This is a genomic window from Burkholderia sp. BKH01 (assembly GCF_025685725.1).
Classification (GTDB): Bacteria; Pseudomonadota; Gammaproteobacteria; order Burkholderiales; family Burkholderiaceae; genus Burkholderia; species Burkholderia pyrrocinia_C.
Genome location: NZ_JAOTQT010000013.1, coordinates 56,646 through 168,765, shown reverse-complemented (window position 1 = coordinate 168,765; position 112,120 = coordinate 56,646). Strand labels below are relative to the sequence as shown.

The window sequence follows — 112,120 nt, the reverse complement described above, 5'->3', positions numbered from 1 at the left end:
CCGATGAACGCCGCGAAATCCGAGTTCTTCCGGTGTACGAACGGCATGAAGCCGTTCTTCGCGAGCTCGGCCTCGCGGCGGTCGCTGATCGCGATCTCGGTCGGGCATTTCTGGTCGACGCCGCCGTCGTCGGTCGGGAACGTGTGGCTCGGCAGCCCTTCGACCGCCCCGCCCGATTCGACGCCGCGGATCGACGAACACCAGCCGTACTGCTTGAACGAGCGGTTGATGTTCGCGGCCATCGCGTATGCCGAATTCGCCCACGTGTAGCGGTCGTGGTTCGCGGAGTCGGTGTCTTCCTCGAAGTCGAATTCGTCGACCGGATTGGTGCGCGCCCCGTACGGCAGCCGCGCGAGAAAACGCGGCATCGCGAGGCCGACGTAGCGCGAATCCTCCGACTGCCGCAGGCTGCGCCACGCCGCGTATTCGGTGTTCTGGAAAATCTTCGTCAGATCGCGCGGGTTCGACAGCTCCTGCCACGAATCCATCTGCATCAGCTCCGGCGACGCACCGGCGATAAATGGCGCGTGCGCGGCCGCCGCGATCTTCGACAGCTCGCCGAGCATCTCGACGTCGGGCGGGCTGTGGTTGAAATGGAAATCGCCGACGAGGCAGCCGAACGGCTCGCCGCCGAACTGCCCGTATTCCTCCTCGTAGATCTTGCGGAACAGCGGGCTTTGATCCCACGCGACGCCCTTGTAGCGCTTCAGCATCCGCGCGACCTCGTTGCGCGACGCCGGCAGCGCCTTGATCTTCAGCAGCTCGTCGGTCTCGGTGTGCGTGACGAGGTAATGCAGGCCGCGCCACGCGCCTTCGAGCGTCTGGAAATCCTCGTGGTGCAGGATCTGGTTGATCTGGTCGGACAGCTTCCGGTCGATTTCCGCGATGATCTGCTTCACGCTGCCGTATGCGTCGGTCGTCATGCCGACCGTATGTTCGAGCGCCTGCTGCGCGAGCGTGCGCACCGCGCGCTCGACCGATTCGCGCGCCTCGGCAGTCTTCGGCTTGAATTCCTTTTGCAGCAGCGCGGCGAACTCGTCGTGCTCGACGGCCGGCTGCGCGGCGCCGCGCGTTTCGGCGCGGGTTTGGACGGGGTCATTCATCGCGGGCCTCCGGTTGGGTCGCATCGCCGCGCTGCGCGGATTCGTGCGGATTGCGCACGAGCGTCTTCAGCAAGTCGGGATCGTTGATCGCGCGCTCGATCAACTGTTCGGCGCCGTGCTTGCCGTCCATATACGACAGCAGGTTCGACAGCTCGGTGCGCGCTTCCAGCAGCCGGCGCAGCGCGTCGACGTTGCGCGCGATCGCGGCTGGCGAGAAATCGTCGATCTGCTCGAACGTCATGTCGACGTTGAGCATCCCTTCGCCCGTCAGCGTGTTCGGCACCTGGAACGCGACGCGCGGTGCGACCGACTTCATCCGCTCGTCGAAGTTGTCGACGTCGATCTCGAGGAACTTGCGCTCCGGCAGGTCCGGCAGCGGCTCGGCGCGCTTGCCCGCCAGGTCCGAAATCACGCCCATCACGAACGGCAACTGCACCTTGCGCTCGGCGCCGTAGGTTTCGACGTCGTATTCGATCTGCACGCGCGGCGCCCGATTGCGCGCGATGAACTTCTGTCCGCTGCCCGCTGCCTTGGTTCTGTCAGTCATCGTCCACTCCTTCACTTCGATCAGGTCGATCAGGTTGCGCAGTACGTTGCCGCCGCCCGTGTGACGGCGTCCTTCATTCGGTTCGTTTCATTCGCTTCGCTCGCCGCTCAGCAGGTCCAGTTTCGGCAGGCTCTCCGGCGCGAGATCGCGGATGATTTCGTAGAAGTCGAGCGCGAGCAGCCGCTGCGCGCGCCGCAGCAGCAGCGGCGCCGGATGGCTCGGCTCGTGCAGCTCGAAATAGCGGCACATCTTGTCGAGGCCGAGCCGTACGTCGTCGCGGCTCGTTACCTCGGCATCGCGCCATGCGTGCGCGTTCGGCATCGCTGCGGGCGCGACGGGTGTGACGCCGGCCTGCGATGCGTCGCGGGATGAGGCCTGCGGCGTGGAACCCGGATCGTCCGACGCGCCCGGTGGCGATTCGGGCACCGGCACTTCGCGCACGATCCGCTGCAACGCCTTCTCCGCATCGCCCGCATCGGGTGCCCATTCGCGGCCGAGCTTGTCGGTCACGCACGCGCGGATCGTATCCAGTGCTTGCAACGCGGCGCGCGCGGCGTCGAGCGGCGTCGTGCCATCGCCGCGCACCGCCGACAGCGCGGCAATCAGGCTTGCGCGACCACCGGCTTCGTCGCGGCCGTCGAGCAGCCGTTCGGCATCGCGCACGCTCGGGCCGCCGTCGAACAGCGGTTGGCGGCGCGCCGCACGTGCGCAGTCGTGCGCGCCGGCCACGTCGGCGAGCGCGTTCGTCCGCGGCGTCGGGTCCGGTTCGCCGTCCGCGTCGAGCCGTGGATGCAGCTCGTCCCAGCGGCGCTCGAGCAGGTTCGCGACGATCGCGAGCGCGTCCGCATAACCGGGCAGGCCGTGTTGCTCGATCCAGCTGCGCGCGAGATACGCGACGACGCGCAAGTCCTTCGTGCGCGAGGACAACGCCAGCGCCAGCCGCTCGACCGCACCCCAGTCGGGCGCCTCGGCCGGGATCACGGTGTCGCCGTACTGCTGCTCGGCGCGCGGCGTCGCGCGCTCCTGCAACTGCAGGTACTCGGCGTCGTATTCGAGGTTCGCGCCGCACGGCGCATCGGGCGCGATGTCCGCGAGCAGCCGGGCGATCAGGTCGGCGCGCGGCGACGCCGCCGGCAGGCCAGGCGACCCCGGGGAAAGCACGGCGGCGGCGAGTGCCGCCTCGCTGACGTCATTCGAATGCATAGTCGATGTTGACCGGTTTGCTGCCGAAGTCGATCGCCACGGTGCGGTGCAACGGCGGCAGCGAGCCGTTGCGGATCTCGATCTGGTAGACGCCCGGCGTCAGCGACACCGAACGCAGCGGCGGGCTCGCGCCGCGCCGCGCGCCGTTCACGTACACGTCGCCCCACGGCCGCACGTTGAAGCGCACCTGGACCGTTTCCTGCGTCTTCGGCGGGCGCTGCTCGGCCGGCAGCACGTTCACGGCGGCGACGGCCGTATCGGCTTCCGGCGGCGGCTTCGGTGCCGGGGCTGGCGTCGTCGCCGGTGACGCGGCCGCTTCCGACGGCGGCACGTTGACGACGCGTTCCGACGCGTCGAGGCTGCCGGCTGGTGCGATGGCGGAACGGGAGCCGGCTTGCGCCGGCGGCGGGTTCGTGACGGTGGTCGCGACCTGCGGTGCGGTTGCGGCGGCGTCGACGGCCGGTGTGCTGGCCGGCGCGGCGACGACGGGCGGCGGCGGAACCTGCGCCGACGATCCGGCCGGCAGGCTCGACGGCGGCACGACGGTCGGCGTCGGCCCGCGCTGGGCCAGCGTGGCATCCGGCGTGCTGGCGGGCGACGACGTGCCGGCCTGCGGCTGGCTCGCGCCCGGTGCGGCCTCGTCGGCGACGCGCGCGGGGCGCGACAGATAGCTCGCGGCGAGGCCGACGGCGATCAGCGCGACGAGCGCTCCGCCGACGTAGAACGGTATGCGGCGGCTGCGCGATCCGTCGAGTATCGGGCTGCGTTGGGTGCCGGTCGGCGCGGATGCCCGGCTTGGTGCCGATGCCGCTGCGGCGGGATGCGGAGCGGTCGTGCCGGCGGCCGGGTACGCATTCCCGTTCCCGGAATCCGCTACGCTGCGCTTGCCGATGTCTGCGTCGGCACTCGTGGATCGTGTATCTGCTTCGTGGTGCGTATCGGTTCTTGCAGCAGGCGGCTCCTTTGCACGCTCGGCGTTTCCGTTCGGCGCACCGGATTCAACCGGCTTCGCCGCGGGCTGCGAAGCATGCGAGGCCGACGATGCCGGCGCGCCCGTTGCCGCAATCGCGGCGCCCTGCGCAACCGCCTTCGATGCTGAAGGCGCACCAGACTCCGGCTTGGCGCCTGACACGGAAGACGAAGCAGATGCGGTGTCCGTCGGTGTCGCCACATCGTCGTGACGCTCAGGCGTTGACGACTGCACATCCGACACAGTCTTGCCCGAAGCCGTTCCACCCGCGCCGATCGCAGCAGCAGCAGCCGACGCGATGCCCGACGCAGTGGAACCCACCGACGCCTCGCCCTTCCCTTTCCCGCCGCTGCCCGCGTCACCCGCCGGCGGCACGATCCCCGCGCCATACCCGCCGCCCGTCCGGTCGAAGTCCCGCAACCCGAGCTCCGCCGCGAACGCCGCGACCGATTCCGGCCGATCCGGAATCCGCAACTGCAGCGCATGATCGACGGCCGCGAGAAACGCCGGGCTGTACACCTCGCCTGCCGGCAACTCGCGCGACACGAGTGGCCGGTACGTGTCCTTGATGCTGCGCACGACGGCCGCGGGCGGCAGTTCGCCGGTAATCATCGCGTGCATCACCGCGCCGAGCGCATAAAGATCGGTCCATGGCCCCTGGCTGAACGCGGGATCGTCGGTGTACTGCTCGATCGGCGCGTAGCCGGGCTTGATCATCATCGCGCCGTCGTCGACGAGATCGCCGATCCGTTTGCGCGCCGCGCCGAAGTCGAGCAGGATCGCGCTGCCGTTCGGGCGGATCAGCACGTTGTCGAGCGCCACGTCGCGATGGAAGCACTGCGCGCGATGCAGCGTGTCGAGCGCGCCGAGCAGCGCGCCGACGATGTTGCGCAGTTGCGTCTCGCTGATCCGCATGCCGCCGTCGAGCAGTTGCTTGAGCGTGCGCCCCTCGTAGAACGGCATCACCATGTACGCGGTGCCGTGGCTTTCCCAAAAGTGCAGGACCTTGACGAGCCCCGGATGGTCGAATTGCGCGAGCAGGCGCGCCTCGTTGAGGAACGCGCCGCGCCCCGCGTCGAACGCCTGCGCGAACCGCTCGGAACGCAGCGATACCGTGTAGTCGCCGCCGCGCGTCGCGAGCATCGACGGCATGTACTCCTTGATCGCGACCGCGCGCCGCAACGTGCGGTCGAACGCGCGATAGACGATCCCGAAACCGCCGATCCCCAGCACCTCGTCGAGCTGCAGTTCACCGAGGCGATGGCCGAGCGGCAGCGGCCGCACCGTGAATTCGGATGCGTCGCCGCGTGTCGCCGTGTCGTACTCGTTGTCTCTCGATCCAGCGTCCTTCATGTCCACCTCTTGAAACCGTGTGCCTTCTGCCCGCCGCTCCCGGCGGCGACCCGCCGGCCGTCGGCCGGGCCGCTAGCCGCCGCCGAACAGCGTCAGGAACAGCGCGTTGTCGGGCGTGCCTGTATGCGCATGCGTGCGTAGCGGCGATCCGTCGGCGCGGTTGGTCCACCAGAAGCTGGTGCCGCCGTGTGGGTCGAAATAGCCGGACAGCCCCGGCCACGCGGCCGGCGCCGGCTGCTCCGGCAGCGTCGCCGGCGTGTCGTCGACGCGTTCCGCGTACCTGCCGCCGCCCGGCACGAGCCGCACGCGTTCCAGCGTCCGTTCGAGATCGCCCGGCGCGCGCGCATGGCGGATCGCGTCGAGCAGCGCATGGCCGACCTGCCAGTAGAACGCGTCGGCGGCGTCCGGCAGCCCGTTCCAGTAATCGGCCGCGCGCATCGGCAGCGTGACGATCACCGGGTAGTAGCGCCCCACACGGTCGCAGCTCGGCGCGAGGCAGCCCGGCTGCACGCACGACGCACCGGCGCCCGTCGGGATCAGGAAATTCCAGACCGGCGCGACCGTGTAATGGCGCTCGATCTCGTCCGCGCCGCGCTGGCGCATCGCGGCCATCCCCTGCTGGAGCCAGCGTTCCCACCAGAGCGCGAGCGCATGCGGCAGCCGACTGTTCACGAAGTCGCCGGCGCCGGGAATCTTCCCGTACCAGGCCGGCGCATCGCCGGCCGTGCTCGTGAGCGGCGGTGTGGGGCTCATTGCTTCGGAGGGCATGTAAAGGACTCCATCTGGGCCAGCCTGAACGGGTTGCGGACGCTGCCCGCATTCACCTGCAGCACGATCGGTTTGCCGTCGACCGTGAAGCGCGCAATCATCTGGTCCGAGCCGCGCCCGGCCGACACGGCCGCGCGGTCGAACAGCCGGTGCAGCGCCCACGGCCCGTCGGTCGTGAAGCCGTCGGCCGCGCCGGCCTGCGCCGACACTTGCAGCCGCACCTGGCTGCTGCCGCGCGGGCCCGGCCAGTCCACCGCGCTCTGCACGAGCGGGCCGTGCGCGTAGCGGACGATCTGCCCGTCGACGTCGAGCACCATCTCCGTGATCGACGGGTCCATTTCGAGCGGCTGGATCTGCACCTTCAACTGCGCGGTGCGCGCCCCGCCGCCGAAATACGCGTCGCGGATCACCGCGGCCTTCTCGAACGACGCGAGCATCGCGGCCGCCGCCGGATCGGCGTCCGCATTGCGGTTCGCGAAGCGCCACGGGTGCGACGTCGTATCGACGATCGACTGCAGGTTCTTCTGGAAGAAATCGTCCATCAGGCCGCCCGGCGCGAACATCTGCGCGAAATCCGCCGGCGCGACGTCGCGCGACGATCCGCGCGCGAACGGATAGCGGCCCGCGATCGCCTGCCGGCAGAAGTCGCCGACATTCGCACCGGCCCGCAGCGCGACGTTGCGCTGCTCGACGGTCGCGACGCTGCCGTTCGCGATGTTCGACAGGTCGTCGAGCACTTCGCGGAACGGCGTCGGCAGGCGGCCGGCCTGCGCGCGCAGCCGCGCGGGCGCGTCGGACGGCGGCGGTTGCGCGCCGCTGCGCAGCGCGTCGTCGGTGGCCGTCAGGTACGTGTACAGCGCGTCGATCGACTTCAGCACCGCGTCGAATCCCTGCGCCTGGTCGCCGCTGCCCGGCGCGAACGCACGCAAGCCGGCGAAGTGGCTGTCGACGATCTGCTCGGGGCTCGCGGGCGCCGCCGCGGACGGATTCGCGTCGCTGGCCTGGCCCGCGAAGATCTGCGACAGCGAACTGCGCGCCTCGTCGACCTTGTCCTGCGCACGCGCAGCGAGATTGCGGGCCCCGCCCGGCGCATCGCCGAGCGCCGTGTCGCGTGCGAGCGCGACCATCAGCCGTGTGAGCGGCGAATCGGCCGACGACAGCGCACGCGCCACCTGGATGCTCTGCGCGAGCGTCGCCGTGCGTTGCAGCTTGATGTCCGCGAGATAGTCGTCCCAGATCTTCAGGTAGTCGTTCAGGTAGAGCTGGCGGATGTCGCGCGCCCACGCGGCCGCGTCGTTCGGTCCGGGGATCTCCGACAATCCGAGGTTCAGCACCCACACTTCCTCGCGCCCGTACGCTTCGACTTCGCCGGCCAGGCGCGGCGCGAACACGTTGCGATAGCCGTTGCGCGTATAGAGGCCCGGCACTGCTTCCGACAGCGGTTTGCCGCTCTGGCGCCGGAACACCAGCGACGCGTCGGGGCCGACCGCGCGTGCGACGCTGAAGTCGAACGCGGACGTCGCCGGGCGCAGCGTGCGCGTGAGCTGCCGGTACAGCCGCTGCGAGAACGGCACCTGCCGCAGCCGGTCGCGCACGTCGGCCACGAGCCGCTCGTTCATCGGATACGGCGACACCGCGACGCGGTTGCCGAACAGCGCGGCGAGATGCGCGCGCAGCGCGGAACGTTCGGCCGGCGAGAAATCGGGCGGCAGCGAGCGCTCCATCTCCAGATCGACGACGGCCTGCACGAACGCGGGATCGTAGTGCGCGCTGTCGTACAGCATCAGGTACGCCTTCAGCGCCGCATATGCGTAGTCGGTTTCGTCGGGCCGCGCGTCGCGCAGCGCGGCCTCCATCCGGCTCGCGGCGATCGGCAGCAGCACGTCGTTGAGCGCACGCCGGTACACGGAATCGACGGCCTCGTCGATCTTCTCGCCCTGGAACAGCCCCCACCGATACGCGAGCGGCGGATGCTGCAGGTCGACGCCACCGGCATTCGCGAGCCCGCCGAGCGCATCGAGCACGGGCAGCAGCCGGGCGATGTCGGACGCGCCGGAGAACTTCGCACCGGCGATCTGCGAATCGACGGCCGGCACGCGCGCGGCGATCTGGTCGAGATACGTGCGATTGTTCGAATAGCTGCGCAGCCACGCGACCAGCACGGCCACGCATACCAGTGCAAGCAGCACATAACCGGCGATCTGCAGCACGCGCCGCTTCTGATGCCAGCGCAGGTCGCTGCCGGCGAGCGCGGCTTCGCGGAAGATGTGCTCCTGCAGCAGCGACTTCAGGAAGAAACTGCGCCCGGTCGAACCGACCTGCGCGACCGGCGGCACGCCCTCGATCTTCAGGAAGCGCTTGATGCCGCTCATCACGCGGTCGAACGCGGTGCCCTCCTGTGTGCCGCTCGTCAGGTAGACGCCGCGCAGCATCGGCATCGGCTCGAAGCTCGACACGGAAAACACCTCGGCGACGAACTGGCCGAGCATGTCCTGCAGGTCGGCGATCTGCTGAGGCAGCAGGTAGGTCATCTCGCGCTGGCGCGCATCGGTCTGCGCGGCGAGCAGTTCGGGCAGCCCGTCGTTCAGCCGCTGGTGCAGCAGCCGGTATTCGCGGTCGAATGCCGCGCGCAAATCGAAGCCGGGCGCCTCGCTCTGCGCGAGCGGGAACGTGAAGCCCCACACCTGCGCGCATTCCGCGCGGCCGTAGCTGCTGAAATACTCGGCAAAGCCCGCGAGCAGGTCGGCCTTCGTCACGAGCAGGTACACGGGAAAACGGATGCCGAGCTGCGCGCGCAGTTCGAGCAGCCGCTTGCGCAGCACCATTGCGTGCTGCGTGCGCTCCGCTTCCGACGCGCCGAGCAGGTCGGCCACGCTGATCGTCAGCATCGCGCCGTTCAGCGGCTGGCGCGTGCGGTATTTCTTCAGCAGGTCGACGAAGCCTTTCCACTCGGCTTCGTCGAGCGCGCGGTTGCCTTCGTGCGTCGTATAGCGGCCGGCCGTGTCGATCAATACCGCGTCGTTCGTGAACCACCAGTCGCAGTGCCGCGTGCCGCCCACGCCGCGAATCGCAGCGCGGCCGAACTGCTCGGCGAGCGGAAAGCTGAGCCCCGAATTCACGAGCGCGGTCGTCTTGCCCGAGCCCGGCGCGCCGATGAACACGTACCACGGCAATTGATACAGATACTGGCGCGACATCCGGTCGAACCAGCGCGGCAGGCCCTTGCGCACGGTATCGGCCTGCCCGAAGCGGACTTTCTTCAGCAGCGTCGCGGCTTCGTCGAAACGGCTGCGCAACTCGTCGAGCTGCGCCTTCGCCGGATCGTCGGCGGTGGCCGGCCCCGGCACGGCCTCGCGCAACTGGTTCAGCAACTGCGCATTGAGGCGGCCGGCACGCCAGCTTCGCCACGCGACGCGCGCACCCCACGCGGCGAACAGCACCGCGATCGTCAGCCCGCGGGCCCAGCCGCTTTCGAGCGGCCGGATCTCGGCGAACGCGAACAGCGGGCCCGCGAGCCACACGAAGCACGCGAGCACGACGAGACCGGCGAAGGTCCAGATCTCCCGTGACGGCAACGGCCGGACGAAACGCGCGACAGCCTGGTTCATATCAGTTGGCCCCCTGCGTCGCGCCGGCGGCGGCGCTGCCGGGCGCCGGCAGCAGCGTGATCTCGACGCGCCGGTTCAGCGCGCGGTTCGCCGGCGAATCGTTCGGCGCGACCGGATCGAGCGTGCCGCGCCCTTCCGCCGCGAGCCGCTCCGGATGGTCGAGCCGCGCGGCGATCATGCTGCGCACGGCTTCCGCACGTTCGCGCGACAGGTCCCAGTTCGACGCGAAGCGCGCGGTATGCACGGGCGTGTCGTCGGTGTAGCCGGTCACGCGCACGTTGCCGGGCACCTTGTTCAGCGCGTTGGCGACGCGCGCGAGCACCGGCACGTAGCGGTCGATCACCGACGTCGAGCCGGACTTGAACAACCCGTCGCCGCGCAGCACGATCACGCTGCGATCGGCATCGTCGCGCACCGACACGAGGCCGGCCGCGATCTCGGGTTCCAGGAACTTCGCGATGCGCGGCGCGGGCGCCGGGCGCGGCGGCGCCTGCGCGGGCTGCAGCTTCGGCACGTGCAGCGCGTCGATCGACGCGAACAGTTGATCCGAATGCCCGGCAAGCGCGATGCGCAGCCCGACGAACACGCCGAAGCCGATCAGCAGCGCGAGCGCCACGCACACCCACAGCGGCACGATGAAACGGCGCGCGACGTCGCGGGTGACGACGTCGCGCCAGTGCGGCGACAGCGCGGGATCGAATTCACCGCGTACCGAGCGGATCGTCAGCGCGAGCTGGTGGCGCAGCGCATCGAGTTGCGCGTGGCCGTTGTCGAGCACGCGATAGCGGCCCTCGAAGCCGAGTGCGAGACAGAAATACAGCAACTCGAGCAGGTCGAGATGCTGGCGCGGCTGCTGCGACAGGCGTTCGAGCAGGTGGAAGAATTTCTCGCCGCCCCAGGTCTCGTTGTGGAACGACACGAGCAGGCTGTGCGACGACCACACGCTGCCGCCCCACGGCGTCAGCGCGGCCGCTTCGTCGAGCGCCGTGCACAGGCAGTAGCGCGCGCCGATGATTGCCTCGGACGGCACGCCGGCTTCCTGCGCGCGCGCCTCGAACTGGCGGATCTCGACGACGAGATGCTCGCGCAGCCACGCCGGGTTCGGATGATGGACGGTCGAGCGGATTTGCGGCACCAGGTTGAGCAACGGGTTCGCGGCCGCGACGAGCGGATTCGTGCCGCTCGCGGCCCAGCGGCCCGGCCGCGGCTGCGTGGCCGTCGGCCCGGCCGCACCGGGCGCGGCGGCCGGATGCATGCCGCCCGGATTCGGCGGCACAAAGCCGCCCGCGCCTGCGCCGGTGGCGATCGAATCGGAGGAACTATTCATCGCGATGCCCGCCCTCACCCGCGGATTGCCCAGAACTCCATCGAGAGCCCAGGGAATTCGCCGGCGAAATGAAATGCGAGACCGCCGGAGCGCGCCAGTTGCTTCCACAGGTCGCTGCCCTTGTCGATCTCGAAGTACGTATGACCCGCGTGATACGGGATCTGCCGCGGCGCGACCGGCAACTGTCGCATCGTGATGCCCGGCAGTTGCAACTGCACCAGATCGCGGATCCGCTCGACGGGCCCGAGCTTGGCCTGCGCGGGAAAGCGCGCGCGCAGGCTGTCGGCCGGCACGTCCGCGCGCACCGCGAGCACGAAGCCGGCCGTGTCGCGCAGCGCCGGGTCGGCCAGCGTCGCGACGCGGATGCCGTTGCCCGCGTCGCGCAACTCGATCTGGATCGCGTTCTGTTCAAGCACCGTCGACAGCGACCGGCGCAGTTCGGTCATCAGTTCCGCGAAGCTCGTGCGAAGGTCGTCGTGCACGTAGACCGCGAGCGACTGCGGGCGCCGGCCGGCCGCCGTGAACGTGCTCAGGTCGCACGCGAGCTTCAGCCAGTCGCAGAACAGCGCTTCCGGATGCGTCGACACGTGCTGCTGCGCATGCCAGGTCAGCGCGAGATAGCGATTCACGAGCTGCAGCAGCAGGAAGTCCGCGACTTCCGACACGCCGCCGCGCCCCGGCTCCGACAGGCGTTCCGCGAGCGCCTCGCTGCGCTGCGTGAGCAGCCCGTGCAGCTCGCGCGCATACGCCAGCAACACTGCATCGTGCTGCGCGACGAGCCGCGGCGGAATGTAGCCGTCGTCGACGAGCAGCCGCGCGTCGGTGCGCCGCTCGACGACCCGTGCGACGCCGAGCGCGTGCCAATCGCCGGTCAGCTCGGCTTCGAGCATCAGCCTCACGTTCAGGCGCCCCGTCTGCAGCAGCGCGGGGCCGAGCGCGACCGCGTTCGCATCGGCCACTTCGTATTCGCGCACGACGTAGCGTGCGACGTCGGCGTTGCCTATTCCAGCGGTTCCAGCGTTTCCACCGTTTGCGCCATTGCTACCGTTTGCTGCGCCCGCGCCGAACGACACCTCCTCGCCGCCGCCGCGCCACAGCGGCAGCGCGAGCACGACGAGCTGGTCCTTCGCGTCGGCCGGTACGTCGAGCGGTTCGGGCAGATCGTCCGGATGGGACAGGTCGAACGGCGTACCGTCGCGCATCACGCCCGACGCGGCGCGTAGCGCAACCTTGCCGAGCGCGAGCTGCTCGCGATCGATTTCCAGCGTATCGAAGCCCCAGTAGAACCCTTGCAGCGGCAGGCAGCGCAGCGCGACGTAGCGTTCCCAGTGCCGTTCGAGCTGCTGGAAATGCTGCGGCCGCAGGAACATCCCCTCGGTCCACACCACGCGCTGGCGGAGGGCCGCGACCGGCGTCGCGGACATCGTCGGTTCGGTCATGGGCGCCCCTGCGCGTCGTTCAGTGCAATGCCGCCGTTCCGGACCGCGATCGACAGCTTCAGCTCGCCGGGCGACGTCTGCCAGAACTTGTAGAGGTTGAGCTGCTTCGCGCGCGGCAGCGGCACCGTCAGCCGCCAGCGGTTCTTTTCGAGCATGCGGTATTCGGCGACGACGCCGATCGCGCCGGCCTCGACGTTGCCGCGGTAGTGCAGCGTGCGCGATTCGCCCGGCCGCAGGATCACGCGGTCGGTGTCGAGCAGATCCGCGCCGAGCACGTTCCCGGGTTTGTCCTGCAGCGAGAAGAAATCCGCGCTGTCGAACGCCGACGCCGCGCGAAGCTGAAACACCTTCAGCACGATCGGCGAAGGCTTGCGATTCATGTCAGGGTTGACGTCCGGCGCAACGTCGACCGTGATCGCATACGGCACCGCGGCCGCGTGCTCCGTCGCGCCGCACCCCGGAAACAGCAACACGCATCCCCATACGATGAAACTGCTCGACCGCCATTGCATATTCCACCCTCGCCACCCAATAGTCATCCGCCGGTTTTCGAGTTCGAAACCGGTTGATCGGATTAAAAAGGGACAATTAATTGACCGGTAATTATGTTGTTTACATATCCTTCCGCTGAAATTTTTTCCGGAGAATTTTTATCGTGAAAGCCGGGACAAATCATCCAGGGTTTATGAAAGTTGAATTATCGAGGCGACAGGTAATTGAATCGAGATTGGTTATTAATCGAAAAAAACTTGCCCGACCGGTTCGCCGTGGCGGCCCGGTTCTATTGCGTGGACACCTGTCGAATGGGCGCGGAGCGCAAGCCGGCCGGCCGCCGGGCAACGGATGCCCGCGACGCTGATGGTGTGCCAGGCTGTTCGTGCCGCCCGAACGGACGGTCCGGTTTTTCGTGCATTGACGGGCGCCGACCAAACAACTGACGAATCCGAAAAACACAGCGAACTATAGGTCGTTTTTCTGGATTAACAAGCTCTGAAATTCGTAGTCTATTTTCAGATTAAAATGGAATCGGATCGGACAGTTGAAACAAAACGTAACAGCAATGTCGACGCCGATGATTGGCACTAGAATCCAACAGCGCTTGTGTGTCACCTTCCAATTACACCAAATCTTAATTTCAAAAATGAAAGGCCGTTCATCGCTCGTTCTTTTCCTCGGCGCGTGGTTGCTGGGGGCCGGCGGGTGCAGCACGTCCCCGACCCAGTCGGCCGCGCATGCAACGGTCGACAGCGCGCGCGCCTCGTACGCCGCCGGCGACTACGGGCGCACGATCGCGCTGCTGAACCACGCGAAGGAGATCGACGGCGCCGACACCGACACGCAGGTCGCCGCGCACAAGCTCCTCGCGTTCAGCTATTGCGTGACGAACCGCGTCACGCAGTGCCGCGCCGAGTTCTCGAAGGTTCTCGATCTCAACCCGCGCTTCGACCTGTCCCCCGCCGAGAAGGGGCATCCGGTCTGGGGGCCCGCGTTCGAATTCGCGCGCCGCAGACATGTGTCGTCATCCTGAACGAACCGGTTTCCACGCGAGCGCTTCATCCACCGAGCGACGTATGACATGCAACTGATCGTGATCGAACATGCCGGCGAACCGGTCGAAAACGACTCCTACGACGCCGTCGTGTTTCACCCGCCGGGCGGCACCATCGGCCGGGCCAGCGACAACCATCTGGTGCTGCGCGACGACACGCGGCAGATTTCGCGGCTGCAGGCGCTGCTGCAGGTCGGCGACGACGCGTGCCTGCTGAAGAACCTGAGCAGCGTGTCGACGATCGAGGTGAATCGCGAGCCGGTCGGTTATGCGCAGGAACGCCCGCTCAATACCGGCGACATCATCCGCATCGGGCCGTACGTGCTGCGGGCGGAGCGCGACGATGGCGCCGACGCGCCGGTCATCGACATGGCGCCCGATACCGGCGCGCCGGAGGCAGCCGTATCGTCGCAACCTTCGCCCTCGCCTTCGCGCGTCGACACGAAAGGCGCCGGCAACCGGCTGTGGGGGTTACTCCAGGATCGTCTCGTCCCGCGCGGCAAGGCGGCGGATGACGGCACCAGGCCGGGTGGTCCGGCACGCGCGGACGCAGGGCAGCCGGCGAACCGTGCCGCGCAGCAGGCCGGGCCGTTCACACCGTCGCAGCGCGACCTGAATCAGCTATCGACCGATCCGCTCGACCTGTTTACGCAGCCGTCCGGCGATATCGGCGCGTCGGGCACGGCGCCGTCGGCCGATCGCGGCAATGCGGATCGCGCAGCGTCGTCCGCGACACAGGCCGACCACGCGCCCGAGTGGACGCAGCACGTGCGCGTGCAGCCGGCGGCCGCGCGCGCCGATGCGCGGCCGGCCGACGCACCGGTGCCGCATGTCGTGCACGAACCGGCGCCGCCGACACCCGACGAACTGCTGAACGCATTCTTCGAAGGCGCGGGGCTCGATACGGCTGCCGAATCTCATCAGTGGTCGGCCGAGCAGCTCTATATCGCGGGCCAGCTGCTTGCACTGTTCGCGAACGGCACGGTCGAACTGCTGTCGTCGCGCAGTATCCTGAAGCGCGAGGTGAAGGCGCACATGACGATGCTGCTCGATCGCGAGAACAATCCGCTGAAGCTGCTGCCGGACGGCGGCGCGGTGCTGCGGCAGATGTTCGGGCTGCCGCTGCCGGGCTTCATGTCGCCGCAGAGCGCGGTCAGCGATGCGTTCCAGGATCTGCACGCACACCAGATCGGCATGGTCGCCGGCATGCGCGCCGCGCTGATGGACCTGCTGACGCGCTTCTCGCCGCAACGGCTGCGCGAACGCGGCGACGCGATGCGCTGGTACGAAAAACACGTGCCCGCGCTGTACAAGGCGCGGATGTGGGATCGCTACGCGGCGACCCATCGCGATACGGTGTTCGCGATCGAGGACGATTTCGCGTCAGTGTTCGGCAAGGCGTTTCTCGCGGCGTACGACGCGGAAGTGGAAAGCTATCGCGGCAGCGGCCGGCACTGACTCTCGTCACCGCGTAACCCCCGTAGCGGCGCATTCGCGAATTGGGATACGCTCGCCCTGCACAGTCAATCGACGCCGGTCAGGAGCGAAATGAGCACGATGACGGGGATCCTCGATCCAGCGGCACCGCCGCCGCGCGTCGCGCGGCTGGTGCTGGTGACGCCGGATGGCGCGGTGGTCGGTTGCCTGCCGCCGATGCCTGTCGCCGTCCCGTGGTGGCAGGAAGTCGAGTCGGTCGTGCGTGCCGCGCGCGAACGCCATGGCGTCGACGTGACGATCCTGCGCCTGTTGGAAACCGCTCGCGACCGGGCGCCCGGCGGCGAAGTCACCTATCTGGCCGAGATTGCGAAACCGGTTGCGGCCGAATCCTGGACAGGAAACATCGAGCCCCATTCGCTGCGCCGAAGTTACGCGCGGCCGGGCGGCCCCGCGGCCGACCTCGGCTGGGCGGCGCGCGTGCTTGCCGGTCACGGCCTGTCGCCTAGCGCCAATCCCGTGCAGGTTCGAACCTGGAATCTCTCCAGCGTCTGGCGTATCCCGATCGGGGCGCAATCGGCCTGGCTGAAAGTGGTGCCGCCCTTTCTCGGTCACGAGGGCCGCGTCATCACGGCGCTGGCCGGCCGGCGCGTGCCGACGCTGCTGGGGCACGACGAATGCGGACGCATCCTGATCGCGGAGATCCCCGGCGCCGACCTGTTCGACGCAGCGCTGCCGCAACTGCTCGACATGGTGACGCTGCTGGTCGACATCCAGGCGTCGTGGTTCGGCCGCATCGACGAATTGCACGCGATGCGATTACCCGACTGGCGCGGCGCGGGTCTGGCCGCCGATATCGCCGACGTCGTCGAACGGACCGGCGAAGAACTGTCGCGCGCCGAACGGGCGTCGCTACGGCATTTCGTGAGCGGCCTTGCAGCGCGATTCGCCGCGATCGACGCATGCGGATTGCCGAATACGCTGGTTCATGGCGACTGCCATCCCGGCAATTTTCGCGGCACGCGATCGGAACTCACGCTGCTGGATTGGGGCGACAGCGGAATCGGCCACCCGCTGCTCGACCAGTCCGCGTTTCTCGACGCGGTTCCGCGCGACTACGCGGCGGCGATCAAGGATCACTGGAATCGCGAATGGCTGGCGAAGCTGCCCGGCAGCGACCCGGTGCGTGCCGCTGCCCTGCTTGCACCGATCGCGACGGCCAGGCGGGCGGTGATCTACCAGCGCTTCATCGACAATATCGAGCCGTCGGAGCAGATCTATCATCGCGGCGATCCGGCCGACTGGCTGGGCCAGACCGCGGCGCTGGTCGCGACGCGGGACTGAACGCGGGATTGTCTTCGCCGACGCTGTGAATCGTGAATCGCCACATCATGGAAATGTGAAAACAAAGAAAAAACGGCGCAGACCGGGCACGATACCCGACCTGCGCCGCTCACGCGCGCCGCACGAACGGCGGCGCGCATGCTGACGATCGACCGTCAGACGGCCATCACCGTCACCGACTTCGTGACGAGGTACGGCTCGAGCGCTTCCGGCCCGCCTTCCGACCCGTAGCCCGAGTCCTTCACGCCGCCGAACGGCATTTCCGGCCACGGCGTCGCCGGCTGGTTGATCCACAGCATCCCGACTTCGAGGCGCTGCGTGAGCAGGTGCACGTTCGCGAACGAACGCGTGAACGCGTAGCCGGCCAGCCCGAACGGCAGACGGTTCGCTTCCGCGATCGCATCCTCGAGCTTGTCGAAGCCGCGGATCGCCGCGACCGGGCCGAACGGCTCGTTGTTGAACACGTCGGCTTCGAGCGGCACGTTCGCGATCACGGTCGGTGCGAAGAAGTTGCCTGCCGAGCCGATCCGCTCGCCGCCCGTTTCGATGCTCGCGCCGACCTTGCGCGCGTTCTCGACCACCGACGCCATTGCGGTCAGGCGGCGCGGGTTCGCGAGTGCACCGAGCGTCGTGCCTTCCTCCAGGCCGTTGCCGATCTTCAGCCCTTCGGCGTGCTTGACCAGCGCGCGCGTGAATTCGTCGCGGATGCTGTTGTGCACGAGGAAGCGCGTCGGCGAGATGCACACCTGCCCCGCGTTGCGGAACTTCGCGCCGCCGGCGGCCTTCACCGCGAGCGCGACGTCGGCATCCTCGGCGACGATCACCGGGGCGTGCCCGCCCAGCTCCATCGTCGCGCGCTTCATGTGCTGGCCCGCGAGCGCGGCGAGCTGCTTGCCGACCGGCGTCGAACCCGTGAACGTGACCTTGCGGATCACCGGGTGCGGGATCAGGTACGACGAGATTTCAGCCGGATCGCCGTACACGAGGCCGATCACCCCGGCCGGCACGCCTGCGTCGACGAACGCGCGCAGCAGCGCGGCCGGCGATGCGGGGGTTTCCTCCGGCGCCTTCACGAGGAACGAGCAGCCGGTCGCGAGCGCGGCGCTCAGCTTGCGCACGACCTGGTTGACCGGGAAATTCCACGGCGTGAACGCCGCGACCGGGCCGACCGGCTCCTTGACGACCGTCTGCTGCGCGCCGAGGTTGCGCGGCGGCACGATCCGGCCATACACGCGGCGGCCTTCGTCCGCGAACCATTCGATGATGTCGGCCGCCGACAGCACTTCGACGCGTGCCTCGGTGAGCGGCTTGCCCTGTTCCTGCGTCATCAACCGAGCGATCGCGTCGGCGCGCTCGCGCACCAGCGCGGCCGCCTTGCGCATCGTCGCCGCGCGTTCGTGCGCGGGCACCTTGCGCCACGTTTCGAAGCCGCGTTGCGCGGCGGCGAGTGCACGGTCGAGATCGGCGATGCCCGCGTGGGCCACCTTGCCGATCGCGTTGCCGGTCGCCGGGTTCACGACGTCGATCGTCTTGCCGCTCGCGGCGTCGACCCACTCGCCGTCGATCAGCAGCTGCGTATCCGTATAAGTCACGTTAGCCATCCAGACACCCCTACATTGCGTCGATAAAACGCGCGCTGCCGTTCACGGCCGCGCGCCGGTTGACAGAAAGAGCAAAGCCGCCAGGGCTGACCACCACCCGGCGATGTAGACGGCAGGCACGCCGGCCTGCCGTCGTTCCGCATGGGGCCGCGCTCAGTGCGCGGCCGCCGTCGCCTTGCGGAGTTTCGCGACGTCCGCCGCCTGCACGGCCGGCGCGCCGTTGTTCCAGCCGGCGCGCATGAACGTCAGCACGTCGGCGATCTGCCGGTCGTTCAACTGGTTCGAGAACGCCGGCATCGGATAGGCGGAAGGCACGCCGTCGATCACGAGCGTGTCGCTGCCGTTCAGCGTCACGTTGATCAGCGACGATGCATCGGTTTCGAGCACGTTAGGATTGCCGGCGAGCGGCGCGAGCAGCGGCGCGTAACCGCGCCCGTCCGCGCCGTGGCAATGCAGGCAGTAAGCGTTATACACCTTCGCGCCCGGATCGGCTGCCGGCCGGCCCAGCACCACCTGCGTCGGCTTCGGATCATAGCTGTACGGCGGCGCACCCGTGCCGCCCGCGGCCGGCAGCGATTTCAGATAGCGGGAAATCGCGACCAGATCGTCGTCGTTCAGCGCCTGCGTGCTGTGGTTGATCACGCTCACCATCGAGCCGAACGCGGTCGCGTGCCGGTTCGCGCCGGTCTTCAGGAACTGCGCGACGTCGGCCTCGTTCCAGCGGCCAAGCCCCGTGTTGTGCTCGCCGGTCAGGTTCGACGCGAACCAGTTGTCGATCGGCGCGCCCGACAGGAACGCCGCGCCGCCTTCGTCGAGCGCCTTCTCCTGGAAGCCGACGCCACGCGGCGTGTGGCACGACCCGCAGTGCCCGAGCCCCTGCACGAGATACGCGCCGCGGTTCCACGCCGCATCCTTGGCCGGCTTGTCGGCATACGGCGTCGTATCGAGGAACACCGCGTTCCACAACGCGAGCGGCCAGCGCATGTTGAGCGGCCACGGGATGTCGGACGGCCGGTTCGGCTGTTTCACCGGCTCGACGCCGTGCATGAAGTACGCGTACAGCGCCTTCACGTCGTCGTCCTTCAGCTTCGCGTACGACGGATACGGCATCGCCGGATACAGGCGGTGGCCGTCCTTCGCGACGCCCGCGCGCAGCGCGCCGGCAAACTCGGCTTCCGTATAGCCGCCGATGCCGGTGTCCGGATCGGGCGTGATGTTGGTCGTGTAGATCGCGCCCATCGGCGTGACCATTTTCAGGCCGCCCGCGAACGGCGTGCCGCGCGGCGCCGTATGGCACGCGACGCAGTCGCCGGCTTTCGCGAGATAGGCGCCGCGCGCGACGAGCGCGCTGTCGGCCGGCGCCGTCTGCGCGGCATGCGCGGCCGTGCCGGCCAGCAGCGCGGACAGCGCGAACAGCGATGCGCCGAGCGCGTTCGAGGTGCCATGCAACGTGTTCAGGGTGAGGTTTCGCATGTTCGTTTCCTCCCCTCAGGCCGTCTTCAACTGGTTGCCGACCGGCAGCTTGCGCAGCCGCTTGCCGGTTGCCGCGAAGATCGCGTTCGACAGCGCCGCCGCGGTCGCGGCCGTGCCCGGTTCGCCGATCCCGCCCGGCGCTTCGCCGCTCTTCACCAGGTGGACCTCGATCGGCGGCGTCTCGTTGATCCGCAGCATCCGGTAGTCGGTGAAGTTGCTCTGTACGACGCGGCCGTCCTCGATCGTGATCTCGCCGTACAGCGCGCCCGTGATCCCGAAAATGATGCCGCCCTGCACCTGCGCCTCGATCGTGTTCGGGTTGACGGACATCCCGCAGTCCACCGCGCACACGACGCGCTTGACCTGCACGTCGCCGTCGTCCACCGCGACGTCGATGACGATCGAGAAGAAGCTGCCGAACGCGTGCATCACCGACACGCCGCGCCCTTGCCCCTTCGGCAGCGCAGGGCCCCAGCCGGCCGCCCTCGTTGCGACGTCGAGCACGTTGCGTGCGCGCGGCGTCTTGCCGAGCAGCGCGCGGCGGTATTGCACGGGGTCGGTCTTGGTTTGCGCGGCCAGCTCGTCGATGAAACTCTCGACGACGAAGGTGCTGCGCGTCGGCCCGACGCCGCGCCAGAACGCGGTCGGCACGTGGCGCGGCTCTTGCCGCACGTAGTCGATCAACTGGTTCGGCAGGTCGTACGGCAGGTCGGTTGCGACCTCGACCGCGTCGGGATCGACGCCGTCCTTGAACGCGGGCGGCGCGAAGCGCGCGAGGATCGACGAGCCGACGATCCGGTGCTGCCACGCGACCGGTTTGCCGTTCGCGTCGAGGCCGGCCGAAATCCGGTCGTAGTAGTACGGCCGGTACATGTCGTGCTGAATATCCTCCTCGCGCGTCCAGATCACCTTCACGGGCGCGCCGACCTGTTTGGCGATCTTCACCGCCTGGCCGATCATGTCCGTTTCGAGGCGCCGGCCGAAGCCGCCGCCGAGCAGGTGGTTGTGCACGACGATCTTCTCCGGCGGAAAGCTCGTGAGCCGCTGCACGGTGTCGACCGCGCGCGTCGGCACCTGCGTGCCGACCCAGATCTCGCAGCCGTCGCTGCGCACGTGCACCGTGCAGTTCACCGGTTCCATCGTCGCGTGCGCAAGGAACGGCTGTTCGTAGACGGCGTCGATGCGCGTCTTCGCGTTCGCGAAGGCCTTGCCGACGTCGCCGTCCTTGCGTGCGACCGCGCCCTTGCCGTTCGCCGCGGCCTGCGCGAGATCGGCAACGATGTCCTTCATCGACACCTTCGCGCCCGTGCCTTCGTTCCACTTCACGACGAGCGCCGACGCGCCGCGCTTCGCGGCCCACGTGTGATCGCCGACCACCGCGACCGCGTTGTCCGCGCGCACGACCTGGCGCACGCCGGGAATCTTCTTCGCGGCGGTGTCGTCGACGCTTGCGACCGTGCCCCCGAACACCGGGCTGTTCACGATCACCGCATACAGCATGCCGGGCAAGCGCACGTCGAGCCCGAACTGCGCGGTGCCGTCGACCTTCTCCGGCGAATCGAGCCGCTTCGCGGGCGTGCCGATCAGCTTGAAATCCTCAGGCTTCTTCAGCGCGACGTCCTTCGGCACCGGCAGCTTCGCCGCGGCGTCGACCAACTGGCCGTACGACGCACGCCGGCCGCTCGGCGGGTGCTGCACTTCGCCGTTCGCTGCACGACACGATGCCGGATCGACATTCCATTGCTTCGCGGCCGCCGCGACCAGCAGCGTACGCGCGGTTGCGCCAGCGCGGCGCAGCGGTTCCCATGCGTAACGCACCGACGTCGAGCCGCCGGTGAGCTGGCCGCCGAGCAGCGGATCGAGGAACAGCTTCTCGTTCGGCGGCGCATGATCGAGCGTCACGCTCGACAGCGGCACTTCGAGTTCCTCGGCGATCAGCATCGGCAGCGCCGTATAGACGCCTTGCCCCATCTCGACCTTCGGCATCACCAGCGTAACCTTGCCGCTGCGGTCGATCTGCACGAACGCGTTCGGCGCGAACACGCCCGCGCGCGCGGTTTCGTCGGCATCGCCGCCGATTACCGAACGGCGCGTATCGTCGCCTGCCGCCGGCAGGCTGAAGCCGAGCAGCAAGCCGCCGCCCGCCGCCGCGCCGAGCGTCATGCCGAACTTGAGAAACCCGCGGCGCGACACACCGGCGCCTGCCGTTTGCCCGGCGACCTTGCCGGCTTCGATCAGTCCTCGCGACATGTCAGCCTCCGCAGAGCAGCCTCAAGGGGGCCGACCGTCCCCTCGGGGGACAGTGAACAAAGTGAACGTGGGGGCTGTTTCATCTCAGGCTCCCTTCGCGGCCTGCTTGACCGCCGCGCGAATCCGGTTGTACGTGCCGCAGCGGCAGATGTTGCCGGCCATTGCCGCGTCGATGTCGGCGTCGCTCGGGTTCGGGTTCGATGCGATCAGCGCGGTGGCCGCCATCACCTGCCCCGACTGGCAGTAGCCGCACTGGACGACGTCGAGCTCGCGCCACGCCTGCTGCACCTTGTGGCCGGCCGGCGTCGCGCCGACGGCCTCGATCGTCGTGATCCTGCGGCCCGCGACGGCCGCGACCGGCAGCACGCACGAGCGCGCGGCGACCCCGTCGAGATGCACGGTGCACGCGCCGCATTGCGCGATCCCGCAGCCGAACTTCGTGCCGGTGAGGCCGACGACGTCGCGCAGCACCCAGAGCAAGGGCATGTCGTCGGGGGCGTCGACCGTACGGGTCTCGCCGTTGATGTTGAGGGTGACCATTCAGCCTCCGGGGCCGGTGTATTGGGGAAGCGGCGCGCGTGGCGCGCCGCGCGGTGCCGTCGTCATCGCCGTCGCGCGGTGCGCGACGGGTGCCGCGCGGCCCGGATGGGGACGAGCCGCGGCGGTGGTCCTGCGTCGTTACTCGGCCACGTCGATGCCCGACAGCACCTTGATGACCGGCGGTGCCGTGAACCAGTCGGCCGACTTCGTGCGGAATTCGCCGAAATACGGGCTGGCGAGGTGCGCGTCGAATGCGGCCTGGTCGTCGTAGATCTCGTACAGGTGCAGGTTCGGCGAGCCGTCTTGCTCGCGGAACAGGTCGTAGCGCCGGTTGCCCGGTTCGGCGCGCGTCTTGACGACCATGCTGCGCAGCTCGGCCTCGGCGGCCTGCGCGTGTTCGGGTTTCAGGAACAGCGAAGCAATCACGTGAAGCGCCATCTTTTCACTCCTTTCGAAACGGAATCGAGCATGCCACAAGCCGGCGTCGCGCGACGCCAGCGTGCAACCTTGGTGTGTTTGTGTTGCCGTGCCGCGGCATCAGGCCAGTTCGTCCGGGCCCACGCGCACGACGACCTTGCCAAAGTTCTTGCCGGCCAGCAGGCCGATCAGCGCTTCGGGTGCGTCGGCCAGGTCGGGGACGACATCTTCCCGCGTCTTCACCTTGCCCTGCGCGACCCATTCGCTCATCTCCTTCAGGAACGGCGCATAGCCGGTCGCATAGTGATCGAGGATGATGAAACCCTGCACGCGGATACGCTTGCGCAAGATCGCACCCATCAGCGCCGGCACGCGATCACGGCCGCTCGACACCGCGGTGTCGTCGTATGCCGCGTCGTTGTAATGCGCAATGATTCCGCACACCGGCACGCGCGCATGATCGTTGAGCAGCGGCCACACCGCGTCGAACACCGCGCCGCCGACGTTCTCGAAATAGACGTCGATGCCGTTCGGGCACGCTTCCTTCAGCTTCGCGGCAAACGCCGGATCGCGGTGGTCGACGCACGCGTCGAAGCCGAGCGTGTCAGTCACGAACGCGCACTTGTCGGCGCCGCCCGCGACGCCGATCACGCGGCAGCCCTTCAGCTTCGCGATCTGGCCGACGACCGAGCCGACCGCGCCGCTGGCCGCCGCGACGACCACGGTTTCGCCGGCCTTCGGTTCGCCGATCTTCAGCAGCCCCGTATAAGCGGTGAAGCCCGGCATGCCGAGTACGCCGAGCGCGTACGACGGATGCGCGAAGTCGCGGCCGAGCGGAATCAGGTCGCGGCCGTCGGACAGCGCATAGTCCTGCCAGCCGGCGCCTGCGACGACCAGATCGCCTTCGCGGAACGCGGGCAGGTTCGACGACACGACGCGGCTGATCGTGCCGCCGACCATCACGTCGCCGAGTTCGACCGGCGCGGCATAGGACGGCGCGTCGCTCATCCGGCCGCGCATGTACGGATCGAGCGACAACCAGACCGTGCGCAGCAGCACCTGGCCGGCACCGGGCGTCGGCACGTCGCCGGAATCGGTGCGGAAGTTGCCCGGCGTCGGTGCGCCGGCCGGGCGCGAAGTCAGGATGATCTGGCGGTTTGCGGTCTTGCTTTGCGGCATATGAGCCTCCGTCAACAGGAAGAAACGTGCCTCGTGGGCACGGTCGGATCAGGGATGGACCAGCAGAAGGCGCGCACGCGTGGCAGCGTCGGCGGTTGGGCCGGCGGGGTTGCATGCGTGCGGTTGGAACAATCGGGACAGCGTAACGCGGAGCGATGCGTTCGTCATGCGTGTGTAAGTAGACCAGTCGTCTAGAATCAGGGCAAAAACAAGGCGCGCCGATGCGCGCCCAGGTTACGACTGCGCTCCGTCATGCGCGGCCGGCGGCAGGTTCAGCATGCGCCGCGTTTCGGCCATCGCCCTTTCGAGCGGTTTGCGGTTGCGATGAATCTTTTCCAGCAGCGTTGCGCCCAGCCACAGCTCGTAAAGGATCGCGGCCGTGTGCGGCGGATCGTCGACCGCCCTCAGCGAGCCATCGGCCAGCCCTGCCTCGATGCCGCCCGCGAGCCGCTCGATGATCTGGCTCGTGCCACGCCGCAGCACCGCGCGCATCGCTTCCGACAGGTCCGACACTTCCGCGCCGAGCTTCACCGCGAGGCACTTGCCTTCCGGATCGTCCGCGCATTGCGTGTGCAGCCAGTTGCCCCAATACGTCATCAGGCGCTCGGCGCCCGTGCCGGCCTGATGCTTGAGCAGGTTGTCGAGATGCGCGAGATAGCCTTCGAAATACGATTCGAGCAGCGCTTCGCCGAATGCCTCTTTCGAGCCGAAGTAATGGTAGAACGAGCCCTTCGGGATGCCCGCCGCGGCGAGAATCTCGTTCAGACCGACCGCCGAGAACCCCTTGTGGAGCATGATCGGCTTCGCGATGTTCAGGATGTGCTGGCGGACTTCCGCGCCTGAAGATGCATTCATGATGGCGTATGGTAGCAACGATTAGACCGGTCGTCTAGCAACGTCGAGCCGGCCGATTGAGCGGCACTTTACCCGATCCCGGGCGGGCGCCCAATGCCCTCCCGCGGCGGCCGGCGTTCCTCCCTGCCCGCGCGTGCGCGGCGTCACACGAACGACTCGGTTTCGTCGCGGGCGTTTCATCGATTTCCCGCATAAATACGCGCGGCGCATGTGCCGGTGTTCGCGAAGCTGCGGCCGGTATTGCACACGTGTGCAATGCGCCGGACCGTCGTTGCCTCTTCCCGAACTCGCGACCAGGAACGCCCATGACCGCTTCGAAACCCGAACGCCCGACCGCGCCGAACCGCCGGCGCTTCATCCAGCGCGGCGCCGCGCTGACCCTGTCGCCGCTCGTCGGTACGCTGGCCGCGTGCGGCGGCGACGGCAACACGACGTCTGCGTCGTCGTTCGCCGCCAACGGCGCCGCCGACACGTCCGCGCGCAGCTACGGCATCGCCGACCGCTCGATCACGATCAACATCGTCAATGCGATCCCGTCGACGACGCTCGCGTACGGCAACGCGGCGAGCCAGAGCGGCTCGCTGCCGCAGGCGTCGCAAGCGCTGGTCGCAACCGGACAATCGACCGCCGTGAGCGCGTCGAACAGCTGGGGCGATTGCACCGGATCGTTCGGCCTCGCCGGCGGCGACGCGTCGTTTGCGATTTCGTACACACATCCGTTCGGATCGCAACCGACCACCGTCAGCGTGACGCCGTCGGCCGGCTACGTGTCGGGCGCCGACGCCGCCACGTTTCCCGGTCACGACTCGGTCGCGAATCTCAACCTGTATCGCGGTGTCGCGACCGCGAACGGCGCATGGGTCGTCCCGCTCGCGCAGCTCGCGACGCCGCCGGCCAACAACTGCCAGGATTTCGCTAACAGCATGTTCGGCGGCAACGTGCGCACAGCCGCGGTAATCCAGTCCGCGTATCAGGGCACGGGCCCGCTCGGCTACGTGCCGCCCGCCGATTTCACCGGCGGTCAGCTCGCGGGCTTCGTTGCGCAATGGGTGCAGCGCTGGCAGGACAGCGCGTCGTATACGGTGCTGCCCGGCGCCGATGCGCAACTCATCGATGCGCTGAAGCAGTACGTGTCCGGCGCATCGAGCGCCGGACCGCTGACGATGTGGGTGCCGCAGATCGCGTGGCAGGCCGGCTCCGATCCGGCGGTGTTCGCACTGACGGGCTATCGCGCGTTTCCGTTCGTCGATGCGCAAGGCAACTGGATCGCGGGCACGCTGTCCGCGTTCCTGACGCTGCTGGCGGCCGGTTCGCATATCGTCGCGATCAGCGCGGCGAGCGACCTGCCGGCGGGCGTCACGATGCAGGCGTTCGACAGCTTCATGGGTGCGAGCGGGCTGACGACGTCGACGGATATCGGCAACTCGCACTACGCGTCGGTCGTGAACACGACCGGCCGCTATTACCTGAGCGTCGGCAGCGATTTTGCGCCGGCGAACTGCGGCCTGATCCTGTCGTTCCTGTATGGGCGCACGGTGAACAACCTGCTCGCGGGCGCCGGCACGTACAACACGTTCATCCAGCTCGAAGGCTGGCAGGCCGGCGGGTCGCGTCACAACGCAGACTACGCGACGTATCAGCAGACGCTGTGGAACATCTCGACGTACGGGGCGTCCGCGTATAGCGAGAAGCGCGCGACGTCGATCTTCCTCGCGCCGGCCGGCTGGACGCCGCAGGTCTACCAGACGACGCGGATGATGCCGTACGTCGGTGCCTATGCGCAGTCGAACGGCACGCCGCAAGGCTGGCTGAATACGTCGCTGGTCACGATTCCGGCGGATGCTCCGCCGCTGCCGTCGCGGTATGTGTCGAGCTGATCCGGATGGGCGGGTGGGCGGGCGTTCGCGTGCATGGTGTCTCGTCTGCCCGCTTGCCTGCTTCGGGCGTGCGTCGCCATCGGCTGACGCGCGCTTGCGGTTTCGGTTTCGCCGTCAGCGCGACGTTTCGTCGGCGCGCTTTCTTGTGCGCGCCCGCCGCTCGCTTCGCTGTTCGGCGGGTGCAGTCTTCACGCCGCGCACCGGTGCTCGCCGTGCGAGCACCGTCATCTCGCGCCGCAGCGCATCGAGCTCCTTGACGCGCGCCGCGTCGGTCGCCCGCGCGCCGTCGAGCTGCCCCTGAAGCACCCCGCATCGATGCAGCGCATCGCCGAGTTGCGCCTGCAGCGCGGCGACATCCTTCCGCTGCTGCGCATCGCGCTGTTCGGCGCGCGATGCCGTCGCGTCGAGTTCCTTTTGCAGCCGCGCGGCGGCGAGCCGTTCGCGATCGATCTCCTGAAGCGCCCGCTTCTCCGATGCGCGCAAGCGTTCCTCGGCCCGGCTCGCGTCGTCGCGCAGCCGGTCGAGCTGGGTCGTGAAATCCGCGCGCGCCTGCGCGAGTGCGCGGTCGCCTTCCGCGTTGTCTGCCTTCAAGCGCTCGATCTCCGCTTGCAGCGCGCGCCGCGATGCGTCGTCGGCCGCCCTCGCCTGTTCCAGTTCCTGGATGCGCACCTGCGCGGCCAGCAGTGCGGCCGTGCGTTGCTCGAGTGCGGTTTCGGTGCGGGCCAGCTCGGCCTGCAGCGTCGCGACTTCCGCTTTCGCCGCCGTTCGTTCGGCTTCGACTTCCGCACGCAGTGCGTCGAGCGCGGCGGCCGCGTCGGTGCTCGACCGATTCCACAACGCCGCGACCAGCTCGCCGGCTGCCGCCTGCAGATCGGCCGGCAGGTCGGGATGTTCGATCCGCACGCGACTCTTTTCCCGCAACTCGGCCCAGAACTCGCCGAGGACGGCCGTCGGCGTGCTCATGCTGCCCTTGCGGACGAGCTGGTACAGGCGGTTCGCGGTGGGCGTGATGCCGAAGCGGAAGAACAGCAGCGCGCAGGCCTCGCGGTACAGCTCGCGGGTTTTCGGGAAGTCGGCCTTGAGACGCTCGATTTCGGCGGTCAGGCGGGGTTCGTCGGCAGCGAGATCGGACATGGCGGGTTTTGTCGGAAATTTCGTAGATAATATAACGTAAACCGTTGGATATCCAATTCTTGTGGTCTGTTGATTTGACATTATTTCTATAATGTCGAGATGATCAAGCGGGGCATGGCGCGTGGAATCGAAGCAGATCGTTTGCACGGTTTTGTAACCGCCAGACCAAAGAGCCGCTAATCACCTACGGTGCTCGTCCGGTGGCGTCAAGCGCGCTGCTTCAGCAGCCCTGCCAGAAGCGTCAGTGCTTCTGGCAGATCTTCGAACGACGGGCCGCCGAGGCAAAGTCGAATCCCGCTCGCCCGATCTTCCGGGTTCACCATCATGGATTCCGGCGGGGTCAACTTGATACCCATCGCTGCAGCGACGGATGCGACACGATTGGCAGCGTCACGCTCCATCGGCAGCCAGGCGTTGTAGGCGCCGGAATGCGAGATCGGTTCGCTCGCGCCGAGCAGAGAGATGGCGGGATTGGATCGACGCCGCGCCTCATGGTGCAGACCCCGCTGGATCGAGGAGATGACGTCGGTGGCCATCGTGCACGGCACCCGCCGCCACGAGGGTTGCTCGGGTTTTCGCATAACAGGTTATAGTTTGTTTTTGTGAAATACAGCCTCGGGTTTGTATTTTGACAATACATGCCATAGACTGTATTTTCAGATTACAAACGATCGCCTGTCATCCTGCGGAGCACCCGATGGCCTTTCCTGTCCAGACTCTGACCCAGTTGCGCCCGATACTCGTCGGCTTCCGGAAATCCGCGGGGCTCACGCAGGCTCAATTGGCCGCCCGCCTGGGCGTCACGCAGCAATCCTATGCGCAGCTCGAAGCCAATCCGTCGGCGGTGAGCATCGAACGGCTTTTCAAGGTGCTGAACACGCTCGGCGTTCGGATGACGCTCGACCTGGGCGCGCAGGATGAATCGGCGGGACCAGCCAGTACCGATGCCAGTACCGCTGCACGGCCGGCGGCTCGCAAGCCGGCCGCGAAAAAGCGCATGACGGACCCGGCGCGCGGCGCAACGGCAGCAAAAGCTCAAACCAAAACCACGACCACCGGCGCCGCGCGCAAGCGGCCGGCGACAGCAGCGCCGGGCAAGCCACGGGGCTCGAAACGGGAGGACTGGTGACGATGGCGCCGCGCGGCCGCCACGACCGGCTCGACCTGTGGATGAACGGCATTCCGGTCGGCTACTGGGAAATCCGGCGCGGCGTCGAGCGCCTCGTCTACCTGCCGGGATGGCTCGACGATCCCCAGGGGCGGCCGCTGTCGCTGTCGCTGCCCTTCACGCCCGGCAACCAGCCGCACCAGGGCGCGATCGTCGCCGACTACTTCGACAACCTGCTGCCGGACAGCGAGCCGATCCGCCGCCGCATCGCGCAGCGTTACCGGCTCGGATCGACGGCGCCGTTCGAACTGCTCGCGTCGATCGGCCGGGATTGCGTCGGCGCGATCCAGATGCTGCCGCCCGGCGAAATGCCCGTCGACCTCGAGACGATCGACGGCGTGGCGCTCGACGACGCAGCCGTCGCCGACGTGCTGCGCCACGCGACCGCCGCTCCGCTGCCCGGCCGCGCGGAGCCGGACGGCGACCTGCGCCTGTCGATCGCCGGCGCGCAGGAAAAAACCGCGTTGCTGCGTCAGGGAAATCGCTGGTTGCGGCCATCGGGCAGCACGCCGACGACGCACATCTTCAAGCTGCCGCTCGGGCGCGTCGGGAACATGCAGGCCGACATGCGGACGTCCGTCGAAAACGAATGGCTGTGCTCGAAGCTCGTCGCCGCTTACGGCCTGCCGGTCGCGCCGTGCGAGATCGGCCGGTTCGGCGACCAGAAGGCGCTGATCGTCGAGCGCTTCGATCGGCGTCCTTCGCGCGACGGCACGTGGATCCTGCGGCTGCCGCAGGAGGACATGTGCCAGGCGACCGGCACGCCGTCCGGCGCGAAATACGAATCCGACGGCGGCCCCGGCATCGAGACGATCATGGGCATCCTCGCGAATTCGACCGACGCCGCGCACGACAGGACGAATTTCTTCGTCGCGCAGCTCGTGTTCTGGGTGCTGGCGGCGATCGACGGCCACGCGAAGAACTTCAGCATTGCGCACCTGCCCGGCAATACGTACCGCAGCACGCCGCTGTACGACGTGCTGTCCGCGCATCCGATCATCGGCACGCGCCGCAACCAGTTGCCGCCGCGCCGCGCGCGGCTCGCGATGGCCGTGTGCGGAAAGAACCGGCACTACGTGATCGGCGAGATCCAGCCGCGTCACTGGATCGCGCAGGGCCGGCGCGTCGGCCTGACCGAAGACGACGTGCGCGCCGCGATGGCGGCCGTCGCCGCGCGCACGGAGCCTGCGATTGCCGAAGTCGCCGCGCAGATTCCGGCGGATTTTCCGGCGGATGTGGCGGACGCGATCTTCGACGGCATGCGTCGCCAGAGCCGCAAGCTCGGGGCGGGAGGTGCCGCGTGAGGTTTGACGAGCGCCGCGAGCCGTTCAGCCCGCGTCGCGCGCGCGGGCGAGCGCCGCGAGGTTCCCTTCCCCGAACCCGTGGTGCCCCTTGCGCTGCACGATCTCGAAGAAGATCTCGCCGGGCCGGCGCTTGACGAAGGTCTGGAAGAACAGGCGCGGCACGCCGTCGCTGCCGATCTCGCCGTCGACCAGCACCGCGCGGCGGCGCAGTGCGTCGAGATCGACGCCATGCCCGGGCAGCCGCGCATCGACGTCGTCGTAATAGCGTGCGGGCGGCTCGATGAATTCGACGCCGTTCGCGCGCAGCGCATCGACGCATGACAGGATGTCGTCAGTCGACAATGCGACGTGCTGGACGCCCTCGCCCGGATGGTCGGGCAGATACGCGTGCATCAGCTCGGTGCGCCGCGTGCCTTCCTCGTAGACCGGAATCCGCACCGCGCCGCACGGCGACACCATCACGCGCGATTCCTCCGACACGTGCCAGTGCGCGTCGATCTGGTGGATCTCGCGAAAATGCAGCAGGTCGTGGTAGAAATCCAGCCACTCCTGCATGCGGCCTGCGCCGACTGTTTGCGTGAAGTGGTCGACCTGCTGCAGGCCGACGCCCGCGCAATCGAGATCGGTATGCGCGGTCGCGATGTCGATCGGCCTGAAATCGATGTCGAAGATCGAGATATCGCCGACCCCGCCGCGCTGTCCGTCCCGCCCGCGCCAGCGGTCGACGAAATACAGGTGCGAATCGCCGATGCCCTGGATCGCGGGGATCTTCAACTCGCCGACACCGACCTTTTCGCCTTCGAACGCCCACGCGCCGAGCTGGATCGCGCGCTCGAACGCGCGCCGGGCATTCGCCACGCGCAGCCCAATCGCGCAGACGCCCATCCCGTATTCCTCCGCGTAGCGCGCGGCGAACGAATCGGGCTCGGCGTTGATCAGGAAATGCATCTGCCCTTGCCGGTACAGCGTGACGTTCTTGCTGACATGCCGCGCGATCGCCTTGAACCCGAACTGCTCGAAGCGTTGCGCGAGCGCTTCCGGCACGGGCGCCGCGAATTCGACGAATTCGAGGCCGGCCATCCCAAGCGGATTGGCGGCCGAATCGGCAACGGGCGGCGTATCGCTGGACAGGGGGTGGGAATTGCCGGGCATTCCAGTCTCCGGGGGCATGCGGTCGATGGGGATGGCGCCCGGCGCGGGCGGCTTGCGCGATCGATGTGGCGACCGGGCATCCGCCCCGAACGGGCGAGTTTTCTATGCTGCAGATTTTAACCAGATCGTTCACGGCGGCACACCCTGGCCGATCGGGATATCGTCGCGCCGCCTAGTGCAAACCCGGAAAGCGTTCGATAATCGCACGACTATGAACGATAATCGCGCACTTTGCCCGATTGGCCAATTGCCGCCGTGCGGCGCGCGCCCTATTCTGCGTTCACTCATCGACTTCAATGCAGCATCGGACGCGGCGCCGCCACGATTCCACGATGCGCCGTGCCAGGAGACACCGCCATGACCCCAACCTTCGCCACCCTCGACGCCGCTGCCGGCGCCCGCGCGCGCAGCCAGGCCCGCAAGGCCGCGATCGGCAGCTTCGTCGGCGCCGTCGTCGATTGGTACGACTTCCTGCTGTACGGGATCGTCGCCGCACTGGTATTCAATTCCGAGTTCTTCCCGAAAGTCAGCCCGACCATGGGCACGCTCGCGGCTTTCGCGACCTTCGGCGTCGGCTTCCTGTTCCGGCCGCTCGGCGGCGTCGTGTTCGGCCACTACGGCGACCGGCTCGGACGCAAGCGGATGCTCGTGCTGACCGTGATGTTGATGGGCTTGTCGACGGTCGCGATCGGCCTGCTGCCGACCTTCGCGTCGATCGGCTGGTGGGCGCCAGTGCTGCTGGTGCTGATGCGCGCGATCCAGGGTTTCGCGGTCGGCGGCGAATGGGGTGGCGCGGCGCTGATGGCCGTCGAGAGCGCGCCGAAGCAAAAGAAGGCGTTCTACAGCAGCGGCGTGCAGGTCGGCTACGGCGTCGGGCTCGTGCTGGCTACGGGGATCGTATCGATCCTGAGCCACACGCTCGGCGAAGCCGCGTTCAAGGCCTGGGCCTGGCGCCTGCCGTTCGTGTTCAGCATCGTGCTGGTGCTGATCGGCCTGTGGGTGCGCAAGAGCATGGACGAATCGCAGGAGTTCGTCGAGAAGGTCGAGCACGGCAACCGCAAGCTGCGCCTGCCGGTGCTGGAAGCGCTGACGCGCCATCCGAAGGCGTTCCTGCTGATCGTCGCGCTGCGGCTCGCCGAACTGTTCACGATGTATATCGTCACCGCGTTCGCGCTCAGCTATTCGACGACCAACCTCGGCATGTCGCGCGACCTGTTCCTGAACATCGGCCTGCTGGTCGGCGCGGTGAGCTGCGTGACGATCCCGTGCTTCGCATGGCTGGCCGACCGCTACGGCCTGCGCCGCATCTACCTGGTCGGCGCGGTGATCGGCCTCGCGTCCGCGGTGCCGTTCTTCGTCGCGCTGGAGGCGCGGTCGATCGCGTGGATCGTGATTTTCTCGATCCTGCTCGCGAACGCCGCGCACGACATGGTCGTGAGCGTCCAGCAGCCGCTGTTCACCGAGCTGTTCGGCGCCGAATACCGCTACAGCGGCGCGGGCGTCGGCTACCAGTTCGCGAGCGTCGTCGGCGGCGGGTTCACGCCGTTCATCGCGGTCGGCTTGGTCAGTCTCGCCGGCGGTTCGTGGCACCTCGTCGCCGGTTATCTCGCGGTGGGCTGCCTGATCTCGCTGGTGGTCGCCGCGCGGATGCGCGCGGCGCAGTGACGAAGTGAGCGGGTGGCCGGCGAGTATTGTCGGTTACGCGCGAACGAGGCGCGGTAGGCGTGCGTACAGGCGTTCGACGAGTTGCCGGGCGCTCTCGCCGTAATGCAGTTCGCGGTGGCAGTTCGGGCAAACGGCCACCGTATTCGACACGAGATCGGGGCCCCGCTCTGCCAGCTTTCGAATGTGATGGACTTCCAGGTACGGCAGCCCGTCGGCACCCTTGAACGGGGCCGGCTCGCTACAGCATTCGCAAGTCCCGTTCGCTTGCGTCAGCACCCAGGCCTTGACCGCCGGATCACGACGAATTTGGGTCACAGTCGCGCTGGTCGTGGTGGGAGTCGCGTTGCCCGACGGCGGCTCAACCTGCGCCTTTTTCAGCGCGTCACGCACGTCGAGTTCAAATTTCACAGTCGGAGCAGCCGTGCGCTGCTCCCGTTCGTTGATGAACTGCTCGATCAGCACGCCGTTCGCGCCGACGTTTTTTGCGGGCTTGAGTCCGGGAAGCCATTCGCGGCCCATCAGCGCCAGCACATAGGAAATGTTCTGCATCCGGTACTCAAACGCTTTCGCCGTGCGATTGAACTGTCCGGCCAGCCTGTCGTACACCGCCTTCTTGACGTATGGCTGCCCCGCGCGCTCGTTTTCGAGCATTTTGAGATACTCATCGACTGACGAGCGGAGTTCATCCTGCGTCCACGGCCGCCCGTCAGCATTCGCAGAAATGTCTTCAGATAAAGGGGCTCGGGGAGAAGGTGTCGACATGAATGGCAGCAATCTGGAGTCCGATCTCGATTTTACGAGATAACAGACTATTCCGATCCCGGAGCTGCGTCTGGCCGTTTTCTTTTTTGCGCGTCGATTTGATGGTTGCCATGCCGCCCCCCCCTCATGCCCAACGTCAAACACCGTCAATCACGCACGCCGATCCCCCTTTTCCCTTCCGAACATTCCACGCCGCCCGCCGACCAATGGCATCATATGGGCCTACGTCAGTCACCGATACGCCCCCATATCATGTCGAATCTCATCGTCCACGGCGGCACTCCGCTGCGCGGGGACATCAAGCCGTCCGCGAACAAGAACGCCGTCCTGCCGATCCTGTGCGCCACCCTGTTGACCGATCAGCCGCTGCGCCTGGTCGGCGTGCCGGACATCACCGACGTGCGCAAGATCCTCGACATCTTCCGCACGCTCGGCAGCGACGTGTCGGTCGACTTCACGACGGGCCTGCTCGAACTCCACCATCGCAACACGAAGTTCGATCCGGCCGTCCATCGGCTGCCCGAGGCGATGCGCTCGTCGATCATGCTGATTCCGCCGCTGCTCGCGCGCTTCGGTGTCGCGCGCCTCGAGAACGACGTGAAAGGCTGCACGCTCGGCGTGCGCGAGATCGATCCGCACGTCGAGGTGTTCGAGCGCTTCGGCGCGCACATCGAACGCACGCCCGATTCGCTGATCGTCCGCACCGACGGCCCGCTGACGGCCAACGATCACTGGCTCGACTACGCGTCGGTGACGACCACCGAGAACTTCGCGCTGTGCGCGACGACCGCGAACGGCACGTCGACGCTGATGAACGCGGCGTCCGAACCGCACGTGCAGGAGTTCTGCCAGTTCCTCGCGATGATCGGCGTCGCGATCGAAGGCATCGGCACGTCGCGGCTCTGCGTGACGGGCGGCCGCAAGCTCGGCGGCGGCGAGTTCCGCTTCGCCGAGGATTTCCACGAGATCGCGACGTTCCTCGCGCTCGGCGCGATCACGGGCGGCGACATCACGGTGCGCAACTCGTCGCCCGAGCATTTCCCGCTGATCGACCGCACGTTCGCGAAGTTCGGCGTCAACGTCACGCACCGCGACGGCTGGTCGCGCGCGGAACGCGACGGCCCGCTGCGCGTGCGCCGGCCGTTCACGCAGAACATCCTGACCAAGGTCGAAGCCGCGCCATGGCCGTACCTGCCGGTCGACCTGCTGCCGATCTTCATCGCGCTCGGCGTGCGCGCGGAAGGCAGCGCGATGTTCTGGAACAAGGTCTATGACGGTGCGCTCGGCTGGTCCGGCGAACTGTCGAAGTTCGGCGCGCACGTGCTGCTGTCCGATCCGCACCGGCTGATCACGTTCGGCGGTCTGCAACTGACGCCGGCGCGCGTCGAGAGCCCGTACATCATCCGCGTCGCGATCGCGCTGCTGATGGTGGCCGCGAGCATCGAAGGCCGCTCGGAAATCATGAACGCGCTGCCGATCCGCCGCGCGCATCCGCATTTCGTCGAGAACCTGCGCTCGGTCGGCGCGAACGTCGAGTGGACGAGCAGCGAGTAATGCCGCTCCGGCGGGTGCGGCTCGCGTGAAGTCGGCGCCGCATCCGTCTCCCCTCCTTTCTAGGCCGGCGTCAGCAGACTGCCCGGCAACCGGCGCGCCGTGAAGGATCGCCGCTTCGCTTCCAGGCGTTACTCTCCCTCCCCGCACTCGACGTCGCCCGCTCCCATGTGGTCGAAGCCGTAAAGCATTACGGCGGTCGTCCCGTGGGCGGGATCGCTCGGCCGCCTGCCGATGCTGTCGTCGGTCGGGCTAGACGGATACTGGATGCTCGTGCCCATCAGGTTGTCCGGCTGCTTGCGCAACTCCGCTTCGGTCAGCTTGCGCCCCTCCGCGCGCGGCAACCCGAACGCCTTGCGCACGTCCGCTTCGTTCCACGTTCCCTTCAGCGTGACGGTGACCATCTGCAGGTCGCCATGCTCCCAGTCGAGCTCGACTTTCATCGCGAGCGGATGCACGCGGGCCGCGAGCCGGTCGGGGAATGCGGGGCCTTCGTAGTACGCGGTCGTGTTCTTGCATGCGTCGCCGGTGTTCCGGTACTTCTTCAGCGCGCAGTTGAAGCGCTTGTCGCGGTAGTCGAAGGTCGTTTCGACGTAACAGCCGAATTTCGGCGACGTCATGCGCGGCCATGCACGCACGTCGACGGTTGGCTTCGTTAGTGTCGCGTCAGTCGAAGGATTCGCCGTGGCAAGCAGCGGCAAGGCCGCGACGAGCACGACCAAAGCGGATTCGCGAATTTTCATTTTCTGTTCCAGTCGGACCAGCGATTCTATCCAGGCTGCGGATGACCGGGGCCGGTCGGCGCGATCAACCGCGTCCAGATGGTCTCCTTGACGGCCAGCGCCCACGCATCCCGCGTGGCCGGCGCCACCTGTGCGCGTGCAATGCCTCGAGCGCGGGCGCCATGGCGTAGGCACATGATTCGATTGTTGTCGACGTTCACTGCCCCGCGCTCGGGCCGAGAATCCTGCGCCGAATCATGCAAGCTCGAACCCGCGCGACCGGTTGCTTGCCCGCAGCCTGTTCGATCTGCGCGATAATCGCCCACTCCCGCGCGATCACCGCGCATGACGGCACCGCTTCCTGACGATGAAAAAGCCCGAACTCGACCGACGCGACTGGATTGCCGGCCTCGAAAAAGGCCTGATGATCCTGGAGGCATTCGACAGCCAGCACGCGCGCATGACGCCCACGCAGGCTGCCGCGCGTACCGGCCTCACGCGCACGGCCGCGCGGCGCTACCTGCTGACGCTCGAATCGCTCGGCTACGTGTACACCGACGGCAAGCTTTACGGCCTGACGCCGCGCGTGCTGCGGGTCGGCTGGTCGTACTTCGATTCGGCGCGGCTGCCGCGCACGGTCCAGCCTTATCTGCAGCAACTGAGTGCGTCGCTGAACGAATCGGCTTACGTGAGCGTGCTTGACGGCTGGGAACTCGTGTTCATCGCGCGCAACGGCGTGTCGCGCGTGATGACGACCGGCTTCGTGCTCGGCGCGCGCGTGCCGGCGCCGCTGACGTCGCCGGGCGTCGTGCTGCTCGCGCATCATCCGGATCGCGAGGCCGTGCGCGCGTGGCTCGACGACACCGAACTGCCGCCGTTCACGCCGCACACGATCACCAACAAAGCGCGCCTGCTCGAACAGGTCGACCACGCGCGCGACGCCGGTTTCGCTGCGATCGAACAGCAATTGCAGGTCGGCGTGCGCGGGATCGCGGTGCCGCTGAAGAATCGTCACGGCGAAGTCGTCGCCGCGCTGAGCACGAACATGCCGATCGGCACGGAGACGACCGACGCCGCCGTGCGGCGCGTGCTGCCGCACCTGCAGGAAGCCGCGCTCGCGATGCTGAACGTGCTGTAGAGCCCCCGGGCCCAAGGCTACGCCTGCTACACCGCTACGCGACGGATAACATCGCGGCGCCGCAACCGGCAGTCCGCCGGCCGGGCCTGTTCCCCTTCACCCGATCCGCCACCACCGCGGCAGCAGATCGCGCACTTCCCGCCGCCGATAACGATCGTCGATCAGATGCACGACGCCTTCGTCGTGCTCGGTGCGGATCACGCGCCCGGCCGCCTGCACGACCTTCTGCAAGCCCGGATACAGGTACATGTAGTCGTAGCCGTTGCCGAAGCGCGCATCCATCGCGCGCCGCATCTGCTCGTTGACATCGTTGACCTGCGGCAACCCGAGCGTCGCGATGAAGGCGCCGATCAGCCGTTCGCCGACCAGGTCCACGCCTTCCGAGAACGCGCCGCCCAGCACCGCGAAGCCGACGCCGCGCCCGCCCGCGGCGAAGCGCGCGAGAAACGCATCGCGTTCGCTTTCGGCCATGCCGGGCGCCTGCGCCCACACCGGCACGTTCGGGTGGCGCGTCTGCATCAGCGCGACCACGCGTCCCAGGTAGTCGAAGCTGCTCAGGAAACCGAGGTAGTTGCCGGGCCTGGACGCGTATTGCGCGGCGATCAGGTCGGCGATCGGTTCGAGCGAACGGTCGCGGTCGCGCCAGCGCGTCGATACGTGGCTCGCGACGCGCACCGTCAGTTGCTCGGCACGGAACGGCCCGTCGACGTCGAGCCAGCCCGTATCGCCGGGCAGCCCGAGCGTGTCGCGGTAGAAATGGAACGGACTCAGCGTGCCCGAGAACAGCACGGTCGCGCGCGCGGCTTCGTAGCGCGGCGCGAGAAAACCGGCCGGGATCACGTTGCGCACGCACAGCGTCGACTGAACGCGGCGCCGGCGGCCGGCCGACGCGACACCGTCGAGCGTCGGCTGGCGCGGCATCGGTACGCCGAGCAGCGTCGCGTCGAAGATCGATGCGCTGTCGAAGGCTTCGGCGAGCACGCCGAACTGGATCGCCTCGAAATGAAAGCGCAGCAGCGCGTCGCCGTTCGCGCGCGGCGCGTCGGTCAGGTGCTCGCCGATCGCCGCGACGAGGTTCTGCACGGCCGACACGATCGGGCCCGGAATGTCCGGATATGCCGCATAGCGTTCGGCCTGTGCGCGATTGACCGCGCCCCATGCGCGGGCGAGCCGGTCGAACGCCTTGCGCAGCGCCGCGGGCGCGGCTTCGCGCGCGGCCGCGAACGCGAACGGATCGAGCGACGCGCTGTACATCTTGCGCGCGCGGTCGAGCAGGTTGTGTGCTTCGTCGACGAGCACGCCGACGCGCCACTGGTTCTGCTGCGCGAGCGTGTGCAGCATCGCGCTGCCGTCGTAGTAGTAGTTGTAGTCGCCGATCATCATGTCCGACCAGCGCGCGAGCTCCTGCGCGAGGTAGTACGGGCAGACGTCGTGCGCGAGCGCGGCCGCGCGCACGGTATCGCGATCGAGCAGCCCGGCGCCGATCGCTGCGTCGCGCGCGGCCGGCAGCCGGTCGTAGAAACCTTGCGCGAGCGGGCACGATTCGCCGTGGCACGCTTTGTCCGGATGCTCGCACGCCTTGTCGCGGGCAACCAGCTCCAGCACGCGCAGCGGTAGCGCAGGCGTGCCGGCGCCGAGCGTCGTCGCCGCTTCGAGCGCGAGCGCGCGTCCGGGCGTTTTCGCGGTGAGGAAGAACACATGGTCGAGTTCGCCCTCGCCGCACGCCTTCAGCAGCGGGAACACGGTGCCGAGCGTCTTGCCGATGCCGGTCGGCGCCTGCGCCATCAGGCAGCGCTCGTCGCGCGCTGCGCGATAGACGGCGACCGCCAGCTCGCGCTGGCCGCTGCGGAACTGCCCGTGCGGAAACGCGAGCGCGCGCAGCGCCGCATTGCGCGCCGCGCGATGGGCCGTCTCGCGCTCGGCCCAGCCGACGAAACATGCGCACTGCTCGGCAAAGAACGACGCGAGCGTGCCCGCGTCCAGCGTTTCCGTCAGCACGGTCTCGCGCTCGGACACGATGTCGAAATACACGAGCGCGACGTCGATTTCCGCGAGGCCGCGCGCGTCGCACATCAGGTGCGCATAGACCTTTGCCTGCGCCCAGTGCAACGAGCGGTGGTTCGCCGGCATCGCGTCGAGGCTGCCGCGATAGGTCTTGATTTCCTCGAGACGGTTCGCCACGGGATCGTAGCCGTCCGCGCGACCGCGCACGGTGAGCGTGCCCCACGTGCCCGTCAGCGCGATCTCGGTTTCGTAGCGCGCACCGCGGTTCGACGTGACCGCGCCATGGCCGGCGATCCCTTCTAGCGCGGTCGGCGCGGGCGTGAAGCGCAGGTCGAGATCGCCGCGCCGCGCGGTGAACTCGCACATTGCCCGCACCGCGACGACGTAGCTCACGCGGACATCCTCGCGGCTTCGGCGTGGGCGACATTGGCGTCGGCCCACTCGACATCGACGACGCGCACCGGAATGCCATGTGCGACGCAATACGCGAGCCAGCGCGTCTGGTTGTCCTGCAGCCGGTCTCCGGGGCCCTTCACCTCGATCAGCTCGTAGCGGCGCTCGCCGGGCCAGAAGCGGACGAGATCGGGCAGCCCCGAGCGGTTGCTGCGGATATCCGCGAGCAAGCGCGCGAACCACAGTCTCAGGTGCTCGGGCGGCAGGCACGCGAGCGCCTCGTCGAGCAGTTCGTCAGTCAGCACGCCCCAGAACACGAATGGCGACTGCAGCCCCGCCTTCGTTGCGTAATGCCGGAGGATCGTGTCGCGATACGCGCCCGAATCGAGCTGCGCGAAACAGGCGGCGAACGCGTCCGCGCGGCGCGCGGCGAAATCGGGTGCGTGCAGGTCGGCCGGGCCGCGCTGGAACGGGTGGAAGAATGCGCCGGGCACCGCCGCGAACACGGGCTCCCAGCACAACAGCCCGAACAGCGAATTGATCAGCGTGTTTTCGACGTAATGAACCGGCGACGCCGGTTGCGCGAGATGGTCGCGCACCGCGAATTCGACGCTGACGAACGCATCGGGACGCGCCAGCACGAGCGTCTCGCGCGGCACGTCCGGCGCGGCGGCCGCGCGTTCGACGCGCTGGCCGACGCGGCGCTGCAGGCGCGGCAGCATGCGCTCGACGCGCTGGCGCTCCTCGTCGCTCTCGAAACTGCTGCGCGCGTCGAGCGCCAGCGCGAGCGCGTCGTCATCGCGTCCGCAGCGCTCGAGCACGCGGATGCGCCGATGGCGGCTGCCGGGCCATGCGCTGCGCGTGTAAGCGTCGAGCGCGGCGGCCCAGTCGGCGCAGCGCTCGCAGGTCTGCCCGAGCGCGAACAGCAGCTTAGCGCGACGCGTCGCGAGCCAAGGCTGCGCACAGCCCACCGCGTCGATCGCGCGCAGCAAGTCGTCGAACGGCAGATCGTCGGGCCACGCGTCGAGCGCGTCGCGGCACATCTGCAGCGCGAGATACGCGTCGACGTCGCCGCGCTGCTGGAACGCGCGCGACGACGGCGCGATCGGCACGCTTTCGTACTGGAACACGCCGAGGTCGGCGAGCACGAATTCGCTCCAGTCCTGATGGAGATTGCCGAAGAACATCAGGCGCAGCCGGTCGCACAGCGTGCCGACCGTCACGCGCAGCACACGGTCGCCGGCCTGCGTGCACCACGCGTCGAGCGGCTGCGCGGCGCCGTGCGCGGGCCGCAGCCGTTCGAGCCACTCGGGCTTGCGCTCGCCCGCATGCGCGGCGAGCGACGGGAAGATGCGCAGCAACTCGGCCTTGGTCGACAGCGCGAACAACTCGTCGAGCGTCAGCGCGGGCGCCGGATCGACCCAGCCGAGCTCGGCGAGCGGCGCGGCCGCGTCGAGCGTGCAGCCGATTTCGTCGTACGCGAGCTTGCTTGCGCGGAAGTCGGACCCGTTGCGCATCAGCATGCGCACGAGCAGCGCGCGCGACGCCTGCGGCAGCGACGCGAAATCGCGAACGAACGCCCGCTCCTGATGGTCGAGCAGGTCGTCGTAACGCTCGCCGAGCCAGGCCAGCGCGCGTTCGAAATTGGTCAGGTAGTAAAACGCCGGGGGCGTCGGCGAAGCGGGCGTCACGGGAATCGATCACTGTACGTTTGTACAGGTCGGAATCATATCAAATGTGACGGGAATTACCGCATGCCGCATCGGCCTTCCGCCACCCGGCCCCGGTCAGAACTGGTAATTCACCGACATGTCGAACACGCCGTTGGTCGACTGTTGCGTGATCGGGCTGCGCGCCGCACGGCCGACGAGCTGCTCGATCGCGCCGTCCATCGTCACGAACCAGTGCTTGTTCACGAACCAGACCATCGTCACGCCCACGCCGGCCGACTTGATCCCCGCGCCAGACGAATAGGCCGGCAGCCCCGAGCGCGCGGCGGCGCCCTGACTCACGCCGAACCAGCTGTTCATGTAGCGCGAGTCGGCGAACGATACGGTCGGCCCCGCGAACCAGAAGAAGTTTTCGTTGCTGCCCGGCATCGGCATGTACGCGGAGAAATCGCCGGTCCAGCCGTTCGAGCCGCCGATGCTGCGCCGGACATCCGCGCGCAGCACGAGCGGGAATTCCTTCGAGATCACGTAATCGGCCGACAGCTTCATCACGGGCGCCGCGTTGATGTTGTCGAGGCCGTTCAGGTGGCCAAGATCGTCGGCCGAGCGGCGCCCGAGGTCATAACCGACCGACAGGCTCACGCGCCAGTTCGGCCCGCGCAGCACGTTCGCGCCCAGGCCCTCGCCGGTCGACAGGAAGAACAGGTCGCGATAGCGGATGTCGAGATTCGGGCCGCCCATCACGCGATAGCGGTCGGAGCCCGCATAACGCGGCTGCAGCGTCATCGCGGCGCCAACGCTGACCTGCCAGGTCGAGATGGTCGGATCGAACAGTTTCTCGAGCGGCACACCCGCCGAATATTGCCACTCGCCGAGCGGCGAAGGTGTCTGGGCCGACGCGTCGCGGGCGCCGGCCGCGGCGAGCGCCGCGCATGCCGACAGGCCGGATACGAACCGGCGTGCGCCGGGTGACAGCAACGAGCGAGCGACAGTCATCAAGGTGGTCTCCGTCGGTTGCGCGAAACGAACCTGAGGGAAAGCGCATCGCAACCTCTTCGGCTGCAGCGGCTGGCAGCCTGCGGTGCGAACGTAGCGTGCGCTGAATTAACGGACATCCTACGCGACGCACGCGCAGACGCAAAGCGCCCGCTGCGCGCGGGCACTTTGCCTCGTTCCGGAGTGGATGGGCGAAGCGTTGCGGGATCAGAAACGCTCGACGTGATAGTCGCCGGCCAGCGCGGCCGGGCTGCGCGTCGACATCATTCGCGAGAAGCCGTCCGCGAGCCGCCCGAGCGCGAGCTGCTTCTGGCTGGCGTCCCAGTGCGTATAGGTGTCGTACGCGGCATCGTCGAACGATACGGTGACGGCGACCGGGTGGCCGCTGGCGCGAAAGCCGATATGCAGCACGCCGCCCGGCAACTCCTCGATGTGATAACGCAACGAGCGCGATTCGAAATAGCGGCCCAGCACCTGAGCGATCGCGCGCTTGTCTGGCGATTGCACGTGAATGTCCATGATGGTCCTCCTTTCAGTGGTCGTGCGGCCGGTTGCGGCACACCGCGCCCGCCCGGCATCCGCATCGGCGGCGGGTGCGACGGCGGATCGCCGTGCGGCAGCCCGTCGGGCACGGGCGGATCGACGGGATCGTCGTGCCCGGGCGGCGACGGATCGGGGCCGACGTCGGGTGTCGGTTCGGGGCGGTGCAGCATGTATGGCGTCTTCATGTCACTCGGGCGCGACGGCGCGCATCTCGATGGCGCTGCGGCCGTGCGCAAGCGGCGTACCCGCTTCCGCACCGTGCACGTTGCATGATCCGTCGGAGGCTGCCGCGCGGTCAGTCGTCGTAGGCCGCCATCACCAGCCACATCGTGCGCCCTTCCGCGACCAGCCGCACCGCGAGCGCGAACGGATCTGACGGCGAGCATTGCGCGACGAGCGCCTGCTGCGCGCGTTCGGGACCGCCGTAGACGACGTCGTTCAGCTCGCGCACCTCGTCCTTGCCGTCGAACATGCGCCGTTCGGGCCGATAGACCAGCGATTCGCGCTTCCACGCGTCGAACCGCTCGCGCACGTGGCCGAAATCGCCGCCGCATACGTTCGCGTCGTAACGTATCCTTTCCTTGATTGCATTCATCACGATGTCCTCTCGTCCACGCCGACGGCGCGCGGGTCATGCCCGATGCACCGGCCGGCTTCCCCGGCGTGCAAGCACCGTGCCGCCGATGCCGCGCAGGCACGGCGCTTGCGCCTGCATCGATGACCAAGGAGGTTCGACCATGAACGTTCACGCCCCCGGCCGCCGCGACGCCGTGTCACCGGCTGCCGGCCTGCTCCGGCTCGCCACGTCCCGCCCGCCGTCTGAAGACAAGAAGACGGAGGAGCGCATCGACGAAGGGCTCGAGGAGACGTTCCCGGCCAGCGACCCGCCCGCCGTCGGCGGTGCGACGCGTATCGACCCCGTCAAGCCGTCCGGCGAGCACAAACGTCGCGCGCCGCACGTCCCTTCCCCGCCCCGCGATCACGGCTGACGGCGGCACCCGGCTCGCGGTGCGCTGCGGCGCATCGGCGGGCCGGCGAAAACCGGAGCAATCTGATGAAAATCCTTGAACGCCGATGGCGTGAAATCCGCGGTGCCGCCGGCGTCGCGACGCTGGCGGCGATCGAAAGCGCCGTGGTGCTCGCGATCGTCGCGATGACCGGCATCGGCCACTGACCTCTCTTGCCGCCCGCTCGCTATTGCCGACGTGGAAGATGTACAACCGGGCTGGCAAATTTCTCCGTCGCCCGGCCGACGAGGGCCGGCGTGCGCGAAGCGCGCGCGGCACGGCATCTGCTCAGGAATCGACTCGCTCACGAAGGAGGCTTCATGTATCGCGTCAACGAGATCATGTCGCGCGACGTGGTGTGCGTCGCGCCGACCGACACGATTCGCCATGCGGCCGAATTGATGCGGCGCTTCGATATCGGCGTGCTGCCGGTTTGCGACGGCACCGAACTCGTCGCGATCGTCACCGACCGCGACCTCGCGGTGCGGGCGCTGTCGCATGGCCATTCGTCCGATACGCCCGTGCAGGCGGTCGCATCAGCACCCGTTCAGTGGTGCGTCGAGGACGACGGCGTCGGGGACGTCCAGCAGCGGATGGCCGACGTGCAGTTGCATCGAATGCCGGTACTCGACAGCAGCCTGCGGCTCGTCGGCATCGTGTCGCTCGGCGACATCGCGACGCGCGCGGGCGGCCCGGAGCGCGACGAGCTCGCCAATACGCTCGAGGACGTGTCGCTGCCGCGTCGGCGATGACATCGCGCTCCCGCGTTCCGCACGGCCCGCTGCCCGGGTGCGATGCGCACACGCACGCGTTTCGCGCGTGCGCCGGGTTGCCGTTTCGACCAGGAGGTTTTCGATGACAACCGACAGACCGTCGCGCGACGCCGCGCGCATTGTCGGCGCCGGCCGCCGCACGGCCTCAGGCGGCCCGGGGCCCGACGTGATGGCCGCCCGCACGCTCGAAGGCGATCGCGTGCTGACGGCGGATGGCGACGACATCGGCAAGATCACCGACATCATGCTCGACGTGCGGTCCGGCCGGATCGCATATGCGGTCGTCGCGTCGCGCGGCGTACGCGGGAGCGGCGACAAGCTGCTCGCGGTGCCGTGGAACGTGCTCATGCTCGACGTCGAGCGCAAGTGCTTCGTGCTGCCAGTTGCCACCGAGCGCGTGCGCGAGGCGCCCGGCTTCGACCACGACCGCTGGCCGGCAATGGCCGACCCGAACTGGGCCGAGGCACTGCATGCGTACTACGGCAGTTCGCCGTACTGGCTGATCGAGGAAGGCGAAACGGCGCTCGACTCGCCGCCGTACGAGGCGTCGCCGGGCGGCCCCGAAGACGACGGCCGGCGCAAGCGTTGAAATCGGTCGGCTGCAACGCGATTCAGTGCGCGGCCGCAACCGTCTGCGCGAGCTGCCGTGCGGCGGCCAGATGCGCTCTCAGCGCCGGCAGTGCGCGGGCCGCAAATGCGCGAAGTTGCGGGTCGCGGCCGTTTCGCGCCTCGGCTTCGTAGAGCCGGATCGCCGCCTCGTGCGCGCTCGGGCCCGCCAGCGCGACATAGGCCGTATCGAACGCGTGGCCATCCTTCGTTCGCAATGCCGTCACCGCAGGATCGACAAGCATCCGCGTCTGGACCGGTACGCCCTTTTGCGCGCCAAGCTGCCGCAACTCGCCGGCGATGCGCGCGTGATCGTCGACGATCCGTCGCGCGAATGCCTTCACGTCCGGGTTCGACGAGCGGTCGAGCGCGAGCTGGCTGGCCTGTCGTTCGACCTTGCCGAGCATCGCGGCCTTGTCGACGAACTCGGCATCGATGCCGGTCGGCCGCTGCGTCATGGCGGCCTCGTCGGCGGTCGGGCCGGGGTTGACGACGCCCGGCGCGACCTGCACCGACGAAGCAGGCGGCGCCTGCGCATGCGCGAGCGCGAACGCCAGTGCGCCGGCGGTGGCTGCCAGCGCGCATGCCGCCGGCCGGCGTTCGTCCCGGTTCATCCGATTCGTTTTCATCCGGGGACCTCCGTATGCGAGACGGAGCGGGCCCGCCGCACGGTTTTCCGTCACTCGGGACGCTCGACCGAAGTAAAGGAATCGGTCCATGCGCCGTTGCTCCACGTACCCGCTATGTCCGCTGCTACCGATCGTGCGCTTTCCAGCCGTGCGAATCGTCCAGTGCGATGTCGACGATCACGCTCGCCAGCGTCGGCATGTCGACCGGCTTGCACAGATACGCATCGAAGCCGGCGGCCAGCACGCGGCGGCGGTCGGCCGTGCCGGCGTGCGCGGTAACCGCGACGACCGGCACGTGTCCGCCGCCGCCCGGCAAATGCCGAATGTGATCGAGCAGCCAGAAGCCGTCGCCGTCGGGCATCGCGAGATCCGACAGCACGACGCTCGGCGGATGCCGTTCCACCGCGTCGAGTGCATCGTGCCCCGACTGCGCGGTCGATACCTGCGCGCCCAGCGTTTCGAGTGCCGCGGCGAGGCTGGCGCGCGACGTCGCGTCGTCGTCGACGACGAGCACGCGCCGGCCGTCGAGCACGACTGCAGCCGGCCCGCCCGTCGCGCGAGCCGGTTGTCCGGCCGGATCGTCGGCGTCCCAGCCGGCCGGCAGCGTGACCGTCACGGTCGTCCCGCGTCCGGCGCCCGCACTCGTTGCGACGACGTCGCCGCCGTGCAGTTGCGCGATGTCGCGCACGATCGACAGGCCGAGCCCGAGGCCGCGTTTCGGTGTCGCGAACGCGCCTTCCGGCCGGTTGAACGTCTCGAACAGGTGCGGCAGGTATTCCGCCGCAATGCCTTGCCCCGTATCGGCGACCGACAGCCGCACGCGCTCGCCCGCGCGCGTCAGCGACACGGTGATGCGTCCGCCCGGCGGCGTGAACTTGATCGCGTTGGACAGCAGGTTCGACAGAATCTGGCGCACGCGCTCACCGTCCGCCGGAATCACGCAGGTCGGCATCGAATACTCGGTCGACAGCACGAGCCCGTTCGCCTGTGCCGTCGCGTCGAGTTCGCGCACGGCGTCGCGCACGATCCGCACGAGATCGACCGGCACGTGTTCGAGGCGCAGCCGGCCTGTCGCGAGCGACGACGCGTCGATCAGGTCGCCGACCATGTGCGACAGCGATCGCGCGCTGCGATCGATCGCGTCGATCGCCTGTTCCGCGAAGCCCGGCCCGTCGACGTTGCGCAGCACCTCGACCCAGCCGTAGATCACGTTCACCGGCGTGCGCAGTTCGTGCGACACCGTAGCCAGCAACTCGTCCTTCAGCCGGTTCGACGAGTCGGCCTGCGCACGCGCGTCGCGCGCGCCGCGCAGCGAACGCAGGTCGCGCTGCTCGCCGCGGCGGCGTTCGCGCGCTTCGCGCAGCGTCATCGACAGGCCCATGCAGTTGCCCTGCACGTCGACGATCGGCGACGCGGCAAAGGTCGCACGAAAGCGGCCGCCGTCGCGACGCACGCACAGCACGTCGAGCGGCCCGACCGGCGCATGCAGGTTCGCGAACGATGCGGGTACCGGATGCAGCCGCAACCAGCGCGGCGCGATCATCGAAACGATGTCGCGCCCGGTTGCCTGCCCCGCGTCGATCCCGAAGATCCGCCACGCGGCCGGATTCCAGCTCGTGATCCGCCGCGCGGCGTCGACCCCGACGATCGCATCGGGCGACGCGTCGACCACACGGCGCAGCTGGCCGTCGTCAGGCGCGCGGTCAGGCGCGCGCGCGGCGGGTGCGGGCTCGCGGTGCGGCGAACGCGCGTCGCCGCTGCCGTCGTCATCGATTTCGCGCAGACGATCGTTCGCGAGCAATGGCTTCACGGCCATCACGAGCACGCACTCGACGAAGCCGATCGCGACGAACGTGCCGGCCTGCGTGAGCAACGTGGCCAGCGGCGCATCGCGCCACCACAGCGTGCCCATCGCAGCCACGCTCGCGGCGATCGCCACCAGGCCGCCGCCGAACGACGTCAGCCACGCGGCAGCCGCAACGGCCGCATAGAAAGGCAGCAGCGCAAGTGGCGCGTGCTCGCCGACGACGCGAATCGCCCACGCCTGCAGCGCGGACGCCAGCCCGACGGCCAGCACGACCCATGCACCCTGCCGTAGCACCTCACGGATCGGGGTCCTCATTGCATCCTTGCATCGCGCCGGCTTCCGTCGCGCGGCATCGTGCCGCTTGTCGGCCATCCGGCATGCGGTCGAGCGTGCCGGGCGAGCATGGTGATGTCAGCAAGCGACATGCCCGATGCGGGCCGGGAATGGTGTTCGGACAGAGGATGAGCGGACGGGGTGTCGTGCCGGCTGCCTGTTCGGCCGCGGCCGGTCCGGCACCGATCGATGTCGCGGTGGGCCCGGGCTGAATACGATCGCAACCGGCTTTTTCATCGGGTTTCTGTAAAAAAGCAGCGGTGCGACCCTGGATGGCGCAATCGCTCCCTACTCGCGGAAAGACCGATGGACGATTCCTTCCGCCCGCGCCGCGCACATTGGAAATTCCTATTCAGCGGCACCTTCGCGGCCGTTTCGCTGTCCATGATAAATATTGCAATGAACGGAACGCGCGATGCCGATTTTCAAAACGGCCCGCCGACGCAGATGGGTGAAACCGCAAACCGGCTGAAGCAGCGCGCAGACGGTCGCCGGCTGTCCGGCCGGTCTTCCGCGATGCGCACGCTGCTCGGCCGCATCGAGAAAATCGCACCGACCCGCGCCAGCGTGATGATTGCCGGCGAAAGCGGGGTCGGCAAGGATATCGTCGCGCGCAGGCTGCACGATCTCAGTGCGCGGCGGGACGGCCCGTTCGTGCCCGTAAACTGCGGCGCGATTCCGCCCGATATCGCCGAGTCGCAGCTGTTCGGGCACGAGAAAGGCAGTTTCACCGGCGCGATCGCGCAGCGGGAAGGTTTTTTCGAAGCCGCGCGCGGCGGCACGCTGCTGCTCGACGAGATCGCGGAAATGCCCGCCGCGCTGCAGGTGAAGCTGCTGAGGGCCATCGAATCGAACGCGATCGTGCGGGTGGGCGGCACCGAGCCGATCCCGCTCGACGTGCGCATCGTATCGGCCACCCGCCACAATCCGGCCGACGCCGTGCGCGACGGCCGGCTGCGCGAGGACCTGTTCTACCGCCTCGCCGCGTTCGCGCTATACGTGCCGCCGCTGCGCCAGCGCGACGGCGACATCGAGGCGATCGCGCGGGAATTCGTCGATACGCTGAACGCGCGGCACCGCTTGCACAAGCGGCTGACCGACGCGGCGATCGCGGCGCTGCGCGCGTATTCGTGGCCCGGCAACGTGCGCGAGCTGCACAACACGATCGAGCGCGCGTACATCCTGGCGGACGACGGCATCGACGTCGCGCTGCCGAAGCAGCCGATGCCGCCGGACCGCACGTCGGAGAACGCGATGGCGCTGCCGCTCGGCGCGACGCTGCATCATGCGCAGCAGCGCTTCATCGCGGCGACGCTGCTTCATTTCGACGGCAACAAGCCGCGCGCGGCGAAAGCGCTCGGGATCAGCCTGAAGACGCTCTACAACCGGCTCTCGTTGATGCGCGACCGAGGCTGCTCCTGAGCGGCGTGGCCGCGCATCCGGCGGGCCGCGTCACGAAACCTTGAACTGCCCGACCGTCGTCGCCAGTGCGTTCGCCTGCGACTGCAGCGCGGTTGCCGCCGCCGTCGACTGTTCGACGAGCGCCGCGTTCTGCTGCACCATTTCGTCGAGCTGCGTGACCGCGCGATTCACTTCCTGGATGCCGCGCGTCTGCTCGTTCGCCGCGTGCGTGATCTCCGAAATGATCGTCGTCACGTTCGACACGTTGGACACGATCTCGCGCATCGTGTCGCCGGCCTGGCGCACCTGCCCGGACCCGGCCGACACGCTCGCGACCGTCGATTCGACCAGCACCTTCACTTCGCGCGCGGCCTGTGCGCTGCGTTGCGCGAGGCTGCGCACTTCCTGCGCGACGACCGCGAAGCCGCGGCCCTGCTCGCCCGCGCGCGCCGCTTCGACGGCCGCATTCAGCGCGAGGATGTTGGTCTGGAACGCGATCCCGTCGATCACGCCGATGATGTCGCCGATCCGGCCCGACGCTTCCTCGATCTTCCCCATCGTCGCGACGACGTCCGACACGACCACGCCGCCGTGCGACGCGATCCGCGACGCGGCCGCCGCGCGTTCGTCGGCCTGGCCGGCCGCCGCCGCCGACTGGCCGACGGTGGCCGTGATTTCCTCCATCGATGCCGCCGTTTCCTCGAGGCTCGCCGCCGCCGATTCGGTGCGCGACGACAGGTCCTGGTTGCCCGCCGCGATTTCGTTCGCAGCCGTGCGCACCGATTCGCTCGCGTCGCGAATCTGGCGCATCACGTCGTTCAGCTTGTCGACGAAACTGTTGAACGAGCGCGCGATGTCGGCGACTTCGTCGCGGCCGTCGGCCGGCAGGCGCCGCGTCAGGTCGCCCGCACCCGAGCCGATCGCGGCCATTGCCTGGCGCACCTGCGACAGGCGGCGGAACGCGGTCGCGGTGATCGCGCCGATGATCAGCGACGCGACGCCGACGATCACGACCAGCGTGATCAGCGATGCGGTCAGCAGCGAGCGCATCCCGGCCGTCGCCTCGGTCTTGTCGAGCAGCACCAGCGCGTACCAGTCGGTGCCCGGCACTGGCCGCGCGCGCACCAGCTTCGCATCGCCGCCGACACTGACCTCGACGGGCGCAGTCGCGGCCGCGACCGACGCGGCGCTCGTAGCGCCGAACTCGGGCGACACGTCGGCGACCGGCTTCAGCGTGAGCTTCGGGTTCGGGTGCGCGACGACGTGGCCGCTGCTGTCGATCAACATCCCGAAGCTCGCGGGTGTCGGGTGGATCGACTTCACGTTCGCGATCACGCTGTCCATCGCGACGTCCGCGGCGACGACGCCCTTCAGCGCGCCGTCGCGCAGGATCGGCACCGCGAACGTGACGACCAGGTTGCCGGTGCCGGCGTCGACGTAAGGCGGCGTGACGACCGGCTTGCCGGCCTGCGCGGCCTGCTTGTACCACGGGCGGCCGGTCGGATCGTAGTCGGGCGGGATGCCGGTCGGGTCGGAGAAGCGGAACGTCTTGTCGGCGTAGCCCGCGTAGACGTTCGTGAAGCCGCCGGCCGCGGCCATCTGCTTGAACACCGGCAGCGGATCGGGCGCCAGAGCGGCATCCTGCAGCGACGCGATCATTCGGCTCCGGGTGGCGACCCAGTCGGCGATCCCGACCACGTGGCCGTTCGCGACTGAGGTCAGGTTGCGGTCGATCGCGTCGTCGTTGTACGAGCGTGCGATGAAGTAGTTGATCAGGGTGGTGGCGACGAGCGCGAATACGACAATGGCGACGCACGCGGCAAGGATGCGGGCGCGGATGGACGAGAACATGGCAACGACTCGGTAAGGGAAAGCGAACGCCCGGTGGACGAATTCACCGGGGTAAACGGCAAACGCGCCGCTTACTTGAGGCCGTTGTGACAATTCAGTGAAAAACGCCGCCAGTTGTCAGCGGATCGTCAGGACTGTCGTGCCCGCCCAGCGCCTCGCGCGCGCAGGTCGCCGGGCGCGGCGACGGCGCCGACGGCTTCGTAAGAGGAAATCACCGGGCGTTTCGGGTTGGCCAGCTCGCCGTCGACCGCATGCGTGGAGGTCGAGCGGGGGGCGAGCGGAATTTGGCCGCGGCCCGGCGACGGATCGGGCGACGCCTGCGGCGTCAGCCGCGGCGAGCGCACGTCATAGACGGTGGCTCGGGCGCGGATCGGATTCCGTGGTCGGCGTATCGGCCCGCGTGTCGCTGTCGAGATCGTCCTGCTGGCGCATCCGTTCACGCAGGTGCCGGATCGCGAACACGTGGATGTAGTCGTGCACACGCGCGCCGGACGACAACACGCGTACTTCGTCGTCGAGCATCGCGCGCAACTGGTCCGCGCCGATCGCACGCCGTTCGGCGGCTTCCTTGAGTGAATCGAGCAAATTGTCCTTGGACATCGACGAACTCCTGACGGTCGAGGAACGAAAAGATGACGGTACTGGAAGCTTAAAGACTGGATGGCCGCGCGGCGTGCGATGCGCCGGAGCATATTTGCGCGCGATCAACGGCACGTTGCGTGCCGCCGCGCCGATCCGTCTCCGGACCGGCCGCGCATGGTTCGCGGCGCAAACCGCCCGCGAACGCAACTGGAATTCCTGCCGCGCCACCCCGGGGCGCGGCACCGGCGTCGGGCCGACGATGGAACGCCGCGCAACGCCGATGCAGTTCGGGAAACTTAGACCGGCCGAAATCATGCGTCAAGCGATGCCCGCCGCGCGCTGTCCATTCGTCGGAACGAATGTGCCGGATCGTCGCGGATACCGCCGATCGGCCGCCATGCGTGTCAGCGGATTCCGATACGCGCGCGCAATGCCTGACAGCGACTTCAGCGCGCGCCGCTTGGCATCGCGTCATCGCCACCCGATACTGATGGCATGGACGAAGCGTTCATACCGGGTCATCGCCCAGCCGGCCATCGAGCCGGCATGCGGGGTCCGGCGCAGGAGACCAACCATGAAACATCGCAACTTCCCGGGCCGGGACGGCCAGCGGCACGCGTCGGGCAACACGCGCGCCCTGCCCGCCCGGGCCGTGTCGGCCGGCAACCGTCCGTCCGACGACCTCGACACCTTGCTCGCGCTCGCACGCGAAGCCGGCCTGCTCGTCACGCTCGACGGGCAGATCGGCCGCGAAAAGTACCAGAGTGTCGCGGGGTCGGTACTTGCGCTGCAACGGTTCGCCGCGGCACTCTGCGCGCGGGCCGCACCCGACGCGCCGGCCGTTTCGGAGCCACGCCGCAAGGCACGCCCCGGCTGGCCGCATGCGAACCGGCTGCGCAACCGCACGTGCAACGCGTGCGCGCCGCTGCATGTCGTGTGCCAACGCCCGCGTGTACGTCGCAGCGCCGGCCGCCGGCATAATCTGCGGTCGATTCTTCGCAGCCTCTGAACACGCACGCGGCGCGGCTGCGCGCGACAGAAACTTCCGCAAGGCCGGCAGCGTGCCGCGCATGTACGGCGATGCCGTGCATGCCGCAACCATCCGCCGGCCCGCATCGGCGCGACCGCGCGCCATGACGTGCCATGGCGTACCGTGCCACACGGCAGCATTCACGACGATACCTGCGAGGAAAAGAAATCAGACGGGGCCAGCAACGCGGAAAGCGGACGGGGTGACTCGCACCCCGCCCGTCCTCCAAGGCAGCCGTCGGCTGCCTACCCTCGTGCCAGAGAGTTCCCGGTCGGATGACGCGCCATGCAACGCATGGCGCGGCTCACGAAAACGATGCGACGGCGGCCAACGCGCCGCCGATCGATGCTCGCGTTCATGCACGATTGTCATCGTGCATGAACGACAGACCCACCACGTCGCCGGGTCTCCTGTCAGAGTCTCACGCGATGCGCATGCCGTTTATGATGCAGGTCAATCCAGGCCCGCTTCGTGTGCGACACCGCGCCATTCACGCCGCGCGATTCACTCCGCGCCACGCACGAGCAAAACAGGCACTTGCGCGAGGTGCGCAATGCGGCGCGCGACGCTGCCGATCAGCCAGGCGGCGATGCCGCGCCGGCCATGCGTGCCGACCACCAGCAATTCCGCACGCCAGTGCACGGCGTCGCGCATCAGCGCATGGGCCACGTCGTCGCTGGTCGGACGCGTTTCGACGATACCGCGCTTGGTCGGGTTACCGGTCGCATGGAACAGCGGACCGATCTTCGCGAGCGCATCCTCTCCCTCCGCGCGGTACGCATCCTCGAGCGCGCGCACCGGCACGATATCGGTCAGACGAACCGCGCGATCGATCACGTACGCCGCATACAGCAACGTCGTCGGCGCCGCGAAGCCGAGCCCGACGCGCACCGCGTGCAGCGACGGCTCGCTGCCGTCGACCGCGAACATCAGCCGTTGCAGCGTGCCGTCCGACGGACGCTCGTAGGCGGCCGGCACGATCAGCAGCGCGCAGCGTGCGCGTGTCGTCAGCGTGTCCGACATCGCGCCTTCGACGAGCCGCAGCAGCCCATGGTGCGGATTCGCGCCGACCACCAGCACGTCCGCGCGCCACGCCAGCGTGTCGTTCACCAACGCATCGGCGACCGTGCCGCCCGTGACCGACGTATCGACGACGACCTGCTCGACCTCGATGCCGCTGTCGTCGAACAGCGCCGCGATCCGCGCGTTGGTGGCTTGCGCCTCGCGGATCATGTCCTCGCGCGCCGACGTCAGCAGCGCGTCGATGCGCGGGATGTCGGGCAATACGAGGCGCGGGTTGTCGATTGCGCAGACGATGCGCAACCGCATGCCGGGGCGCAGCAGCGTGCGCGCGTAGCGCGCGGCGGACAGCGATTCGGGTGTCGGATCGACGGCCAGCGCGATTCGCGCGAGCGTCGGGATGGACTGGTCAGGCTGCATGGCGAAGGCCTCCGTGGGTGCGCGTCGTCGCGGAGCGACGACGGGAGCTTCGCGTGGAAGCGGCGCGCGGCGGCCGGATGGCTGGCACGGTCGCGGGGATCGGCGGGTGGTCACGCGAAGCGCGGACAAGCAATCCGTTCAGCATAGAACGTCCGGCCCGCGCGCGTATGATCGCGATCAACGCACGCGCGGGCTTATCCGTATTGCTTACGACTTCGTCGGCACCGATGCCGCCGGACGATTCGCGTAGAACAGCGCATACGCGATGCCGAGCAGCGCGATCCACGCCGGCCCGATCACGAGCGCGACGCGCGTGTCCGGCGTGAACGCCATCAGCACGACGACCAGCGCGAGAAACCCGAGCGCGACGTACGAACCGAGCGGATAGAACGGTACGCGGATCGGCAGGCGCGCGATCCTGTCGGCCGACAGCGTGCGGCGGAAGCGCATCTGCGCGATCAGGATCACGCACCACGTCCAGATCGCGCCGAACGTCGACACCGACGTGAGCCACGTGAACACGTGTTGCGGCGCGAGATAGTTGAGCAGCACGCCGATCAGCAGCAGCGCGACCGACACGATCACGCCATACACCGGCACGCCGTTGCGGTTCACGCGACCGAGCTTGCTCGGCGCCTGGCCCTGCTGCGCGAGGTTGTAGAGCATCCGGGCGGTGCTGAACAGGCCGCTGTTGCACGACGACAGCGCCGCGGTCAGCACGACGAAGTTGATGATGCCGGCGGCGGCCGGAATGCCGAGCCGCGAAAACGTCATCACGAACGGGCTGCCCTGCGTGCCGATCTGGTCCCACGGATACAGCGACATGATCACGAACAGCGCGCCGATGTAGAAGATCAGCACGCGCCAGAACACCGAATTCACGGCCTTCGTCAGCGACTTCTCCGGGTTGCGCGCCTCGCCGGCCGTCAGGCCGAGCATCTCGACGCCGAGATACGCGAACATCACGATCGGCAGCGCGGCGATCACGCCGCCGATGCCGTTCGGCATGAAGCCGCCGTGCGCCCACAGGTTCGAGATGCCGGTTGCGACACCGCCGTTGCCGATACCGAACGCGATCATCAGCCCGCCGCCGATGATCATCAGCACGATCGTGACGATCTTGATCAGCGCGAACCAGAACTCGAATTCGCCGTACAGCTTGACTGCGATGAAGTTCACCGAGCCCATCGCCATGAGCGCCGCGAGCGCCCAGATCCAGTTCGGCACGCCGGGGAACCACATATGCATGTAGACGCCGACCGCCGTGATTTCCGCCATGCAGGTGACGATCCACACGAACCAGTAGGTCCAGCCGGTCAGGTAGCCGGCGAGCGGGCCGAGGTAGTCGCGCGCGTAGCGGCTGAACGCGCCGGCGACCGGATTGGTGATCGCCATCTCGCCGAGCGCGCGCATGATCAGGAAGATCGCGATGCCGCCCAGCAGATAGGTCAGCAGGATGGCCGGGCCGGCCGTGCGGATTGCGGTGGCCGAGCCGAGGAACAGGCCGACGCCGATCGTCGCGCCGAGCGCCATCAGGTTGATGTGCCGTTCTTCTAGCCCGCGGTGCAGCTGGTCTTCTGGTTGTTTCAAGTCCGTCTCCTGGCAGCCGCAAGCGGCCGCCGTCATTGTGTCGATGTCAATGCGCGACCGTTCATGCCTTTACTGGCAGCCGAAAACGAAATAATCCCCGCCGTCGTTTTCCGAATGGAAAGCGACACGGATACTGCGTCAATCCGATGGGAATCGCCGCGGATTATCCGCATATTCCGGAGCAATCCGGAAAACGGATCGGGCCTGTTTCACGGAATACGCCCATGCGGCCCGTGCGACGCGGCTGAGCGCGTGACAAGCGGCAACGGGATCAATCGCTTTCAGCGCAAACGAACGCGCGTCGAATGTGCGCGATCACGCGCACGAAATATGCAGGCGGGATTATATGGATACTCAGAGGTTTCACGCCAGCCGATTTTCACAAAATCGCAATGCGTGAAACCGGTAGCGATATTCGAATGCGCGCGGTGCCGCGCGCGCATTTATTTGGATAACGTCGCGCGCACCGTATATTCGCCTTCGAGCGCGCCGTGTTCCGGGCGCACGAAATAGCGCGACGAATCGAGATCGGCCGGCAGCGGCTCGACCGGATAGCCGTGCTTCTCCCACGCATCGAGGCCGCCCTTCAGCGCCCGGATGTTGTGGATCATCTTCTTGCGCTGCATCTTCGCGATCAGGCGCTTCGCGGTCGCCTCGTTCGGGCACACGCAATAGACGACGATCGGCCGTTTCAGCATTTCCGGGTCGAGCAGGTCCGGCGAATCGAGATCGACCGGCACCGCGCCGGCGATCCGGTACGGCTCGCGTTCGCGGATCGCGCGCGGCCGCGCATCGAAGATCAGCGGCGGTTCGTCCGACGTCATCATCTCGACGAGCTGCGGCGGCGAGATGCGCACCTGCGCGAGATAGCGGCGGAACTGCACGCGGCGCACCCAGCGGTACAGCAGGAACGTGATGAAGATCGCGAGGAAAGCGTCGAGGATCGTGCCGCCGCTCGCGCGCACCCACAGCACGAACTGGACGATCTGGTCATGAATGGCCGCACCACCGATGAGCCAGAACGCGGCCCACAGCGATGCGCCGGCCAGATCCCAGAACAGGAACACGCCGACACCGATCGCGGTCGTGCCGAGCAGCGGCGCCGACACGAGGCCGAGGCCCGGCAGGAACTTGGACAGCACGAGCAGCGGCGCGCCGTATCGTTCGAATACGTTACGCGCGAAGCGCAGCGTCGTGTCGAGCGACAGCGAGAAGCGCACGAGGCCGTTCAGCAGGCGCCGGCCGCGCGTGCGGCCCATGAAGAACCACAGCGAATCGGCGAGCATCGTCGCGCCGATCGCCGCCGCGAACATGCTGGCCCACGACGCCTGCCCCATTGCCGCCATCGTGCCGCCGAGAATCAGCATCGGCACGGCCGGCACCGGCACGCCGAGCTGCGTGATCAACACGCTCGCGAATACGGCCCACGGGCCGAGTGACGATGGAATTGCAACGGGAAAGTGCCACACGGCGGCGCTCCTGGAAGACATGCGGGCCGCGCGACGGGGGCCGTCGGTCCGGCTGTGCAACGGCCGCCGCGGCACGTCCGCCGCAGGCCTTGCGCATCACGGGCATTCTAAACGGGTTTGACCGGGATCGTGCGGAACACACGCCGTCGGCGCGGGCTTCCGGGCCGACGGTTGCACCGCTTGCGGCGATCACGCGGCCGGGCGCTGCGCGAGCCTTGCGACGTGCTCCACGTAGTCGGGAAACGCGGCGGCCAGCATGGCCGCGTCGGCCAGCTCGAATTCCGCGAACTCGAACCCCGGCGCAACCGTGCAGCCGACGAGCGCGACGTGCTCCGGCGACGCGCAGCGCGCGCCGAACCAGCGCCCGGCCGGCACGACCGTCTGGAACACGGTGCCCGGATGCGTGAGCGGGTTGCCAAGCCGGTGGATCGTCAGCCCGTCGCGCTCGTCGAGCACCCACACCTCGAGCGGATCGCCCGCGTAGAAATGCCAGACCTCGTCGGAACGGATCCGGTGCCACGACGAATAGGCGCCGTCGCACAGCAGGTAGTAGATCGCGGTCGATGCGGCGCGCGGCGCGCCGTCGGCCGGGCGCACGACCGAATCGGTCGCGCGGTAGGTTTCGCGGAAATAGCCGCCCTCGGGGTGCGGCTGCAGGTCGAACTGGCGGATCAGGTCGGTGGCGGAAATCGGCATGGCGGATGACGTCGGCAAGGTGAGAAACCGGCATTCGGCGTACGGCCCGGTTGGTCGCGGATGCGACCGGGTGCCGCCGGATGCCGCTGCGTCGATCGCCGCGGCCATGCGCGCGGCGACGAAGCGGACACGGTCGATGCTGCCAGAACTGCGTGTCGGGATGCAACCGCGGGCATGCAACAGCGCAGGTGCGCGCGCATCCGGAGCGCCCTCGTCCGTTCGGCGCATGCGTCGAACGCGACAGGCGCACCCGCGCGCGCTGCGCGGATCAGCGCGTCGCGCGTTCCATCAGGCAGATCCGGCAAAGGCGCGCGGCAGTCTCCCGGCCGCAACCGCCCATGCGTCAGCAACGCACCGCGTGCATCACGCGGCCGTCGGCGCGCCCGGCTCGCTGTGCCGCACCAGCAGCACGGGCCGGTCGGCCGCGCGCAGCAGCGATTCCGCGACGCTGCCGAGCAGCAGCCGGCGCAGCCCGTGCCGCCCGCTCGTGCCCATCACGATCAGGTCGGCGTCGGCTTCGGCCGCCGTACGCATCAGCACCGTGGCGACATCCTCGCCGTACGCGTCGAGCGCGCGCACGGTGCCCGGCACGTGCTGCTGCGCGAGCTCCGCTTTCGCATCGTCGAGCACCGGCGTCGCGGCAGCGGTGGCGGCCGCATCGCCGTCGTGCTCGGCCGCGAAGCCCGCATCGACGTCGACGAGCTGAGGCCGATGCTCGACGACATACGCGCAGGTGACCTCGCCACCGGACGCCGCCGCGATCCGGATCGCCTCGTTCAGCGCGAGACGCGCGCTCGGGCTGCCGTCGAGCCCGACGAAAATCCGCTTGTACATGGTCCCTCCCTCCGACCGGGCACGCATCGCGCGTTGTGCGACGGCGGCCCGTTATCGCAAGCCGGCCCGGCGCCGGTTTGCCTGCCGAACAGTCTGCCCCACGTGCCGACGCGCTCGTTGACGCGCGTCAAGCGCAGCCGGCGCGCCCGCTGCTCCGCGCCGTTTGCCGCATTTTCAGCTGACCCTATTACAAAAGACGTGTAAAACGCGCACAATTTCACCTTGAAAATAGACGTTGCGCGCAGCCGATGCGAGTTTTGCCCGGTTTTGCCGTGCTGCCCGAGTGCCAAGGGCCTGTTCACGCCAACAACTGTTTTGCGAGCGTGCGTTGCCGGTTGCCCCCAACGGGCTTCCTTCGGAGCGCATGCAAGGAGTGAAGCGCGCCGTTTGGCCGAGCCAAACGCCCGAAGGAAGTTCCCTTGGGGGACAAGCGAGGATCGACGCCACAATGAGGCCGGCAACGCACGTCTCCCTGATTTTTGATAGAACATTTTTGTGAGGCTGGCCACCAGAAGGGCCGATCGCCGCGCGATGCTCCTGGCGAATACGTCGAGTATTCGCTTCGTCGCATTCCTTGCGATCGGCCCTTCCGGTAGCCAGCGCAAGCCCGTTAATAGTGTGAACAGGCCCCTTAGGCGGCCCCGACAACAGAATGGCTATCGAATGACCGCCAGTGGAACCCCGACGCGTGATGCCCGAGGGCCCACGCGCCTTAAGATCATGTTACGCCAGCCGCTCGCGGCTGGCATCGTCGCGCTGTGCGCCGGCGCGGTGTTGTCGCTCGGCGTCGCGCTGCTGGTGCGCGAGCAGTGGCAAGGCGCCGTCCGTACGCGCTTCGAGCGCCGCGCGACGCATGTGACCGCGATGCTGCGCCACGAGCTGCAGTCCGGCGTTGCCGTGCTCGAAGGCGCGCGCGGCGCATTCAGCCTCGTCCCGGAAATGACGCCCGAGCAATGGCGCCGGTATGCGGAGACGCTCGATCTCGACAGCGGTCGCTCGCCGGTCCGGCAGATCGGCTATGTGCCGCTGCCGCCCGCGACACGCAGCGCCCTCGCCGGCTCGAAACCGATGCCGGGCGGCGCGCTCGCGGCCGCGGCGCTCAGCGCCCCCCCGTCGAGTTCGCCCGTCGTGCGCTTCGGCGCGTCCGACGCAGCGCCGCTGGCGCGCGCGCTGCAGACCGCCGACATCGCGCTCGGCGTTCACCCGGCCGACGACGATACGTCCCGTGACGCTCGCACCCTCACACTGTTCCTGCCGGTGAGCACCTCGCCGCATGCGGCCGCCACGCCGTCCGGCACGCGCGAGGCCGGCGCCGACGGGATGCTGTTCGCAGCGCTGAGCCCGCGGCGCCTGGTCGAGCGCGCACTCGACGCGGAACGCGGAATCGACCTGTGGATGACCGCCGGCGGCGATCCGCGCGCGATCGCCAGCGTCGAAACGACGACCGACGAGGCGTTGGCTTCACCCGACCTGTTGCGGCGCACCGACGTGCTGAATTTCGGCGGCACCGCGCTGACGCTCGCCTATTCCGCGGACGGCCGCCCGAGCGCGACCGGCGCGCAGCGCGCGGCCGGCACGGTGCTTGCCGCTGGACTGATCGCGTCGTTCGCGTTCGCGGCGCTCGCCCATGCGCTGATGCGCGGCCGGTTCGGCGCCACGGCCGATTCCGGTGCGAGCAGCCGCGGTATCCTCAACGAGGCGCGGATGATGGGCATTATCCGTTCGTCGATGGAAGCGATCATCACGATCGACGAGAAGCAGACGGTCGTGATCTTCAATCCGATGGCCGAGCAGGTGTTCGGCGTGTCCGCGATGGAGGCGATCGGCGCGCCGCTGTCGCGCTTCATCCCCGAGCGGTTCCGCGCCGCGCACGCGAAGCATGTCGACCAGTTCGGCGTGACGGGTGTCTCCGAGCGGCAGATGGGCCGCCAGCGCGTGCTGTTCGGGCTGCGCGCCAACGGCGAGGAATTTCCGATCGAGGCGTCGATCTCGCAGATCCGCGACGCGTCGGGCAAGCTCTATACCGTGATGCTGCGCGACATCACCGAGCGGCTGCGCGCCGAGAATGCGCTGAAGCAATCGCGCGAGGAATTGCGCGAACTGTCGGCGAACCTGCAGAACGTGCGTGAAGAAGAAAAGACGCGCATCGCGCGCGAACTGCACGACGACCTCGGCCAGCAACTCACCGCGCTGAAGATGGACCTGTCGGTGGTCGAGCAGCAGTTGCGCGTGACCGACCGCGCGCAGCCCGACGCGGGCACGCTGTCGCACCTGCAGGGCATGCGGCGGCTGATCGACGCGACGGTCGCATCGGTGCGGCGCATCGCGGCCGACCTGCGGCCGGTGATGCTCGACGATCTCGGCCTCGTGCCCGCGATCGAATGGCTCGCAAACGATTTCACGAACCGCTACGGGATCGATGTCGAGCGTCACATCGAAACCGGCGGCCTCACGTTCACCAGTACGGGCGCGACCACGTTGTTCCGCATCGTCCAGGAAGCGCTGACGAACGTCGCGCGTCATGCGGATGCGACGCGCGTCGCGCTGCGGCTCGACATCGAGGACGGCTTCTGCGTGCTGCGCGTCGCGGACAACGGCCGCGGCGCGGCGCCCGGCGGCACGGTCCACGAGGACAAATCGTTCGGCCTGATCGGCATTCGCGAACGCGCACACATGCTGGGCGGCACCGTGACCATCGATACCGCGCTCGCGCGCGGTTTTTCGATTACCGTCGCGTTTCCGCTCAGTTCCGTTCAACAGGAAACTCTCATCTCATGATCAAGGTGCTCATCGCCGACGACCATACGCTCGTGCGCGACGGTCTGCGGCACATCCTCCAGAACGCCAGCGGATTCGAGGTGGCCGGCGAAGCCTGCGACGGCCCGTCGACCATCGCGCTCGTGCGTTCGACACCCGCGCAGGTGCTCGTGCTCGACCTGTCGATGCCGGGCCGCAACGGCGTCGAGCTGATCAAGCAGATCAAGGACGAGAAGCCGGCGCTGCGCGTGCTCGTGCTGACGATGCACGCGGAGCAGCAATATGCGGTGCGCGCGTTCCGCGCGGGTGCGTCAGGCTATCTGACGAAGGAAAGCGCGAGCGCCGAACTGGTCGGCGCGGTCACGAAGGTGGCGTCGGGCGGCGTCTACGTGAGCCTCGCGATGGCCGAGCAGTTCGCGCAGAGCCTGAACGAGCCGGCCGAGACGCTGCCGCACCAGCGGCTGTCCGATCGCGAATTCGACGTGTTCCGGCGGATCGCCGCCGGCCAGACGCTGACCGAGATCGCGCACGCGCTGTGCGTGAGCGCGAAGACGGTCAGCACCTACAAGACGCGAATCCTGGAAAAGATGCAGATGCCGCACGAAGCGGCGCTGGTGCGTTACGCGATGCGGCACAAGCTGCTCGACGAAACGGACGACGTGTAACGGACGACGTGTAACGGACGACCCGAAACAGCGGATCGCGAGCCGCACCGGCCGGGCCGGTGCGCGACTTTTACCTGGCGGGCACCGGGCACGCGAGATCGCCTTCCTCGCAGGACAGATAGGCCTTCAGCGTTTCCGTGCGCGCCTTCGTCAGATCGTCGAGGCAGGTCGATACGACCATCGGGTACACGCTGCCGCCCTCGGCGTTCGCGCTGGAGAAACCGCATTCGGCATCGCGGTATGCGATCCACGCGCGCTGCGCATTCACGAGTTTGTCGGCAAGCGGCCGCGCATCGCGCAGGCGCCCGGTGACGGCCTGGTAGGTCCGGTTCAACTCCCCATCGGATTTCTTGTACGCGCGATCGGCACACGCCGTCATCGTCGCCTGATCCGTCGCGTCCGCACAATTCGCCTGTGCATGGGCAACGTTCGCCGCCAGTGCCAGCGAGCACAGCAGACCGGTCAAGACACGCATGGATGCTCCTTGTTGTTCGTTGAAGTCGTGGAAGCCGGTGCGGAGCCTGACGCCCCTGCCGCGCCTCGGCGCGCGGCGACACCGTCCGCGATGCTAGCGCACGCGCGTTCGCTTGTCAGCCGGCATCGTGCTCGCGCGCCGGCTTGCATATCACCCACGCGCACCTAAACTTGAAAAATTGATACGCAGCTTCAGGCCAGCGCTATCGCATCCATCCCGTCCCGCTTCCGCGCATTTCTCAGCGCATTTCGCGTTCGTGTCGCCGAGCGGGCGTGACGTTTCGTCAGCCGGTTTCCTCTGCCTTGCGCAACGCGCAATCGCCGTCACTCTCTGGAGGAAATCATGAGCTATCACCTGGAAGGCCGTCTGCTCGAGGTCTGCAATTGTCGCGTACTATGCCCGTGCTGGATCGGCGAGGATCCGGATTTCGGCGTGTGCGACACCATCGTCGCATGGCATGTCGACAAGGGCACGGTCGACGGCGTCGACGTCGGCGGCAACACGATCGCCGCGGTGTGCCGCGTGCCGGGCAATATCCTGCAAGGCAACTGGACGGCCGCGATCTTCGTCAGCGACACGGCGTCCGACGCGCAGGAGCAGGCGCTGCTCAAGGTCTACACGGGACAGGCCGGCGGCCCGATCGCCGAACTCGCGAAACTGATCGGCAAGGTCGTGTCGATCGAGCGCGCACCGATCCGGTTCGACGTCAACGGCGCGCGCGGCACGCTGTCGATCGGCACCGACTATCACGCGGAACTCGAGCCGTACCTGGGCCCGAGCGGCGCACAGACGACGCTGACCGACACCGTGTTCTCGACGGTGCCCGGCGCACCCGTGTTCGTCGGCAAGGCGCCCGTCTACCGGTCGAAGAATGCGGCGATCGGCATCGACGTCGATCTGAAGAATCACAACGCGTTGCAGAGTACGTTCCTGTTCGACGCGTGAATCGCGATCGCACGGAAACGGCCATGGCAGCGTCGCTGCATCGGCGCCTGTTTCCGCTTGTGCTCACGAGCCTCGTTGCATTCGCGTGGGTCACGCTGTGGGCGTGGACGCGCAGTCCGTACGGGCGTTATCTCGAGCACGGCGACGGTGCCGCCTCCGAACCGTTCAGCGCGCTTTGTCGCGCGTTGCCGGGCGGCACGCTATGGCTGCCGGCCGTGCTGAACGCGGCCGCCTGGACGCTGATGATCCTTGCGATGATGCTGCCGACGACGCTGTCGCTGTTCGACGCGTTCGCGCGCGTCGTCGCGAACCGCCACGACCAGACGCGCCTGCTCGCGCTCGTCGGCATCGGCTACGTCGTCGTGTGGAGCGGATTCGGCCTCGTCGCGCACGGCCTGCATGCACTGGTGCTGACGGGCGTCGCGCATGTGCCGGCGCTCGCGTGGCGCGGCTGGCTGATCGGCGCGGCCGTGTTCGCGCTCGCCGGCGCATTCCAGTTCAGCAGGCTGAAGGAACACTGCCTGGACCGGTGTCGCACCCCTTTCAGTTTCGTGATCAGCCGCTGGCGCGGCCGCACGCCGTTGCGGAACGCATTTGCGCTGGGCGCAAGCCACGGGCTCTTTTGCGTCGGGTGCTGCTGGGCGCTGATGCTGCTGATGTTCGTCGTCGGCGCCGGCAGTCTGGGCTGGATGCTGTCGCTCGCCGCGCTGATGGCCATCGAAAAGAATGCGGCGTGGGGACGGCAGCTCACGGCGCCGCTCGGCGTCGCGCTGTTCGGCGTGGCCGTGCTGATCGCCGCGAACCACGCGTGAGGCCCGCGATGCGCCCGCCCGCCTCCGCATTCGCGCTGCACGTGCGGCCGGGCGTGCGGGTCGCCGCGCTGACGTCCGTCGCGATGCTCGCATTCGCGTCGAATTCCCTGCTGTGCCGGCTCGCGCTGCAGGCCGGACGGATCGACGCGGCCAGCTTCGGCAGCCTGCGCCTCGTGTCGGGCGCGCTGATGCTCGCGATCGTTGCCCGCGCGGGTGCGCGACGCCCCGCCCCGCCTGCGGACTGGCCCGCGGCGGCGATGCTGTTCGCCTATGTCGCGTGTTTCTCGTTCGCGTACCTGACCGTCAGTGCCGCAACCGGCGCGCTGATCCTGTTCGGCGCCGTGCAACTGACGATGTTCGCGGCGGGATGGCGCGCCGGCGAACGGTTCGCCCCGGCGGGCTGGGCCGGGTTCGGCGTCGCGCTCGGCGGGCTGCTGTATCTTGTTTCGCCGGGGCTCGCGGCGCCGACACCGCAAGGCGCCGCGCTGATGACTGTCGCCGGCGTTGCATGGGGCATCTACTCGATACGCGGCCGCAAGCCTGCCGATCCGGTCGCGGCGACCGCCGGCAACTTCCTGCGTGCCGCACCGCTGGCGCTCGCGTTGAGCGTCGCGCTCGCCGACCGCGTGCACCTGACACCGGCCGGCATCGTGCTTGCCGTGCTTTCCGGTGCGCTCACATCCGGCCTCGGCTACGTCGTCTGGTATGCCGCGCTGCGGCACCTCACGGCCATGCGCGCTGCAGCAATCCAGTTGTCCGTGCCGCCGATCGCCGCGGCCGGCGCCGTGCTGTTCCTGTCGGAACAGCCGACCTGGCGGCTCGCGCTCGCATCGGCCGCCATCCTCGGTGGCGTCGCGGCGGTGCTCGCGACCCGTGCCCGCCACGCAGGCACCGCGCCGTGACGCCGGGCCGGCGCACCGCGCTCGCCCCGGCTCATTCGTGCATGCACAAGCGAAAAACCCGTACACGGATACCGTGCACGGGTTTCGGGGGAGCCTGCAGACCGGGCGCCGTTGCGGGCGCCGGCCGGCTTAGTGGCCGAAGTACACCGACGAACGATCGGCGGCGGCCGGCACGACCACGCGATGACCCGATTGCGACGTTGCGGCGGCATTCGCGCCGTAGCCCGTTGCGTCGGCTTGCGCGCCGGTGTTCTGCGCGGCGGCGATCTTCGCCTGTGCGGCCTGGATGTTTTCCGGGTAGTTCACCCAGTCGTTCGGGTTGTAGCCGGCCTTTTCGAGCTGCACCAGCTCGGCGCGCACTTGCGCGCGCGTCAGCGGCTGCTGGTTCGATTGGGCGAACGAGACGATCGGTGCGGCCACCAGCGCGGCCAGTGCAACTGCCTTGATCAGCGATTTCATGATGCGTTACCTCCAGGATTGTTTTGTCAGGCGCTTCGGACTCGGGGTCGTTGCGCATGAGTAGAAGTCTAGGAGGCGCGGCTATCAGGGTAAATACTTAAATCGCAAATTCACTGTTGACGGGAACCGTACAATCGCGGGGAAGTCGCCCGAATCATCAGACGATTAACGGCGTTCATGGGCCGAATGCCGCGCTAAGGCATCCGGCGGGCGCTGCCCGCGTGTCAGCGCGCTTGGTCGGTATCCGTCGACGCCATCAACCTGTCGAACAGCAGTGCCTTGAGGCGAACCAGATCGTCGGCGCCGGTCTCGCCGAACGCTGCGTGATGAAGCGTCAGCGCCGGCGCCACCGGATCGGCATGCACGGCCCGCACCGTGCCGTCGAGCGCCAGCAATTCGACGCAGTCGCCCGCCGCGTACGGCAGCAGCACGCGCAACGGCTCGCCGGGTGCGGCGATCGTCCGGTCGAACGCGACCGACAGCCCGCTCAGGCTGATGTCGTGCACCATTCCGATGCTTTCCGTCCCACCCGCTCCACCCGTACAGCAGGCCGCGATCCGAGCCGGCACGCGCGGCTCGGCGCGCGTGCGCAGCCGATCGACGAAACCGGGCGGCGACAGGATCATGAACGGCGCGGCGCCCGACACCTGCACCGACTCGACCGTCGCGCCGAAACGGGACACCGCGGCCCGGCCGATCGCCACCGCTTCGACGTCATCGCCGCGCGCGAAGTCGAGCGCGGCCGCCGGCTGCGGCTCGACGAACAGCGCGCCCGACGCGGCGACGCCGATCAGCCGGAAGCGCTGCAGCGTGCGTGTCGTGCCGACCCGGCGGCGGATGCCGATCGCGGCGCCGGCCGACAATCCCATTCGCGTGGCGGGCGGCGCCGTGCCAGGCATGTGCGGATCGGCATCGGTGTCGTCGCGCAGGCGCACGGGCCGAAAATGGTCGAACAGGAAAGCATGCTGCGCGGCATCGCTCAGTGTCGTGCCGGCCGGCAGCAGCGCGGCGCCGTCGGCATCGTAGAGATCGAAGCCGAATGGCACGCCTGCGCAGAGGTCGTCGCGCGCCAGCGCGACGTAGTCGTTGGGAGGCCGCATCGGAGTGGCGCGGAGCGACCGCGCGAGCTGTCGTGACAACAGGATTACGGCAGCATCGCGCGAAATCTGAACGGATTCGTTACTGCGAGGCGCCCGTCGTGTCGGGAGCGACCGGCGCGACCGGTGCGGGCGGCTGGGCTGGCGTGGCCGAAGGCGCTGCGGCCGGTGCGGCGCCGATGCCCGCGCTGCCGCCGCTCGCCGTACTTGCACCGGCCAGCGGCTGCGCCGTCTGCGGTTGCGATGCGCCTGCCGACAGCGCGGCGGCCGATGCGGCCACGTCGGACGCCGGGATCCATTCCTCGACGATGCCGCCGGACGCCGCTTCAGGTGCCGATGCGGCCGAAGCAGCCGATGCCGCGCCTTCGTCGGCCTCCGGCGGAAGCTCCGCACGCTGCGTCCTGACGGGCGCGGGCGTCTTCTTCGGCTCGGGCCTGAACCACGTGTCGAACAGATCCGTTGCACGCTCGCGCAGCGACGCGAACCAGCCGGGCGACGGCTCGGTATCGAATTTCGCCTTCGTGTCGACGATCCGGGCGCGCTGCGCGCGCTGGAAGAAATCGCCGACGATCGGCAGCGCGCTGTGCGCACCCTGCCCCCAGTAATCGCTGCGCAGCGTCACGCGGCCGTCGTCGAATCCGACCCACGCACCGGCGACGAGGCCGGGCTGCATCAGGATGAACCAGCCGTCCGCGTTGTCCTGCGTCGTGCCTGTCTTGCCGGCTACATCGCCGCGAATGCCGAAGCGCGTGCGGATGCTGCCGCCCGTGCCGCGCGTCACGACATCGCGCATCACGTCGAGCAGCGTCTTGTCGGCTTCGGCGTCGAGCGCGCGCTCGGGCGGCGCCGGCGCGTACTCGGCGAGCACGTCGCCCTGGCGGTTTTCGATGCGCGTCACCATTTGCGGTTCGACGTACAGCCCGCCGTTCGCGATCGTCGCGTACGACGCGACCATCTCCTTCAGCGTGACCGGGCTCGTGCCGAGCGCGAGCGACGGCACGCGTTCGAGCGGGCTTTCGCGCACGCCCATGTCGCGCGCGAGCCGCGCGACGGCCGCGGGCCCGACCTTCTCCATCACCTGCGCGGTGATCCGGTTGCGCGACAGCGCGACCGCGTCGCGCAGCGTCATCGGCTTGCCCGTAGGCGGCACGTCGTCGTTCGGCCGCCAGATCTCGCCGCCCTTCAGCGGAATCTCGACCGGCTGGTCGATGAACGTGTCTTCCGGCTTCATCCCGCTCGCGAACGCGACGCCATAGACGAACGGCTTGAACGTCGAGCCCGGCTGGCGCCGCGCCTGCGCGACGTGATCGAACGGCTCGTCGGTAAAGTCGCGGCTGCCGACCCATGCGCGGATCTGCCCGTCGCGCGGATCGATCGCGACGAAGCCGGCCTGCACGTCGGTCTTCGTCTTGCACAGCGCGCGCATGAAGCCGCGGTCGGCCGCGAGCAGCTTCATCGCGGCCGCGTCGTCCTTGCCGGCGTCCTGCGCGGCCTTGTACTCGGGCGACTCGCGCATGAAGGTGCGGAACACCTCGTTGTCAGTGCCGCAGCCGTCGCGGCCGCTCCACGCGTTGTTCGCAATGCCCTGCAACTGATTGCCCTGCAGCGTGAGCGCCTGCGTCGCCATCTGCTGCAGCCGCGAGTCGATCGTCGTGCGCACGACGAGGCCATCGGAATAGATGTTGTAGTCGTTGCGGTCGGCCCACGCGATCAGCCATTTGCGCAACTGCTGCGCGAAATGCGGCGCCGGCCCCGGCGGCTCCTTCTGCCGCTCGAAGTCGATGCGCAGCGGCCGGCGCTGCAACTGCGCGAACTGCGCCGGCGACAGCTTGCCGTACTTCACCATCTGGCCGAGCACCGTGTTGCGCCGCTGCAGCGCGCGCTCCGGGTTCAGCACCGGGTTGTAGTAGCTGTTGCCCTTCAGCATCCCGACGAGCGTCGCGCTGTCGAGCACGTCGAGCTCGTCTGCCGACTTGTCGAAATAGGTGCGCGCGGCCATCTCGACGCCGTACGCGTTGTACAGGAACGGCACCGTGTTCAGGTAGGTCTCGAGGATCTGGTCCTTGCTGTAGACGGCTTCGATCTTCAGCGCGGTGATCGCCTCCTTCACCTTGCGCGTGAGCGTCGGCGCGCGGCCGATCTCGTCCGGATACAGGTTGCGCGCGAGCTGCTGCGTGATCGTCGAGCCGCCCTGGCGGCTGCCCGAGAACGTATGGAGCGCGGCCGACGCGGTGCGTTTCCAGTCGAGGCCGTGATGCTCGTAGAAGCGATGATCCTCGGTCGCGATCAGCGCGTCGACCATATGCGGCGAGATCTGCTTGAGCGGCACCCACTCGCGGTTCGACGGCTTGAATTCGGCCAGCAGCTTGCCGTCGGCGGACAGCACCTGTGCGGGCTGGTCGACGCGTGCCTTGCGGATGTCGCCGATGCCCGGCGTGAACGGGATCAGCACGACCACGTACAGCACGAACAGCGCCGGCACGGCGGCGGCCGTGAGCAGCGCGCCGCGGCGCGTCGGATGACGGAGATGCTGCCACGCGGCGGCGGCGAGAGGCTTGACCCTCGCGACGGCGGCAGCCGCGACGGGTTGGGCGCGCGCGACCCAGCTGGCACAGAAGTCACGCACTGACGACACGTTTCGGCGATTCACGCGGGTGGAGCTCGGCTGAAAAGGGTGCATCGTACCAAAACTCGCGCGGCCCGCCGGCCGTGGCGGCCTTGGGCCTGCATGCTCGGCGCGGTGTCGCGACCGGCCGCACGCAAAAAAGGCGCGTGCCCCCGCAACGGGAGCGACGCGCCAGGCCTGGTACAACAACCGGGTGGCCGCGCGACGGCGGCCGATCGGCGCCGCTGCTCAGCGCACGAGAAAACCGTAGGTCAGCGGATCGCGTTCGTCGACGATCCAGTTCGCGAAACCGCAGATATGCGCGCTGCCTTCCACTTCCGGGATCACGGCCGGAATGTCGCCGACCGTCGTCTCGCGCAGCACGCGCCCCTTGAAGATCGTGCCGACGATCGATTCGTTGACGAGCGTGTCGCCGGCCGCAAGCAGCCCGCGCTGGTACAGCTGCGCGACGCGCCCGCCGGTGCCGGAGCCGGTCGGCGAGCGGTCGACCTCGCGATCCGCGAACACGCAGCAGTTCGCCTGCGTCGAGCCCGGATGGCGCGGCGCGTTCGCGATGATCGTGCCGTAGATATGGTTGATTTCCGGAATCTCCGGATGCACGACCGGGTACTTCGCGTTCGCGGCGGCCTTCACTTCCGCGCCGAAGCGGATCAGCTTTTCCACCGCCGCCTCGCGCACCGGCAGGTCGAACGGTGCGCCGTCGACATAGAAGTAGAACGCGCCGCCATACGCGATGTCGCCGGTCACGGTGCCGAACGACGGCGTGTCGACCGACACGTCGCGCCGCCAGATGAACGACGGCACGTTGACGAAGCGCACGGGCCCCGCATGCTCGCCGTCCCACTTGACGAAGGCCTCGATGAAGCCGCACGGCGCGTCGATGCCGACCCGCGTTTCCGGCACCGTGCGCTGCACCCAGCCGAGTTCGACCGCGGCGGTCGACAGCGCGATCACGCCGTGCCCGCAATGGTCGCTGTAGCCTTCGTTGTGCACGAAGATCACGCCGAAATCGGCGTTCGGCGACACGGGCTCGGTCAGGTAGCCGCCGTACATGTCGGCGTGGCCGCGCGGCTCGAACATCAGCGCACGGCGAATCTCGTCGGCGTTCTCCTTGAGCCATGCGCGGCGCTGGACGATCGTGTCGCCAGGCAGGCGCGGCAGCCCGCTCGTGACGATGCGGAACGCTTCGCCGCCCGTATGGACTTCGACGGTGGAAAGGGATCGGGAAATTTTCATGGTCTATCGAACGCGTTGAAACGAAGAACGGCGGTCAGGCCGCCGTCCGATGGCAGGCTGGCCGTTACTTCGCGTACGGCTCGGGCAGGCCGTTGCGGATCACGTAGACGGACGTCGGCGCGCCCTTCAGGTCGCCATTCGCGTCGAACGAATAGGTGCCCGCGACACCCGCATAGTTCGACTTCGCGAGCTGCGCGATCAGCTTCGCCTTGTCGGTGGTCGTGCCGGCCTTGACCATCGCGTCGGCGAGCAGCTTCACGCCGTCGTAGTAGTTGACGCCGTAGACCTGCGTATCCGTGTGATAGGCGTCGTGGTACTTCTTCAGGAATTCGCGCCCAGCCGGCGTCTTCTCGAGCGCGACGCCGCCCTGCGCGCAGTAGACGATCGATGCCGCATCGCCCGCCACCTTGCCCATGTCGGCCGAGCAGATGCCGTCGCCGCCGAGCAGCTTCGCGCGCAGCCCGCGCTGCTTCATCTGCTTGGCCATCGGCGCGCCCTGCGCCGCATAACCGCCGAAGAAGATCACGTCGGGGTTGCCGGCCTTGATCTTGGTGAGAATGCCGAGGAAATCGGTGGCCGACGAACTCGTGTATTCCTGGTCGACGATCTTGATCCCGTTCGCCTTCGCGACGTTCATGAACTGCTCGGCGACGCCCTGCCCGTACGCGGTGCGATCGTCGACGACGGCCGCGGTTTTCGCGTTCAGCGTCTTCGCGGCGAACGTGGCCATCGTGCCGCCGAGCTGCTCGTCGCTCGCGCCGATCCGGAAGATGTTCTTGAAGCCCTGCTTCGTGAGCGCCGGATTCGACGCAACCGGCAGGATCGGCACGCCTGCGTTCGAATACACGCGCGATGCCGGGATCGCGACGCCCGAGTTGTACGGCCCGAGCACCGCGACGACACCCTTGTCGACGAGGTTCTGCGCGACCTGCACGCCGGCCTTCGGGTCGGCCTGGTCGTCGTCGGACAGCAGCTTGAACGTGACGGTCTTGCCGGCCACCTTCACTCCGGCCTTGTTGAGTTCGTCGACGGCAAGGCGCGCGCCGTTTTCATTGTCCTTGCCGTTCGCGGCCTGCGGGCCCGTCAGCGGCGCCGAATGGCCGATCATCACGACTTCCTGCGCGTGAGCGGAAGTCAGCGCGCCGGCGGCAACAGCCACCGAGAGCGCGGTAACGAGGTATCGCATGATGTCTCCTGATTGGTTTTGTGTGAAACCAATGTAGGACACGCGTGGTCACATCGCAAGCAATTTCAAAATAATTTTCGCGATTCTGGTCATATTTCAGACCAGAGCGAAGCCATGCGCGTCACTTCGGCGCGATGTCACGCCGCACGCGGCGGATATGCTGCTCGACATAGAACGCGGCCGCATCGGCATCGCCCGACACGATCGCCTCGTAGATCAGCCGGTGTTCGGACACGTAGAGCCGGATCCGGCCCGCGTCGTAGATGCCGTCGTCCTTCAGCCGCTTCCAGAGCGGCTGGTCCATCGTCTTCGCGACCTCGTCCGCGATCTTCACGATCAGCGGGTCGCCGGTCATCAGCGCGAGTTGCCGGTGGAACAGCCGGTCGCTCTCGTTCCACAGCGCGCGCTGATGCGGATCGTCGACGTCGGTGATGGTTTCCATCTGCGCGAGATAGCGCTCGGCGCCCGGGTCGGCGCGGCCGTGCGAGGCTGCGAGGCGCGCGATCGCCGGCTCCAGGATCAGCCGCACGTCGAGCGTCGACGTCGGGCTGAAGTCGGCTTCGGATGCCGCTCGCATGTCGCCGCGTTCCGCGAGCACGTCGAGCGGCGACGCGACGACGTAGGTGCCCGAATTGCGCTTCGTGAACACCAGCCCTTCGTTCTGCAGCGCGCCGAGCGCCTCGCGCACGGCCGGCCGGCCGACCTGGAACAGCACCGCAAGCTCGCGCTCGGACGGTAGCCGCGAATCGGCTGCGTAGCGCCCCGCGCGAATCTCGTCGCGGATCTTCTCGGCGACCTGCTCGTAGATCTGCAGCGGCCTGAAACCGCCTTCGAATGACTCGGGACGCGCGGACATCATCGTATGGCTCCTGCCCGGTCGCGGGCGTGGACTTGGAATGGGTTCGCACTATACCGGAGCGGCGCATGCATCGAGACCACGACGCCCCTTCTGGACAGATATTAGAACCAAAATCGGCGCCGCGTTTGATTTTCCGGGTTGCGCGTGCGGTTGAAATTGGTATAGATTCGATCCACGCTGCCCTGTATCACGGTATCCGGCAGCCTCGCGGCGGGTGCGTCATGCGCCCGTCGTCCACGCTCACCGACGCCCACGACGTATACGATGACCGCCCATTCCCGGATTCCCGTTTTCGATGCGGCCGACACGGCCGCGCTGCTCGACTACCCGGCGCTGCTCGCCACGCTCAGGCAGGCCGTCGCCGAATACGCGGCAGGCGAGATCGTCAGCCCCGAACGCCTGGTCGTGCCGCTGCAGGCCGGCGGCGTGATGCTGTCGATGCCGTCGAGCGCGCGCGACCTCGCGACCCACAAGCTCGTGAACGTGTGCCCCGGCAACGGCGCGCGCGGGCTGCCGACGATCCTCGGCCAGGTGACCGCGTACGACGCGACCACCGGCGAGATGCGCTTCGCGCTCGACGGCCCGACCGTCACCGGCCGCCGCACGGCGGCCGTCACCGCGCTCGGCATCGACGCGCTGCATGGCGCCGCGCCGCGCAACATCCTGCTGATCGGCACCGGCAAGCAGGCGGCCAATCACGCGGAAGCGCTCGCGGCGATCTTTCCCGATGCGCGCCTTCACGTGCGCGGCACCAGCGCCGCCAGCGCGGCCGCCTTCTGCGCCGCGCACCGCGCGCAAGCGCCGCGGCTCGCACCGCTCGACGGCGACGCGATTCCCGATGCGATCGACGTCGTCGTCACGCTGACGACGAGCCGCACGCCCGTCTACCGCGAAGCCGCGCGCGAAGGCCGGCTCGTGGTCGGCGTCGGCGCGTTTACCGCGGATGCGGCCGAGATCGATGCGAACACGGTGCACGGCAGCCGGCTCGTCGTCGACGATCCGGCCGGCGCGCGCCACGAGGCCGGCGACCTGATCGTCGCGCAGGTCGACTGGCAGCACGTCGCGTCGCTCGCCGACGTGCTGGGCGGCGCGTTCGCCGTCGGCGGACCGCTGCTGTTCAAGAGCGTCGGCTGCGCCGCGTGGGATCTCGCCGCGTGCCGCACCGCACGCGATGCGCTGGACGCGCGCCGGGCCGGCTGACCCGGCAGCGAAGCCCGCCGGAGCGGCATCGCAACATCCAGTGCGCTCCGGCGCTTTCCCGTACGCGTTGTAGGAAACGCCCTACAACGCGTCGAAGCGGCCTACATCAACTTCCAATTCGGCCGATTTCATTTTCGGCGGCGCAACACGATACTGCCGGCATGAATGCCAGCCTGTCACCCGCCGCGCTCAGGGTGTTTCTCGTCGATCACGCCGTCGCCGTCCGGCAGCGCATCGCGCTGCTCGTCGGCGCGATCCGCGGCGTCGCCGTCGTGGGCGAAGCGGAAGACGGCCAGGACGCGTGGACGCATATCCGCAGCAGCCGGGCGGATGTCGTGATCGTGGACCTGCGGCTCGCGGACGGCAGCGGCCTCGACCTGATCGGGATGCTGGCGAAGGCCGCGCCGCGCATCGTCACGATCGTGCTGACGAATCATTCGGCGCCGGCGTTCAGAGAGGCATGCGCCGCGGCCGGAGCCGATTACTTCTTCGACAAGACCGTCGAATTCGACGCCGCGTGTCGTGTCATCGAATCCCTGGTGCACGCTCGCGTGCACCGTCCCTGACAAGCCGGAGCGACCCATGTCCACCGCCACCGCCTGCGCCGCCGACCTACCCGTCGCGCCCCGGCCGACGACTCCGCTGCGTGCGGTCGCGCGCGCCGACGCCGCCAAACATCCGGCCGCGCGCTGCTCGGCCTGCGCGATGCGTTCGATGTGCCTGCCGCCGCAACTGACGGCCGCCGAATACGGCCGGCTCGACGCGATCATCTGCGCGACCCGGCAGGTTCGCCAGGGCGACGCGCTGTTCCGCACCGACGATCCGTTCCAGAGCATCTATGCGGTGCGCGCGGGTTCGGTCAAGACGGTGATGATGCATCGCGACGGCCGCGAACACGTGACGGGCTTCCAGATCGCCGGCGACACGCTCGGGATGGACGGCATCGGCAGCGGCCAGCATTGCTGCGACGCGATCGCGCTCGAGGACAGCGTGGTGTGCATCATCCCGTTCGGTGCGCTCGAAGCGGCGTGCCGCGAGATCAAGCCGATGCAGCACTTCCTCTACCAGATGATGAGCAGCGAGATCGTGCGCGAATCGAGCCAGATGCTGCTGCTCGGCACGATGTCGGCCGAACAGCGCGTCGCGCATTTCCTGCTGAACCTGTCGTCGCGCTTCGAGGCGCGCGGTTACTCGGCGACGGAATTCAACCTGCGGATGACGCGCGAGGAAATCGGCTGTTATCTCGGGATGAAGCTCGAAACGGTCAGCCGGATGTTCTCGCGGTTCCATCGCGAGGCACTGGTCGAAACGCGCGGCAAGCGCGTGCGCATCATCGACGCGCAAGCACTCGCGCAGGTCTGAATCGGGTCTGAGGTACGCACCGGCATCATCAGCGCGGCGGCGCGCGCCATGCGTCACCGAGCCGCCGTGCCGTCGGTCGCCGCGTCGCGCGGCATCACCCTTCCACGGCCCGCCTGGCACGCGATCAGCGCCTGTTCGGCCTGAGCGAACGCGCGGCGCAGCGCGTCGTCCACGTTGTCGCCGGTGCACGGCGGCAGCGGCCTGAGCACCGAGCCGTGAAACACCAGGTCGAGCCGCACGTCGTATGTGCGCGCGCCGTCGGCCGCCACGCGCGATTCGATTGCGAGGTGACAGCCGTCGATCAGCGCGCGAAACCGCTCGAGCCGCACCAGTTGCGCGCCGGCTTCGGCTTCGACCGCTGCCGAACCCGTGAATCCGAGGCAGGCGATCTGCATGCCCACGCCCATGTCGTTTCTCCTGACGGGGCCGCCCGCTCGTCGACCGCCTTGCATGCACCGCGCGCGCCGAAACGCGGCGGTGTGTGTTTCCCGTGGCATGGCGCGGATTCTTCGATCGCCGGCCTGCCGATGTGGTGTGCCCGCGCCCCTGCCGGCACGGCACCGTTCATACGTTGAAAACCTGCGACGTCTTCATTTCGATCCAGGTCATTCCGGCCCGCAGCCCTTCGATCATCGCCTCGCGCTCGGTCGGATACGCGTGGCTATGCTCGAACGTATGGTGAAAGCGCGCGGCGCCGCTGCCGTGCTCGACCGACACGCGACAGCGGAATTCGCCCGATTCGCACGGGCGCGTCTCGACCTCGACCGACCAGTCGCGTTCGTGTATGTTGCCCTGCAGTGTCATGCGCCCTCCTGCGGTGTCAGTCGCCGAGCCGGAAGTGGCCGCTGTGCAGCAACACCGGCCGGCCGCCGATTTCCTCGAGCATCCGCCGTGCCATGGCCTCGATCGCCGGCCGGTGCGCGTCGAACGCGCCCAGCAGGTCGCGTTCGAGCAGCGACGGTGCGCCGAAATGGTCTTCCAGTGCCTCGGCCGTGACCGCGCACTGCACGCAACGCCCGTCGACCAGCGCCGAAAACGCGACGACCAGGTCGCGCGCGCAATATTCGGCCGGCTCGGGCGGGAAGGTAATCTGCATCTGTCCGCCAGTCATTGTCGTGATGGCTCCATGAAGAGAGCATAGCGGCGCGCGCAGCCGCCCGCTTGACCCACGTCAACCGGTTCGCTGCACCGCACGATCGCGGTGCGGTATCGTGCCGCCGATTCAGCCCGCGTCGGGCTCGATCGCCGCGCCGCGCTCCGCGAGCAGCTCGCGCAGCACGCTGCGGTGGCAGTGGCGCTCATCGTCGCAATAACAGCCGATCGAGAACGCGGTGGTCGCCGACAGCGCCGCCAGCAGGTCCAGCACCTTCGCCGGATCGCCGTGCGCCATTTCCGCGCGGAAGTGGCGCTTGAACGCGTTCCATTCCGCATCGGTTTCGGCGGCCTGCGCCTGCGCGACGAGCTCCGGGCTCGGCGACAGCGTCGGCAACCATACATCATAGTAGTTGCGCGACGCGAATTCCGCCTTCGGCACGCCGCGCGGCGGCCGCCGCACCGTGCCGATCCGCAGGCCCTCGCCGGCCGCGCGCGGCGTGCCGAGCTGGATGATCCGGATGCCCATGTCGCTCCTCTGTCCTGTGTCCGATTCCGTGATCGTACCGCCGCGCCTGCGCGCGCGTCAGCCGGCCGGCCGCGCAACAAAAAACCGGCTGCCTCCGCGACGGGAGACAGCCGGTTCGGCCAGCAGCGTTGCGCGCCGGGCGCGCGACGATCAGACGCCGCTCTTCAGCACCTTGCCGATTGCGTCGGCAACGATGCCGACGTTCGAATCGTTCAGGCCCGCCACGCACATCCGGCCCGAACGCAGGATGTACACGCCGTGCACTTCGCGCAGCGCGTCGACCTGCGATTCGGTCAGGCCCGTGTACGTGAACATCCCGCGCTGCTTCACGTAGCGCGTGAGCGCTTCGCCGCTGACGTGGTCGCGCAGCCCGTCGTGGATCGACTGGCGCATCCGCGCGATGCGACGGCACATCGCCGACAGCTCTTCTTCCCACTGCTTGCGCAGCGCGGGCGTGTTGAGCACGGCCGCGACGACTTTCGCGCCGTAGGTTTGCGGGTTGCTGTAGTTCGAGCGCACGGCGCCGGCCAGTTGCCCGAGCACGCGCTCGGCCGCGGCCGCATCCTCGCAGACGACGCTCAGGCCGCCCACGCGCTCGCCGTACAGCGAGAAGTTCTTCGAGAACGAGTTCGCGACCAGCGCCGGCACGCCGCGGCGGGCCAGCTCGCGCACCGCGAACGCGTCCGCATCGAGACCCGCGCCGAAGCCCTGGTATGCCATGTCGACGAACGGCAGCAGGCCGCGCGCCTCGATCGCGTCGATCAGCTTTTCCCACTGGCCTTCGTCGAGGTCGACGCCGGTCGGGTTATGGCAGCACGCGTGCAGCAGCACGATGCTGCGCGCCGGCAGCGCGTCGATCGCCGCGAGCATCGCGTCGAACTTCAGGCCGCCCGTCGCCTCGTCGTAGTACGGATACGTGTTCACCGTGAAGCCGGCGCGCTCGAAGATGAAGCGGTGGTTTTCCCAGCTCGGATCGCTGAGCCATACCTGCGCGTCCGGGAAGTAGCGCTTCAGGAAATCGGCGCCCACCTTCAGCGCGCCCGAGCCGCCAAGCGTCTGCAGGGTCGCGATGCGGCCGGCCGCGCGGGCCGGGTGATCGGCGCCGAACACCAGCGCCTGCACGGCGTCGCGATATGCGGCCAGGCCGACCATCGGCAGGTACGGCTTCGGGCCGCTCTCGCGCTGCAGCGCGGTTTCGGCTTCGCGCACGGCGCCCATCACCGGAATCCGCCCTTCGGCATCGAAATAGATGCCGATGCTCAGGTTGACCTTCTGGTCGCGCGGATCTTTCTGGAAGTTCTCGTTGAGCGTCAGGATCGGGTCGCCCGGGTACGCGTCGATGTGTTCGAACATGGCTTGAGTCGGTCTCGTTTGGAAGAATGGTCGGTGGTGGCCTGCGTCAGCCTGCGGACACGCCGTCGCGCACCGCATAGCCTGCATTCTTCTGACGGAAGCGATACCCGATCGCGAGCACCGCGAGCCATACCGGGATCAGGTACACCGACAGGCGGAGATCCGGCGTCAGGTACATCACGACGAGAATGCCGGCCATGAATGCCAGGCACAGGTAATTCGTGAAAGGATAGCCCAGACTGCGGAAGGAAGTCTTCTCCCCGGCTGCGCGCTTGGCCTGGCGGAACTTCAGGTGGATCAGGCTGATCATCGCCCAGTTGATGATCAGCGCCGACACGACGAGGCCCATCAGCACCTCGAACGCCTTGCCCGGCATGAAGTAGTTGACCAGCACGCACGCGCCGGTGGCGAGCGCCGACGCGCCGAGCGCGGCGAGCGGAATGCCGCGCTTGTTCACCGAGCACAGCACCTTCGGCGCATTGCCCTGCTGCGCGAGGCCGAACAGCATCCGGCTGTTGCAGTACACGCCGCTGTTGTAGACCGACAGCGCGGCCGTCAGCACGACCACGTTCAGCACGTTCGCGACCAGGTTGCTGCTCAGCGCGTGGAAGATCAGCACGAACGGGCTGCCGCCGCTGACGACCTTCTCCCACGGATACAGCGACAGCAGCACCGCGAGCGCGCCGATGTAGAAAATCAGGATGCGGTAGATGACCTGGTTGGTCGCGCGCGGGATGCTGTGCTTCGGATCGTCGGCCTCGGCCGCCGTGATGCCGACGAGCTCGAGCCCGCCGAACGAGAACATGATCGCGGCCATCGACATCACGAGCCCCGACACGCCGTTCGGGAAGAAGCCGCCGTGCTGCCACAGGTTCCTGACGCTGGCCTCCGGCCCGGCATTGCCGCTCGCGAGCAGCCAGCCGCCGAAGCCGATCATCCCGACGATCGCCGCGACCTTGATGATCGAGAACCAGAATTCCGTCTCGCCGTACGACTTCACGCTGGTCAGGTTGATCAGGTTGATGACGACGAAGAACACGAGCGCCGACACCCAGGTCGGCACGCCCGGCCACCAGTACTGCACGTAGATCCCGACGGCCGACAGTTCGGCCATGCTGACGAGGATGTACAGCACCCAGTAGTTCCAGCCGGACAGGAAGCCCGTGAAGTGGCCGAAATACTTGTTGGCGAAGTAGCTGAACGAACCGGCGACGGGCTCGTCGACGACCATCTCGCCGAGCTGGCGCATGATGAAGAACGCAACGATGCCGGCCACCGCATAGCCGAGCAGCACGGACGGTCCGGCCATCCTGATCGTCTGCGCGATGCCGAGGAACAGCCCCGTGCCCAGCGCGCCGCCGAGCGCAATCAGCTGGATGTGCCGGTTCTTCAGCCCGCGCTTCAGGCCGTCGCTCTCGTTTCCAGAAACCATGTCTTCTCCACTCTGTCCGCCTCCGCCTGAAGCGGTGCGGCGCGCCTCGGTGTGCCGGGCGCTGTTTTTGCTGTGCCGGCGGCCGTTCGTGGAGCCGCCGGGTTGGGGACTGCAATCTTCGCGTGGCGGCGCCCGATTCGCGTCGGCGTGCCCGCCAGATCGGCCGCCGATTTGTCTCCGCGCCCGCATTGCTGCGGCCACACACGAAAATCCGGCGTCAGTTTAGCGTCGCGACGGCGAAATCGGGTTTCGTAACCCGTTCATGCAAACCCTACATTATGAGATAAGATTGCATCCAGGAGACAAATGAGGAAATAAAAATGCCTGAACCGGATCTCGACCGCATCGATCGCCACTTGCTTTCGATCCTGCAGGAGAACGGCCGTGCGTCGAACCTCGATCTGGCGAAGGCCGTCGGCCTGTCGCCCGCGCAGACATTGCGGCGCCACCGGCGGCTGGAAGAGATCGGCGCGATCCGCCGCTACGAAACCCGGCTCTGCCCCGACACGCTCGGCTTCGGCGTCACCGCGTTCGTGCACGTGACGATGGAGCGCGGGCATATCCGCGACCTCTCGAAGTTCCAGAAACTGGTGTCCGATCTCGCGCAGATCCAGGAATGTTTCTCGGTCACGGGCGACATCGACTATGTGCTGAAGGTCGTCGCACACGACCTGAAGGGGCTGTCGCAATTCCTGCTCGAAACGCTGATGCGGATTCCCGGCGTGAGCGGCGTGCATTCGAGCGTGTGCCTCGACGAGATCAAGTGCACGAGCGCGATGCCGGTGGAAAGCTGATTTACCAGGGCGAACGCCTTGCACGTTCGGCAGCCGCCTTCACCGCACCGCCTCGAACGCACTGATCAGCAACGCCCCCGCCGCAATCACCGCACATCCCGCAGCACGGCGCGGCGTCAGCCGCTCGCCGAGATACACGCGCGCGATCAGCGCCGCGAACACCACGCTCGTTTCGCGCAGCGCCGACACCGGACCCATCGGCGCGCGATCCATCGCCCAGATCACGATGCCGTACGCGAGCGCCGCGAACACGCCGCCGCATGCAGCCTTCGCCGTCTCGCCGACATCCTGCGTCAGCCGCAGCGGACCCGCGCGCAGCCGGTAGTACGCGGCCATCATCATGCCCGTCAGTACGAACATCCACGCGGTATAGCCGACCGTGCTGCCGCTTTCCCGCACACCGACCCCGTCGACCACGCTATAGGCCGCGATCGACACGCCGGTCGCGAACGCGGTCGGCAGCACCTGCGTCATCCGGTGCTTCGCGCCACGCCCGCCCTCCAGCCCGATCGCCATGATGCCCGCGCAGATCAGCACGAGCCCGCCTTGCGCGCCGGTGTTCAGGTGCTCGCCCGCGAACGCCGCCGCGCCGAGCGTGACGAGCAGCGGCGCGGTGCCGCGCGCGACCGGGTAGGCGACGGTCAGGTCGCCGTGCTCGTATGCGCGCACCAGCAGCAGCGTATAGACGACGTGGATCACGGCCGATGCGACGACGCAGAGCCAGCTCACCGGCGTGATCGGCGCAGCGGCAGGCAGGAACAGCAGCGCGAACAGCCCGATCGCGATCTGCAGAACCGTGGCCGACCGCAGCCGGTCGCCGCTGCTGCGGACGAGCGCATTCCATGACGCATGCAGGAACGCCGCACACAGGACGGCAAACAGAACGGGGATCGGCACGCTGAATTCTCGGTAACGGTCGGCAACATGAAATCGTCGTCGCGGGGCGTTCATCGTATGAATACGTCACACGATTGTCAAAAACGCGGTAACCACGGCATTACGCGCGAACCGGCCGACGGCACCCTCTCGCCCGCCTCGCGCGGCATTCACGGCAACGGCCCCGCGCGCCGCGAAATGTGTCGTCGAGGTTGCACGTGGCCCACCCCTTTCCGTTCTCTTTCGTAACGCGTCGCGCCGTAATGAAATCGATACCGCAGCGCAACCGTCGCGAAACCACTCCGCCCCCATATCTTCATACGCGACTGTTCCAATGCGCGTGCTCTCTCGCGAGCTCCGCGCCGAACCGACACGACGACGGGGCCGCTCTCCACCATCGAAGGCCTTACCTGGAGTTTCCCGATGTTCCGTCAAGCCTTGCTCGTCACCGCCTGCGCAGCCGCGGCGCTTGCGCTGTTCGCCTGCGGCGGCAGCGACGATCCGACGTCGACGCCCGCGGTGTCGTCGCAGGATGCGCTGCAGACCGCCACGCCGATCAAGCACGTCGTCGTGATCTACGGTGAAAACATCTCGTTCGACCACTACTTCGGCACGTATCCGAACGCGACGAACCCGTCGGGCGAGCCGGCGTTCACCGCGAAGGCCGGCACGCCGACGCCCAACGGCTTGACGGGCACGCTGCTCACCGCGAACCCGAACTTCACGAACACGGCCAACGGGACCGACGCGGCGAACCCGTTCCGCCTCGACCGCACGCAGGCCGCGACCGCCGACCAGAACCACGCGTACACGGCCGAGCAGCTGGCCGAGGACAACGGCCTCGCCGACCTGTTCCCGAAATACACCGGCAAGGGCTCGTCCGGCGGCGCCGGCGCGTTCGGCACGAAGGGCCAGGTGATGGGCTACTTCGACGGCAACACCGTGACCGCGCTGTGGAACTACGCGCAGCGCTTCGCGATGAGCGACAACGCATACACGACGGTCTACGGCCCGTCGACGCCGGGCGCGCTGAACGTCGTGTCGGGTCAGACCAACGGGATGCAGATCGTCAAGACGTCGAAGCAGCCCTCGACGCTCGCAGCCACCTCGTACTACATCAACGACGGCCAGGGCGGCTTCACGATGATCAACGACGTCGACCCGGGCTTCGACGTGTGCTCGAGCACGACCGACCAGGCGATGATGACCGGCAAGAACATCGGCGACCTGCTGAACGGCGCGAAGATCACGTGGGGCGGCTTCATGGGCGGCTTCAACCTGTCGACGACCAACGGCAACGGCACGACGGGCTGCAGCCGCAGCACGGTCGCCACCGCCGTGAACGCCGCGACGGCCGACTACATCCCGCACCACAACTGGTTCCAGTACTACGCGTCGACGTCGAACCCGCAGCACACGCGCCCGAGCTCGATCGCGGCGGTCGGTTCGAGCGTCCAGACCGATGGCAAGACGGCGGAACCCGCGAACCACCAGTACGACAGCGACGATTTCTTCGCCGCGGTGAAGGCCGGCAACTTCCCGTCGGTCAGCTTCCTGAAGGCGCCGGCCGCGCAGGATGCGCACGCGGGCTATTCGGATCCGCTCGACGAGCAGGCGTTCGTGACGAAGGTCGTCAACTTCCTGCAGCAGCAGCCGGACTGGCAGAACACGGCCGTGATCGTCACCTATGACGACTCGGACGGCTGGTATGACCACGTGTACACGGCGCCGACCCATTCGTCGTCCGACGCCGTCGACCAGGTCAACGGCAACGGCAAGTGCGGCACGGGCGGCACCACGGGCGTGAACGGCGGCACCGTGAACGGCCGCTGCGGCCCGGGCGTGCGCATTCCGCTGATCGTGATCTCGCCGTATGCGAAGCAGAACTATGTCGACCACACGATGATCGACCAGGCATCGGTCGTGCGCTTCATCGAGGACAACTGGCTCGGCGGCCAGCGCATCGGCGGCGGCTCGTTCGATGCGACGGCGGGCGACCTGCGCGGGCTGTTCGACTTCACGTCGAAACCGAACACGACGCCGCTGTACCTCGACCCGACGCTCGGCACGGCACTGAGCGCGGCACCGTCGATCTGACCGGCGCCCGTTGACCGCAGGCCGGCGCATCACGCGCCGGCCGTTTCCATTTGACGCGCCGCTTCGTGCGGCGTCCGATTTCCGACCGACAGCATGACAGCTCGCCCCGCGTTCCCGTCTCCCGACGCCTCCGGCACCCCCGCGCCGCGTTCCCCCTCCCGCCTGCCGCGCCGCGCGGCGTTCGTGCTCGGCGCGGCCGTGCTCGGCTATGGCGCGTTCGCGATCGCGTTCCCCGCGCGGGTGCCTGCCGCAATCGGCACCGTCGTCGCCGGCTGGACGGGCGCGAATCCGCATCCGGTGGTGCTGCAGCGGCCCGCCGCGCAGCCGCTGTCGGCGGTCGCGCAGCTCGGGCGCGCGCTGTTCGTCGATCCGTCGCTGTCCGCGTCGGGCAAGCAATCGTGCGCGTCGTGCCACAGCCCCGATCATGCATACGGCCCGCCGAACGCGCTCGACGTGCAGCCGGGCGGCCTCGCGATGACGCAGCGCGGGTATCGCCCGCCGCCGTCGCTGATGTACCTGTACCGCCAGCCGAACTTCAGCATCGGACCCGATGCCGGTGAAAACGACGCCGCACCGAGTGTCGCGCAGCAGGCCGCGTCGGCCGCCGGCGTCGTCAAGGCGCAGAAGGTGGCCGGCACGTCGGCCGCGCCGCAGCTCGTGCCGCAGGGCGGGATGTTCTGGGACGGCCGCGCCGATACGCTGCAGCAGCAGGCGTTCGGCCCGCTGCTGAATCCGGTCGAGATGGCGAACGCGAGCATCGACGACGTCGCGCACAAGCTCGCGCATTCGTCGCACCGCGCGCAGTTCGAGCAGCTGTTCGGGGTGCGCGTGTTCGACAGCCCGCAGCTCGCGGTGTCGGAGGCGATGTTCGCGATCGCGCGGTATCAGGTCGAGGATCCGTCGTTCCATCCGTACAACAGCAAGTACGATCGCTGGCTCGAAGGCCGTGCGCGCCTGTCGCAGGCCGAACTGCGCGGGCTGCGCCTGTTCAACGATCCGGACAAGGCGAATTGCGCGGGCTGCCACCTGTCGAAGCCCGGCAAGGACGGGCTGCCGCCGATGTTTACCGACTACCAGTACGAGGCGCTCGGCGTGCCGCGCAACCAGCAGCTTGCGCAGAACCGCAACGCGGCGTTCTACGATCTCGGCGTGTGCGGGCCGTTCCGCGACGACCTGAAAGACCAGACGCAGTATTGCGGGATGTTCCTCACGCCGACGCTGCGCAATTCGGCGACGCGCCAGGTGTTCTTCCACAACGGCGTGTTCCACACGCTCGACCAGGTGATGGCGTTCTACAACGAGCGCAGCATCTCGCCGCAGAAGTTTTATTCGCGTGGCGCGGACGGCAAGGTCGACGAGTACGACGACATCCCGCCGAAATATCGCGCGAACGTCGACGTGACCGATGCGCCGTTCGATCGCAAGCCCGGCGACAAACCCGCGATGACGGCGCAGGATATCAAGGATATCGAAGCGTTCCTCGGCACGCTGAACGACGAGCCGGTGCGGCACTGAGCGCCGGTTGACCGCCGCGCCGCGTCAGCGGCGCGCGCGGATGCAAAGGAACGCCGGCGCCAGCGACAGCTCCGCATGGAGCCGTTCGGATGCGGCCTTCATCTCCGGCAGCGGCTTCGGTTCGACGAACCGGTCGAGCCGCCAGCCGCTGTCGGCTACCGCGTTCAGGATGTCGCCGAGCGGCCGCCGCCAGGCCTCGACATACGGCTTCGGCTCGCCGACGCCCGACCAATGAAAGCCGAACCGGGACGTGTCGAAATACGTGCCCTCGCCGCGCGTGCGTTCGTCCATCCAGTCGCGCATCGGATGCGCCATCGAGAACACGAGCGTCGCTCCCGGCCGCGCGATGCGCCGGAATTCGCGCAATGGCGCTTCGAGATCGTGCACGTAGTCGAACGCCAGCGAACACAGCACCTTGTCGAAGCGGCCGTCGGGCAGCCAGTCAAGCGGCACCGACAGGTCGCCTTCGGCCACCTCGACCGCAAGACCCGCGCAACGCGTGCGGGCGAGCGCAACCATCTCCGGCGTGACGTCGAATGCGTGCACGGTCGCGCCGTGACGCGCGAGGTGCTCGCTGCAGATGCCGGGCCCGCAGCCGGAGTCGAGCACCGTCAGGCCGTCGACGTCGCCGAGCAGCGCCATCGTTGCAGGACGCTCGTAGAGTGCGTTGTGCGCCTTGGTCGGCGCGATGTCCGCATAGCGTTGCGCGAAGCTCGCGTACGCGCGGCGGCCGGGTGGTTCGTTCGGATCGGTCATGCGGCATCCGTCGGCGGAAACTCGGAGTGTCGATTCTGCCCGATCGGACGGCGGATGACGACCCGCGTCCGCGCCCCGTCAGGAAAGGCTGTCGAGCAGACGATACCAGGCCACTCCGGCCGCGATATAGAAGCGCTGCAGCCCGTGAAACGGAATCGGCCGGATCGGCGTGGCCCGGAACGGCAGCGGCAGTTGCGCATCGCCCGACAGGTGCGCGGCCAGATGCTTGCCGAGCGTCGTCGCCATCGCGATGCCGCGGCCGTTGTAGCCGAGCGCGATCGTCACGCCCGGCGCGGGCTCGTGCACGTGCGGCATGAAATCCGCGGTGATCGCGACGCGCCCCGCCCAGCGGTATTCGAACCGGACGCCCTTCAGTTGCGGATACAGCAGCGTCGTCGCGCGCTCGAGATGGCGCCAGTCGCTCGTCGCGCGCGGCTCCGCGAACGGGCCGCGGCCGCCCATCAGCAGGCGGCCGGCCGCGTCGCGGCGGAAGTACAGCAGCAGGCGCCGCGCATCCGATGCGACCTCGCCGCCGGCAAGAATGTCGCGACCGAGATCCGGCGCGAGCGGCTGCGTCGCGACGATGAAACTGTTCGCGGCGATCACCGACTGGCGCAAGCCGGGCCACAGCCCGTCCGTGTAGCCGTTGGTCGCGATCACGACGCGATCCGCCGACAGCGTCGCACCGCCGGCCGTCGCGATCCGCCAGCGGCCGTCGGCACGCGTCAGCCCGACGGCGCGAGTCAGCCCGTGCACGACCGCCCCGCTCACCTGCGCCGCGCGCACGAGCCCGCGCGCATAGCTGAGCGGCTGCACGCTGCCTGCGCGGCGATCGATCCAGCCGCCCGCGTAAGCGTGCGTGCCGAGACGTCGCGCGACGTCGTCGCGACCGAGCACTTCGACCGGTGCGCCGCGCGCGGCCCACTGCTGCGCGCGACGCGCGACCGTATCGAGCATCGCGGCGGTCGGCGCCGGCTGGATCCAGCCGTTGCGACGCGCATCGCAGTCGATCGCGTGCCGCGCGATCAGGTCGAACACCGTGTCGGCCGCGCCGCCGACTACACCGGCAAGCTGCTCGCCGGCCTCGTCGCCGAACCGGCGAATCAGTTCGTCGGGATCGTATTTCAACCCTGGGATCACTTGCCCGCCGTTGCGGCCCGACGCACCCCAGCCCGGCTGCGCGCCGTCGATCACGCGCACGTTCGCACCGCGTTCGGCCAGGTGGAGCGCGGTCGACAGACCCGTGAAGCCGGCGCCGACGATCGCCACGTCGCACGACGCGGACGCATCGAGCGCGGGGGTGTCAGGCGCCCGCGCGGCCGTCGCCGCCCACAGCGAATCCGGCCACTGTGAGTCGGGCCATGCGGGTGCCGATTTCCTTTCGCTCATGTTCGATCCGGGTTGGCGGCGCCGTCCGACGCCAGCAGGCGACGCAGGAATTCCTGCGTGCGGGGATGCGTCGGCTGCGTGAGCACGTCGCGCGCGGGCCCGCTTTCGCAGATGGTCCCGTCGTGCAGGAAGCACACGCGATCGGCCACCTCGCGCGCGAACCCCATCTCGTGCGTGACGACCACCATGGTCATCCCGTCGCGCGCGAGCCCGCGCATCACGCCGAGCACTTCGCCGACGAGTTCGGGGTCGAGCGCCGACGTCGGCTCGTCGAACAGGATCGCCTGCGGTTCCATCGCGAGCGCGCGTGCGATCGCGACGCGCTGCTGCTGGCCGCCCGACAGCTCGGACGGGTACGCATTCATCCGGTGCGCGAGCCCGACCTTGTCGAGCAGCGCGCGGGCCTGCTCGCGCGCTTGCGCGGCCGGCACGCGCCGCACGTGCACGGGGCCTTCCATCACGTTCTCGAGCGCCGTGCGGTGCGAGAACAGGTTGAAGCGCTGGAACACCATGCCGACCCGCATCCGCAGCTCGTGGATACGCTTCGAATGCGCATCGACCTTCACGCCGTCGATCGTGATCGAGCCTTCGTCGTAGGTCTCGAAGCCGTTGATACAGCGCAGCACGGTCGATTTGCCCGAGCCGGACGGCCCGATCAGGCACACGACCTCGCCCTGCCGCACGTCGAGACTCACGCCCTTCAGCACCGCGTGCTGCTGGAAGCGCTTATGTATCGAATCGATCCGGATCATGCGCCTCTCCTCAGCGCGAGCCGCTTGCCGAGCCGGTTCACGCCGAACATCAGCGGCAGGCCGAGCGCGAGATAAAGCAGCGCGACGAGCGTATAGACGCTCATGTTCTGGAATGTCGACGACGCGATCAACTGGCCGGCCCGCGTGATCTCCGCGACCGTGATCGTCGACGCGACCGATGAATCCTTCAGCAGCATCACGAGCGTGTTGCCGTACGGCGGCAGCGCGATGCGGAACGCCTGCGGCAGCACCACACGCCGCATGATCATCGGCCCGCGCATGCCGATCGCGTGCGCGGCCTCGATCTGGCCGCGGTCGATCGCCTCGATGCCGGCGCGGAAGTTTTCCGCCTGGTAGGCCGAGTACGCGATGCCGAGGCCGAGCACGCCGGCCTGGAACGCCGACAGCTGCACACCGAGATCGGGCAGCACGAAGTACATGTAGAACAGCTGCACGATGATCGGCAGCCCGCGGATCACGTTGACGATCGTGCTGCCGGCCGTCGACACGGCGCGGTTGCGCGACACCTTCAGCAACGCGAGGACCAGCCCGAGCACCGAGCTGAGCACGAACGCGCATGCCGTGATCTCGATCGTGACCACCGCCCCCTTCAACAGGATCGGCAGGAAATCGATCGCATTCTGAAAAAACATGAGGTCTCCTATGCGACAGCCTAGCGAGCCGCCGCAGCGGGTGCCCGCAAGGCGCGGGCGATACCGGCGTCGAACCGGGGGCCGGCGCTCAGCTCATGTGCCACTTCTGCAGGATCTGCTGCAGCGTGCCGTCGCCCTTCATCTTGCGGATCGCGCCGTTGAGCTGCTCGAGCGTCGCGGTATCGCCCTTGCGCACGATGAAGCAGACCTGCCCCTTCACGACGCTCTGGTATTCGGGCACGAGCCGCACCTGGCGGTTGACGCCGTGCTCGATCTGGTACGCGACGATCGGCTGGTCGGCGAAGCCGGCCTTGATGCGCCCGAGCGCGACGTCGCGCATGATGTCGGCGATCGAATCGTAGGTCCGGACTTCCTTGAAGATGCCCTTCTTGTTGAGCGCATCGACGAACGCCGTGCCGACCTGCGCACCGACCACCTGCCCCTTGAAATCGTCCATCGACGTATAGCGGCCCGGGTCGTCTGCCTTCACGATCAGGCCTTCGCCGAACGAATAGACCGTGTCGGAGAAATCGACGACCTGCTGGCGCGCCGGCGTCTTCAGCATCGCGGCCGAGATGATGTCGATCTTCTGCGTGGTGAGCGACGGGATGAGCGCCGAGAACACGGTCTGCTGCACGTCGACGCGAAAACCGGCCGATTTCCCGGCCGCGGTGATCGCGTCGACCATCATCCCCTGGATCGAATTGCTCTTGACGTCGAGAAACGTGAACGGCACGCCGGTGGCCGTTGCGCCGACCTTCAGTGTCGGCTCGGCCGCGACGGCGCCTGCCGATGCCGTGGAAATGGCGATACAGGTGGCGAAACCGGCGGCCAGTGCGCCGAACTGCTTGATGAACGAAACCATGGTGTCCCCTTCTCGAATAATCCGGTGCGCCGCCAGTCGCCGATCGACGTTGCGACGATGACTCGATCTTAAAACGAATCAAAAACATCGCAAATAGATTTTTGCGTATCGATATTCGATACGCTATGATTCAGTATCGAATCGATCAAGTCCCTTCCCCATGGAAACCGTGCCAGATCAGTCAAACGACCTGCTGTTCAACCAGTCGCTGGAGAAAGGGCTGAACGTGCTGCGCGCGTTCAGCGCGAAGCGACGCACGATGACGCTTGCGGAAGTGGCCGACGCGGCGGGAATGACGAAGAGCTCGGCGCAGCGGATGGTCTATACGCTCGAGAAACTCGGCTATATCCGCAAGCATCCGGTCACGCGGCGTTACCAGCTCACGCCGCACGTGATGCGGATCGGCTTCAACTACCTCGCGGCCGATACGCTGATCGACGTCGCGAATCCGTTCCTGTCCGAGCTCACGAACCTGACCGGCGAAACCACCAACCTCACCGAGCCGGACGAGGACGAGATGGTATACGTCGCGCGTTTCGTGTCGACGAAGTTCGTGCCGATCCACATGCCGATCGGCAGCCGCATCCCGATGTATTGCACCGGCTCCGGCCGCGCGTTCCTGAGCGCGCTGCCGCCCGACGACGCGCGCGCGCGGCTCGACGGCATGGCGCGCACGCCGCACACGCCGCGCACGGTCACGGCGCTCGACGCACTCGTCGCGCTGCTCGACAGCGCGCGGCACGAAGGCTACGCCACCAACCAGGAAGAACTGTTCATCGGCGACATGTCGATCGCGGCGCCTGTGCTCGGCAGCCAGGGGCAGCCCGTCGCGGCCGTGCATGTGGTCGCGCCGACGAGCCGCTGGACGTTCGACGACGCGCGCCGCAAGCTCGCGCCGGCCGTGATCGACTGTGCGCGCGGCATCAGCAATTCGATCCGGACGCTCGAATAGCGTCCGCGATAGGGAAACGGCACACCGCTGCATTGCGCAGCGGCGTTCGATCACTGCTACGGCTTCCGCGGGTTCTCGGTCCGATAGGTGCTGTTCGGGCGCAAGACGAGTTGCGTCGCCGCCGAGTGTTCTCCCACCATCGCACTCGTCTTCGCCCGCCGCTCGGCCAGCCCCTGCGCAAACCGGTACGCAACAAGCGACCCAGCCACCGCAAGCAGCATCGGCACGAGGCTGTCGTGATTCGCGCGCGTGAATTCGAGCAGCAGCACGACCGCCGTGATCGGCATCTGCATCGACGCCGCAAGAAACGCGGTTGCGCCGACGAGCGCACACCCGCCGATCGATGCGCCCGGCCAGACAAGGCTCCACAGCCCGCCGAGCACGATGCCGAGCAGCGCGCCGTTCGCGAGGCCCGGCGTCAGCAGGCCGCCCTCCGCGCCCGCGCAGAGGCTACCCGCCTCGATCAGCACCTTCAGTACGAGCAGCGCCGCCGCGAGGCCAATCGTCAGCGCGCCGTCGAAGCCGAGCGACGCCGGCCCCTTGCCGTTGCCGAGCAGTTGCGGAAACCGCATCGCGAGCGCGCCGATCACCGCGAAGTTGACGAGGGCGAGCACAGGCAGCCGCCAGTCTTTCGGCGCGTTCGCCCGCGCTCGGGTCGTGAGCCGCACGAAGCCGTACGCGGCGAAACCGAACAGCGGCCCGCAGACGATCGACCATGCGACGAGCGGCGTGCTCAGCGCGAACGCCGGCACCGTGTACTGGTGTTCGTTGCCGAGGCCGAGCCACGCGACGGCCGCCGCGATCGCCGACGTCACGACCGCGACGATCAGCGCGCGCAGTTCGAACGTGCCGAGCAGCACCTCGAGCACGAAGATCGCGCCGCCGAGCGGCACGTTGTAGACAGCCGCGAGGCCGGCGCCGGCACCGCACGCAACCATCAGCCGGCAGTCGTCGGGCGTGAGCCTCGCGCGATGCGCGAGCTGCCCGGCGAGCAGCGAACCGATTTCGCGCGGCGCGACTTCTCGGCCGAGCGGCGAACCGAGCGCGACGGTGACGATCTGCAGCAGCGCGTGGATCGTCGTGCTGACGAACGGCATCCGCGGATCGGCCGCGCGCACCGCGCGGCGAATGCTGACGAGCGGCCGGCCGTATCGGTAAAGCGCCCACCAGCCGCCGCCGGCGACGATTCCGCAAACGATCAGCACCACAACGCGGCGCAACGGATCGGCGCCGGTCACGCCGGTGAGGAAGCTTTCGGTGCCGATCACATGCGCGATGCTGTAGCCGTACGCAACGTGCTGGATCGCATGCAGCAGCAGCGCGAGCAGCATGCCGCCGAGCCCCGCGCCGACGCCGGTCAGGATCGTGACGACGGCCACGCGCGCGAACGGGCTGGCGGGCGGCGAAGAGGATGCGGGAGCGGACGGGAGATCGAGGCGCATGAGGTCGGCGAACGGGGATCGAAAAGACGGCGCGCAACACGCGCGCCGTCGTCAGGACCGCATCGTAGGCCTGCGCCTCTCATGAGACAAACGTATTTTTCGAATCGACTCATGCATTTCATGAATGCAAGAGTGCGGACGGCCCGTAACCGCCGTCCGCATCAACCCCATCCATCCGGATAGGTGACGTGCTCCGGTTCGCGCCGCGTATCCGGATGAAAAAGCGCGCACGCACCGCGCATCAGGACCAGCCTTCGAACGTCAGGCCGGTTTCGGCAACGGCCTGCTCGGGCGTCACGTCGCGCACGTGCTGGCCGAACGTCCACACGTGCTGCTCCAGATCGCGCGCGCGATAGGTGCGGTCGCCATAGAACTGGTCGGCCGGTTCCTGCAGGATTTCCGCGCCGGCCTGCCGCGCGTGTTCGCAATGCGCGTCGAGGCCGTCGGCAAGCTGCACGTGCACGCTTTGCGTGTTCCTGCCGCCGATCTCTTGCGGGCTCGCGACGAAATCGGCCCAGTGTCCGCCGATCATCACGACGCCGCCGCGATGCGTGAGCTCGGCATGCGTGACCTGGCCGTCGGGCGTACGGACGACGATGCCGCGCGCGAAGCCGAACGCGCGCTCCAGCCATTCGAGCGCGGCGCTCGGATCGCGGTAGTACACGGCGGCGCTGATCGGCGGATGTCGGTCGGGCTGGGGCATCGTGTGTCTCCGGTCGTGGGCACGAGCGGCTCATTCTCCGCGCGTCGGCCGTGCGGATCAACCGCCGTGCTGCGTCCCGCGCATGTTGCAACGGCGCGACAGCCGGGTCGCGCCGGGCGAATGCCGCGTGCAGGCCATCGCGCAAAAAACGACCGGCCTCGGGTGCGCGCGGCGCGTCGTGTCAGTTTTGTGAAGGACTCTTGCAGGATTCGGAAAGGTGCGCTCGCGGCCCAGGCGGCCTTGCGCGCGCCGTGCATTCCTATACTTGCGCCGAACTTTCATTTCCAGTCCCACACGCAGGAGCTTCACCATGAAAAAAACCCTCATCGCCGGCGCTTGCGCGGCCGCGCTGTTCGCCCCGCTCGCCCACGCGCAAAGCTCGGTCACGCTGTACGGCCTGATCGACGCCGGCATCGCCTATACCAACAACGCCGGCGGCGCATCGCTGTGGCGCTTGACCACCGGCACGATCAACGGCAGCCGCTTCGGCCTGCGCGGCACCGAAGATCTCGGCGGCGGCGTGAAGGCGCTGTTCGTGCTGGAAAACGGCTTCAACGCGAACAACGGCGCGCTCGGCCAGGACGGCAAGCTGTTCGGCCGCCATGCGTATGTCGGCCTGAGCGGTAACGGCTACGGCACGCTGACGCTCGGCCGCCAGTACGACACGATGGTCGACTTCGTCGCGCCGCTGTCCGCGACGGCCGGCGACTTCGGCGATGCGGGCTTTGCGCATCCGTTCGACAACGACAACCTGAACCACTCGCTGCGCATCAACAACGCGGTCAAGTACACGAGCGATACGGTCGCGGGCTTCAAGGTCGGCGCGATGTACGCGTTCTCCAACTCGACGAACTTCAGCGCCAACCGCGCGTACAGCGTCGCGGCGAGCTACACGAACGGCCCGCTGAAGCTGGCCGGCGCATACCTGCAGATGAACGGCACGAAGGGCTCGACGAGCGCCAGCCCCGGCGCGACCGATTCGGCCGAAGCGAAGAGCGTGAACCAGGGCGGCTGGTCGATCGGCTCGGACCGCATGCGCTCGTATGGCGGCGGCGTCAGCTACGTGTTCGGCCCGGCGACCGTCGGCTTCGTCTATACGCGCTCGCAGTACGACAACACGGGCTCGTTCGGCTCCACCGGCCAGGTCGCGTTCAACAACTACGACGTGAACGTGCGTTATGCGGTGACGCCGGCCGTCAGCCTCGGCGCGGCTTACGTGTACACGGACGCCAGCGTGTCGAACCCCGACAGCAAGCACGGCACCGATCCGAAGTGGCACCAGGTCGACCTGCAGGCCGTGTACAAGCTGTCGCGCCGCACCGACCTGTACGCGGAAGCGATGTACCAGCACGCGTCCGGCCGCGGCTACCAGGCTTTCATCAACGGTTCGGGCGGCGCGTCGAGCACGCCGAACCAGATCGTCGGCGCGATCGGCATGCGCACCCGCTTCTGACCGGTGCGATGCAACGTCGCCCGCCGGCCGGCCACGAACCCGCGTTCGCACGCGGGTTCGTGCGACGCGGGCGACGCGCCCAAATGTTGTGCCATCTGGAAGGCAGCCTGCCTGGAATCGGGGTTTTTGCGCGCGCAAGCGCTGCGTAGACTCGTATCGAAGGTCCGGGGCGCGCATCGCGCGTCGAACCGGCCGTCTACCCCGTACCCAGGAGAACCTCGTGAAATCGCTCGTCGTTACCGCCGCCGCTGCCGTCCTGCTTGCCGCACCGGCCCTGTCGTTCGCCCAGTCGGCCAAGTCGCCCGTCACGCGCGCGCAGGTGCTGCAGGAACTGGTCGATCTCGAGTCGGTCGGCTACAACCCGGCGCGCGGTGAGGCCGGCAACTATCCGGAAGACATCATGGCGGCGCAGGAGCGACTGCAGGCGAAGCGTCTCGCGGAACGGAAGGCTGCGCAGGCCGCATACGGCCCGGCCGGCGAGCCCGCAACCGAATCGGGCACGGCGGCGAAGCCCGCGCTGTGACGACGTGACGATGCGCATCGCCCGCATGAATCGTGTGCTGCGGGCGATGCGCTTGTCGCGTGTGCATGAAGAAGCCTGTCGCGCGATCACCGGCCATCGCAATGTAACGACGTGCCGGTGCGCGCCCCGCCCTCAGGCGGCCTGCGGTTCGCGGCCGAGCGCGTTCAGCATCTCGACGTCGCGCGCGATCATCCCCGGCACCTGCGCGCGCAGCATCTCGACCCAGGTTCGCACCTTCGCGTCGACGAAGCGGCGCGACGGATACAGCGCATACACGTTCATCTTCTGCAGGATATGCGCGGGCAGCACGCGCACGAGCGTGCCGTCGTGCAGCGCGTCGATCGCCGAGTACAGCGGCAGCATGCCGAGCCCGATGCCGTCGCGAATCGCGAGAGCGAGCGATTCGGCCGTATTGGTCTGCACCGGTCCGGCAACGTGGATCTGCTCGACGCCTTCGGGCCCTTCGAGCACCCATTCGTGCGTCGGGAATGCCGGCGTGCACAGCGTCAGGCACGCGTGCGCGGCGAGATCCTGCGGACGGGCGGGCACGCCGTGCCGTTTCACATAGTCGGGCGACGCGCACAGGATGCTGAACGTCGAACCGAGCAGGTGCGACACGAGTTCCGAATCAGGCAGCGACGACGCGGTCACGACGGCCATGTCGCTCGTGCCGTCGAACAGGTCGGGCATGCGCTGGGACAGCGACAGTTCGATCGACACGTCCGGGAACTGCGCGTGATAGCGCGTCAGCGTGGGCAATACATAGTGATGACCGACACTCGCGAAGCTGTGCATGCGCAGCACGCCGGCCGGCCGTTCGTGTGCGCAACTCGCCTCTTCTTCCGCGCGGTCGACGTCGGCGAGGATCTGGCGGCAGCGCCGCAGATAGCTTTCGCCGGCCGACGTCAGCGCAAGGCGGCGGGTCGAGCGATTCATCAGGCGGGTACGCAGGCGCGCCTCGAGCTCCGACACCGCGCGCGACATCGCGCCCGTCGTCGAATTCAGCGATTGCGCGGCGGCCGTGAAGCTGCCGGTCTCGACGACGCGCGAAAACACCCGCATGTTTTGTAGGGTATCCATTCCTGTGAGCAACCTGTAGCGGAGCCGCTATTTTCCTCCACTGGATGCGACAGATTGTTACTCCGGCTGCAACTATCGTTTCCCGGCAGCTGCGTTAATGCGCGGGCGCCGCACTCCTACAATCGGCGCCTCTCCAGTCGAACGGACCCGTTCGGATGCGCCGCGGCACCGTGCCCGGCCCTGCACGGGCCCCCTCTTTTCATGAAGCCACAACCTGCGATCGAGCGAACTTCCATCGAACCGGCACGATGGCGATCATGGCTCGATCCGCTCGGCGACGCGGCACGCGACTGGGCCGTCAGCGACGGGCTGATCTGGCTGCACCTCGCGAAGACCGTGTTCGCGGCGCTCCTTGCGATGGGCATCGCGATGCGCCTGGAGATGTCGCAGCCGCGCACGGCGATGACGACCGTGTTCGTGCTGATGCAGCCGCTGTCGGGGATGGTGTTCGCAAAGAGTTTCTACCGCATGCTCGGCACGGCGGCCGGCCTCGTCGCCGCGCTTGCGCTCGGCGGGCTGTTCGCGCAGCAGCCCGAGCTGTACATGGCCGGCATCACGCTGTGGATCGGCGGCTGCATCGCGCTGGCGGTGCGCAATCGCCACTTCCGCTGGTACGGCTTCGTGCTCGCCGGCTACACGGCCGCGCTGATCGGCCTGCCGGCGGTGATGACGCCGCAGACGCTGTTCCAGTCCGCGCTCACGCGCGCCGCGGAAGTCGCGCTCGGCATCGCATGCTCGGGCGCGGTCAGCGCGTTGATCCTGCCGCTCAGCTCCGCGAAAGCGCTGATGCGCTCGCTGAGCACACGCCACGCGACGTTCGCGGCCTTCACGGCCGGCGCGCTCGCGGGCGACGTCGCGCGCGGCGATTTCGAGCGGCGCTTCGCCGATTTCGTCGACGACATCGTCGGCTTCGAAGCGAACCGCGCATTCGCGTCGTTCGAGGATCCGCACATTCGCGCGCGCAGCCGCCGGCTCGCACGGCTGAACAGCGAGTTCATGAACGCATGCACGCGGCTGCATGCGCTGCACCAGCTCGTCAAGCGCCTGCGCGCGAACGGCTCGGATGCGGTACTCGACGCGCTGGCGCCGCACGTCGATGCGCTCGCGCAGCGGTTCGCCGCATTGCGCGACGAGCGGCAACACGGCATCGCGCCGGCCACCGGTGCGATGCTCGAACTGCGCCGCTTCCACGGCGCGTTGCCGAAGGCCGCGCGCGCGTCGCGGCGGACCATCGAGGAGCATGCGGCCGGCGGCGTGCTCGACTTCGATACCGCGATCGAGCTGCTGTACCGCTTCATCGGCGAATATCTCGGCTACGCAGACACCTACGCGTCGCTCGACCAGGACGATCACGCATTCGAGCGCTCGGTCACGCATTACGCGGTGAAGACCAATTCGTTCTTCGTCGGCTTCGCGTTCCTGCGCACGATCATCGCCGTCGGCGCGATGAGCGCGTTCTGGATCGCGTCGGAATGGCCGAGCGGCTCGCTCGCGGTGATCGCCACCGCGATCGCGTGCGCGCTCAGCTCGACGTCGCCGCGCGCACCGAAGTTCGTCGCGCAGATGGGCGTCGGCGCGGCGTTCGCGACCGCCGTCGGTTACCTGTTCCTGTGCTACGTGTATCCGAACATTGACGGCTTCCCGCTGCTGTGCGCGACGCTCGCGCCGGTGCTCGGCCTCGGTGCATTTCTCGCGATGCGGCCGGGGCTGTCCGGCTACGGGATCGGCTTCGCGGTGTTCTTCTGCCTGCTCGCGGGCCCCGACAACGCGATCGCGTATACGCCCGAGGTACTGATCAACAATGGGCTGGCCGTCGTCGTCGCGATGCTCGCGTGCTCGCTCGTGTTCGCGGTCGTGTTCCCCACCCACATGCCCTGGCTCACGGGCCGCATCGCGCACGACCTGCGCCGCCAGGTCACGCTGGCATGCGAAGGCGCACCGGACGGCCTTGCGCAGCGCTTCCAGTCGAGCACGCACGACCTGATGGCGCAGTTGCGCACGCTGCTCGTGCGACGCACGCGGCAGCATCGCGACGCGCTGCGCTGGATGCTGTCGACGCTCGAGGTCGGCCATGCGGTGATCGACCTGCGCGACGAACTGCACGCGTTCTGCGAAGCGAAACCGCCGCAGACGCTGCGCTGGACCGGTTCGATCGACGCGGTGCTGCACGAGCTGCCGCGCTTCTTCGACGATCCGACGCCCGGCCACCATGCGCGCACGCTGAAATCGGTGAACCTCGCGATCCGCGCCGCGCAGCACACGCTGCAGGCGTGGTACGCGGTGCCCGACGCGCGCCGCCGCATGCAGCGGATCGTCGGCTGCCTGCACTTCATGCGCAGCGCGCTGCTCGACAAGGACGCACCGTTCAACCGGCGCCGCCATTGAACGTCGATGCGCACGCAACGGGATCCTTGTTCCGATAGGAAATATGCTCTACAGCCGCGGTGATTAATCTTTAAGCAGTGCGAGCCTATAGTTTCCTCACTGCCAGCGAGACTGGCACTCACCCAGGAGAAACAAAATGAAGCCGCTGCACCTCGCCCTCGTTGCCCTGTCGCTCACCGCTGCTGTCGCCCACGCACAGCCGGCGCCGGCCGACGCCGCACAGCAACAGGCGAACCGCACCGAGGCCGTCAAGGCCGCAGGCCGCGTCGATCGTTCGCAATCGAAGCAGGAAGACCCGAACGCCTGTGTCGGCCCCGTCAGCTTCTGCAACATCTACTTCGGCAGCTGAGCATGACGCCGCGTCGTCACGGCCAGGCCCGCATCGCCCGCACCGAATCCGCGGGCGGGCGGCGCACCGGCCGATCGCCGCACCGCCGCCCCGCTCCACGCCGCTTCGATTGAAGCGGCGCCTGCCGTTTCAGGCGCCGCGCCCCGGCCGCCAGCCCACTTCGCGCAACGCATCCAGCAAGCGCGCCTGCCCGAGCCCCTCGACCCGCGCACCGCGCGACTCGACGTCGCCACCCGCGACGAGCGCATTCACGATCGCTTCCTCCACCGCCTCCGCCGCCGCGACGAACAGCGCGGAAATATGGTCGTTGTTGACCATCTTCACGCCGGTGGTCGGCGCGCCCTTGCTGCCGTAGTTCGCCGCCGGCAGCCCGTCGTTGCCCGTTGCGAACGCAAGGAAGATGTCGCCGCTCGAATCCTCGGTGCCACCGCCGACGCGCGCGAGCCCGACACTCGCGCGCTGCGCGACGCGCGTGCATTGATGCGGCAGCAGCGGCGCGTCGGTCGCGATCGTGACGACGATCGAGCCCATGCCGGCCTCGCCTGTCGCGTCGGGCGCGCGGAACGGCGAATGCACGTGGCGCAGCACTTCGCCGACCGGATAGCCGGCCACGCGCAGCATCTCGCGCACGCCGTAGTTCGCCTGCACGAGCGCGCCGACGGTCCAGCCGCCCGCATCGGCCGCGAGCACGCGCGACGCGGTGCCGATGCCGCCCTTGAACTCGTGGCAGATCATCCCCGTGCCGCCGCCCACGCCGCCTTCGGCAACCGGCCCCGACTGCGCGGCGGCCAGCGCGCGCAGTACGTGCGCGGCGCTCACGTGCTGCCCCCAGATGTCGTTCAGCAGTCCGTCATAGGTTTCCATCACGACCGGCATGCACCAGTACACGCGGCCGGCCGCCGCTTCCCGCTCGTTCGCGACGAGCGCGTCGCGCACCGCGCCGACGCTGTGCGTGTTCGTATAGGCGATCGGCGTCGTCAGCAGGCCGGCCTCGCGGATCCATTCGAGCCCCGTCGCATCGCCGTTGCCGTTCAGCACGTGCACGCCCGCGAAGCACGGCGAATCGTGCGCGGCGCCCGTGCGCGGCTCGATGACGGTGACGCCGGTGCGGATCGATGCGTCGCCGTTCTCGACGTTCAGCGTGCAATGTCCGACCCGCACGCCCGGAACGTCCGTGATCGCGTTGAAGCGGCCCGGCGTGCCGAGCCCGATGCGGATGCCGAGATCCCTCGTGCGCATGATGCAATTCCTCCAGTCTTTCAATGGTTCGGTGTTTCGGTGCTACATCGTGACGATCCGGCGTTCAGAGCGCGCGGAATGCTTCGCTGTGGCGCGCCCAGACGACGTACATCACGAGTGCGGCAACCAGCAGCCCTGCGATGATGATCAGGTCGGTCGGCTTCGTCGCCGTCACGAGCGTCGTGTAGAGCGTGTACGCAGCGCCCGCCACCGCGACGAGCGGCGTCACGGGCCACAGCGGCATCCGGTAGTGATGCTCGACGTCGCGGCGCACGAACCGGCTCGCGAGCGCGGCGAGCCCGACGACCAGGTAGATCAGCAGCAGCAGGTCGACCGTGAACGCGGTCAGCTCGTCGAGGCTCGACACGAACACGAGCCCCGCCGACGGCACCGCGAGCGCGATCGTCGCGAGCCACGGCGATTCCAGGCGCGGATGGATCGTCGAGAATGCACGGTTGCAGGTGCGCGACCAGAGCGCGTGCCGGCCGCTGCTGTACAGCAGGCGGCCCATCGTGATCACGATCGCGATGATCGCGTTGAACACCGACAGGAAGATCCCGGCACTCACCACGCGCGACACGGCCGGGTTGCTCAGCGAACGCACGACATAACCGATCGGGTCGGCGCTTTTGGTGAGCTCGGTCAGCGACGGCGCGCCGAGCACGATCGCGGTGAGCGGAACCAGTTCGACGACGAGGATCACGAGCAGCGAGTAGATCACCGCCTTCGCGACGTTGCGGTTGCCGCCGCGCAGGTCTTCGGCGAGGTATGCAGCGGAGCCGAAGCCGTTGTAGCAGAAGATCGCCGTGCCGATCGCGGGCACGATGGCGGCGAGCGTCGCCGGCACGAGCGCGTTGCCGCTCGCGACGACCGGCGCGACCAGCACGTCGGCGCCGCGATGCAGCGAGCCGAAACCGAGCCCCGCGATCAGCATCAGCACGCCGATCTCGACGACGAGGAACGCGCCGGTGATCCACGCATTCGTCTTGATGTTGAGCATGCCGAGCAGATAGCTGAGCAGCACGATCGTCAGCGCGACCGACTGGTTGCCGAAGTGCGTGCCGAGCGCGTTGTTCAGGTACGGCGCGGCGCCGCTCGCGAGCACGGCCGGGATGAACACGCTGACGGACAGCACCGTGATGAAGGTCAGGTAGCCGGGCAGCGTGCCGAACACGCGCTTGGCCATCACGTATTCGCCGCCCGCGCTGCGGTGCGCGGCGCTGAGCTCCGCATAACAGAGCGCGAATGCGAGCGCGAGCACGCCGCCGAGCAGAAACGACAGCACCGCGCCGCTGCCGGCCTGCTGGATCGCGAACGGCGCGATCACGAAGATCGAGCTTGCGGGGGTCACGCCCGACACGGTGATCATCACCGCGTCGCGCACGCTGAGCGTCTGCGACAGCGCGCGCGGCGCACCTTCCGTTGCAGGCGCCGCTTGCAGCGTGCCCGTCGATTCCGACATCATCGCCATCTCGTTCTCCTGTGCTGCGCTTTTTTGAACGCCCATACTCGGGCCCGATTGATTGCGTTGCAGTCTAGGAAGCCAATTTCAGGACCGCTATTCCCCCTTCGTGTTACGCCCTTCCGGTGGTGGTATGGATCGTCTCTTTTCCGAAATCGCGATGCACCAGGCGCTCGGCCGCGCAATCGATCATCTCGGCCAGCCGCGCTTCTGGCGGTTCCTGGTGCTGCTGCTCAATGAAATGGCGCCGTTCGACAACGCGCTCGCGACCGCGATCGGCCGCGACGGCGTGCCGCTCGTGCTCGACGAATACGACACCGGCGGCACCGACATCGCGTCGCCGGTGCCGCTTTACCTGAATGGGTTATATCTGCTCGACCCGTTCCTGCAGGCCGCGCACGACGGGCTCGCCGACGGCTGCTACCGGCTCGAGGAAGTCGCGCCCGACCTGTTCCGGCAAAGCGAGTATTTCCTGAGCTATTTCCGCGATGCGGTCGGCGACGACGAGATCCAGATCCTGGTGCGGCCGAATGCCGACACGCTGCTGTCGCTGTCGCTCGGCGCGGCCGCGCGCTTCGACGTCGAGCCGCTCGGCAAGCTGACGGCCGCGATGCCGTGGGTGCTCGCGACGATCCGGCAGCACTGGCGGCTGGTCGGCGACGCCGCGCGCACGACGCCCGACGCCGATCTCGGCGCGCGCGTCGAGCAGGCGCTCGCGCGCTTCGGCGCGGGCGTGCTGACCGATCGCGAGATGTCGATCGCGAGGATGGTGCTGCGCGGCAATTCGTCGAAGGCGATCGCCGAGCGGCTGGCGATTTCGCCGGAAACGGTGAAGGTGCATCGGCGCCATCTGTACGCGAAGCTCGGGATTTCGTCGCAGCCCGAGCTGTTTTCGCGGTTCATCCAGGCGCTGGGAGAAGATGCGGCCGGATGAGCGCACCGATCAACACCGATGGCAACGGGTGCGGAATCGTGCAATATCCGTGAATCGCCGCAATCCGTGATCATCCGGTGAAGCCCACGCGGATGTTCCGTTGACATCGAAGTTGCCCGGAAACAGGAATCCCGATCCATGTCGCTCATTCCGCTCGTCGGACTCGGCTGGTTGCTTCTGTGTGCCATCAGCGCCGCATCGATCGTGCTCGTGCCGCCGCTGCTGCTGGTCACCTGCCTGATGGGGAAGGATGTCTGGTCGATCCTGACGCGCGGCCGGCTGCAGTTCGCGTTCCTGGCCTACCTCGGTTCCGCGCCGGTGCCGGCGGTCTTCACGTTCCTGCTGGAAGCCGGTGCCGCGGCCGGGAATGCGGGCGGCGTTGCACCCGACAGCCTGTACAGGTGGAATGAACGGTGTTTTTTCATTTTCCTGGGCGCGGCTGCGCTGAGCGGCCTGCTGTTGCTGCTGCGGCCGAAAGACAGGCAAGCAGCAAACGTCGAGCCGTCACAGTCTGCGCAATAGCCGGCACGCGAACGCCGCCCCATGCCGCCCGCCCGGTTTTCGGGCAGGAGCAGGGGCACGAGCATGCGCAGCGTCCTGCTACTTCCACTTCGCGCCGAGTTGCGCGAGCCCGGCGTTCTGGAGATCGTCCGGCAGCATCACCACGCGGAACTCGCAGTCTGCATTCAACATCAGGAACCACGGCTCCGCGAGCGCCGGGATCTGCGACGGGTCATCCAGATTGACGATCACGACCGCCCCGCGCCCACCGCTCTGCTCCGTGAAATACACGGCCTCCGGCCTGACCGCTTCGAGTATTCGCGAGATCACGTCGCCGACGCTGCCGTCGCGCACCAGCGTGTTGAACGGCTCGTGAGGGATTCGTACGTTGAGAAGCATGCGCATGACCATCCTCCTTGGGCTCCGCCCGGCCTGGGCCCTTCAAGCATAGGCGCTACGCGACGCCGCGCCAGTGGCGCCGCAAGCAGTTGCCGGCACGCATTCACATTCCGACGATTCGATGACACCGCGTCGCGCAAACGGCAATCTCCCGCGCGATGCAGGCCGGGTCGAATCGACCGCTAATGCCCCCATCAAGCTGAAACCGTATCGGCCGTCAGCCCCGTCGGTTCGATCGCCAGACGCAACGCCCGCTCCGGCCGCAGTGTCACGTTCAACACCGCGCGCGGCGGCGTCATGCCGGGCGGCACCGACAACACAAAACGCTGCAGAATCATCGCGGCCACCACCGTCATCTCCGTCATCGCCAGATGCTGCCCGAGGCATACGCGCGGGCCGGTGCCGAACGGCATGTACGCGCCGCGCGGCAGTGCGGGCGCATCGTCGGCGAAGCGCTCGGGCCGGAACGCATGCGGCTCCGGAAACCATCGTTCGTCGAGATGCATCAGCTGCAGCGGCAGCATGAACAGCGTGCGCGCGGGAAACTGCCATGCGCCCAGCGCGACCGGCCGCGATGCACGGCGGCTGATCAGGATCGGCGCGGACGGATACAGGCGCAGCGTTTCGTCGAGCGTCTGCGTCAGGTAACGCAACGACGATCGCGTCTCGGCGGACGGTGCGCGACCGCCCAGCACGCGGGAAACCTCGTCGCGCGCGGCGGCTTGCACGGCCGGATTCGTGGCCATGCACCATGCCCACCAGGTCAGCGCCCCGGCCGTCGTCTCGTGGCCGGCCAGGAATGCCGTCATGCATTCGTCGTGCACGGCCTGCAGCAGCCATTTCCGTGCATCCGCCCGATGCAGCCGCAACAGGCGCGACAGCAGATCGTCGGGCCACGTACGCTCCGGCCTGTCGAGGCGCGCATGCAGTTGCCGGTCGATCAGCCGGTTCAGCACAGCCATCGCCTGCACCTTGCCGCGTTTCCACGGCACCCAGTCCGGCGTGCTCGCCGGCAGGTAGAACTCCGAGTCGGCCGCAGCGCTCACCACGCGCACCGCCTCCTCGGCCGCGCGTGCATCGTCGCCGATCGTATCGGAGAACATCGTGCGCATGATCACGTCCATCGCCAACGACGTCAGCGCGCTTTCGATCGGCCAGTCCGGATCGCGCGCGGGCCACCGCGCGAGTGCATGATCGGCCGTCGCCGCGATCGCCGGAACGAACGCCTGAACCGGCTTCGGCAGGAAGTTCGGTTGCAGCGCATGCCGCTTGTCGCGCCACGCATCGCCTTCGGCGACCAGTACGCTATGGCCGTGGACCTGCGCGAACACGCGGATGGCGCGCTCCCAGCGCCCGAACGCATCGTGATGCGTGACCAGCAGCTCGCGCACGAGCGCCGGATCGGTCACGACCACGGCGTGCTCGGGCCGCACGCGCAAGTGCACGACGTCGCCGTACGCGCGCTGCCAGCCGGCCAGCGTGCCGATCAGGTCGCGCGACATCGCGCGCAGCAGCCCCCACCCCGTCAGGCCGGCACGCGGCCCCGGCGGCCATACGCCGGGCGGGTGAAGCACGGGCGCCGGCGCAGCGGTGCCCGCATGGAATGGACATTGGGAAGAGGATCGTGTGTTCATGCGCCGGATTGTCCGCATCGGCGAGCGGGCGGTCTTGAACGCAAACGACATCGACACGCTTGCGGCCGGTCCCTATACTCCGGCGTCATGTTCTCCGGACCGCCATCGATCCCGCCGTCATGCCCCGATCCGCTTGCGCGCGCGCCCCGTGTGCAACGCGGCGGACAGTCGCCGCATGCGCGGCTGCATCCCGCGCCGGCCGCGCTGCAGGGCGCGGTGGTCGCGATCGTCCTGTCCGACACGCGCGGCCTCGCGTTGGGCGACGCGCAGCGACTCTCGCACTTTCCGGCCACACCGCTCGTCTGCGTGTCGTGGTATCGGGATCTCGACGTCGGCTTCATCGAACCCACGGCCGACGGCCCGCGATGGCGCGCCTTCGGCGCGGCCGCGACGCTGTCGGGCAGCCACTCGACCCCCACCGTCGCGTGGGCGCCGACGGGCGGGCTGGTCGGCATGATCTGTTTCACTGCCGACGCGGCGCGGACGCTGTTCGACATCGCGCTGCCGGACATCCACGACCGCGTGCTCGACGCGCATGCCTGCCTCGGCCGCGACTGGCACCCGCTGCTCGATGCACTGATCGGCGCGGATCGCGACGCCGACGCGCTAGCGGCGATCGATCGCCATCTCGCGCCGCGCTGGCAGGCGCTTCGGCCTGCGACGCCGCTGGCGTCGCTCCGCAACGCGGGGCGCAGCTGGGTCGAGCGCCTCGCTCTGCAAGCGCGCGAGTGGCGAGGCACGCACAGCCCGCGCCAGGTCGAAAGGCGCATCAAGTCGTACAGCGGCCGATCGCTGCGCGAATGGCAGGCGCTCGTCAGGACGGAAAGCGCGTTCTTCGCGGCGCGCGACCGGTTCGAAGCCGGCGCCGCGTTCAACTGGGCCACGCTGGCGCTGGAAGAAGGATTCGCCGACCAGGCGCACCTGAGCCGCGAGGTCAAGCGCATCACGGGATTCTCGCCGAGCGAATTCACGCAACGCTTCATCGACGACGAATCGTTCTGGATGTATCGGCTCTGGGTGTGACGCGGGGGCGGCCGATCCCGCCTGGTCATCCGTTTCGCGATGAACGGCCCGCTCGCGTCTTCCACTCAAGCGTGCGGTTCGACGAAGCCGCCTTCGGGCGCATCGTGCGGCACGTTCCAGCCGAAATACACTTCCGCGTCGACGATCTGCCCGCCCCGGACGCTCAACCGCTCCGCATTCCGGAACCGTCTGCCGTCGGCCGTTTCCGCCTCATACACGACGAACACATACTCGCCGTGAACGGCGACGTCGACGAAATCGAAGCGCGCCAGCGTCACGCTGTTCGGCCAGCAGCGCCGGAAATACGCGTCGCGGTCGAGCCGGTTGTCTAGCGGGCTCGTGAAATGGAAATTCGGCGCGATCAGCGCTTCGATCGCGTCGCGGTCCTTGTCGGCATACGCGCGGTAGCTTGCGCGCGCAACGTCGCCCGGGTTCTGAAGCATCGTCGTGACCTCCTCGAAGAATCGTCGTGAGCCTCGCTCGCACCGGTGCAGGTGTTTCGGCGGAACGCGTCCGTTGCCATCCGCGCGAACCCGCATCGGCCAGCAGCCCGCGCTTTCCATCCTAAGCCGGCAATGTCGCGGTTGCCCGATTCGGCGGGCACGGGCATGATGTCCGCGAACTCGCCGGCCGCTTTTTCCCGCTGATTCTCGCCGACCTCGCCGCACCTGTGCGGGGTGTCGCGCGAACGCTGCCGCCGTCATGCGAGCAATCCGCATGCCGGCCCGTCGCCCACGTCACTTCGTCCATGTCACTACGCGCATTCAGAACGCTGGTCGCCATCGCCCGATACCGGACCTTCGCACGCGCCGGCGAAGCCATCGGCCTCACGCAGTCGGCGGTGAGCCTGCAGATCAAGACGCTCGAAAACGAATACAACGTGCAGTTGTTCGACCGTTCGCGCCGGCAGCCGGTGCTCACCGAAGCCGGCAACATCCTGCTCGCGCAGGCCGAGCAGGTGCTCGCGATGGTCGACCGGATTCCCGATGCGCTCAGCGACGAGAAGAAGCTCGTCGGCCGCCTGCGGATCGGCGCGATCCAGACCGCGCTGTCCGGCCCGCTGCCCGACGCGCTGCTCGCGCTGCGCAACTCACATCCGTCGCTGCGCGTGCATGTGTCGGCCGGCATGTCGGCCGAACTGGCGAACCGCGTCGCGGCCGGCGAACTCGATGCGGCGATCACGACACGCCCCGTGCGCCCGCATCCGGCGGAACTGACGTGGACCACGCTGTACGAGGATCGCTTCTGGCTGCTCGCGCCGCCGGACCATGCGGAACGCGACGCGGGCACGCTGCTCGAAGCGCTGCCGTTCATTCGCTTCGACGCGCAGGCCTGGGCCGGCCGCATGATCGCCGCCGAACTGCGCCGCATCGGCGTGCGCGTGCGTGAAGAGATGGTGCTGGACAGCGCGGAAACGATCGCACGGATGGTGGCGCGCGGGCTCGGCGCGGCGATCGTCGCGCTCCCCGATGCGACGCTCGCGCGCCTGCCGCCCGTCACGCGCTTGCCGTTCGGCCAGCCCCAGATGGGGCGCGCGGTCGTGCTGCTCGAGCACCAGTCGCGGCCGGCCGAGCGTTTCGCGCGTGCGCTGGCCGCCGAAGTCACAGCGTCATCGATGAGAATTTCTCATTGAACACCCGATAATTAACAATTATTCCTGTTGCTTGCGCGTGTTAACTTGGCGGCATCGTCATTCTTTCGATTGCGAGTCGTCATGTTGCCCGCCGGATGGATTCCCGCGTCGTTCCGCCGCTCCGCCTGCCAGCGGCTGGCCGCAACCTGCGTGAAGGCGCGCCGATGATCAGCGCGATCCTGCTCGCGTTGGCGCCGGTCGCGCTGCTGGTCGCGTTCGGCCATGGCCTGCGTCGCACGGGCTTCATCGCCGAAGCGTTCTGGCCGCAGGCCGAACGGCTTTGCTACTACGTGCTGCTGCCCGCGCTGTTCGCGGACGGCCTCGCGAACGCGCGACTGCAAGCGCTGCCCGTTTTGCCGCTGGCGGCAGCGCTGGTCGGATCAACCGCCGTCGCCGCGGCGCTCCTTCTGCTGATCCGTCGGTTCGTCCGAGTCGACGGCGCCGGCTTCACGTCCGTGTTCCAGGGCGCGGTGCGCTTCAACAACTATGTCGGCACCGCACTCGCCGCCGGGCTGTTCGGCGCAAAAGGCATCGCACTCGCGGCCGTCTGCGTCGCGGCGATCGTCCCGACCGTCAACCTGATGTGCGTGCTGGTCTTCGCGCGGTATGGCGACACGCGGCTCGGCGCGGGCGCACTCGCGCGGCAGATCCTGTCGAATCCGCTCGTCGTCGCGTGCGCGCTCGGGATCTCGATGCAGGCCGGCGGCGTCGCATTCCCCGCTGCCGTCGAGCCGGCCGTGCGCGCGCTCGGCGCCGCGTCGATGCCGCTCGGCCTGCTGTGCGTGGGTGCGGCACTGAAATTCGATGCGGCGCGTGCGTGGCTGCAGCCGGTGTGCGTTGCGTCGGCGTTCAAGTTCATGGCGATGCCGCTGATCACGCTCGCGGGCGGCCGCCTGTTCGGGCTCGGCGATGCGGCGCTGACCGTCGCGTTGCTGTTCCAGGCGCTGCCGACGTCGTCGGCGTCGTACATCATGGCGCGCCAGCTCGGCGGCGACGCGCCGCTGATGGCCGGCATCACCGCGTTCCAGACGATCGCCGCGGCGCTCGCGATGCCGGTCGTGCTGACGGCGCTCGCGTCGGCACCGGTATTTCGCTGACGGCGCGGCACCCGGCCCGAGACCCGGCCCCGGCCCCGGCCGATACCCGCTGAATCTGCCCGATACCCGCTGAATCGGCCTGCAGGCCAGTCGTCGCACGGTTCGACATCGTCGGCCGAGCGCGGTCATGCACGCATCGCATCGCCCCATTCGACAAGCCACGACACATGAACGCTCCCGCCCCGCCCGCCGGCATCGTCGCCACCCGGCCGAATGCGGCCATCTACGTGAAGCTCACGCTCGTCGCGCTGTTCTGGGGCGGCACGTTCATCGCGGGCCGGATCCTGGCCGCGTCGATGTCCGCGACTTCCGCGGGCACCGGCCGCTTCGCGATCGCCGCGCTGCTGCTGGTCGCGCTGACGTGGAAGTTCGAAGGCGGTCTGCCGAAGCTGAGCGGCCGCCAGATCGTGACGACCTTCGCGCTCGGCGCGACCGGCATCTTCCTGTACAACGTGTGCTTTTTTGCGGCGCTCGCGCGGATGCCGGCCGGCCGCACCGCGCTGTTCGTCGCGCTGAATCCGGTCGCGACCGCCGTGCTGTTGTCGGTCGTCGCGCGGGAGCGCCTGTCGCTGTCGCGCTGGGCCGGCATCGCCATCGCGCTGTGCGGCGCGCTGGTCGTGATCAGCCGCGGCGAATTGCTGCGCGTGCTGACCGACCTCGGCAACACGTTCGGCGCCGGCGAACGCTACATGCTGTGCGCGGTGCTGAGCTGGGCCGCCTACACGGTAATCGGCCGGCGCGCGCTCGACGGGCTGTCGCCGCTCGCGGCGACGACGTACGCGACGCTGTGGGGCCTCGCGCTGCTGGTCGTCGCGCATCTGTTCGGCCCGAGCACGAGCGGCGGCACGCCGCTGACGTGGCAGACCGTCGTGTCGATGATCTATCTCGGCGCGATCGGCACCGTGGTCGCATTCGTCTGGTATTCGCAGGGCATCCGCGAACTCGGGCCGGCCCGTGCGGCCGTGTTCACCAATCTGGTGCCGGTGTTCGGCGTGCTGCTGTCGGTCGCGCTGCTCGGCGAGCCTCTGTCGCCGTCGATGCTGGCCGGCGGCGCGCTCGTGATCGCGGGCGTCGCGCTGACCAATCGCGCACGGCGCTGACGTATCGGCGCACACGCCACGCAGGCGCGGGGACGGATACCGAATACCCGATCGCGACGGCGCGCGCCGCACCGTTGTGTAACGCCTACGCGCCGCCAATACGCGCCCGGACTTTCTCGCAGCCCCGCCAAAAACCTCCTATCGTGAATGAAGCGCCCCGTTCGTCGCCATCCGACCCTGTGTCGCTCGCACCGGCGGCAACGGCACCGCGTTCCGGCACCATTCATCGCGATCGTCGCGCCCGCTCGCCCGTGCGCACGATCGCGGCCGCCCACCGGATTACAGGAGGCATTCATGAAAGCCGCGCTGCTCGTCAGTTCCGCCCTGCTCGCCATTGCATCCGCTTCGGCCTTGGCCCAAGGCTCGATCACGAAAGTCGAAAACGGCGCGCTCGTCGCCGCGAACGGGATGACCGTCTACACCTTCGACAAGGACAAGTCCAACGCCGGCACCAGCGCGTGCACGGGCCAGTGCGAAACCTTCTGGCCGCCGTACAAGGCCAGCGCGACCGACGTTCCGGTCGGGCCCTACACGATCGTCAAGCGCGAAGACGGCAGCCCGCAATGGGCGTACAGGGGCAAGCCGCTGTACTTCTTCTCGAAGGACATGAAACAAGGCGACCGCAACGGCGACAACTTCAAGGACATGTGGCACGTGGTCGCGCCGTAAGCGTTGTTCCGCCGCCGTCCGCGCAATTGGCGCGGACGTAAAAAAGCCCGCCCGGATCGTGGTCGATCGGGGCGGGCCTTCACATCTTCACGTTGGCCGCCTTGCATCGCCAACCGACAGGCCGGCGACGCATGCAGCCGGAATGCGCGTCAGCGGTTCGACGGGAAGCTGAACACCGTCCCTTCGCGCACGCCGGCCGACGGCCAGCGCTGCGTGATCGTCTTGCGCTTCGTATAGAACCGCACGGCGTCCGGGCCGTAAGCGTGCAGGTCGCCGAACAGCGAACGCTTCCAGCCGCCGAACGAGTGGTACGCGACGGGCACCGGCAGCGGCACGTTGATGCCGACCATGCCGATCTGGATGTTGTCGCTGAAGTAGCGCGCGGCTTCGCCGTCGCGCGTGAACAGGCACGTGCCGTTGCCGTATTCGTGCGCGTCGATCAGCGCCATCGCCTCGTCGAGCGACTTCAGGCGGATCACGCCGAGCACCGGCCCGAAGATCTCGTGCTGGTAGATCGGCATGCCGGGCTTCACGTTGTCGAACAGGCACGGGCCGAGGTAGTAGCCGCCATCGTGGCCGTCGACCTTCACGCCGCGGCCGTCGACGACGAGCGTCGCGCCCGCTGCCACGCCCGCTTCGACGAAGCCCGTCACCTTCTCGAAATGCTGCTGCGTGACGAGCGGGCCCATGTCGACGCCCGCGCCGTTGCCCGGGCCGACCTTCATCTTGTCGATTTCGGCCTTCAGGCCCGCGACGACCTGGTCGCCCGTGTCGTCGCCGATCGCGACGACCAGCGGAATCGCCATGCAGCGCTCGCCGCACGAGCCGTACGCGGCGCCCATCAGCGCGTTCACCGCGTTGCCGATGTCGGCGTCGGGCATCACGACCGCGAAGTTCTTCGCGCCGCCGAGCGCCTGCACGCGCTTGCCGTGCGCGCAGCCGGTCGAGTAGATGTATTCGGCGATCGGCGTCGAGCCGACGAAGCTCACGGCCTTCACGCGCGGATCGGTCAGGATCGTGTCGACCGCTTCCTTGTCGCCGTTCACGACGTTCAGCACGCCCGGCGGCAGGCCGGCCTCGAGCGCGAGCTCGGCCATGCGCAGCGTCGACGACGGCGTGCGTTCGGACGGCTTCAGCACGAACGTGTTGCCGCATGCGACAGCCATCGGCCACATCCACAGCGGCACCATCACAGGGAAGTTGAACGGCGTGATGCCGGCCGCCACGCCAAGCGCCTGGAACTCGCTCCACGAATCGATCGCGGGGCCGACGTTCTTGCTGTGCTCGCCCTTCAGCAGCTCGGGCACGTAGGTCGCGTATTCGACGTTCTCGATCCCGCGCTGCAGTTCGCCCATCGCGTCGGCCAGCACCTTGCCGTGCTCGGCCGTGATCAGCGCGCACAGCTCGTCGGCATGCTCCTCGAGCAGCGTCTTGAAGCGGCTCATCACGCGGGCGCGCTTCAGCGGCGGCGTGTTGCGCCACGCCGGGAACGCGGCCTGCGCGGACGCGATCGCGGCTTCGACGGTCAGCTTGTCGGCGAGCGCGACGCTCTTGTGCGATTCGCCGGTGGCCGGGTCGAACACCGGCTGGACGCGGCTGCCGCCGTCGACGCGCTTGCCGTCGATCAGGTGGCCGAGGGTGGAAGTCACATTGCTGTCGTGTTTCATCTGTCTGGCTCTTTCGTGAATTCGGTTGTCGCCTGGGGGCGGACCGCGGCTCAGTCCACTTCGTTCAGCGCGTCGGACAGCGCGTTGACCAGGTTGTCGATCTC

The 112,120-nt window shown here is 68.2% G+C and carries 102 protein-coding genes (2 of these 102 only partly in view); 37 read left to right on the top strand and 65 right to left on the bottom strand.

The features are described 5' to 3' along the window. The 9 genes from tssC to tssJ all read right to left on the bottom strand — a co-directional run. Window positions 1–1,103: the 5' portion of a type VI secretion system contractile sheath large subunit gene (gene tssC, locus OEJ37_RS20280; RefSeq protein ID WP_174418109.1), read on the bottom strand. Its footprint begins 406 nt before the window's first position; the window shows 1,103 of its 1,509 coding nt (coding positions 1–1,103); it begins with the start codon at window positions 1,101–1,103; its stop codon lies off the left edge, out of view. Next, complete coding sequence (gene tssB / locus OEJ37_RS20275) at window positions 1,096–1,650, bottom strand: type VI secretion system contractile sheath small subunit (RefSeq protein WP_034179510.1); 555 nt, start codon at window positions 1,648–1,650, stop codon at window positions 1,096–1,098. The genes tssC and tssB overlap by 8 nt, the downstream gene beginning before the upstream one ends. Window positions 1,651–1,737: 87 nt before the next feature. Beyond that, window positions 1,738–2,853, bottom strand: coding sequence for a type VI secretion system protein TssA (tssA, locus tag OEJ37_RS20270; RefSeq protein ID WP_263345234.1), 1,116 nt, complete (start codon window positions 2,851–2,853; stop codon window positions 1,738–1,740). Continuing rightward, window positions 2,840–5,176: a serine/threonine-protein kinase gene (locus OEJ37_RS20265; protein WP_263345233.1), complete on the bottom strand. Its 2,337-nt coding sequence runs from the start codon at window positions 5,174–5,176 to the stop codon at window positions 2,840–2,842. The genes tssA and OEJ37_RS20265 overlap by 14 nt, the downstream gene beginning before the upstream one ends. A gap of 72 nt (window positions 5,177–5,248) precedes the next feature. Then, entirely contained in the window at window positions 5,249–5,944 is a 696-nt protein-coding gene (gene tagF, locus OEJ37_RS20260) for a type VI secretion system-associated protein TagF (protein WP_263345232.1), read from the bottom strand. Continuing rightward, entirely contained in the window at window positions 5,926–9,552 is a 3,627-nt protein-coding gene (tssM, locus tag OEJ37_RS20255) for a type VI secretion system membrane subunit TssM (protein WP_175917995.1), read from the bottom strand. The genes tagF and tssM overlap by 19 nt, the downstream gene beginning before the upstream one ends. Window position 9,553: 1 nt before the next feature. Continuing rightward, on the bottom strand, window positions 9,554–10,879 hold the full coding sequence (locus tag OEJ37_RS20250) for a DotU family type VI secretion system protein (protein ID WP_263345230.1): 1,326 nt from the start codon (window positions 10,877–10,879) through the stop codon (window positions 9,554–9,556). A gap of 14 nt (window positions 10,880–10,893) precedes the next feature. Beyond that, window positions 10,894–12,318, bottom strand: a complete 1,425-nt coding sequence (gene tssK / locus OEJ37_RS20245) for a type VI secretion system baseplate subunit TssK (RefSeq protein WP_263345229.1) — start codon at window positions 12,316–12,318, stop codon at window positions 10,894–10,896. Further along, the gene (tssJ, locus tag OEJ37_RS20240; protein ID WP_175917992.1) at window positions 12,315–12,830 is read right to left on the bottom strand and encodes a type VI secretion system lipoprotein TssJ; all 516 of its coding nucleotides are present in this window, start codon (window positions 12,828–12,830) and stop codon (window positions 12,315–12,317) included. The genes tssK and tssJ overlap by 4 nt, the downstream gene beginning before the upstream one ends. A gap of 629 nt (window positions 12,831–13,459) precedes the next feature. Here tssJ and OEJ37_RS20235 point away from each other — a divergent pair. The 3 genes from OEJ37_RS20235 (at window position 13,460) to OEJ37_RS20225 (ending at window position 16,645) form a co-directional block, all read left to right on the top strand. Further along, complete coding sequence (locus tag OEJ37_RS20235) at window positions 13,460–13,846, top strand: TssQ family T6SS-associated lipoprotein (protein WP_175942306.1); 387 nt, start codon at window positions 13,460–13,462, stop codon at window positions 13,844–13,846. A gap of 48 nt (window positions 13,847–13,894) precedes the next feature. After that, complete coding sequence (tagH, locus tag OEJ37_RS20230; RefSeq protein ID WP_263345228.1) at window positions 13,895–15,325, top strand: type VI secretion system-associated FHA domain protein TagH; 1,431 nt, start codon at window positions 13,895–13,897, stop codon at window positions 15,323–15,325. A 270-nt stretch (window positions 15,326–15,595) separates the two neighbouring features. After that, on the top strand, window positions 15,596–16,645 hold the full coding sequence (locus OEJ37_RS20225; protein ID WP_263345227.1) for a phosphotransferase family protein: 1,050 nt from the start codon (window positions 15,596–15,598) through the stop codon (window positions 16,643–16,645). A 155-nt stretch (window positions 16,646–16,800) separates the two neighbouring features. Here OEJ37_RS20225 and OEJ37_RS20220 read toward each other — a convergent pair whose 3' ends face one another. The 7 genes from OEJ37_RS20220 to OEJ37_RS20190 all read right to left on the bottom strand — a co-directional run bounded on the left by OEJ37_RS20220 (window position 16,801) and on the right by OEJ37_RS20190 (window position 24,960). After that, a complete protein-coding gene (locus OEJ37_RS20220; protein WP_175917989.1) occupies window positions 16,801–18,246 on the bottom strand; it encodes an NAD-dependent succinate-semialdehyde dehydrogenase in 1,446 nt (481 codons plus the stop codon). 153 nt (window positions 18,247–18,399) lie between these two features. Beyond that, on the bottom strand, window positions 18,400–19,719 hold the full coding sequence (locus OEJ37_RS20215; protein WP_263345226.1) for a c-type cytochrome: 1,320 nt from the start codon (window positions 19,717–19,719) through the stop codon (window positions 18,400–18,402). Window positions 19,720–19,734: 15 nt separating this feature from the next. Then, entirely contained in the window at window positions 19,735–21,969 is a 2,235-nt protein-coding gene (locus tag OEJ37_RS20210; RefSeq protein ID WP_263345225.1) for a xanthine dehydrogenase family protein molybdopterin-binding subunit, read from the bottom strand. Window positions 21,970–22,053: 84 nt separating this feature from the next. Next, window positions 22,054–22,509, bottom strand: coding sequence for a (2Fe-2S)-binding protein (locus OEJ37_RS20205; protein WP_131948378.1), 456 nt, complete (start codon window positions 22,507–22,509; stop codon window positions 22,054–22,056). A 138-nt stretch (window positions 22,510–22,647) separates the two neighbouring features. Next, complete coding sequence (locus OEJ37_RS20200) at window positions 22,648–22,947, bottom strand: putative quinol monooxygenase (RefSeq protein WP_174418095.1); 300 nt, start codon at window positions 22,945–22,947, stop codon at window positions 22,648–22,650. 99 nt (window positions 22,948–23,046) lie between these two features. Then, a complete protein-coding gene (locus OEJ37_RS20195; protein WP_263345223.1) occupies window positions 23,047–24,105 on the bottom strand; it encodes an NADP-dependent oxidoreductase in 1,059 nt (352 codons plus the stop codon). A gap of 234 nt (window positions 24,106–24,339) precedes the next feature. Beyond that, a complete protein-coding gene (locus OEJ37_RS20190) occupies window positions 24,340–24,960 on the bottom strand; it encodes a TetR/AcrR family transcriptional regulator (protein ID WP_263345222.1) in 621 nt (206 codons plus the stop codon). Window positions 24,961–25,265: 305 nt separating this feature from the next. On the opposite strand from OEJ37_RS20190, the gene OEJ37_RS20185 reads away from it, so the two are divergent. Then, a complete protein-coding gene (locus OEJ37_RS20185; protein ID WP_263345221.1) occupies window positions 25,266–26,837 on the top strand; it encodes a hypothetical protein in 1,572 nt (523 codons plus the stop codon). A 114-nt stretch (window positions 26,838–26,951) separates the two neighbouring features. Here OEJ37_RS20185 and OEJ37_RS20180 read toward each other — a convergent pair whose 3' ends face one another. Beyond that, window positions 26,952–27,971 carry a DNA-binding protein gene (locus OEJ37_RS20180; protein WP_174418091.1) on the bottom strand — a complete coding sequence of 340 codons (1,020 nt, stop codon included), beginning with the start codon at window positions 27,969–27,971 and terminating at the stop codon, window positions 26,952–26,954. Window positions 27,972–28,177: 206 nt separating this feature from the next. Then, window positions 28,178–28,507: a hypothetical protein gene (locus OEJ37_RS20175; RefSeq protein WP_244130667.1), complete on the bottom strand. Its 330-nt coding sequence runs from the start codon at window positions 28,505–28,507 to the stop codon at window positions 28,178–28,180. 161 nt (window positions 28,508–28,668) lie between these two features. Here OEJ37_RS20175 and OEJ37_RS20170 point away from each other — a divergent pair, with 161 nt between their 5' ends. After that, window positions 28,669–29,100 (top strand): helix-turn-helix domain-containing protein, encoded by a 432-nt coding sequence (locus tag OEJ37_RS20170; RefSeq protein ID WP_263345219.1) that lies wholly within the window; start codon window positions 28,669–28,671, stop codon window positions 29,098–29,100. Window positions 29,101–29,102: 2 nt separating this feature from the next. Further along, window positions 29,103–30,443: a type II toxin-antitoxin system HipA family toxin gene (locus tag OEJ37_RS20165; protein ID WP_263345217.1), complete on the top strand. Its 1,341-nt coding sequence runs from the start codon at window positions 29,103–29,105 to the stop codon at window positions 30,441–30,443. A 24-nt stretch (window positions 30,444–30,467) separates the two neighbouring features. On the opposite strand, the gene OEJ37_RS20160 is transcribed toward OEJ37_RS20165, so the two are convergent. After that, window positions 30,468–31,595, bottom strand: a complete 1,128-nt coding sequence (locus tag OEJ37_RS20160) for a 4-hydroxyphenylpyruvate dioxygenase family protein (protein WP_263345216.1) — start codon at window positions 31,593–31,595, stop codon at window positions 30,468–30,470. Window positions 31,596–31,952: 357 nt separating this feature from the next. Here OEJ37_RS20160 and shiA point away from each other — a divergent pair, with 357 nt between their 5' ends. Next, window positions 31,953–33,260, top strand: a complete 1,308-nt coding sequence (gene shiA, locus OEJ37_RS20155; protein WP_263345214.1) for a shikimate transporter — start codon at window positions 31,953–31,955, stop codon at window positions 33,258–33,260. A gap of 33 nt (window positions 33,261–33,293) precedes the next feature. Here shiA and OEJ37_RS20150 read toward each other — a convergent pair whose 3' ends face one another. Next, complete coding sequence (locus tag OEJ37_RS20150; protein WP_244130666.1) at window positions 33,294–33,911, bottom strand: HNH endonuclease; 618 nt, start codon at window positions 33,909–33,911, stop codon at window positions 33,294–33,296. Window positions 33,912–33,987: 76 nt separating this feature from the next. After that, entirely contained in the window at window positions 33,988–34,134 is a 147-nt protein-coding gene (locus OEJ37_RS20145) for a hypothetical protein (RefSeq protein WP_263345213.1), read from the bottom strand. Window positions 34,135–34,274: 140 nt separating this feature from the next. Between OEJ37_RS20145 and OEJ37_RS20140 the strand changes: the two genes are divergently transcribed. Beyond that, window positions 34,275–35,576 (top strand): UDP-N-acetylglucosamine 1-carboxyvinyltransferase, encoded by a 1,302-nt coding sequence (locus tag OEJ37_RS20140; RefSeq protein WP_152857285.1) that lies wholly within the window; start codon window positions 34,275–34,277, stop codon window positions 35,574–35,576. Window positions 35,577–35,704: 128 nt separating this feature from the next. Here the strand turns inward: OEJ37_RS20140 and OEJ37_RS20135 are convergent, their stop codons facing one another. Beyond that, window positions 35,705–36,316: a hypothetical protein gene (locus tag OEJ37_RS20135; protein ID WP_263345212.1), complete on the bottom strand. Its 612-nt coding sequence runs from the start codon at window positions 36,314–36,316 to the stop codon at window positions 35,705–35,707. Window positions 36,317–36,662: 346 nt separating this feature from the next. Between OEJ37_RS20135 and OEJ37_RS20130 the strand changes: the two genes are divergently transcribed. After that, complete coding sequence (locus OEJ37_RS20130) at window positions 36,663–37,433, top strand: IclR family transcriptional regulator C-terminal domain-containing protein (protein ID WP_072436791.1); 771 nt, start codon at window positions 36,663–36,665, stop codon at window positions 37,431–37,433. A gap of 96 nt (window positions 37,434–37,529) precedes the next feature. Here the strand turns inward: OEJ37_RS20130 and OEJ37_RS20125 are convergent, their stop codons facing one another. The 5 genes from OEJ37_RS20125 to OEJ37_RS20105 form a co-directional block, all read right to left on the bottom strand. Then, window positions 37,530–39,830 (bottom strand): ATP-dependent DNA helicase, encoded by a 2,301-nt coding sequence (locus tag OEJ37_RS20125; RefSeq protein WP_263345211.1) that lies wholly within the window; start codon window positions 39,828–39,830, stop codon window positions 37,530–37,532. Continuing rightward, a complete protein-coding gene (locus OEJ37_RS20120; RefSeq protein ID WP_263345210.1) occupies window positions 39,827–41,521 on the bottom strand; it encodes a VRR-NUC domain-containing protein in 1,695 nt (564 codons plus the stop codon). The genes OEJ37_RS20125 and OEJ37_RS20120 overlap by 4 nt, the downstream gene beginning before the upstream one ends. A gap of 96 nt (window positions 41,522–41,617) precedes the next feature. Then, window positions 41,618–42,496 carry a MipA/OmpV family protein gene (locus tag OEJ37_RS20115; RefSeq protein ID WP_174418083.1) on the bottom strand — a complete coding sequence of 293 codons (879 nt, stop codon included), beginning with the start codon at window positions 42,494–42,496 and terminating at the stop codon, window positions 41,618–41,620. Between the two features lie 207 nt (window positions 42,497–42,703). After that, window positions 42,704–43,015 (bottom strand): hypothetical protein, encoded by a 312-nt coding sequence (locus OEJ37_RS20110; protein WP_111018064.1) that lies wholly within the window; start codon window positions 43,013–43,015, stop codon window positions 42,704–42,706. A 319-nt stretch (window positions 43,016–43,334) separates the two neighbouring features. Further along, a complete protein-coding gene (locus OEJ37_RS20105) occupies window positions 43,335–43,634 on the bottom strand; it encodes a hypothetical protein (protein ID WP_263345209.1) in 300 nt (99 codons plus the stop codon). A 142-nt stretch (window positions 43,635–43,776) separates the two neighbouring features. On the opposite strand from OEJ37_RS20105, the gene OEJ37_RS20100 reads away from it, so the two are divergent. The 3 genes from OEJ37_RS20100 to OEJ37_RS20090 all read left to right on the top strand — a co-directional run bounded on the left by OEJ37_RS20100 (window position 43,777) and on the right by OEJ37_RS20090 (window position 45,408). Then, the gene (locus tag OEJ37_RS20100; RefSeq protein ID WP_152857278.1) at window positions 43,777–44,028 is read left to right on the top strand and encodes a hypothetical protein; all 252 of its coding nucleotides are present in this window, start codon (window positions 43,777–43,779) and stop codon (window positions 44,026–44,028) included. A 338-nt stretch (window positions 44,029–44,366) separates the two neighbouring features. Next, window positions 44,367–44,798 (top strand): CBS domain-containing protein, encoded by a 432-nt coding sequence (locus OEJ37_RS20095; protein WP_152857277.1) that lies wholly within the window; start codon window positions 44,367–44,369, stop codon window positions 44,796–44,798. A 103-nt stretch (window positions 44,799–44,901) separates the two neighbouring features. Next, window positions 44,902–45,408, top strand: a complete 507-nt coding sequence (locus tag OEJ37_RS20090; RefSeq protein ID WP_263345207.1) for a PRC-barrel domain-containing protein — start codon at window positions 44,902–44,904, stop codon at window positions 45,406–45,408. A 22-nt stretch (window positions 45,409–45,430) separates the two neighbouring features. Here OEJ37_RS20090 and OEJ37_RS20085 read toward each other — a convergent pair whose 3' ends face one another. Next, window positions 45,431–46,054: a DUF4142 domain-containing protein gene (locus OEJ37_RS20085; RefSeq protein ID WP_263345206.1), complete on the bottom strand. Its 624-nt coding sequence runs from the start codon at window positions 46,052–46,054 to the stop codon at window positions 45,431–45,433. A 124-nt stretch (window positions 46,055–46,178) separates the two neighbouring features. After that, window positions 46,179–48,176 carry an ATP-binding protein gene (locus OEJ37_RS20080; RefSeq protein ID WP_263345205.1) on the bottom strand — a complete coding sequence of 666 codons (1,998 nt, stop codon included), beginning with the start codon at window positions 48,174–48,176 and terminating at the stop codon, window positions 46,179–46,181. A 402-nt stretch (window positions 48,177–48,578) separates the two neighbouring features. On the opposite strand from OEJ37_RS20080, the gene OEJ37_RS20075 reads away from it, so the two are divergent. Then, window positions 48,579–49,616 carry a sigma-54 interaction domain-containing protein gene (locus tag OEJ37_RS20075; RefSeq protein WP_263345204.1) on the top strand — a complete coding sequence of 346 codons (1,038 nt, stop codon included), beginning with the start codon at window positions 48,579–48,581 and terminating at the stop codon, window positions 49,614–49,616. 30 nt (window positions 49,617–49,646) lie between these two features. Here the strand turns inward: OEJ37_RS20075 and OEJ37_RS20070 are convergent, their stop codons facing one another. Together OEJ37_RS20070 and OEJ37_RS20065 are read right to left on the bottom strand one after the other, a co-directional pair. Next, window positions 49,647–51,446 (bottom strand): methyl-accepting chemotaxis protein, encoded by a 1,800-nt coding sequence (locus OEJ37_RS20070; RefSeq protein WP_174418076.1) that lies wholly within the window; start codon window positions 51,444–51,446, stop codon window positions 49,647–49,649. Window positions 51,447–51,791: 345 nt separating this feature from the next. Next, window positions 51,792–52,046 carry a DUF3562 domain-containing protein gene (locus OEJ37_RS20065; protein WP_174418075.1) on the bottom strand — a complete coding sequence of 85 codons (255 nt, stop codon included), beginning with the start codon at window positions 52,044–52,046 and terminating at the stop codon, window positions 51,792–51,794. 556 nt (window positions 52,047–52,602) lie between these two features. Here OEJ37_RS20065 and OEJ37_RS34935 point away from each other — a divergent pair. Continuing rightward, complete coding sequence (locus OEJ37_RS34935; RefSeq protein WP_317891538.1) at window positions 52,603–53,037, top strand: hypothetical protein; 435 nt, start codon at window positions 52,603–52,605, stop codon at window positions 53,035–53,037. 525 nt (window positions 53,038–53,562) lie between these two features. Here the strand turns inward: OEJ37_RS34935 and OEJ37_RS20055 are convergent. The 5 genes from OEJ37_RS20055 to OEJ37_RS20035 form a co-directional block, all read right to left on the bottom strand. Further along, window positions 53,563–54,498 carry a universal stress protein gene (locus OEJ37_RS20055; RefSeq protein WP_174418074.1) on the bottom strand — a complete coding sequence of 312 codons (936 nt, stop codon included), beginning with the start codon at window positions 54,496–54,498 and terminating at the stop codon, window positions 53,563–53,565. A 207-nt stretch (window positions 54,499–54,705) separates the two neighbouring features. Next, window positions 54,706–56,088 (bottom strand): amino acid permease, encoded by a 1,383-nt coding sequence (locus OEJ37_RS20050; protein ID WP_244136848.1) that lies wholly within the window; start codon window positions 56,086–56,088, stop codon window positions 54,706–54,708. A gap of 443 nt (window positions 56,089–56,531) precedes the next feature. Beyond that, on the bottom strand, window positions 56,532–57,557 hold the full coding sequence (locus OEJ37_RS20045; RefSeq protein WP_174418072.1) for a DedA family protein/thiosulfate sulfurtransferase GlpE: 1,026 nt from the start codon (window positions 57,555–57,557) through the stop codon (window positions 56,532–56,534). Between the two features lie 189 nt (window positions 57,558–57,746). Then, entirely contained in the window at window positions 57,747–58,253 is a 507-nt protein-coding gene (locus tag OEJ37_RS20040) for a cupin domain-containing protein (protein ID WP_175942258.1), read from the bottom strand. A gap of 363 nt (window positions 58,254–58,616) precedes the next feature. Continuing rightward, window positions 58,617–59,087 (bottom strand): universal stress protein, encoded by a 471-nt coding sequence (locus tag OEJ37_RS20035; RefSeq protein WP_152857265.1) that lies wholly within the window; start codon window positions 59,085–59,087, stop codon window positions 58,617–58,619. A gap of 663 nt (window positions 59,088–59,750) precedes the next feature. Between OEJ37_RS20035 and OEJ37_RS20030 the strand changes: the two genes are divergently transcribed. Together OEJ37_RS20030 and OEJ37_RS20025 are read left to right on the top strand one after the other, a co-directional pair. Further along, window positions 59,751–61,865 carry a PAS domain S-box protein gene (locus tag OEJ37_RS20030; RefSeq protein WP_263345243.1) on the top strand — a complete coding sequence of 705 codons (2,115 nt, stop codon included), beginning with the start codon at window positions 59,751–59,753 and terminating at the stop codon, window positions 61,863–61,865. Beyond that, window positions 61,862–62,509 carry a response regulator transcription factor gene (locus OEJ37_RS20025; RefSeq protein WP_034179559.1) on the top strand — a complete coding sequence of 216 codons (648 nt, stop codon included), beginning with the start codon at window positions 61,862–61,864 and terminating at the stop codon, window positions 62,507–62,509. The genes OEJ37_RS20030 and OEJ37_RS20025 overlap by 4 nt, the downstream gene beginning before the upstream one ends. A gap of 70 nt (window positions 62,510–62,579) precedes the next feature. Here OEJ37_RS20025 and OEJ37_RS20020 read toward each other — a convergent pair whose 3' ends face one another. After that, window positions 62,580–62,984: a lysozyme inhibitor LprI family protein gene (locus OEJ37_RS20020; protein ID WP_152857262.1), complete on the bottom strand. Its 405-nt coding sequence runs from the start codon at window positions 62,982–62,984 to the stop codon at window positions 62,580–62,582. 342 nt (window positions 62,985–63,326) lie between these two features. On the opposite strand from OEJ37_RS20020, the gene OEJ37_RS20015 reads away from it, so the two are divergent. From OEJ37_RS20015 to OEJ37_RS20005, 3 genes are read left to right on the top strand one after another with little or no spacing between them, the layout of a single operon-like run. Continuing rightward, window positions 63,327–63,929, top strand: a complete 603-nt coding sequence (locus OEJ37_RS20015) for a DUF1326 domain-containing protein (protein ID WP_175942252.1) — start codon at window positions 63,327–63,329, stop codon at window positions 63,927–63,929. Window positions 63,930–63,952: 23 nt separating this feature from the next. Beyond that, window positions 63,953–64,741, top strand: coding sequence for a DUF2182 domain-containing protein (locus OEJ37_RS20010; protein ID WP_175917967.1), 789 nt, complete (start codon window positions 63,953–63,955; stop codon window positions 64,739–64,741). Between the two features lie 8 nt (window positions 64,742–64,749). Beyond that, complete coding sequence (locus OEJ37_RS20005; protein ID WP_174418069.1) at window positions 64,750–65,643, top strand: DMT family transporter; 894 nt, start codon at window positions 64,750–64,752, stop codon at window positions 65,641–65,643. Window positions 65,644–65,772: 129 nt separating this feature from the next. Here OEJ37_RS20005 and OEJ37_RS20000 read toward each other — a convergent pair whose 3' ends face one another. The 6 genes from OEJ37_RS20000 to OEJ37_RS19975 form a co-directional block, all read right to left on the bottom strand. Next, the gene (locus OEJ37_RS20000; RefSeq protein ID WP_263345200.1) at window positions 65,773–66,102 is read right to left on the bottom strand and encodes a DUF4148 domain-containing protein; all 330 of its coding nucleotides are present in this window, start codon (window positions 66,100–66,102) and stop codon (window positions 65,773–65,775) included. A 224-nt stretch (window positions 66,103–66,326) separates the two neighbouring features. Then, window positions 66,327–67,202 (bottom strand): PilZ domain-containing protein, encoded by an 876-nt coding sequence (locus OEJ37_RS19995; protein WP_174418068.1) that lies wholly within the window; start codon window positions 67,200–67,202, stop codon window positions 66,327–66,329. Window positions 67,203–67,281: 79 nt separating this feature from the next. Continuing rightward, window positions 67,282–69,879 (bottom strand): penicillin-binding protein 1A, encoded by a 2,598-nt coding sequence (locus OEJ37_RS19990; protein WP_263345198.1) that lies wholly within the window; start codon window positions 69,877–69,879, stop codon window positions 67,282–67,284. Window positions 69,880–70,053: 174 nt separating this feature from the next. After that, the gene (lhpH, locus tag OEJ37_RS19985) at window positions 70,054–71,061 is read right to left on the bottom strand and encodes a trans-3-hydroxy-L-proline dehydratase (RefSeq protein WP_128842558.1); all 1,008 of its coding nucleotides are present in this window, start codon (window positions 71,059–71,061) and stop codon (window positions 70,054–70,056) included. Between the two features lie 64 nt (window positions 71,062–71,125). Then, entirely contained in the window at window positions 71,126–72,247 is a 1,122-nt protein-coding gene (locus OEJ37_RS19980) for a branched-chain amino acid ABC transporter substrate-binding protein (RefSeq protein ID WP_175917964.1), read from the bottom strand. A gap of 121 nt (window positions 72,248–72,368) precedes the next feature. Continuing rightward, window positions 72,369–73,106 carry a FadR/GntR family transcriptional regulator gene (locus tag OEJ37_RS19975; protein ID WP_174418064.1) on the bottom strand — a complete coding sequence of 246 codons (738 nt, stop codon included), beginning with the start codon at window positions 73,104–73,106 and terminating at the stop codon, window positions 72,369–72,371. A 264-nt stretch (window positions 73,107–73,370) separates the two neighbouring features. Here OEJ37_RS19975 and lhpI point away from each other — a divergent pair, with 264 nt between their 5' ends. The 3 genes from lhpI to OEJ37_RS19960 all read left to right on the top strand — a co-directional run bounded on the left by lhpI (window position 73,371) and on the right by OEJ37_RS19960 (window position 75,668). Next, window positions 73,371–74,306 carry a bifunctional Delta(1)-pyrroline-2-carboxylate/Delta(1)-piperideine-2-carboxylate reductase gene (gene lhpI, locus OEJ37_RS19970; protein WP_263345197.1) on the top strand — a complete coding sequence of 312 codons (936 nt, stop codon included), beginning with the start codon at window positions 73,371–73,373 and terminating at the stop codon, window positions 74,304–74,306. Between the two features lie 161 nt (window positions 74,307–74,467). After that, window positions 74,468–74,872: a response regulator transcription factor gene (locus OEJ37_RS19965; protein WP_174418062.1), complete on the top strand. Its 405-nt coding sequence runs from the start codon at window positions 74,468–74,470 to the stop codon at window positions 74,870–74,872. A 16-nt stretch (window positions 74,873–74,888) separates the two neighbouring features. Next, entirely contained in the window at window positions 74,889–75,668 is a 780-nt protein-coding gene (locus OEJ37_RS19960; RefSeq protein WP_174418061.1) for a helix-turn-helix domain-containing protein, read from the top strand. Window positions 75,669–75,721: 53 nt separating this feature from the next. On the opposite strand, the gene OEJ37_RS19955 is transcribed toward OEJ37_RS19960, so the two are convergent. The 6 genes from OEJ37_RS19955 to OEJ37_RS19930 all read right to left on the bottom strand — a co-directional run bounded on the left by OEJ37_RS19955 (window position 75,722) and on the right by OEJ37_RS19930 (window position 80,074). Then, complete coding sequence (locus OEJ37_RS19955; RefSeq protein ID WP_263345196.1) at window positions 75,722–76,075, bottom strand: metal ABC transporter ATPase; 354 nt, start codon at window positions 76,073–76,075, stop codon at window positions 75,722–75,724. Between the two features lie 157 nt (window positions 76,076–76,232). Beyond that, window positions 76,233–76,472 carry a hypothetical protein gene (locus OEJ37_RS19950; protein WP_034179571.1) on the bottom strand — a complete coding sequence of 80 codons (240 nt, stop codon included), beginning with the start codon at window positions 76,470–76,472 and terminating at the stop codon, window positions 76,233–76,235. Window positions 76,473–76,488: 16 nt separating this feature from the next. Next, a complete protein-coding gene (locus OEJ37_RS19945; RefSeq protein ID WP_174418059.1) occupies window positions 76,489–76,779 on the bottom strand; it encodes a DUF1488 domain-containing protein in 291 nt (96 codons plus the stop codon). Window positions 76,780–76,890: 111 nt separating this feature from the next. Further along, a complete protein-coding gene (locus OEJ37_RS19940) occupies window positions 76,891–77,289 on the bottom strand; it encodes a DUF488 domain-containing protein (RefSeq protein WP_072436759.1) in 399 nt (132 codons plus the stop codon). Window positions 77,290–77,439: 150 nt separating this feature from the next. After that, window positions 77,440–78,642 carry an amino acid aminotransferase gene (locus tag OEJ37_RS19935; protein WP_175942228.1) on the bottom strand — a complete coding sequence of 401 codons (1,203 nt, stop codon included), beginning with the start codon at window positions 78,640–78,642 and terminating at the stop codon, window positions 77,440–77,442. A 46-nt stretch (window positions 78,643–78,688) separates the two neighbouring features. Further along, entirely contained in the window at window positions 78,689–80,074 is a 1,386-nt protein-coding gene (locus OEJ37_RS19930) for an amino acid permease (RefSeq protein ID WP_174418057.1), read from the bottom strand. A 320-nt stretch (window positions 80,075–80,394) separates the two neighbouring features. Between OEJ37_RS19930 and OEJ37_RS19925 the strand changes: the two genes are divergently transcribed. Beyond that, window positions 80,395–80,868: an Lrp/AsnC family transcriptional regulator gene (locus tag OEJ37_RS19925; RefSeq protein ID WP_263345195.1), complete on the top strand. Its 474-nt coding sequence runs from the start codon at window positions 80,395–80,397 to the stop codon at window positions 80,866–80,868. 39 nt (window positions 80,869–80,907) lie between these two features. Here OEJ37_RS19925 and OEJ37_RS19920 read toward each other — a convergent pair whose 3' ends face one another. Next, window positions 80,908–81,765 (bottom strand): DMT family transporter, encoded by an 858-nt coding sequence (locus tag OEJ37_RS19920; RefSeq protein ID WP_263345194.1) that lies wholly within the window; start codon window positions 81,763–81,765, stop codon window positions 80,908–80,910. A gap of 402 nt (window positions 81,766–82,167) precedes the next feature. On the opposite strand from OEJ37_RS19920, the gene OEJ37_RS19915 reads away from it, so the two are divergent. Both OEJ37_RS19915 and OEJ37_RS19910 read left to right on the top strand, forming a co-directional pair. Continuing rightward, complete coding sequence (locus tag OEJ37_RS19915) at window positions 82,168–83,841, top strand: phospholipase C (RefSeq protein WP_175942218.1); 1,674 nt, start codon at window positions 82,168–82,170, stop codon at window positions 83,839–83,841. 93 nt (window positions 83,842–83,934) lie between these two features. Then, window positions 83,935–85,356, top strand: a complete 1,422-nt coding sequence (locus OEJ37_RS19910) for a cytochrome-c peroxidase (protein ID WP_263345193.1) — start codon at window positions 83,935–83,937, stop codon at window positions 85,354–85,356. A 24-nt stretch (window positions 85,357–85,380) separates the two neighbouring features. Here the strand turns inward: OEJ37_RS19910 and OEJ37_RS19905 are convergent, their stop codons facing one another. From OEJ37_RS19905 to OEJ37_RS19885, 5 genes are all read right to left on the bottom strand, one after another. Beyond that, entirely contained in the window at window positions 85,381–86,112 is a 732-nt protein-coding gene (locus OEJ37_RS19905; RefSeq protein WP_263345192.1) for a class I SAM-dependent methyltransferase, read from the bottom strand. A 78-nt stretch (window positions 86,113–86,190) separates the two neighbouring features. Continuing rightward, window positions 86,191–87,501, bottom strand: coding sequence for an NAD(P)/FAD-dependent oxidoreductase (locus OEJ37_RS19900; RefSeq protein ID WP_263345191.1), 1,311 nt, complete (start codon window positions 87,499–87,501; stop codon window positions 86,191–86,193). Beyond that, window positions 87,498–88,253, bottom strand: a complete 756-nt coding sequence (locus OEJ37_RS19895) for an amino acid ABC transporter ATP-binding protein (protein WP_174418048.1) — start codon at window positions 88,251–88,253, stop codon at window positions 87,498–87,500. Before OEJ37_RS19895 ends, OEJ37_RS19900 begins: the two co-directional genes overlap by 4 nt. Next, the gene (locus tag OEJ37_RS19890) at window positions 88,250–88,906 is read right to left on the bottom strand and encodes an amino acid ABC transporter permease (protein WP_111018094.1); all 657 of its coding nucleotides are present in this window, start codon (window positions 88,904–88,906) and stop codon (window positions 88,250–88,252) included. Before OEJ37_RS19890 ends, OEJ37_RS19895 begins: the two co-directional genes overlap by 4 nt. A gap of 88 nt (window positions 88,907–88,994) precedes the next feature. Then, window positions 88,995–89,771 (bottom strand): ABC transporter substrate-binding protein, encoded by a 777-nt coding sequence (locus OEJ37_RS19885; protein WP_131948418.1) that lies wholly within the window; start codon window positions 89,769–89,771, stop codon window positions 88,995–88,997. 160 nt (window positions 89,772–89,931) lie between these two features. Here OEJ37_RS19885 and OEJ37_RS19880 point away from each other — a divergent pair, with 160 nt between their 5' ends. Beyond that, on the top strand, window positions 89,932–90,723 hold the full coding sequence (locus OEJ37_RS19880; RefSeq protein ID WP_175917954.1) for an IclR family transcriptional regulator: 792 nt from the start codon (window positions 89,932–89,934) through the stop codon (window positions 90,721–90,723). A gap of 56 nt (window positions 90,724–90,779) precedes the next feature. Here the strand turns inward: OEJ37_RS19880 and OEJ37_RS19875 are convergent, their stop codons facing one another. After that, window positions 90,780–92,165 (bottom strand): chloride channel protein, encoded by a 1,386-nt coding sequence (locus OEJ37_RS19875; RefSeq protein ID WP_263345190.1) that lies wholly within the window; start codon window positions 92,163–92,165, stop codon window positions 90,780–90,782. A gap of 241 nt (window positions 92,166–92,406) precedes the next feature. After that, entirely contained in the window at window positions 92,407–92,868 is a 462-nt protein-coding gene (locus tag OEJ37_RS19870; protein WP_263345189.1) for a VOC family protein, read from the bottom strand. 310 nt (window positions 92,869–93,178) lie between these two features. On the opposite strand from OEJ37_RS19870, the gene OEJ37_RS19865 reads away from it, so the two are divergent. Both OEJ37_RS19865 and OEJ37_RS19860 read left to right on the top strand, forming a co-directional pair. After that, a complete protein-coding gene (locus tag OEJ37_RS19865) occupies window positions 93,179–94,321 on the top strand; it encodes a porin (protein WP_174418045.1) in 1,143 nt (380 codons plus the stop codon). 220 nt (window positions 94,322–94,541) lie between these two features. Next, window positions 94,542–94,844, top strand: a complete 303-nt coding sequence (locus OEJ37_RS19860) for a DUF4148 domain-containing protein (protein ID WP_034179597.1) — start codon at window positions 94,542–94,544, stop codon at window positions 94,842–94,844. A gap of 132 nt (window positions 94,845–94,976) precedes the next feature. Here the strand turns inward: OEJ37_RS19860 and OEJ37_RS19855 are convergent, their stop codons facing one another. Further along, window positions 94,977–95,924, bottom strand: a complete 948-nt coding sequence (locus OEJ37_RS19855) for a LysR family transcriptional regulator (protein WP_174418044.1) — start codon at window positions 95,922–95,924, stop codon at window positions 94,977–94,979. Window positions 95,925–96,125: 201 nt separating this feature from the next. Here OEJ37_RS19855 and OEJ37_RS19850 point away from each other — a divergent pair, with 201 nt between their 5' ends. Beyond that, on the top strand, window positions 96,126–98,309 hold the full coding sequence (locus tag OEJ37_RS19850; RefSeq protein WP_174418043.1) for an FUSC family protein: 2,184 nt from the start codon (window positions 96,126–96,128) through the stop codon (window positions 98,307–98,309). A 136-nt stretch (window positions 98,310–98,445) separates the two neighbouring features. Then, window positions 98,446–98,658, top strand: coding sequence for a hypothetical protein (locus tag OEJ37_RS19845; RefSeq protein WP_174418042.1), 213 nt, complete (start codon window positions 98,446–98,448; stop codon window positions 98,656–98,658). 129 nt (window positions 98,659–98,787) lie between these two features. Here OEJ37_RS19845 and OEJ37_RS19840 read toward each other — a convergent pair whose 3' ends face one another. Together OEJ37_RS19840 and OEJ37_RS19835 are read right to left on the bottom strand one after the other, a co-directional pair. Beyond that, entirely contained in the window at window positions 98,788–99,897 is a 1,110-nt protein-coding gene (locus tag OEJ37_RS19840; RefSeq protein ID WP_263345188.1) for a P1 family peptidase, read from the bottom strand. Window positions 99,898–99,961: 64 nt separating this feature from the next. After that, on the bottom strand, window positions 99,962–101,368 hold the full coding sequence (locus tag OEJ37_RS19835; protein WP_263345187.1) for an APC family permease: 1,407 nt from the start codon (window positions 101,366–101,368) through the stop codon (window positions 99,962–99,964). 124 nt (window positions 101,369–101,492) lie between these two features. Here OEJ37_RS19835 and OEJ37_RS19830 point away from each other — a divergent pair, with 124 nt between their 5' ends. Together OEJ37_RS19830 and OEJ37_RS19825 are read left to right on the top strand one after the other, a co-directional pair. Beyond that, a complete protein-coding gene (locus OEJ37_RS19830; RefSeq protein WP_174418039.1) occupies window positions 101,493–102,293 on the top strand; it encodes a helix-turn-helix transcriptional regulator in 801 nt (266 codons plus the stop codon). Window positions 102,294–102,431: 138 nt separating this feature from the next. Next, window positions 102,432–102,815 (top strand): hypothetical protein, encoded by a 384-nt coding sequence (locus OEJ37_RS19825; protein WP_263345186.1) that lies wholly within the window; start codon window positions 102,432–102,434, stop codon window positions 102,813–102,815. 78 nt (window positions 102,816–102,893) lie between these two features. On the opposite strand, the gene OEJ37_RS19820 is transcribed toward OEJ37_RS19825, so the two are convergent. Both OEJ37_RS19820 and OEJ37_RS19815 read right to left on the bottom strand, forming a co-directional pair. Further along, window positions 102,894–103,199 (bottom strand): panthothenate synthetase, encoded by a 306-nt coding sequence (locus OEJ37_RS19820; RefSeq protein WP_174418037.1) that lies wholly within the window; start codon window positions 103,197–103,199, stop codon window positions 102,894–102,896. Window positions 103,200–103,387: 188 nt separating this feature from the next. Further along, window positions 103,388–104,827, bottom strand: coding sequence for a cytochrome P450 (locus OEJ37_RS19815; RefSeq protein ID WP_175917949.1), 1,440 nt, complete (start codon window positions 104,825–104,827; stop codon window positions 103,388–103,390). An 87-nt stretch (window positions 104,828–104,914) separates the two neighbouring features. Between OEJ37_RS19815 and OEJ37_RS19810 the strand changes: the two genes are divergently transcribed. Continuing rightward, a complete protein-coding gene (locus tag OEJ37_RS19810) occupies window positions 104,915–105,850 on the top strand; it encodes a helix-turn-helix transcriptional regulator (protein ID WP_175917948.1) in 936 nt (311 codons plus the stop codon). Between the two features lie 65 nt (window positions 105,851–105,915). Here the strand turns inward: OEJ37_RS19810 and OEJ37_RS19805 are convergent, their stop codons facing one another. Next, window positions 105,916–106,293 carry a nuclear transport factor 2 family protein gene (locus OEJ37_RS19805; protein ID WP_263345184.1) on the bottom strand — a complete coding sequence of 126 codons (378 nt, stop codon included), beginning with the start codon at window positions 106,291–106,293 and terminating at the stop codon, window positions 105,916–105,918. Between the two features lie 305 nt (window positions 106,294–106,598). Between OEJ37_RS19805 and OEJ37_RS19800 the strand changes: the two genes are divergently transcribed. From OEJ37_RS19800 to OEJ37_RS19785, 4 genes are all read left to right on the top strand, one after another. Then, the gene (locus OEJ37_RS19800) at window positions 106,599–107,483 is read left to right on the top strand and encodes a LysR family transcriptional regulator (protein WP_263345183.1); all 885 of its coding nucleotides are present in this window, start codon (window positions 106,599–106,601) and stop codon (window positions 107,481–107,483) included. Window positions 107,484–107,647: 164 nt separating this feature from the next. Then, window positions 107,648–108,580 carry an AEC family transporter gene (locus OEJ37_RS19795; RefSeq protein ID WP_263345182.1) on the top strand — a complete coding sequence of 311 codons (933 nt, stop codon included), beginning with the start codon at window positions 107,648–107,650 and terminating at the stop codon, window positions 108,578–108,580. Window positions 108,581–108,747: 167 nt separating this feature from the next. Beyond that, window positions 108,748–109,680: a DMT family transporter gene (locus OEJ37_RS19790; RefSeq protein WP_263345181.1), complete on the top strand. Its 933-nt coding sequence runs from the start codon at window positions 108,748–108,750 to the stop codon at window positions 109,678–109,680. 294 nt (window positions 109,681–109,974) lie between these two features. Then, a complete protein-coding gene (locus tag OEJ37_RS19785) occupies window positions 109,975–110,349 on the top strand; it encodes a hypothetical protein (protein ID WP_263345180.1) in 375 nt (124 codons plus the stop codon). A 149-nt stretch (window positions 110,350–110,498) separates the two neighbouring features. On the opposite strand, the gene OEJ37_RS19780 is transcribed toward OEJ37_RS19785, so the two are convergent. After that, window positions 110,499–112,016, bottom strand: coding sequence for a CoA-acylating methylmalonate-semialdehyde dehydrogenase (locus OEJ37_RS19780; RefSeq protein WP_263345179.1), 1,518 nt, complete (start codon window positions 112,014–112,016; stop codon window positions 110,499–110,501). A 50-nt stretch (window positions 112,017–112,066) separates the two neighbouring features. Then, window positions 112,067–112,120, bottom strand: partial view of an aspartate aminotransferase family protein gene (locus OEJ37_RS19775; protein WP_263345178.1) — the final stretch only. Its footprint extends 1,302 nt past the window's final position; the window shows 54 of its 1,356 coding nt (coding positions 1,303–1,356); its start codon lies off the right edge, out of view; the stop codon is at window positions 112,067–112,069.

What these genes read in the sequence shown, in the direction of transcription:
- tssB (WP_034179510.1), bottom strand. Translation starts at nt 1,650, where the DNA reads ATGACTGACAGAACCAAGGCAGCGGGCAGCGGACAGAAGTTCATCGCG.
- tssA (WP_263345234.1), bottom strand. Translation starts at nt 2,853, where the DNA reads ATGCATTCGAATGACGTCAGCGAGGCGGCACTCGCCGCCGCCGTGCTT.
- OEJ37_RS20265 (WP_263345233.1), bottom strand. Translation starts at nt 5,176, where the DNA reads ATGAAGGACGCTGGATCGAGAGACAACGAGTACGACACGGCGACACGC.
- tagF (WP_263345232.1), bottom strand. Translation starts at nt 5,944, where the DNA reads ATGCCCTCCGAAGCAATGAGCCCCACACCGCCGCTCACGAGCACGGCC.
- tssM (WP_175917995.1), bottom strand. Translation starts at nt 9,552, where the DNA reads ATGAACCAGGCTGTCGCGCGTTTCGTCCGGCCGTTGCCGTCACGGGAG.
- OEJ37_RS20250 (WP_263345230.1), bottom strand. Translation starts at nt 10,879, where the DNA reads ATGAATAGTTCCTCCGATTCGATCGCCACCGGCGCAGGCGCGGGCGGC.
- tssK (WP_263345229.1), bottom strand. Translation starts at nt 12,318, where the DNA reads ATGACCGAACCGACGATGTCCGCGACGCCGGTCGCGGCCCTCCGCCAG.
- tssJ (WP_175917992.1), bottom strand. Translation starts at nt 12,830, where the DNA reads ATGCAATGGCGGTCGAGCAGTTTCATCGTATGGGGATGCGTGTTGCTG.
- OEJ37_RS20235 (WP_175942306.1), top strand. Translation starts at nt 13,460, where the DNA reads ATGAAAGGCCGTTCATCGCTCGTTCTTTTCCTCGGCGCGTGGTTGCTG.
- tagH (WP_263345228.1), top strand. Translation starts at nt 13,895, where the DNA reads ATGCAACTGATCGTGATCGAACATGCCGGCGAACCGGTCGAAAACGAC.
- OEJ37_RS20220 (WP_175917989.1), bottom strand. Translation starts at nt 18,246, where the DNA reads ATGGCTAACGTGACTTATACGGATACGCAGCTGCTGATCGACGGCGAG.
- OEJ37_RS20215 (WP_263345226.1), bottom strand. Translation starts at nt 19,719, where the DNA reads ATGCGAAACCTCACCCTGAACACGTTGCATGGCACCTCGAACGCGCTC.
- OEJ37_RS20210 (WP_263345225.1), bottom strand. Translation starts at nt 21,969, where the DNA reads ATGTCGCGAGGACTGATCGAAGCCGGCAAGGTCGCCGGGCAAACGGCA.
- OEJ37_RS20205 (WP_131948378.1), bottom strand. Translation starts at nt 22,509, where the DNA reads ATGGTCACCCTCAACATCAACGGCGAGACCCGTACGGTCGACGCCCCC.
- OEJ37_RS20200 (WP_174418095.1), bottom strand. Translation starts at nt 22,947, where the DNA reads ATGGCGCTTCACGTGATTGCTTCGCTGTTCCTGAAACCCGAACACGCG.
- OEJ37_RS20195 (WP_263345223.1), bottom strand. Translation starts at nt 24,105, where the DNA reads ATGCCGCAAAGCAAGACCGCAAACCGCCAGATCATCCTGACTTCGCGC.
- OEJ37_RS20190 (WP_263345222.1), bottom strand. Translation starts at nt 24,960, where the DNA reads ATGAATGCATCTTCAGGCGCGGAAGTCCGCCAGCACATCCTGAACATC.
- OEJ37_RS20185 (WP_263345221.1), top strand. Translation starts at nt 25,266, where the DNA reads ATGACCGCTTCGAAACCCGAACGCCCGACCGCGCCGAACCGCCGGCGC.
- OEJ37_RS20180 (WP_174418091.1), bottom strand. Translation starts at nt 27,971, where the DNA reads ATGTCCGATCTCGCTGCCGACGAACCCCGCCTGACCGCCGAAATCGAG.
- OEJ37_RS20175 (WP_244130667.1), bottom strand. Translation starts at nt 28,507, where the DNA reads ATGGCCACCGACGTCATCTCCTCGATCCAGCGGGGTCTGCACCATGAG.
- OEJ37_RS20170 (WP_263345219.1), top strand. Translation starts at nt 28,669, where the DNA reads ATGGCCTTTCCTGTCCAGACTCTGACCCAGTTGCGCCCGATACTCGTC.
- OEJ37_RS20165 (WP_263345217.1), top strand. Translation starts at nt 29,103, where the DNA reads ATGGCGCCGCGCGGCCGCCACGACCGGCTCGACCTGTGGATGAACGGC.
- OEJ37_RS20160 (WP_263345216.1), bottom strand. Translation starts at nt 31,595, where the DNA reads ATGCCCGGCAATTCCCACCCCCTGTCCAGCGATACGCCGCCCGTTGCC.
- shiA (WP_263345214.1), top strand. Translation starts at nt 31,953, where the DNA reads ATGACCCCAACCTTCGCCACCCTCGACGCCGCTGCCGGCGCCCGCGCG.
- OEJ37_RS20150 (WP_244130666.1), bottom strand. Translation starts at nt 33,911, where the DNA reads ATGCTCGAAAACGAGCGCGCGGGGCAGCCATACGTCAAGAAGGCGGTG.
- OEJ37_RS20145 (WP_263345213.1), bottom strand. Translation starts at nt 34,134, where the DNA reads ATGGCAACCATCAAATCGACGCGCAAAAAAGAAAACGGCCAGACGCAG.
- OEJ37_RS20140 (WP_152857285.1), top strand. Translation starts at nt 34,275, where the DNA reads ATGTCGAATCTCATCGTCCACGGCGGCACTCCGCTGCGCGGGGACATC.
- OEJ37_RS20135 (WP_263345212.1), bottom strand. Translation starts at nt 36,316, where the DNA reads ATGAAAATTCGCGAATCCGCTTTGGTCGTGCTCGTCGCGGCCTTGCCG.
- OEJ37_RS20130 (WP_072436791.1), top strand. Translation starts at nt 36,663, where the DNA reads ATGAAAAAGCCCGAACTCGACCGACGCGACTGGATTGCCGGCCTCGAA.
- OEJ37_RS20115 (WP_174418083.1), bottom strand. Translation starts at nt 42,496, where the DNA reads ATGACTGTCGCTCGCTCGTTGCTGTCACCCGGCGCACGCCGGTTCGTA.
- OEJ37_RS20110 (WP_111018064.1), bottom strand. Translation starts at nt 43,015, where the DNA reads ATGGACATTCACGTGCAATCGCCAGACAAGCGCGCGATCGCTCAGGTG.
- OEJ37_RS20105 (WP_263345209.1), bottom strand. Translation starts at nt 43,634, where the DNA reads ATGAATGCAATCAAGGAAAGGATACGTTACGACGCGAACGTATGCGGC.
- OEJ37_RS20100 (WP_152857278.1), top strand. Translation starts at nt 43,777, where the DNA reads ATGAACGTTCACGCCCCCGGCCGCCGCGACGCCGTGTCACCGGCTGCC.
- OEJ37_RS20095 (WP_152857277.1), top strand. Translation starts at nt 44,367, where the DNA reads ATGTATCGCGTCAACGAGATCATGTCGCGCGACGTGGTGTGCGTCGCG.
- OEJ37_RS20090 (WP_263345207.1), top strand. Translation starts at nt 44,902, where the DNA reads ATGACAACCGACAGACCGTCGCGCGACGCCGCGCGCATTGTCGGCGCC.
- OEJ37_RS20085 (WP_263345206.1), bottom strand. Translation starts at nt 46,054, where the DNA reads ATGAAAACGAATCGGATGAACCGGGACGAACGCCGGCCGGCGGCATGC.
- OEJ37_RS20080 (WP_263345205.1), bottom strand. Translation starts at nt 48,176, where the DNA reads ATGAGGACCCCGATCCGTGAGGTGCTACGGCAGGGTGCATGGGTCGTG.
- OEJ37_RS20075 (WP_263345204.1), top strand. Translation starts at nt 48,579, where the DNA reads ATGATAAATATTGCAATGAACGGAACGCGCGATGCCGATTTTCAAAAC.
- OEJ37_RS20070 (WP_174418076.1), bottom strand. Translation starts at nt 51,446, where the DNA reads ATGTTCTCGTCCATCCGCGCCCGCATCCTTGCCGCGTGCGTCGCCATT.
- OEJ37_RS20065 (WP_174418075.1), bottom strand. Translation starts at nt 52,046, where the DNA reads ATGTCCAAGGACAATTTGCTCGATTCACTCAAGGAAGCCGCCGAACGG.
- OEJ37_RS34935 (WP_317891538.1), top strand. Translation starts at nt 52,603, where the DNA reads ATGAAACATCGCAACTTCCCGGGCCGGGACGGCCAGCGGCACGCGTCG.
- OEJ37_RS20055 (WP_174418074.1), bottom strand. Translation starts at nt 54,498, where the DNA reads ATGCAGCCTGACCAGTCCATCCCGACGCTCGCGCGAATCGCGCTGGCC.
- OEJ37_RS20040 (WP_175942258.1), bottom strand. Translation starts at nt 58,253, where the DNA reads ATGCCGATTTCCGCCACCGACCTGATCCGCCAGTTCGACCTGCAGCCG.
- OEJ37_RS20035 (WP_152857265.1), bottom strand. Translation starts at nt 59,087, where the DNA reads ATGTACAAGCGGATTTTCGTCGGGCTCGACGGCAGCCCGAGCGCGCGT.
- OEJ37_RS20030 (WP_263345243.1), top strand. Translation starts at nt 59,751, where the DNA reads ATGACCGCCAGTGGAACCCCGACGCGTGATGCCCGAGGGCCCACGCGC.
- OEJ37_RS20025 (WP_034179559.1), top strand. Translation starts at nt 61,862, where the DNA reads ATGATCAAGGTGCTCATCGCCGACGACCATACGCTCGTGCGCGACGGT.
- OEJ37_RS20020 (WP_152857262.1), bottom strand. Translation starts at nt 62,984, where the DNA reads ATGCGTGTCTTGACCGGTCTGCTGTGCTCGCTGGCACTGGCGGCGAAC.
- OEJ37_RS20015 (WP_175942252.1), top strand. Translation starts at nt 63,327, where the DNA reads ATGAGCTATCACCTGGAAGGCCGTCTGCTCGAGGTCTGCAATTGTCGC.
- OEJ37_RS20010 (WP_175917967.1), top strand. Translation starts at nt 63,953, where the DNA reads ATGGCAGCGTCGCTGCATCGGCGCCTGTTTCCGCTTGTGCTCACGAGC.
- OEJ37_RS20005 (WP_174418069.1), top strand. Translation starts at nt 64,750, where the DNA reads ATGCGCCCGCCCGCCTCCGCATTCGCGCTGCACGTGCGGCCGGGCGTG.
- OEJ37_RS20000 (WP_263345200.1), bottom strand. Translation starts at nt 66,102, where the DNA reads ATGAAATCGCTGATCAAGGCAGTTGCACTGGCCGCGCTGGTGGCCGCA.
- OEJ37_RS19995 (WP_174418068.1), bottom strand. Translation starts at nt 67,202, where the DNA reads ATGCGGCCTCCCAACGACTACGTCGCGCTGGCGCGCGACGACCTCTGC.
- OEJ37_RS19990 (WP_263345198.1), bottom strand. Translation starts at nt 69,879, where the DNA reads ATGCACCCTTTTCAGCCGAGCTCCACCCGCGTGAATCGCCGAAACGTG.
- lhpH (WP_128842558.1), bottom strand. Translation starts at nt 71,061, where the DNA reads ATGAAAATTTCCCGATCCCTTTCCACCGTCGAAGTCCATACGGGCGGC.
- OEJ37_RS19980 (WP_175917964.1), bottom strand. Translation starts at nt 72,247, where the DNA reads ATGCGATACCTCGTTACCGCGCTCTCGGTGGCTGTTGCCGCCGGCGCG.
- OEJ37_RS19975 (WP_174418064.1), bottom strand. Translation starts at nt 73,106, where the DNA reads ATGATGTCCGCGCGTCCCGAGTCATTCGAAGGCGGTTTCAGGCCGCTG.
- lhpI (WP_263345197.1), top strand. Translation starts at nt 73,371, where the DNA reads ATGACCGCCCATTCCCGGATTCCCGTTTTCGATGCGGCCGACACGGCC.
- OEJ37_RS19965 (WP_174418062.1), top strand. Translation starts at nt 74,468, where the DNA reads ATGAATGCCAGCCTGTCACCCGCCGCGCTCAGGGTGTTTCTCGTCGAT.
- OEJ37_RS19960 (WP_174418061.1), top strand. Translation starts at nt 74,889, where the DNA reads ATGTCCACCGCCACCGCCTGCGCCGCCGACCTACCCGTCGCGCCCCGG.
- OEJ37_RS19955 (WP_263345196.1), bottom strand. Translation starts at nt 76,075, where the DNA reads ATGGGCGTGGGCATGCAGATCGCCTGCCTCGGATTCACGGGTTCGGCA.
- OEJ37_RS19950 (WP_034179571.1), bottom strand. Translation starts at nt 76,472, where the DNA reads ATGACACTGCAGGGCAACATACACGAACGCGACTGGTCGGTCGAGGTC.
- OEJ37_RS19945 (WP_174418059.1), bottom strand. Translation starts at nt 76,779, where the DNA reads ATGACTGGCGGACAGATGCAGATTACCTTCCCGCCCGAGCCGGCCGAA.
- OEJ37_RS19940 (WP_072436759.1), bottom strand. Translation starts at nt 77,289, where the DNA reads ATGGGCATCCGGATCATCCAGCTCGGCACGCCGCGCGCGGCCGGCGAG.
- OEJ37_RS19935 (WP_175942228.1), bottom strand. Translation starts at nt 78,642, where the DNA reads ATGTTCGAACACATCGACGCGTACCCGGGCGACCCGATCCTGACGCTC.
- OEJ37_RS19930 (WP_174418057.1), bottom strand. Translation starts at nt 80,074, where the DNA reads ATGGTTTCTGGAAACGAGAGCGACGGCCTGAAGCGCGGGCTGAAGAAC.
- OEJ37_RS19925 (WP_263345195.1), top strand. Translation starts at nt 80,395, where the DNA reads ATGCCTGAACCGGATCTCGACCGCATCGATCGCCACTTGCTTTCGATC.
- OEJ37_RS19915 (WP_175942218.1), top strand. Translation starts at nt 82,168, where the DNA reads ATGTTCCGTCAAGCCTTGCTCGTCACCGCCTGCGCAGCCGCGGCGCTT.
- OEJ37_RS19910 (WP_263345193.1), top strand. Translation starts at nt 83,935, where the DNA reads ATGACAGCTCGCCCCGCGTTCCCGTCTCCCGACGCCTCCGGCACCCCC.
- OEJ37_RS19905 (WP_263345192.1), bottom strand. Translation starts at nt 86,112, where the DNA reads ATGACCGATCCGAACGAACCACCCGGCCGCCGCGCGTACGCGAGCTTC.
- OEJ37_RS19900 (WP_263345191.1), bottom strand. Translation starts at nt 87,501, where the DNA reads ATGAGCGAAAGGAAATCGGCACCCGCATGGCCCGACTCACAGTGGCCG.
- OEJ37_RS19895 (WP_174418048.1), bottom strand. Translation starts at nt 88,253, where the DNA reads ATGATCCGGATCGATTCGATACATAAGCGCTTCCAGCAGCACGCGGTG.
- OEJ37_RS19890 (WP_111018094.1), bottom strand. Translation starts at nt 88,906, where the DNA reads ATGTTTTTTCAGAATGCGATCGATTTCCTGCCGATCCTGTTGAAGGGG.
- OEJ37_RS19885 (WP_131948418.1), bottom strand. Translation starts at nt 89,771, where the DNA reads ATGGTTTCGTTCATCAAGCAGTTCGGCGCACTGGCCGCCGGTTTCGCC.
- OEJ37_RS19880 (WP_175917954.1), top strand. Translation starts at nt 89,932, where the DNA reads ATGGAAACCGTGCCAGATCAGTCAAACGACCTGCTGTTCAACCAGTCG.
- OEJ37_RS19875 (WP_263345190.1), bottom strand. Translation starts at nt 92,165, where the DNA reads ATGCGCCTCGATCTCCCGTCCGCTCCCGCATCCTCTTCGCCGCCCGCC.
- OEJ37_RS19870 (WP_263345189.1), bottom strand. Translation starts at nt 92,868, where the DNA reads ATGCCCCAGCCCGACCGACATCCGCCGATCAGCGCCGCCGTGTACTAC.
- OEJ37_RS19865 (WP_174418045.1), top strand. Translation starts at nt 93,179, where the DNA reads ATGAAAAAAACCCTCATCGCCGGCGCTTGCGCGGCCGCGCTGTTCGCC.
- OEJ37_RS19855 (WP_174418044.1), bottom strand. Translation starts at nt 95,924, where the DNA reads ATGGATACCCTACAAAACATGCGGGTGTTTTCGCGCGTCGTCGAGACC.
- OEJ37_RS19850 (WP_174418043.1), top strand. Translation starts at nt 96,126, where the DNA reads ATGAAGCCACAACCTGCGATCGAGCGAACTTCCATCGAACCGGCACGA.
- OEJ37_RS19845 (WP_174418042.1), top strand. Translation starts at nt 98,446, where the DNA reads ATGAAGCCGCTGCACCTCGCCCTCGTTGCCCTGTCGCTCACCGCTGCT.
- OEJ37_RS19840 (WP_263345188.1), bottom strand. Translation starts at nt 99,897, where the DNA reads ATGCGCACGAGGGATCTCGGCATCCGCATCGGGCTCGGCACGCCGGGC.
- OEJ37_RS19835 (WP_263345187.1), bottom strand. Translation starts at nt 101,368, where the DNA reads ATGGCGATGATGTCGGAATCGACGGGCACGCTGCAAGCGGCGCCTGCA.
- OEJ37_RS19830 (WP_174418039.1), top strand. Translation starts at nt 101,493, where the DNA reads ATGGATCGTCTCTTTTCCGAAATCGCGATGCACCAGGCGCTCGGCCGC.
- OEJ37_RS19825 (WP_263345186.1), top strand. Translation starts at nt 102,432, where the DNA reads ATGTCGCTCATTCCGCTCGTCGGACTCGGCTGGTTGCTTCTGTGTGCC.
- OEJ37_RS19820 (WP_174418037.1), bottom strand. Translation starts at nt 103,199, where the DNA reads ATGCGCATGCTTCTCAACGTACGAATCCCTCACGAGCCGTTCAACACG.
- OEJ37_RS19815 (WP_175917949.1), bottom strand. Translation starts at nt 104,827, where the DNA reads ATGAACACACGATCCTCTTCCCAATGTCCATTCCATGCGGGCACCGCT.
- OEJ37_RS19810 (WP_175917948.1), top strand. Translation starts at nt 104,915, where the DNA reads ATGTTCTCCGGACCGCCATCGATCCCGCCGTCATGCCCCGATCCGCTT.
- OEJ37_RS19805 (WP_263345184.1), bottom strand. Translation starts at nt 106,293, where the DNA reads ATGCTTCAGAACCCGGGCGACGTTGCGCGCGCAAGCTACCGCGCGTAT.
- OEJ37_RS19800 (WP_263345183.1), top strand. Translation starts at nt 106,599, where the DNA reads ATGTCACTACGCGCATTCAGAACGCTGGTCGCCATCGCCCGATACCGG.
- OEJ37_RS19795 (WP_263345182.1), top strand. Translation starts at nt 107,648, where the DNA reads ATGATCAGCGCGATCCTGCTCGCGTTGGCGCCGGTCGCGCTGCTGGTC.
- OEJ37_RS19790 (WP_263345181.1), top strand. Translation starts at nt 108,748, where the DNA reads ATGAACGCTCCCGCCCCGCCCGCCGGCATCGTCGCCACCCGGCCGAAT.
- OEJ37_RS19785 (WP_263345180.1), top strand. Translation starts at nt 109,975, where the DNA reads ATGAAAGCCGCGCTGCTCGTCAGTTCCGCCCTGCTCGCCATTGCATCC.
- OEJ37_RS19780 (WP_263345179.1), bottom strand. Translation starts at nt 112,016, where the DNA reads ATGAAACACGACAGCAATGTGACTTCCACCCTCGGCCACCTGATCGAC.